107 protein-coding genes and 7 pseudogenes (2 of these 114 cut by a window edge) are annotated in these 115,343 nt (G+C 36.2%); 19 read left to right on the top strand and 95 right to left on the bottom strand.

The window, feature by feature from the left end:
• The 3 genes from GMB29_RS12290 to GMB29_RS12280 form a co-directional block, all read right to left on the bottom strand.
• Window positions 1-953 carry the 5' portion of a short-chain fatty acid transporter gene (locus tag GMB29_RS12290; RefSeq protein ID WP_136353946.1) on the bottom strand. It extends 373 nt beyond the left edge of the window, so only the first 953 of its 1,326 coding nucleotides appear in the window; it begins with the start codon at window positions 951-953; its stop codon lies beyond the left edge, outside the window.
• Between the two features lie 118 nt (window positions 954-1,071).
• Window positions 1,072-1,749 carry a CoA transferase subunit B gene (locus tag GMB29_RS12285; RefSeq protein WP_136353944.1) on the bottom strand — a complete coding sequence of 226 codons (678 nt, stop codon included), beginning with the start codon at window positions 1,747-1,749 and terminating at the stop codon, window positions 1,072-1,074.
• A gap of 1 nt (window position 1,750) precedes the next feature.
• A complete protein-coding gene (locus GMB29_RS12280; RefSeq protein WP_136353942.1) occupies window positions 1,751-2,452 on the bottom strand; it encodes a CoA transferase subunit A in 702 nt (233 codons plus the stop codon).
• 241 nt (window positions 2,453-2,693) lie between these two features.
• Between GMB29_RS12280 and GMB29_RS12275 the strand changes: the two genes are divergently transcribed.
• Window positions 2,694-3,596, top strand: a complete 903-nt coding sequence (locus GMB29_RS12275) for a LysR family transcriptional regulator (protein ID WP_136354333.1) — start codon at window positions 2,694-2,696, stop codon at window positions 3,594-3,596.
• 328 nt (window positions 3,597-3,924) lie between these two features.
• On the opposite strand, the gene GMB29_RS27015 is transcribed toward GMB29_RS12275, so the two are convergent.
• The 9 genes from GMB29_RS27015 to GMB29_RS12235 form a co-directional block, all read right to left on the bottom strand.
• The gene (locus GMB29_RS27015) at window positions 3,925-4,077 is read right to left on the bottom strand and encodes a hypothetical protein (protein WP_168733842.1); all 153 of its coding nucleotides are present in this window, start codon (window positions 4,075-4,077) and stop codon (window positions 3,925-3,927) included.
• Between the two features lie 64 nt (window positions 4,078-4,141).
• Window positions 4,142-5,374: a Glu/Leu/Phe/Val family dehydrogenase gene (locus tag GMB29_RS12270; RefSeq protein ID WP_227551741.1), complete on the bottom strand. Its 1,233-nt coding sequence runs from the start codon at window positions 5,372-5,374 to the stop codon at window positions 4,142-4,144.
• 191 nt (window positions 5,375-5,565) lie between these two features.
• Window positions 5,566-6,540 carry an agmatinase family protein gene (locus GMB29_RS12265; RefSeq protein ID WP_136353938.1) on the bottom strand — a complete coding sequence of 325 codons (975 nt, stop codon included), beginning with the start codon at window positions 6,538-6,540 and terminating at the stop codon, window positions 5,566-5,568.
• Window positions 6,541-6,544: 4 nt separating this feature from the next.
• Complete coding sequence (gene hutI, locus GMB29_RS12260) at window positions 6,545-7,801, bottom strand: imidazolonepropionase (protein WP_136353936.1); 1,257 nt, start codon at window positions 7,799-7,801, stop codon at window positions 6,545-6,547.
• Window positions 7,801-9,477, bottom strand: coding sequence for a urocanate hydratase (hutU, locus tag GMB29_RS12255; RefSeq protein WP_136353934.1), 1,677 nt, complete (start codon window positions 9,475-9,477; stop codon window positions 7,801-7,803). The genes hutI and hutU overlap by 1 nt, the downstream gene beginning before the upstream one ends.
• 682 nt (window positions 9,478-10,159) lie before the next feature.
• The gene (locus tag GMB29_RS12250) at window positions 10,160-10,867 is read right to left on the bottom strand and encodes a DNA alkylation repair protein (RefSeq protein WP_136354331.1); all 708 of its coding nucleotides are present in this window, start codon (window positions 10,865-10,867) and stop codon (window positions 10,160-10,162) included.
• 491 nt (window positions 10,868-11,358) lie between these two features.
• Entirely contained in the window at window positions 11,359-11,859 is a 501-nt protein-coding gene (locus GMB29_RS12245) for a DinB family protein (RefSeq protein ID WP_136353932.1), read from the bottom strand.
• A gap of 364 nt (window positions 11,860-12,223) precedes the next feature.
• Window positions 12,224-13,882, bottom strand: coding sequence for a family 14 glycosylhydrolase (locus GMB29_RS12240; RefSeq protein WP_227551676.1), 1,659 nt, complete (start codon window positions 13,880-13,882; stop codon window positions 12,224-12,226).
• A 526-nt stretch (window positions 13,883-14,408) separates the two neighbouring features.
• Window positions 14,409-15,311 (bottom strand): DMT family transporter, encoded by a 903-nt coding sequence (locus GMB29_RS12235; RefSeq protein ID WP_136353930.1) that lies wholly within the window; start codon window positions 15,309-15,311, stop codon window positions 14,409-14,411.
• A gap of 160 nt (window positions 15,312-15,471) precedes the next feature.
• Between GMB29_RS12235 and GMB29_RS12230 the strand changes: the two genes are divergently transcribed.
• Entirely contained in the window at window positions 15,472-16,848 is a 1,377-nt protein-coding gene (locus tag GMB29_RS12230) for an aminotransferase-like domain-containing protein (protein WP_136353928.1), read from the top strand.
• Window positions 16,849-17,351: 503 nt separating this feature from the next.
• On the opposite strand, the gene GMB29_RS27685 is transcribed toward GMB29_RS12230, so the two are convergent.
• Entirely contained in the window at window positions 17,352-17,483 is a 132-nt protein-coding gene (locus tag GMB29_RS27685; RefSeq protein ID WP_264766602.1) for a hypothetical protein, read from the bottom strand.
• A gap of 261 nt (window positions 17,484-17,744) precedes the next feature.
• Between GMB29_RS27685 and GMB29_RS12225 the strand changes: the two genes are divergently transcribed.
• Window positions 17,745-18,968, top strand: coding sequence for an IS110 family RNA-guided transposase (locus GMB29_RS12225; protein WP_136359330.1), 1,224 nt, complete (start codon window positions 17,745-17,747; stop codon window positions 18,966-18,968).
• 296 nt (window positions 18,969-19,264) lie between these two features.
• Here GMB29_RS12225 and GMB29_RS12220 read toward each other — a convergent pair whose 3' ends face one another.
• The 4 genes from GMB29_RS12220 to GMB29_RS12205 form a co-directional block, all read right to left on the bottom strand.
• Window positions 19,265-19,597, bottom strand: a complete 333-nt coding sequence (locus GMB29_RS12220; protein ID WP_136359077.1) for a branched-chain amino acid transporter permease — start codon at window positions 19,595-19,597, stop codon at window positions 19,265-19,267.
• On the bottom strand, window positions 19,594-20,361 hold the full coding sequence (azlC, locus tag GMB29_RS12215; RefSeq protein WP_136359075.1) for an azaleucine resistance protein AzlC: 768 nt from the start codon (window positions 20,359-20,361) through the stop codon (window positions 19,594-19,596). The genes GMB29_RS12220 and azlC overlap by 4 nt, the downstream gene beginning before the upstream one ends.
• Window positions 20,362-20,373: 12 nt before the next feature.
• Window positions 20,374-20,847: an Lrp/AsnC family transcriptional regulator gene (locus GMB29_RS12210; RefSeq protein WP_136359073.1), complete on the bottom strand. Its 474-nt coding sequence runs from the start codon at window positions 20,845-20,847 to the stop codon at window positions 20,374-20,376.
• Between the two features lie 1,010 nt (window positions 20,848-21,857).
• Window positions 21,858-22,403, bottom strand: coding sequence for a cupin domain-containing protein (locus GMB29_RS12205; protein WP_136359071.1), 546 nt, complete (start codon window positions 22,401-22,403; stop codon window positions 21,858-21,860).
• 162 nt (window positions 22,404-22,565) lie between these two features.
• Between GMB29_RS12205 and GMB29_RS12200 the strand changes: the two genes are divergently transcribed.
• A complete protein-coding gene (locus tag GMB29_RS12200; RefSeq protein ID WP_227551675.1) occupies window positions 22,566-23,927 on the top strand; it encodes a D-serine ammonia-lyase in 1,362 nt (453 codons plus the stop codon).
• A gap of 331 nt (window positions 23,928-24,258) precedes the next feature.
• Here the strand turns inward: GMB29_RS12200 and GMB29_RS28075 are convergent, their stop codons facing one another.
• Window positions 24,259-24,432, bottom strand: a complete 174-nt coding sequence (locus GMB29_RS28075; protein WP_227551740.1) for a GNAT family N-acetyltransferase — start codon at window positions 24,430-24,432, stop codon at window positions 24,259-24,261.
• Window positions 24,433-24,751: 319 nt separating this feature from the next.
• Here GMB29_RS28075 and GMB29_RS12190 point away from each other — a divergent pair, with 319 nt between their 5' ends.
• Window positions 24,752-25,180 (top strand): CHRD domain-containing protein, encoded by a 429-nt coding sequence (locus GMB29_RS12190; protein ID WP_319941505.1) that lies wholly within the window; start codon window positions 24,752-24,754, stop codon window positions 25,178-25,180.
• Window positions 25,181-25,357: 177 nt separating this feature from the next.
• On the opposite strand, the gene GMB29_RS27415 is transcribed toward GMB29_RS12190, so the two are convergent.
• The 9 genes and pseudogenes from GMB29_RS27415 to GMB29_RS12145 form a co-directional block, all read right to left on the bottom strand.
• Window positions 25,358-25,834, bottom strand: coding sequence for a hypothetical protein (locus GMB29_RS27415; RefSeq protein WP_227551674.1), 477 nt, complete (start codon window positions 25,832-25,834; stop codon window positions 25,358-25,360).
• A 265-nt stretch (window positions 25,835-26,099) separates the two neighbouring features.
• Window positions 26,100-26,372, bottom strand: a complete 273-nt coding sequence (locus tag GMB29_RS12180; RefSeq protein ID WP_136359063.1) for a stage V sporulation protein S — start codon at window positions 26,370-26,372, stop codon at window positions 26,100-26,102.
• A gap of 207 nt (window positions 26,373-26,579) precedes the next feature.
• Window positions 26,580-26,855, bottom strand: coding sequence for a hypothetical protein (locus GMB29_RS12175; RefSeq protein ID WP_136359061.1), 276 nt, complete (start codon window positions 26,853-26,855; stop codon window positions 26,580-26,582).
• Window positions 26,856-27,212: 357 nt separating this feature from the next.
• The gene (ppsA, locus tag GMB29_RS12170) at window positions 27,213-29,828 is read right to left on the bottom strand and encodes a phosphoenolpyruvate synthase (protein WP_136359059.1); all 2,616 of its coding nucleotides are present in this window, start codon (window positions 29,826-29,828) and stop codon (window positions 27,213-27,215) included.
• Between the two features lie 385 nt (window positions 29,829-30,213).
• Window positions 30,214-30,921, bottom strand: coding sequence for an SAM-dependent methyltransferase (locus GMB29_RS12165; RefSeq protein WP_136359057.1), 708 nt, complete (start codon window positions 30,919-30,921; stop codon window positions 30,214-30,216).
• 231 nt (window positions 30,922-31,152) lie between these two features.
• Window positions 31,153-31,908, bottom strand: coding sequence for an SDR family oxidoreductase (locus GMB29_RS12160; RefSeq protein ID WP_136359055.1), 756 nt, complete (start codon window positions 31,906-31,908; stop codon window positions 31,153-31,155).
• A gap of 485 nt (window positions 31,909-32,393) precedes the next feature.
• Window positions 32,394-32,549: a hypothetical protein gene (locus GMB29_RS12155; RefSeq protein WP_155443891.1), complete on the bottom strand. Its 156-nt coding sequence runs from the start codon at window positions 32,547-32,549 to the stop codon at window positions 32,394-32,396.
• Between the two features lie 424 nt (window positions 32,550-32,973).
• A pseudogene (locus GMB29_RS27410) lies at window positions 32,974-33,069 on the bottom strand (DUF2837 domain-containing protein); the annotation flags it as partial.
• A gap of 287 nt (window positions 33,070-33,356) precedes the next feature.
• Window positions 33,357-33,980: a class I SAM-dependent methyltransferase gene (locus GMB29_RS12145; protein ID WP_136359053.1), complete on the bottom strand. Its 624-nt coding sequence runs from the start codon at window positions 33,978-33,980 to the stop codon at window positions 33,357-33,359.
• Window positions 33,981-34,289: 309 nt separating this feature from the next.
• On the opposite strand from GMB29_RS12145, the gene GMB29_RS12140 reads away from it, so the two are divergent.
• The gene (locus tag GMB29_RS12140) at window positions 34,290-34,814 is read left to right on the top strand and encodes a YpiB family protein (protein WP_136359079.1); all 525 of its coding nucleotides are present in this window, start codon (window positions 34,290-34,292) and stop codon (window positions 34,812-34,814) included.
• A gap of 204 nt (window positions 34,815-35,018) precedes the next feature.
• On the opposite strand, the gene GMB29_RS12135 is transcribed toward GMB29_RS12140, so the two are convergent.
• The 8 genes from GMB29_RS12135 to GMB29_RS12100 all read right to left on the bottom strand — a co-directional run bounded on the left by GMB29_RS12135 (window position 35,019) and on the right by GMB29_RS12100 (window position 41,176).
• Complete coding sequence (locus tag GMB29_RS12135; RefSeq protein ID WP_136359051.1) at window positions 35,019-35,342, bottom strand: hypothetical protein; 324 nt, start codon at window positions 35,340-35,342, stop codon at window positions 35,019-35,021.
• Between the two features lie 149 nt (window positions 35,343-35,491).
• Window positions 35,492-35,689, bottom strand: coding sequence for a hypothetical protein (locus GMB29_RS12130; RefSeq protein ID WP_136359049.1), 198 nt, complete (start codon window positions 35,687-35,689; stop codon window positions 35,492-35,494).
• Window positions 35,690-35,965: 276 nt separating this feature from the next.
• Complete coding sequence (locus GMB29_RS12125) at window positions 35,966-36,463, bottom strand: PTS sugar transporter subunit IIA (protein WP_136359047.1); 498 nt, start codon at window positions 36,461-36,463, stop codon at window positions 35,966-35,968.
• Window positions 36,464-36,528: 65 nt separating this feature from the next.
• A complete protein-coding gene (locus GMB29_RS12120; RefSeq protein ID WP_136359045.1) occupies window positions 36,529-37,761 on the bottom strand; it encodes an MFS transporter in 1,233 nt (410 codons plus the stop codon).
• A gap of 56 nt (window positions 37,762-37,817) precedes the next feature.
• A complete protein-coding gene (locus GMB29_RS12115; protein ID WP_136359043.1) occupies window positions 37,818-38,834 on the bottom strand; it encodes an ROK family transcriptional regulator in 1,017 nt (338 codons plus the stop codon).
• Window positions 38,835-39,122: 288 nt separating this feature from the next.
• Complete coding sequence (locus GMB29_RS12110; protein WP_136359041.1) at window positions 39,123-39,920, bottom strand: HAD family hydrolase; 798 nt, start codon at window positions 39,918-39,920, stop codon at window positions 39,123-39,125.
• 493 nt (window positions 39,921-40,413) lie between these two features.
• Window positions 40,414-40,797, bottom strand: a complete 384-nt coding sequence (locus GMB29_RS12105; protein WP_136359039.1) for a VOC family protein — start codon at window positions 40,795-40,797, stop codon at window positions 40,414-40,416.
• Window positions 40,798-40,897: 100 nt separating this feature from the next.
• Window positions 40,898-41,176: an ArsR/SmtB family transcription factor gene (locus GMB29_RS12100; protein WP_136359037.1), complete on the bottom strand. Its 279-nt coding sequence runs from the start codon at window positions 41,174-41,176 to the stop codon at window positions 40,898-40,900.
• Between the two features lie 519 nt (window positions 41,177-41,695).
• On the opposite strand from GMB29_RS12100, the gene GMB29_RS12095 reads away from it, so the two are divergent.
• Window positions 41,696-42,919, top strand: a complete 1,224-nt coding sequence (locus tag GMB29_RS12095; RefSeq protein ID WP_136359330.1) for an IS110 family RNA-guided transposase — start codon at window positions 41,696-41,698, stop codon at window positions 42,917-42,919.
• A 305-nt stretch (window positions 42,920-43,224) separates the two neighbouring features.
• Here GMB29_RS12095 and GMB29_RS12090 read toward each other — a convergent pair whose 3' ends face one another.
• The 3 genes from GMB29_RS12090 to GMB29_RS12080 all read right to left on the bottom strand — a co-directional run bounded on the left by GMB29_RS12090 (window position 43,225) and on the right by GMB29_RS12080 (window position 45,947).
• A complete protein-coding gene (locus tag GMB29_RS12090) occupies window positions 43,225-44,460 on the bottom strand; it encodes an IS110 family RNA-guided transposase (RefSeq protein WP_136358760.1) in 1,236 nt (411 codons plus the stop codon).
• A gap of 266 nt (window positions 44,461-44,726) precedes the next feature.
• Window positions 44,727-44,882, bottom strand: coding sequence for a serine kinase (locus GMB29_RS12085; RefSeq protein WP_136358758.1), 156 nt, complete (start codon window positions 44,880-44,882; stop codon window positions 44,727-44,729).
• Window positions 44,883-45,086: 204 nt separating this feature from the next.
• Complete coding sequence (locus tag GMB29_RS12080; protein WP_136358756.1) at window positions 45,087-45,947, bottom strand: LysR family transcriptional regulator; 861 nt, start codon at window positions 45,945-45,947, stop codon at window positions 45,087-45,089.
• 126 nt (window positions 45,948-46,073) lie between these two features.
• On the opposite strand from GMB29_RS12080, the gene GMB29_RS12075 reads away from it, so the two are divergent.
• Window positions 46,074-47,252: a YbfB/YjiJ family MFS transporter gene (locus GMB29_RS12075; RefSeq protein WP_136358754.1), complete on the top strand. Its 1,179-nt coding sequence runs from the start codon at window positions 46,074-46,076 to the stop codon at window positions 47,250-47,252.
• 31 nt (window positions 47,253-47,283) lie between these two features.
• Complete coding sequence (locus tag GMB29_RS12070) at window positions 47,284-48,375, top strand: NAD(P)H-dependent flavin oxidoreductase (RefSeq protein ID WP_136358752.1); 1,092 nt, start codon at window positions 47,284-47,286, stop codon at window positions 48,373-48,375.
• Between the two features lie 306 nt (window positions 48,376-48,681).
• Here the strand turns inward: GMB29_RS12070 and GMB29_RS12065 are convergent, their stop codons facing one another.
• From GMB29_RS12065 to GMB29_RS12055, 3 genes are read right to left on the bottom strand one after another with little or no spacing between them, the layout of a single operon-like run.
• The gene (locus GMB29_RS12065; RefSeq protein WP_136358750.1) at window positions 48,682-49,305 is read right to left on the bottom strand and encodes an FMN-binding negative transcriptional regulator; all 624 of its coding nucleotides are present in this window, start codon (window positions 49,303-49,305) and stop codon (window positions 48,682-48,684) included.
• A gap of 22 nt (window positions 49,306-49,327) precedes the next feature.
• On the bottom strand, window positions 49,328-49,846 hold the full coding sequence (locus GMB29_RS12060) for a spermidine/spermine N(1)-acetyltransferase (RefSeq protein WP_136358748.1): 519 nt from the start codon (window positions 49,844-49,846) through the stop codon (window positions 49,328-49,330).
• 25 nt (window positions 49,847-49,871) lie between these two features.
• Entirely contained in the window at window positions 49,872-50,324 is a 453-nt protein-coding gene (locus GMB29_RS12055) for a MarR family winged helix-turn-helix transcriptional regulator (protein ID WP_136358746.1), read from the bottom strand.
• Between the two features lie 143 nt (window positions 50,325-50,467).
• Here GMB29_RS12055 and GMB29_RS12050 point away from each other — a divergent pair.
• Window positions 50,468-50,754 (top strand): annotated as a pseudogene (locus tag GMB29_RS12050) (YitT family protein); the annotation flags it as partial.
• Between the two features lie 1,218 nt (window positions 50,755-51,972).
• Here GMB29_RS12050 and GMB29_RS12045 read toward each other — a convergent pair.
• The gene (locus GMB29_RS12045) at window positions 51,973-53,007 is read right to left on the bottom strand and encodes a DUF3231 family protein (RefSeq protein WP_136358744.1); all 1,035 of its coding nucleotides are present in this window, start codon (window positions 53,005-53,007) and stop codon (window positions 51,973-51,975) included.
• A gap of 376 nt (window positions 53,008-53,383) precedes the next feature.
• Here GMB29_RS12045 and GMB29_RS12040 point away from each other — a divergent pair, with 376 nt between their 5' ends.
• Together GMB29_RS12040 and GMB29_RS12035 are read left to right on the top strand one after the other, a co-directional pair.
• Window positions 53,384-54,133 (top strand): HAD family hydrolase, encoded by a 750-nt coding sequence (locus GMB29_RS12040; RefSeq protein ID WP_136358742.1) that lies wholly within the window; start codon window positions 53,384-53,386, stop codon window positions 54,131-54,133.
• Between the two features lie 236 nt (window positions 54,134-54,369).
• Window positions 54,370-54,498 (top strand): anti-repressor SinI family protein, encoded by a 129-nt coding sequence (locus tag GMB29_RS12035; RefSeq protein ID WP_136358740.1) that lies wholly within the window; start codon window positions 54,370-54,372, stop codon window positions 54,496-54,498.
• 305 nt (window positions 54,499-54,803) lie between these two features.
• Here GMB29_RS12035 and GMB29_RS12030 read toward each other — a convergent pair whose 3' ends face one another.
• From GMB29_RS12030 to GMB29_RS12020, 3 genes are all read right to left on the bottom strand, one after another.
• Window positions 54,804-55,097: a DUF4306 domain-containing protein gene (locus GMB29_RS12030; protein WP_136358738.1), complete on the bottom strand. Its 294-nt coding sequence runs from the start codon at window positions 55,095-55,097 to the stop codon at window positions 54,804-54,806.
• A gap of 7 nt (window positions 55,098-55,104) precedes the next feature.
• Window positions 55,105-55,560 (bottom strand): helix-turn-helix transcriptional regulator, encoded by a 456-nt coding sequence (locus GMB29_RS12025; RefSeq protein ID WP_136358736.1) that lies wholly within the window; start codon window positions 55,558-55,560, stop codon window positions 55,105-55,107.
• A 233-nt stretch (window positions 55,561-55,793) separates the two neighbouring features.
• Entirely contained in the window at window positions 55,794-56,420 is a 627-nt protein-coding gene (locus tag GMB29_RS12020) for a nitroreductase family protein (protein WP_136358766.1), read from the bottom strand.
• 122 nt (window positions 56,421-56,542) lie between these two features.
• On the opposite strand from GMB29_RS12020, the gene GMB29_RS12015 reads away from it, so the two are divergent.
• Window positions 56,543-56,893: a winged helix-turn-helix transcriptional regulator gene (locus GMB29_RS12015; protein ID WP_136358734.1), complete on the top strand. Its 351-nt coding sequence runs from the start codon at window positions 56,543-56,545 to the stop codon at window positions 56,891-56,893.
• Window positions 56,894-57,416: 523 nt separating this feature from the next.
• Here the strand turns inward: GMB29_RS12015 and GMB29_RS12010 are convergent.
• The 6 genes from GMB29_RS12010 to bioW all read right to left on the bottom strand — a co-directional run bounded on the left by GMB29_RS12010 (window position 57,417) and on the right by bioW (window position 63,792).
• Window positions 57,417-58,625, bottom strand: coding sequence for a cytochrome P450 (locus tag GMB29_RS12010; RefSeq protein ID WP_136358732.1), 1,209 nt, complete (start codon window positions 58,623-58,625; stop codon window positions 57,417-57,419).
• A 178-nt stretch (window positions 58,626-58,803) separates the two neighbouring features.
• The gene (gene bioB, locus GMB29_RS12005; RefSeq protein ID WP_136358730.1) at window positions 58,804-59,811 is read right to left on the bottom strand and encodes a biotin synthase BioB; all 1,008 of its coding nucleotides are present in this window, start codon (window positions 59,809-59,811) and stop codon (window positions 58,804-58,806) included.
• Window positions 59,808-60,509: a dethiobiotin synthase gene (gene bioD / locus GMB29_RS12000; protein ID WP_136358764.1), complete on the bottom strand. Its 702-nt coding sequence runs from the start codon at window positions 60,507-60,509 to the stop codon at window positions 59,808-59,810. Before bioD ends, bioB begins: the two co-directional genes overlap by 4 nt.
• A complete protein-coding gene (gene bioF / locus GMB29_RS11995) occupies window positions 60,509-61,681 on the bottom strand; it encodes an 8-amino-7-oxononanoate synthase (RefSeq protein ID WP_136358729.1) in 1,173 nt (390 codons plus the stop codon). Before bioF ends, bioD begins: the two co-directional genes overlap by 1 nt.
• A complete protein-coding gene (gene bioA, locus GMB29_RS11990; RefSeq protein ID WP_136358727.1) occupies window positions 61,668-63,026 on the bottom strand; it encodes an adenosylmethionine--8-amino-7-oxononanoate transaminase in 1,359 nt (452 codons plus the stop codon). Before bioA ends, bioF begins: the two co-directional genes overlap by 14 nt.
• On the bottom strand, window positions 62,998-63,792 hold the full coding sequence (gene bioW, locus GMB29_RS11985; protein WP_136358725.1) for a 6-carboxyhexanoate--CoA ligase: 795 nt from the start codon (window positions 63,790-63,792) through the stop codon (window positions 62,998-63,000). The genes bioA and bioW overlap by 29 nt, the downstream gene beginning before the upstream one ends.
• A 398-nt stretch (window positions 63,793-64,190) precedes the next feature.
• On the opposite strand from bioW, the gene GMB29_RS27400 reads away from it, so the two are divergent.
• Entirely contained in the window at window positions 64,191-64,397 is a 207-nt protein-coding gene (locus tag GMB29_RS27400) for a hypothetical protein (protein ID WP_227551673.1), read from the top strand.
• Between the two features lie 376 nt (window positions 64,398-64,773).
• A pseudogene (locus GMB29_RS11975) lies at window positions 64,774-65,067 on the top strand (IS110 family transposase); the annotation flags it as partial.
• A gap of 236 nt (window positions 65,068-65,303) precedes the next feature.
• Here the strand turns inward: GMB29_RS11975 and GMB29_RS11970 are convergent.
• The 10 genes and pseudogenes from GMB29_RS11970 to GMB29_RS27680 form a co-directional block, all read right to left on the bottom strand.
• Entirely contained in the window at window positions 65,304-66,314 is a 1,011-nt protein-coding gene (locus GMB29_RS11970) for an aliphatic sulfonate ABC transporter substrate-binding protein (RefSeq protein ID WP_136358723.1), read from the bottom strand.
• A 29-nt stretch (window positions 66,315-66,343) separates the two neighbouring features.
• Complete coding sequence (locus tag GMB29_RS11965) at window positions 66,344-67,675, bottom strand: LLM class flavin-dependent oxidoreductase (RefSeq protein WP_136358721.1); 1,332 nt, start codon at window positions 67,673-67,675, stop codon at window positions 66,344-66,346.
• Between the two features lie 71 nt (window positions 67,676-67,746).
• Window positions 67,747-68,565 carry an ABC transporter permease gene (locus GMB29_RS11960; protein WP_406600348.1) on the bottom strand — a complete coding sequence of 273 codons (819 nt, stop codon included), beginning with the start codon at window positions 68,563-68,565 and terminating at the stop codon, window positions 67,747-67,749.
• 36 nt (window positions 68,566-68,601) lie between these two features.
• Window positions 68,602-69,372 carry an ABC transporter ATP-binding protein gene (locus GMB29_RS11955; RefSeq protein ID WP_136358719.1) on the bottom strand — a complete coding sequence of 257 codons (771 nt, stop codon included), beginning with the start codon at window positions 69,370-69,372 and terminating at the stop codon, window positions 68,602-68,604.
• 654 nt (window positions 69,373-70,026) lie between these two features.
• A pseudogene (locus GMB29_RS11950) lies at window positions 70,027-70,192 on the bottom strand (IS3 family transposase); the annotation flags it as partial.
• Between the two features lie 9 nt (window positions 70,193-70,201).
• Window positions 70,202-70,678 (bottom strand): helix-hairpin-helix domain-containing protein, encoded by a 477-nt coding sequence (locus GMB29_RS11945; RefSeq protein ID WP_136358717.1) that lies wholly within the window; start codon window positions 70,676-70,678, stop codon window positions 70,202-70,204.
• 133 nt (window positions 70,679-70,811) lie between these two features.
• On the bottom strand, window positions 70,812-71,243 hold the full coding sequence (locus GMB29_RS11940) for an NUDIX domain-containing protein (RefSeq protein WP_136358715.1): 432 nt from the start codon (window positions 71,241-71,243) through the stop codon (window positions 70,812-70,814).
• A gap of 455 nt (window positions 71,244-71,698) precedes the next feature.
• On the bottom strand, window positions 71,699-73,237 hold the full coding sequence (locus GMB29_RS11935) for an HAL/PAL/TAL family ammonia-lyase (RefSeq protein ID WP_136358713.1): 1,539 nt from the start codon (window positions 73,235-73,237) through the stop codon (window positions 71,699-71,701).
• Window positions 73,238-73,256: 19 nt separating this feature from the next.
• Window positions 73,257-74,837: a BCCT family transporter gene (locus GMB29_RS11930; RefSeq protein ID WP_136358711.1), complete on the bottom strand. Its 1,581-nt coding sequence runs from the start codon at window positions 74,835-74,837 to the stop codon at window positions 73,257-73,259.
• An 18-nt stretch (window positions 74,838-74,855) separates the two neighbouring features.
• Window positions 74,856-74,990: a hypothetical protein gene (locus tag GMB29_RS27680; protein ID WP_264766601.1), complete on the bottom strand. Its 135-nt coding sequence runs from the start codon at window positions 74,988-74,990 to the stop codon at window positions 74,856-74,858.
• 612 nt (window positions 74,991-75,602) lie between these two features.
• On the opposite strand from GMB29_RS27680, the gene GMB29_RS27010 reads away from it, so the two are divergent.
• Window positions 75,603-75,761, top strand: coding sequence for a hypothetical protein (locus tag GMB29_RS27010; protein WP_162878778.1), 159 nt, complete (start codon window positions 75,603-75,605; stop codon window positions 75,759-75,761).
• Window positions 75,762-76,473: 712 nt separating this feature from the next.
• Here the strand turns inward: GMB29_RS27010 and GMB29_RS11925 are convergent.
• The 4 genes from GMB29_RS11925 to GMB29_RS11910 all read right to left on the bottom strand — a co-directional run bounded on the left by GMB29_RS11925 (window position 76,474) and on the right by GMB29_RS11910 (window position 80,746).
• A complete protein-coding gene (locus GMB29_RS11925; RefSeq protein WP_136358707.1) occupies window positions 76,474-77,784 on the bottom strand; it encodes a Na+/H+ antiporter family protein in 1,311 nt (436 codons plus the stop codon).
• A gap of 120 nt (window positions 77,785-77,904) precedes the next feature.
• A complete protein-coding gene (gene hutH, locus GMB29_RS11920; protein WP_136358705.1) occupies window positions 77,905-79,428 on the bottom strand; it encodes a histidine ammonia-lyase in 1,524 nt (507 codons plus the stop codon).
• A 705-nt stretch (window positions 79,429-80,133) separates the two neighbouring features.
• Complete coding sequence (locus GMB29_RS11915) at window positions 80,134-80,532, bottom strand: hypothetical protein (protein WP_136358703.1); 399 nt, start codon at window positions 80,530-80,532, stop codon at window positions 80,134-80,136.
• A 1-nt stretch (window position 80,533) separates the two neighbouring features.
• Window positions 80,534-80,746 (bottom strand): helix-turn-helix transcriptional regulator, encoded by a 213-nt coding sequence (locus GMB29_RS11910; protein WP_136358701.1) that lies wholly within the window; start codon window positions 80,744-80,746, stop codon window positions 80,534-80,536.
• Between the two features lie 462 nt (window positions 80,747-81,208).
• Here GMB29_RS11910 and GMB29_RS11905 point away from each other — a divergent pair, with 462 nt between their 5' ends.
• Window positions 81,209-82,426 (top strand): IS110 family RNA-guided transposase, encoded by a 1,218-nt coding sequence (locus tag GMB29_RS11905; RefSeq protein ID WP_155443890.1) that lies wholly within the window; start codon window positions 81,209-81,211, stop codon window positions 82,424-82,426.
• A 403-nt stretch (window positions 82,427-82,829) separates the two neighbouring features.
• On the opposite strand, the gene GMB29_RS11900 is transcribed toward GMB29_RS11905, so the two are convergent.
• From GMB29_RS11900 to GMB29_RS11835, 15 genes and pseudogenes are all read right to left on the bottom strand, one after another.
• Window positions 82,830-83,483 (bottom strand): DUF1801 domain-containing protein, encoded by a 654-nt coding sequence (locus tag GMB29_RS11900; RefSeq protein WP_136358768.1) that lies wholly within the window; start codon window positions 83,481-83,483, stop codon window positions 82,830-82,832.
• Window positions 83,484-83,943: 460 nt separating this feature from the next.
• Complete coding sequence (locus tag GMB29_RS11895; protein ID WP_136358770.1) at window positions 83,944-84,315, bottom strand: iron chaperone; 372 nt, start codon at window positions 84,313-84,315, stop codon at window positions 83,944-83,946.
• A 69-nt stretch (window positions 84,316-84,384) separates the two neighbouring features.
• Entirely contained in the window at window positions 84,385-84,645 is a 261-nt protein-coding gene (locus GMB29_RS27395) for a hypothetical protein (RefSeq protein WP_136358806.1), read from the bottom strand.
• 319 nt (window positions 84,646-84,964) lie between these two features.
• Window positions 84,965-85,339, bottom strand: coding sequence for a hotdog family protein (locus GMB29_RS11890; protein ID WP_136358772.1), 375 nt, complete (start codon window positions 85,337-85,339; stop codon window positions 84,965-84,967).
• Between the two features lie 29 nt (window positions 85,340-85,368).
• Window positions 85,369-85,464: pseudogene (locus GMB29_RS27390) on the bottom strand (AraC family transcriptional regulator); the annotation flags it as partial.
• A gap of 4 nt (window positions 85,465-85,468) precedes the next feature.
• Window positions 85,469-85,677: pseudogene (locus GMB29_RS27385) on the bottom strand (LysE family translocator); the annotation flags it as partial.
• A gap of 719 nt (window positions 85,678-86,396) precedes the next feature.
• Window positions 86,397-87,185: an ABC transporter ATP-binding protein gene (locus GMB29_RS11875; RefSeq protein WP_136358774.1), complete on the bottom strand. Its 789-nt coding sequence runs from the start codon at window positions 87,183-87,185 to the stop codon at window positions 86,397-86,399.
• 15 nt (window positions 87,186-87,200) lie between these two features.
• Window positions 87,201-88,214, bottom strand: a complete 1,014-nt coding sequence (locus tag GMB29_RS11870) for a FecCD family ABC transporter permease (protein ID WP_136358776.1) — start codon at window positions 88,212-88,214, stop codon at window positions 87,201-87,203.
• The gene (locus tag GMB29_RS11865; protein WP_136358778.1) at window positions 88,211-89,215 is read right to left on the bottom strand and encodes a FecCD family ABC transporter permease; all 1,005 of its coding nucleotides are present in this window, start codon (window positions 89,213-89,215) and stop codon (window positions 88,211-88,213) included. The genes GMB29_RS11870 and GMB29_RS11865 overlap by 4 nt, the downstream gene beginning before the upstream one ends.
• Window positions 89,216-89,299: 84 nt before the next feature.
• Window positions 89,300-90,274 carry an ABC transporter substrate-binding protein gene (locus GMB29_RS11860; protein WP_227551671.1) on the bottom strand — a complete coding sequence of 325 codons (975 nt, stop codon included), beginning with the start codon at window positions 90,272-90,274 and terminating at the stop codon, window positions 89,300-89,302.
• 456 nt (window positions 90,275-90,730) lie between these two features.
• A complete protein-coding gene (locus GMB29_RS11855) occupies window positions 90,731-91,564 on the bottom strand; it encodes an ABC transporter ATP-binding protein (RefSeq protein ID WP_136358782.1) in 834 nt (277 codons plus the stop codon).
• A complete protein-coding gene (locus GMB29_RS11850; RefSeq protein ID WP_168733982.1) occupies window positions 91,561-92,310 on the bottom strand; it encodes an IucA/IucC family C-terminal-domain containing protein in 750 nt (249 codons plus the stop codon). The genes GMB29_RS11855 and GMB29_RS11850 overlap by 4 nt, the downstream gene beginning before the upstream one ends.
• An 11-nt stretch (window positions 92,311-92,321) precedes the next feature.
• The gene (locus GMB29_RS11845; RefSeq protein WP_136358783.1) at window positions 92,322-93,365 is read right to left on the bottom strand and encodes a FecCD family ABC transporter permease; all 1,044 of its coding nucleotides are present in this window, start codon (window positions 93,363-93,365) and stop codon (window positions 92,322-92,324) included.
• On the bottom strand, window positions 93,331-94,374 hold the full coding sequence (locus GMB29_RS11840; RefSeq protein ID WP_136358784.1) for a FecCD family ABC transporter permease: 1,044 nt from the start codon (window positions 94,372-94,374) through the stop codon (window positions 93,331-93,333). Before GMB29_RS11840 ends, GMB29_RS11845 begins: the two co-directional genes overlap by 35 nt.
• A gap of 111 nt (window positions 94,375-94,485) precedes the next feature.
• A complete protein-coding gene (locus GMB29_RS11835) occupies window positions 94,486-95,469 on the bottom strand; it encodes an ABC transporter substrate-binding protein (RefSeq protein WP_136358785.1) in 984 nt (327 codons plus the stop codon).
• 662 nt (window positions 95,470-96,131) lie between these two features.
• On the opposite strand from GMB29_RS11835, the gene GMB29_RS11830 reads away from it, so the two are divergent.
• Window positions 96,132-97,544 carry a PQQ-dependent sugar dehydrogenase gene (locus tag GMB29_RS11830; protein WP_136358786.1) on the top strand — a complete coding sequence of 471 codons (1,413 nt, stop codon included), beginning with the start codon at window positions 96,132-96,134 and terminating at the stop codon, window positions 97,542-97,544.
• A 68-nt stretch (window positions 97,545-97,612) separates the two neighbouring features.
• Here the strand turns inward: GMB29_RS11830 and GMB29_RS11825 are convergent, their stop codons facing one another.
• The 12 genes and pseudogenes from GMB29_RS11825 to GMB29_RS11770 all read right to left on the bottom strand — a co-directional run bounded on the left by GMB29_RS11825 (window position 97,613) and on the right by GMB29_RS11770 (window position 109,843).
• Window positions 97,613-98,173 (bottom strand): hypothetical protein, encoded by a 561-nt coding sequence (locus GMB29_RS11825; protein WP_136358787.1) that lies wholly within the window; start codon window positions 98,171-98,173, stop codon window positions 97,613-97,615.
• Between the two features lie 300 nt (window positions 98,174-98,473).
• Window positions 98,474-98,863, bottom strand: coding sequence for a cupredoxin domain-containing protein (locus GMB29_RS11820; RefSeq protein ID WP_136358788.1), 390 nt, complete (start codon window positions 98,861-98,863; stop codon window positions 98,474-98,476).
• Between the two features lie 753 nt (window positions 98,864-99,616).
• A complete protein-coding gene (locus GMB29_RS11815) occupies window positions 99,617-102,481 on the bottom strand; it encodes a DUF7948 domain-containing protein (protein WP_196305245.1) in 2,865 nt (954 codons plus the stop codon).
• Window positions 102,482-103,144: 663 nt separating this feature from the next.
• Window positions 103,145-103,375 (bottom strand): annotated as a pseudogene (locus GMB29_RS11810) (IS110 family transposase); the annotation flags it as partial.
• A gap of 124 nt (window positions 103,376-103,499) precedes the next feature.
• Complete coding sequence (locus GMB29_RS11805; protein ID WP_136358793.1) at window positions 103,500-103,709, bottom strand: VOC family protein; 210 nt, start codon at window positions 103,707-103,709, stop codon at window positions 103,500-103,502.
• 35 nt (window positions 103,710-103,744) lie between these two features.
• The gene (locus tag GMB29_RS11800; protein WP_136358795.1) at window positions 103,745-104,722 is read right to left on the bottom strand and encodes a hypothetical protein; all 978 of its coding nucleotides are present in this window, start codon (window positions 104,720-104,722) and stop codon (window positions 103,745-103,747) included.
• 805 nt (window positions 104,723-105,527) lie between these two features.
• On the bottom strand, window positions 105,528-105,989 hold the full coding sequence (locus tag GMB29_RS11795) for a GreA/GreB family elongation factor (RefSeq protein ID WP_136358797.1): 462 nt from the start codon (window positions 105,987-105,989) through the stop codon (window positions 105,528-105,530).
• Window positions 105,990-106,539: 550 nt separating this feature from the next.
• Entirely contained in the window at window positions 106,540-107,301 is a 762-nt protein-coding gene (locus GMB29_RS11790; protein WP_136358799.1) for an undecaprenyl pyrophosphate synthase, read from the bottom strand.
• A gap of 449 nt (window positions 107,302-107,750) precedes the next feature.
• The gene (locus GMB29_RS11785; RefSeq protein ID WP_136358801.1) at window positions 107,751-107,969 is read right to left on the bottom strand and encodes a helix-turn-helix domain-containing protein; all 219 of its coding nucleotides are present in this window, start codon (window positions 107,967-107,969) and stop codon (window positions 107,751-107,753) included.
• 10 nt (window positions 107,970-107,979) lie between these two features.
• Entirely contained in the window at window positions 107,980-108,471 is a 492-nt protein-coding gene (locus GMB29_RS11780; protein ID WP_136358803.1) for a DUF2975 domain-containing protein, read from the bottom strand.
• Between the two features lie 275 nt (window positions 108,472-108,746).
• Complete coding sequence (locus GMB29_RS11775) at window positions 108,747-109,286, bottom strand: CBO0543 family protein (protein WP_227551670.1); 540 nt, start codon at window positions 109,284-109,286, stop codon at window positions 108,747-108,749.
• A 290-nt stretch (window positions 109,287-109,576) separates the two neighbouring features.
• Window positions 109,577-109,843: a CPCC family cysteine-rich protein gene (locus tag GMB29_RS11770; RefSeq protein ID WP_136358804.1), complete on the bottom strand. Its 267-nt coding sequence runs from the start codon at window positions 109,841-109,843 to the stop codon at window positions 109,577-109,579.
• A 604-nt stretch (window positions 109,844-110,447) separates the two neighbouring features.
• Between GMB29_RS11770 and sleB the strand changes: the two genes are divergently transcribed.
• Window positions 110,448-111,179: a spore cortex-lytic enzyme gene (sleB, locus tag GMB29_RS11765; RefSeq protein WP_406600328.1), complete on the top strand. Its 732-nt coding sequence runs from the start codon at window positions 110,448-110,450 to the stop codon at window positions 111,177-111,179.
• A gap of 272 nt (window positions 111,180-111,451) precedes the next feature.
• Here the strand turns inward: sleB and ltrA are convergent, their stop codons facing one another.
• From ltrA to GMB29_RS11750, 3 genes are all read right to left on the bottom strand, one after another.
• Window positions 111,452-112,780 carry a group II intron reverse transcriptase/maturase gene (gene ltrA, locus GMB29_RS11760; protein ID WP_155443888.1) on the bottom strand — a complete coding sequence of 443 codons (1,329 nt, stop codon included), beginning with the start codon at window positions 112,778-112,780 and terminating at the stop codon, window positions 111,452-111,454.
• A 584-nt stretch (window positions 112,781-113,364) separates the two neighbouring features.
• Window positions 113,365-114,378, bottom strand: coding sequence for a DUF3231 family protein (locus tag GMB29_RS11755; protein ID WP_136358696.1), 1,014 nt, complete (start codon window positions 114,376-114,378; stop codon window positions 113,365-113,367).
• Window positions 114,379-114,692: 314 nt separating this feature from the next.
• Window positions 114,693-115,343, bottom strand: the 3' portion of a protein-coding gene (locus GMB29_RS11750) for a helix-turn-helix transcriptional regulator (RefSeq protein ID WP_136358694.1). Its footprint extends 822 nt past the window's final position; 651 of the gene's 1,473 nt are visible here — the last part of the coding sequence; its start codon lies off the right edge, out of view; the stop codon is at window positions 114,693-114,695.

Here is a 115,343-nt window from a genome sequence, read left to right as displayed (position 1 = left end):
ATTAACCCTGCGTAAAATGGAAACTGAATAATAATTCCGCTTGCACTTTTAACTGAACCTGCAATGGCTTCTAAAAATAGCTTTGGTGTTTTGTGCAATATGATTCCAATAAAGAGAAATAGAAAATTAACTATATTAAGATTAATAGCAAATCCGTTCGTAAGGATGTAATATCCTAAAAAAGAAAGACCTAATAAACCAATAAGTAATGATAGAAGCTTACTGTTTTCCAAACGATCAGCAGGTGTCATTTCAATTTGCTCGACTGTAACTGCTTGGATATCATCCGCTTCTTCTAATAGTTTACGATCGATTAAAAAAGCTTGGTCTTTTGGCGGAATCATAAATCGGTTGATTATTGGCACTAAAATAATTAATCCTATTACAACGATTAGGTTGAATGTTGAAAAAAGAGTTTCACTTGTTGGAACAACACCTATGAGCTTTTCCGTAAAGTGACCTGGAGTAGCAATGGTTAATGCGACGGATGAAGAAAGCCCCCCGCTCCATATAATAAATCCACTATAGGCGCTTGCAATTAACAATCGATAGTCGACACCCTCTACCTTTTTAGCAATTTCTTTTGCAAACAAAGCTCCAATAATTAGACCAAATCCCCAGTTAATCCAGCATGCAATTAGAGCTACAAGGGTTACAAGGATAATCGCTTGACCTGGTGACTTTGGTACATCGGCTAAGTTTCCTAATAATTTCTTAAAAAATGGACTACTCGCCATAACATGTCCTGTTACAACGATCAAAACCATTTGCATGGAGAATTCTAATAGGTTCCAGAATCCATCTCCCCAATATCCCAAGATTTGAACAGGAGTGCTATCTGTCAAAAAAATGGCAAGTCCAATCACAAAAAAAGTAAGTACAATGACAAGTAAAAACGGGTCGGGCATATACCTTTGCATCAATCTGTTCGAAAATGAAATCATTGCCTTCAAAACATTCTCCCCCTAATGTTAGTGCAAAACATTTCATAACTAACTACTTTTTTTCTAAAAATTTATTTTTCATTAATTTAATATAAATAACTTTTTCAAATGCAAATCTATTTTTCTTTTAATATGCATCAAGTTTAACGTTATCGCTTACAATTAAAGCAGCTTCGGTTGAATTCAATATATCTTCAACTGTATACCCTCTTGCTACTTCTACTAGTACTAATCCCTCTTCAGCAACATCTATAACAGCACGATCAGTGATGATTCTGCTAACAACACCTTGACCTGTTAAGGGAAGGGAGCACGTCTTTAATATTTTTGGTTCACCTTTTTTATTCACATGATCCATAATTACAATGATCCTTTTCGCTCCGTGAACTAAATCCATAGCTCCACCCATACCTTTTATCATTTTTCCAGGTATCATCCAGTTTGCTAAATCACCCGTTTCTGACACTTCCATTCCACCTAATATAGCGATATCAATATGGCCACCTCGAATCATCGCAAATGATTCTGCACTACTAAAGTAAGCTGCACCTGGAATTGCAGAAACAGTCTCTTTTCCTGCATTAATTAAATCTGCATCTACTTCCTGTTCTGTTGGATATGGACCAATGCCAAGTAAGCCATTTTCAGATTGTAGAACAACATGTTTATATTTGCTTATATAATTTGCTATGAGTGTTGGTATGCCAATTCCTAAATTTACGTAATAACCATCTTTGATTTCTTTTTCTGCTCTTATCGCAATTTTATCTCTTGTTGAAATCTTTGCTTGTTTAGATAAGCTCATCTTAAATCACTCCTTTTTCACGAATAGTTAATCGTTCAATCTTTTTCTCCTGTTTCCCAACAATTAGTCGCTGTACATATATACCTGGTGTATGAATATGATTAGGATTTAAAGCTCCTATCTCGTATAAATCGTTTATTTCTGCAATCGTAATTTTTCCTGCAGCAGCCATGATTGGGTTGAAGTTCTGAGCTGTTTTATTAAAAATAAGGTTACCGGATTTGTCAGATTGCTCACCTCTTATAATGGCAAAGTCAGCCGTTAAAGCTTCCTCTAATACATATTTTTTTCCATCGAAGGTGCGTACTTCTTTTCCTTCTGCAACAGGTGTCCCTACCCCAGCTGGTGTATAAAAAGCTGGAATTCCAGCACCACCCGCACGGATTTTTTCAGCTAAAGTACCTTGTGGAACAAGCTCTACTTCTAATTCCCCTTCTAAAACCTGTCGTTCAAATTCTTTATTTTCTCCTACATAGGAACTAATCATCTTTTTGATTTGCTTGTTTTTAAGTAATACTCCTAATCCATAATCATCAGTACCACAGTTATTAGATATTACCGTTAAATCTTTAACACCAGTCTCAGCCAACGCTAAGATGAGATTCTCTGGTATTCCACAAAGACCAAAGCCACCAACCATAATGGTAGCTCCGTCATGAATACCTTTTATGGCTTCTGAAAAAGATGAGCATACTTTATTCATAAAAAAATCCTCCTTTTTTAACTAAATACAAAATAATAAATTACGCAAAAATCAAGATAGCGCTTACAAAATAAAGTGATATAAACCATGGTCTTAAAAGCCATAAAAATATTTAAAAACTGTTAACCTTTAATAAATTATGAATTATCTTGTAATTAAAAGTTTACTGTCTTTGATCCCATAAGTAAAATGAATAATAAGAATAACATTTATGAAAAATCCGAATAGAAAGGATAGCTATATGGAGATTCATCATTTAAAATGCTTCAAGGCTGTAGCTGAACATCAAAGTTTCACTAAAGCTTCTTCTCATGTGCATCTATCACAACCATCTTTAAGTAAGATTATTAAAAACCTTGAAGAAGAACTACAAGTAAAGCTATTTGATCGTACAACACGTCAGTTAAAGCTTACAGATGCTGGGGAAATTGTATATGATTCAACACTTAAATTTACTTCCACATTCAATGATCTTTCTGCACGGTTAGATGATTTAAAGAAATTGCCGACTGGTGAAATTAATATTGGAATTCCACCTTTAATTGGAACGCTATTTTTCCCTTACATAGCTATTTCATTTGGAAAACTATATCCTAAAGTTTCATTGAAATTAATTGAGTTGGGTGCAAAGAGTGTAACAAAATTAGTGGATGAAGAAAAAATTGATTTAGGTATCATTGTTCTACCAACTAATATAGAAAAGTTTATAGTTTATCCTTTTACGAAAGATGAATTTGTCCTTTACGTCTCTCGTAAGCATAAACTAGCTAACAGAGACACTGTAAGCTTACATGAATTACAAGATGAAAAGTTTGTTATTTTCAGTGAACAATTTACTCTACATGATCGGGTAATTAGAGAATGTTTAGATGCTGGGTTTAACCCTCATATATCATATAAAAGCTCTCAATGGGATCTTATTGCTGAGCTCGTTAAAGAGGATTTAGGCGTTACTATACTTCCAAAATCTATATACTCAAAGATGAATCAACATGATATAAAAATTGTCCCTTTAGTCAATCCAACCCCTATGTGGGAATTAGGGATTATTACAAAAAAAGATTGTTACATCTCGTTCGCAGTAAGAAAACTACTTAGCTTTTTAGAAGAAGATCAATTCAACCTTCTAAAACAGCTCAAATGAAAAAGAGCTACTGTTTAGGTAGCCCTTAGACTGTAGAAAAGCTCGATTTTCTACAGTCTAAAACACTTCAAGGAAGGGTTTCTTTTTAATTTAAATTTACCTTAAAGTAACCCCCAATGAACCACTCTTTATGAACAATTTTATGCACCTATTTTACCTTGATAATATAGCACTAGGAAAATTGTGTCATAACTTTTAAATTATGACACTTGTTTTCGCTATTATAAATTCCAATATCGATGTCAAAACACCTGACATTTTTGCACGAATTTTAAGAATAGCACCTTAAAACGGAACCCTTTAAGAAAAATACTATGACTTTATTTCGTTAGTTCCCACCTGAAAATTGATCATTAAAATAAATTACTTCTGTAAGAATTTTATAACCCTGTATTCGCTCAAATACTTCATTTGCTTCTTTTTTTGTATAAAACTCAAACATTTTAAGGCTGTTTTTTGAATGAGCAGTGATAATCCACATGGATAATTCCCCCAATTAGTTGATCACGATTAAACTCTTGGTAGCTTGAAAGATGTTTAGCTTTTTAAACCCAGCCCCGATAATGCGAAGCCTCAGCGTGTTTTCTTATTCCGACCATATATGCAGCTAGTCTCATATCAACTTGATGTTTCTGTGACATTTGATAAATATCATCAAAGGAATCGACCATGACTTTTCTTAGTTTAGTAGTAACTTCTTCCTCTGACCAATAATATCCTTGATTATTTTGGACCCATTCAAAATAAGAAACGGTGACACCACCCGCACTTGCAAGGATATCGGGTACAAGTAGAACGCCTCTTCTATCTAGTATTTTTGTTGCTTCAAGTGTTGTTGGTCCGTTTGCTGCCTCTACGACAATTGAAGCCTTTATATGTTCTGCATTTTGTGCTGTAATTTGGTTTGAAATGGCAGCAGGTACTAGAATGTCACATTCTTTTTCGAGTAATTCCTGATTTGTGATGATATCTGAAAATAAATTTGTTACCGTACCAAAGCTATCGCGCCGATCAAGCAAGTACTCAATATCAAGCCCTTCTGGATCATAGAGTGCGCCATGTGCATCTGAGATACCTATCACCTGCGCTCCTGAATCGTGCATAAATTTGGCTAAAAAACTGCCAGCATTGCCAAAACCTTGTACAATGATACGCGCTCCTTGCAGTTTTATTCCTTTTTTCTTTACAGCTTCTTCAATACAAATGGTTACACCGCGGGCTGTTGCTGTTTCACGACCTTGTGATCCTCCTAAAACGACCGGCTTCCCCGTAATAAAACCAGGAGAATCAAACTCGCGAATACGGCTATACTCATCCATCATCCACGCCATTATTTGCGAGTTTGTATAGACATCAGGTGCTGGAATATCTTTTGTCGGCCCAACGATTTGGCTGATCGCCCGAACATATCCGCGGCTTAATCGCTCTAGTTCACCAAACGACATCTTCCTAGGGTCGCAAATGATACCACCCTTTCCGCCGCCATAAGGGAGATTTGTAATTCCGCACTTAAGACTCATCCAGATCGACAACGCTTTTACCTCTGCTTCATTTACTTCTGGATGGAAACGAACTCCCCCTTTTGTTGGGCCTACTGCATCATTATGCTGAGAACGGTAGCCTGTAAAAATCTTAATCGAACCATTATCCATTCTGACCGGGATTCGGACCGTGATCATTCTAAGCGGTTCTTTTAATAGCTCGTACATCTCATCGGTAAAACCTAATTTTTGAACCGCATCTTTTATAATGGATTGAGTTGAGGTTAATAGATCCATTGATTCACTTTGCTTTTGATCTGGGTTTTGAATTTGATTTCGATCTGCAGGAACGGACACTTTCATGGTTTACACTCCTATGTAATAAGTTGTTTTCATCTTTTTACTCTTTATCTGCTAAAAAAATCCCCATAAGGAAAGGGGCCATTCCATGGTAGAAAGCCCCTTTTATTAACAATTACATCATTTTTCTATCTAGTCTGTAACATACATCCCGAAATAAATTGCAGCCATGCATACACACCAGTCTTAACTGTTTCGGCAACTGGCGAATCTTTACTCGGGTCTAAACAAACAAAATCAATATGCTGGACAGCAGGATGCTTGCCGATTTCTAGTAAACTATCAAACAGTTCAATCGCAGTCATACCACCAGGGGTGGATGCCGGTACACCCGGCGCAACCGAAATATCAAGCACATCCATATCAACTGTAACGTAAATGCGATCAACTTTTGCTGACAATTGCTCTAGTGCACGTTGAATCGTATGAATAAGGCCCTGCTTGCGGGCTTGCTTTAAGGTCACCATCTGAATGTTGTGTTCTTTTGCATAGTCAATAAGTGGTTTTGCATTATAATAGCCATGCAAACCAATATTGATGACGTCCTTCCCTTTGACAATATCGCCATCGATTAATTGTCGGATGGGTGTTCCGTTCGCTGGTCCTAATTCTGCCGGATCACGAACATCAAGATGTGTATCAAGCTGCAGGATTCCAATCGTTTCATTTGTAAAAGCTTCTTTGATCCCGCGAACAGCACAGGCTGTTGTTGAATGGTCACCGCCAATCATACACGTTCGTGTGTGTGGATAGCGTCTTGCCAGATAGGCACTCGTCTCCTGAATATGCTGATGTGATAATAGAATATCTGTCGTATGCATAGTCACATCCCCGGCATCTGCAACTTGAAAAGAAGTCAAGTCGACATCTTCATCCAAGTTGAATGTCGCAAATCCCTTCCACATTCGTCGAAATTCTGTAGGATATAATGAAGCTCCTGACACACTGATTGAAGACCTCGAAATCGGTGCTCCGTAAAGAATCATATCAGGAGTGTGTGTGATTTCATTCAATTGTTGAACCCAGTGATGGACATAAGTTGGTTGATTTTCCGTAGAATGATTCCAAGACCATTCCGGCACTTGAAGCCAATGCTCTCTCATCTCATCACACCACCCTTACACCTTTTTTCCAAACGGATTTCACATGGTTGACACCGAATAAATATTGCAATTCCTGATAATTTTTCACTTTCCACAAGACGATATCTGCTTGTTTACCAACTTCGAGCGATCCAACTTGTTTCTCTCGGTTAATGGCACACGCAGCATTGTAGGTTGCAGCAGTTAATGCTTCAGCAGGTGTTAGCCGCATTGAGATACAAGCTAAATTCATGACGAGCGGCATAGAGGTTGTTGGTGATGACCCAGGATTACAGTCAGTTGAAATCGCTACAGCGACACCCTCATCGATCATTTTTCTTCCTGCTGCAGCTTCTTCACGTAAATACAATGCTGTTGCCGGAAGTAAACAAGCGATTGTCCCCGATTTCGCCATCGCCTTAATCCCTTGATCTGATGCTTTCAATAAATGTTCGGCTGAAATAGAACCTACTTTTGCCGCTAATTCTGCCCCTCCATAAGACTCGATTTCATCTGCATGGATTTTTGGAATCAGCCCAAAGCGTTTTCCTGCTTCTAACACTCGTTCTGATTGTTCTGGTGTAAATACACCTTTTTCACAAAAAACATCATTAAATTCTGCTAGTTTTTCCCCCGCTACTACAGGCAGCATGTCATGAATCAAATGATCGACAAACTCATCTTCGCGCCCTTTAAATTCTTTAGGGACGGCATGAGCTCCCATAAAGGTAGGCACGAGATCGATTGGGTGTTGTTCCTGCAGTTTTTTCATGACGCGCAGCTGCTTAAGCTCGGTTTCCAGGTTCATGCCGTAACCGCTTTTCCCTTCTACAGTTGTCACACCATGAGCAAGAAATGAATCGAGTCGGCGCATTGTTTGTACAATCAGTTCTTCCTCTGTTGCTTCTCTTGTCATGCGGGTGGTCGCATGAATCCCTCCACCCGCGTTCATAATATCCATATAGGTCGCACCTTCAAGACGCATTTCAAATTCACGTTCACGGCTCCCCCCGTACACAACATGTGTATGAGGGTCCACGAGTCCTGGAGTAACTAAAAGATTAGATGCATCAACAACTTCTGCTTCATGTGCAAATGACGAAAAGCGTTTTTCAAGCTCTTTCGTTGTCCCTACGGCTTGGATCACACCATCCTCAATCCATACGCTTCCGTCTTCGATCAATCCAAGCTCAGACATAGCTTCTTTAGACCGGGCACCTTTTCCTTCAGATGCTAACGTAGCCAATTGGGCAGCATGTTTAATCCAAATCGTTTTTTTCATTACTGTTCATCTCCCTTATCAAGCATTGGCATGTTGATTCCCTTTTCACGCGCTGTTTTCTTTGCCAGTTCATAGCCTGCATCTGCATGACGAACAACACCCATACCTGGATCAGTCGTAAGAACTCTCTCAAGTCGTGCTTCCGCTTCTTTCGTGCCATCTGCCACAATGACAACACCTGCATGCAAGGAATAGCCCATTCCTACTCCACCGCCGTGGTGAACAGATACCCAAGTTGCCCCGCCAACTGCGTTAACCATTGCATTTAATATTGGCCAGTCTGATACAACATCTGATCCGTCTTTCATTGCTTCTGTTTCCCGATTTGGTGAAGCAACAGAGCCGGAATCTAAGTGGTCACGTCCAATGACAACAGGTGCTTTTAGCTCTCCGCTTGCCACCATGTCATTGATGATTTTTCCGAAACGAGCACGTTCCCCATATCCTAACCAGCAAATGCGGGATGGCAGACCTTGGAACTGAATTTTTTCCTGTGCCATACGGATCCAGTTGCATAAATGTTCATTATCACTGAATTCACGTAAAATGGCTTGATCTGTTTTATAAATATCTTCAGGATCTCCTGATAATGCTACCCAACGGAAAGGTCCTTTTCCTTCACAAAATTGCGGACGGATATAAGCTGGAACAAATCCTGGGAAGTCAAATGCATTTTCAACACCTTCATCTTTTGCAACCTGACGAATGTTGTTTCCGTAGTCAAATGTAATGGCGCCTTTTTCCATCATTTCAAGCATTGCCACAACATGCTTTGCCATCGATGCTTTTGAAAGTTTCACATAATCCTCAGGATTGGAATTTCGTAAAGTCGCTGCTGCTTCAAGTGACATTCCAGAAGGAACATATCCATTTAATGGGTCATGTGCTGATGTTTGATCTGTTAAGACATCAGGAATAAAGTTTCTTGCAATCATTTCAGGAAGCAGATCTGATGCATTTCCTAATAAACCAATTGATAATGCTTTCCCTGCTTTTTTCGCTTCCTCAGCTAACTGAATTGCTTCATCAAGTGTATATGCTTTTACATCTGTATAGCGAGTTTCAATGCGACGGTCAATTCTTGTCTCATCAACATCGATTGCGATACATACCCCGCCATTCATCGTAACGGCAAGAGGCTGTGCTCCACCCATTCCACCTAGACCTGCAGTTACAGTAATCGTGCCTCTTAGCGTATTGTTGAAATGCTGCTTCGCTAGCTCTGCAAATGTTTCATACGTTCCTTGAACAATTCCTTGAGACCCGATATAAATCCAGCTTCCTGCTGTCATTTGTCCATACATCATCAACCCTTTTTTATCGAGTTCATGGAATGTTTCCCAATTAGCAAAAGCAGGGACGATGTTCGAATTCGCAATTAAAACACGTGGTGCATCTGAATGTGTTTTAAAAATGACCACAGGCTTTCCTGATTGCACAAGTAACGTTTCATCATGCTCTAGTTCTTTAAGTGATTTCACTATCGCATCAAACGACTCCCAGTTACGAGCTGCTTTCCCAATGCCACCATATACGACAAGATCTTCTGGTCTCTCTGCAACATCTGGGTCTAAATTATTCATCAACATACGAAGCACTGCTTCTTGCTGCCAGCCCTTTGTATTCAATTCTGTTCCTTCATAACGTTTAATTTTGTTGTTTGTTATCGCTTTCATATTTACCCCTCCTAGTTTTGATACCTTTATTTTAAAACGAAAGTTATCGGTTTTTTGTTATAAAAATAGAATAATTTTATAATTTATATCAATACATTTTATTTTTTTATATTTTTTACAATCTATCTCAATATTGTTTTTAATGTGTAATCAAACTTAAAAGAACTTAGACGAAATTCATATAATAAATGTAATTTTATTTAGAAGGCTGTTTTCGCATAGATTGTAGTTTTTCCACATACTAAAAGGCCGCCGCGAGATTAATCATTATAAAAGCAAAAAAGAGGAAAAAGAGGATTCTCTAACACGTGGAGACGATCAGAAGTTAACTAGCTTTAGAAATTAATGAACTAGAAAACGCTCAGAGCATTTTTACTCTAAGCGTGATAATACAAGTGAACTGGTTACTCTATAAAAGTACCCGTTCGTACTATATGGTCTTATTATAACGGTAGTCGGGGTAGAACGTCGCACCCGTGGGTTTTAATCCCGTTAGCTAAACTGTTCACCCCCTACTTGTATAAATATGTTTCAAGCTGGATGGGACAGATCCCGTTTAACAAGAGATGGGCTCAAACTCCATTAAAGCGACCGATTGCAGAATTGCCTCCTTACTTGTCAGTAACCTTCGAATGATGTATTAAGCTCTCGTTCCAGTTAGGTAGTTACACAATAGACGATACTAACACCTAACATATTTGCGTTTGAAACCAAGCTTCCCTCTATCTATTTCCTTTTGGATATTTTCGGAAGCAAGTAGAATACTGCTTTTTTTCTTGTCTCGCCTGATTTCAACTGGTCCAACTGTCTTTGCGGTTTCAACCGCCTTTTCATGGAGTGGCAAATAGGATATCCCGACTGTGTAAATAAAATTATTCATAGCGGATTTTGTTCGATCTGGGGAATCATGAATCGTATTTTCCACCAGATCAAGCATACTGGCAATCTTGCTGGCGCTAAATTCAGCGTCCGGGCGATTACCCAAAAGCCAGCAGTAACAGCTCCAGCCTGCCGACATTCTAAGTTCTTCACCGCTTGCGATCCATTTATCGGCAACAGCTTGAGCAATATCGGTTTCAGCCAAAGTTACTGCAACCACATAATCTGACAGCATATAAAAATACGCCGCATCTATCCAACGCTCAAAATCCGCCTCAGTCATTGTCGGTGGATCGGCAATGATGCCGGCAAAATACATGGCATCGTAGTTCCCGGTGGCATAAAGCTGCTCTGCTAATGGCTGATTGTTCTTCAGTTTCTTTGCAAGCGGCTTCATTGCTCCTGTAGCCACCCCAAAAAGCGGATCGTGTGCACCATTGCTTATGTAGGTCTTTTTAGTTCGTTCCTTGCCGAGCGCTTCCAGTTCCTCCATTACCATTTCGAGATCCATCATTTTACACTTCCTTCTTTTTATAATCTTACCCACTTCATTGTAACCATCGAGTTTATATTTTTTATCAATCAATACATGAACTTGAGGTAAAAGTAAAAATAGATTGCCATTCCAGAGTAGTTTGATCAAATACATTTTCCCTGTATACCCTTGGTAAAATTATACCAGAACCTTAAAATGGGGTTTTTGAACGAATAAAAAATATTCATTACTGAGAACGACTTTTTGATCTGTATCGGAGCCAGTAAAACAGAAAAGTCATGCCATGTTTACTACTTCTTTTCAAATTTACATTTTCTTAAATTCTTGAACTTCATTCTGTTATCCTTCCCGATGTTTATAAATAAAAAAGAGCTGCATAAACAGCTCAGCGATGTACAACGAAAGCACCCTTAAAGGTAATATTGGATTAGCCTCTATTAAGTGTTTTTACTTAACAAGATATTTTTATAAAAGTTTAGACATAAAGTATTTATCAATAAATTCCTTTAAAAAAGAAAATATACATAATCCGTAGGTACCCCTCGTTCACCTTGTTGATGCAGCATCGCTGTCACATTTCCGCGATGGTAGGTTCCATGATTCACTACATGGTGAATGAGGTCAGCAAGTATGAACTCACTGCGACCATATTGAGGGTGCTCTGTAATGATGATTTGTTCTGGATCCTGCTGCTCTGCAAAAAAGCTGTAAAATTCCTTTGAAAGCGAATCATAGAACACTTCAAGTTCATCTATTGATGCTCCTGATGCTTCTGACTTTCGACGCTCAACTTCTCTAACAGTATCGTGGAAGCTACTCCCTTTCATCGTCTCCAACCAAGTAATGTCTGTTGCATATAGGTGAATCAGCACATCTGAGATCGATGAGAAAACACTATTAACTTTCTCTTTATAAATCCTATCAGGTAGTTGCTTCAAGTGTTGGATCACTTTTTGGTTCGCCCAAACGTGGTAATCGTACATTTTCTTTGCGCGATTATTTTCCATTAGCTCACTCCACTCTGCTTTAGAATTGAAAAAAAGTTTTAGAACGATCAGTAATCATTTAATTTGTTTTCCTTTGATCCACTTACTCCCAAATCTCTATTCTACACTATATTCTTTAAATCCTTTTTTCTGGCCTTTTTTCATCCACTTATTTTTGTTGAAAGCAATAGAATAATAGGAATACTCTTGGGGAATTTACTTTTAAATCCTTGGGTTCTTTTGCTCGCATCCCTTCGAAAACGAGGACTAAGTATATAATGGCAACCGAAACCAGTCTGTAAGAGAATCAAGAATTGTATATAAAATTACATAATGATGTATTATTGGTCCTGCCAAATAGCTAGGGGCCAACCTACTATTTTAATTACCAATGAACCGTATAGTTGCCCTGTGTAGATGGTGTATTCCACACATTATTGCTTCCAGGTTCCCAGTACTTAATATTTCCATTGGCATCAACAATGACTGCCTTGAACTCATAATATCTATTTGCAGCAATGTTACCTGTTCCTCTCCAATCCTTATTCACACTATCCCAAGTTAATTTAATCATTTTTCCACCTGTACTGTTCCACATTCCCATTTCCCATCGGCTTCCTGTTAAGTAAACGGTATCTCCAATGTTAGTAGGAGCATTTTTAACGACAAAATTTATTTTAACAGGATTTAAGATTAATATATCCTTAAATCGATCCATTTCAGCTGTTTTTGTTCCGTATTCATTGACAACATTAGCAAGCCGTAATAAGGTAAACCCACTAAAACCTTCATTAAATAAATGTTGAGCTGTATTTTTATATCTAGATTCACTATAGCTTGCATCAGAGCTAGAAATCGCAAGAGCATTCTCCCCATTGATGACAATGCCCTTTTGTGACGATAAAGTAGATATTTGAGTAACCAAGCTTTTAGGTGCAGAATAATATGGACTTTGGTAAGCTTGAGAATCGTCCATCTCAAGACAAGTAAATGTTAAGGTCATGTTACTTGCTTTAAATTGATCCAGTATTGTTGAATAATTATAATAGCCAGCAGAATACTCAGATACATGTGGCATACTAGGATCATTCATCTTCCAGTGTATTCCTGCAATTTTTGCACCAACCGGTACGCCAAATGTGCTATCAAAGTTTTGATGTGCCTTGCTACTAATCAATGCCAAATGCTTCACCAATATATTTTGGTACCATATCATGAAGTCTTTACCATATTGACTATTATAGGCAGCACCACTTGTGAAGAAATTGTCTCCATCAGTTGGAGGTGAGATTTGAGACCAAGATGATAAAGTTGTTTTCCATGCATTATTTAGACTACTTATCGTTCCATATTTAGACTGCATGGCATTTCTGAAATGAGCTTTGGCTGTTTCTGTATAAGCTTGAAGTTTTCCTCTGCTAGGATAGCTCCAACCATCAGCTCCAACATAAGAAGGATAGCGTAATTCTCCTGCAGGACCTCCACTTACGTATATCTTTTCAATAATATCTTTGTAACCAGCAAAAGTTTGAGCAAAAGAAGCGTATAGTTCATTGTATTGTGTACCAACGACATCACTTGCCCAAGGTGAAAGTGTCTCTTTATTAACATACCCAGTCTCTGATTTGTGTGTTAACCGATCTTCCGTCGAAAGGCTCCAAACCCAATTTGGTAGTGGAATATTACAGTCATCCCCAACATTTCCACCACATTGATGTGTTGAAAGAATCGGGACCCATTTCAAACCTGATTCCCTTACTACTTGTGCATACTGTTTGTAGTAAGTCCAATCAAATTGATTATTCCCTTTTGATTCGACATCCCCCCACCATACATCAGTTGTTAAAGCATAAACACCATTACTTTTTAGAGTTGCAAGTTGCTTTGCAAAATCGTTCCAATTCGTAATTTTTGTTAATGGTGCCATCACATACGTCTTATAATCAGACTTTACATCAGCAGATGCATTCTGAACAAAGAGAATTGAAAAGGACAGTAAAAACACAATCGAACAGATAGTAAACTGCTTAATAAGTCTCTTCAATACATTCCCCCCCCGGATTCTTATTGAGATTTCGTATACCAAACAATGACCGTTCGTATAAAAATTGGTGAAAAATATAAATCTCTATTACTATACAACTTTTATATATACGGAAATTGAAAACGCTTTGATTACTCTGGTTAGCAATTAATATTTTTGTATAAATAATTGAGAAGCTATAGATGAGTGTAAGCAACTAACTATTCTAAAACCTAGACATGTTTCACACCAAATGGTTATATATCTAATCTCATCCTAACTGAACTTTCAATGATAAAAAGCGCTTATCTTTATTCATGGATTACTCCTGATTGTTGAAGAATTTTATTATAGCCTTATTAATTTTTCTGATTAACTATCTTTTAATTTATTCAACTTACTCCAATTTAATGAAGTAAAACTACCCGTTCAATTAAGTAAAATTCTTCACAATCATTTAGTTTTATTATTTAAGCTTATCCTCCCCTTTTATTTCTTTCTATTTCTTTTTGAGCCTTATTAGATACTCACTACATTGTTTGGATCACTAGTTTTTCACTGATACTGCTCCTTTTTTGGAGACGGTAGCATTTTTGCCTAATATAACTGAAAAGACAACAATCACAGCTATTACAAGAGTGAAAAATGTGATGGATTCATCGAGGAAAACTGTTGCAAATAGGATCATCAAAAATGGTTGTAAGTATTGAATCTGGCTTACTCTTGCTATTCCGCCCATAGCCATTCCACTGTACCAAGCAACATATGCTAGAAATTGGCTAACAACTGCGAGATAAATAAAACTAACCCAAGCATGTATTGGAGCATGGAGCATTTCAGTTGTAAGGTTTAACCCAACTGGAATAATAAAAAATGGGGCACCGATCATAATCGCCCAAGCAATTACTTGCCAGCTACCTACTTCTTTCGCTAATTTCCCACCTTCTGCGTAACTAAGTCCAAGTATAACCACTGCTGCTAGTAAAGCTAAATCGGCAAATTGTAATTGACCGAACCCTAGATGAAGGGCATACACAATAACAGCTAAAGAGCCGATTATACTTGAAATCCAGAATTTAACAGACGGAACTTCACCAGCTCTAAACATTGCAAATCCGGCTGTGGCTAATGGTAACAGAGCTAATTCCACAGCTCCATGAGAAACAGGCAAGGATTCCATTGCCCTAGAAGAGAGGAGAGGAAATCCTAAAACTGCACCAAAAGCAACAATAAGCAGACTTTTGAATTGGCGAAGAGTAGGTAGTTTTTCTTTTCGAACAATGAATACAACAGCAACTAAAATTGCGGCAACAACTGTTCTTCCTAAACCGACGACCGTGGTCCCAAAATACTCTACTGCAATACTTGTAGAAGGGAGCGTTAAGCTAAAACAAATAACACCTACCAATCCCAACAATAATCCAAATTTTTCTCTGGTTTCTCCCTGCATCTTATCCTACCTACCTTTTTCCTTAGTATTATATCTGTACCATTTTCTGCTTTTCTTAAAAAACAGTTCTGATATAATTAACATATTAATAGGTACACATAGTAAAAATAAACCATTTTTTCACCCATCTGTACCGGTACAGTTGAAGGAGGATAAATGTATGAGCTCAAAATATATCGAGATAATGGAAGAAATTAAGCTTCAGCTAGCAGAAGGATCGCTTATTGCAGGAAGTAAACTCCCTTCTGTTCGTCAGCTATCTGAGCATTTTTCATGTAGCAAAAATACAGTTATTAAAGCATACGAAGAATTAGAAAAAGAGCATTTAATTTATTCTGTTCCTAAAAGTGGCTACTTTGTTGTGAATGAATTTCAAAATGCTACGAATGAAAATAATGTGATTGATTTCTTGTCTGCTGGTCCAGATAAAAACATTATGCCTTATGTTGAATTTCAACATTGTATGAATCAAGCAATTGAACTATATAAAGAAGAGCTTTTTACATACTCTGATCAACAAGGGCTTTACTCATTACGAGTACAGTTAGTGAAATATTTGCAGAATCTACAGGTGTTTACTCAACCGGAAAGACTAGTCGTTGTTTCCGGATCACAGCAAGCCCTTAATTTATTAGTGTCTATGCCGTTTCCAAATGGAAAAAACAATATTCTAATTGAGCAGCCTACTTATTTCGGATTCATTGAGTCCATTAATCTACAACAAGCTACTACTTTTGGAATTGAGTTATCGATGGAAGGCATAAATCTTGAACGTCTGGAATACATTTTTCGAAATAATGATATAAAATTTTTCTATATGATCCCGAGATTTCACAATCCACTTGGACATTGTTATTCGAATGGCGAAAAGAAAAAAATCGTTGAGTTAGCCGAAAAATACGATGTATATATAGTGGAAGATGATTTTTTAGGAGACCTTGACCCAAATGCAAAATCAGATCCTTTATTTTCTTTTGATCCTTCCGGGAGAGTGATTTATATTAAAAGCTTTTCGAAAATTTTCCTCCCAGGGTTAAGGATTGCTACTGTCGTTCTTCCGAAGATAATGGTTAACAATTTTTTGCGATATAAATTTAGTTCAGATTTTAATAGTTCAGCACTTTCTCAAGGTGCACTAGAAATCTATTTAAAAAGTGGTATGTTTAATAGCCATCTAAAAAAAATAAAAGAAGTATACCGAATGAAAATGAAAATCCTTCAAGAAGCATGTGAATTATTGCTACCGATGGATACTCATTTTTCTAAACCAACTTCAGGATTCTATCTATCCATCAGTTTGCCCGAGAATGTGACTGCAAAGCAGGTCGTTCATATGCTAAACGAGCAGCATATATTTGTTGATGATGCCTCTAGAATGTTTTTGCCAGAATATAAAAAGGAAAATCTCCTTCGATTATGCATCTCTCAAGTGAACGAGAGTCAAATTAAACTAGGGGTAGAGCGATTGGCTCATTGTATTACTTTCATTAATAGTAGAAAAAATCATATTACTCCAAATAACGTTTACCTCTTTTAGTATGGGTGAGTTTATATAGAGGGTAGCATCAGGATTATGCGGATTTCCATCGCTAAAAATAATAGGCTCAAAACGGTTGTTTATGTCACTTAGAATTTGAGCAATCATTTGAGACATATTTCCTCTCACCGAATCTACAAACTTTTAAATAAAACGAAACCCTCTCAAGAACGATGATTTTTGAGAGGGTTCTTTACTTACTATTTATTTGAAGTATTGAAAACTACTTTGTTAGTACCTTATTGAACTTCCCCTATTTATTTGAATAAGAAAAAAAGCGTTAATCCTCTGGATCAACCCCCTGTTTGATTAAGTGCAACACTTTGAAGGTATTCTTTTTATACTTTCTGTACAAACAATACTTCCAACAACTCCAACTAAGACGCTAGATGTTATGATTTTTAAAGCATAATATATGCCTGTACCAGTAATACAATCTAGTATTATAAACTTTTTAATTGTTGAACCTCTAATTGAACAGAAAAAAACTTGATTTTGGCCTTTTATTGCCGATCACACCCTTTTTGTTTTCCTAAAGATATGATTGAACTTGGTTGTCTTATTCCAGTCACCTGCACTGTTTGTTGAATAAGAAAAAAGGCTGCCACAACAGCACCACTCTTTAACTCAAGCACCCTTTAGCCGCCCATGCAGCGCAAAAATCAGCGCTGCACCACAGAGAATGAAAATGGTCTAGAACCGTCAATACTGATTCTACGGCTGGGAGAGGAAGGTCGATAAACTATGGTGCGTTAGAGCCCACCCTTTAGTCTGACTCCTTCGACCACGGTGCACCACTGACTGTTGCTCCCTTGCGGAAGCACTCATAGTAGATTAATCCCTGTTCTGGTTGTTGCACCAGCCTCCACTAATATGTCGTAGAGAGGAAAATTAAAATGGATGTAATCATTGAACGAGCATGTGGGATGGACGTTCATAAAGACTCTATCACCGCATGTATTCTTACACCAGAAGGAAAGGAGATTCAAACTTTTTCAACGAAAACCGTGTTTTTGTTAAAACTATTAGACTGGATTAAGGAACACAATTGTTCTCATGTTGCCATGGAAAGCACCAGCGTATACTGGAAGCCAATTGTGAATTTACTAGAAAGTGAGGGAATTGAATTTTTAGTAGTCAATGCACAACACATTAAAGCTGTTCCTGGACGGAAAACTGATGTAAATGATGCTGAGTGGATTGCGAAGCTTCTTCGTCATGGATTAATAAAAGCTAGCTATATTCCCAATCGAGATCAAAGAGAATTACGAGAATTAGTTCGATACCGTAGAAGTATCATTCAAGAACGGGCGAGACAACAAAATCGAATCCAAAAAGTGTTAGAAGGTGCTAACATTAAACTGGGTTCAGTTGTGTCACAAATTAAGGGTGTTTCCGCTATGGAGATGCTTCGTGCGATTGCTGATGGAGAAGATGATCCCGTAAAGCTCGCAAGCTTCGCTCGCAGAACATTGAAAAAGAAAAAAGAGGAACTAGAGTTAGCATTACGAGGCTACATTAGCCCTCATCAGCGAATGATGCTTAAAACAATTATCACTCACATTGATTTTCTTACAGATCAAATCGAGAAGCTTGATAATGAAATTGCAGAAAGAATGAGTTCTTATCAAGATGACGTTGAACGTTTAGATTCAATTCCAGGTGTCGCTACCCGTATGGCAGAACAGATTCTAGCTGAGATTGGAACTGATGTTAAAAATCAATTTCCAAGCGCTGCTCATATGTGTTCTTGGGCAGGGTTAGTTCCAGGACAAAACGAAAGTGCTGGTAAAAGAAAATCTTCCAAAACTAAGAAAGGGAATAAATATTTAAAATCAGCCTTACAAGAAGCAGCTCACTCAGTAAGAGGATCTAAAAACTACCTTGGGGCATTGTATCGACGTACAGCTGCCCGCAAGGGTACAAAACGCGCTGCTATTGTTGTCTCTCATGCCATATTGCGAATATGTTACTATCTTTTAACACGAAAAGAAATGTATGTAGACTTAGGTGAAGACTACTTTGATAAACAAAGAGCACAATCAATTGTACGTCATTCGCTTCGACGACTTGAAAGCTTAGGCTACACCGTTTCGCTGACAGAAACAGAAGCATCCTGATCCAGTCTAAAGATTAGCTTTTTAATTGCCTATGAATCAGGCGCTCTCCTTTTTTTAAAAATGAATGAGCTGCGTCTTCTTTAGTATTGCCTTCTTTTCTTCCTTACATAATTTAATTTTCATAGTAGTTTAATAACATTATTTTATATTCCAATATTACTTTTTCCTTTCTGATACATATCCCTCGACTGTTTTGTTGACATCTTTTAATGATTAAGTGTTCTGACTAAAATGCTGTTAGTTCTTTATGTGTAAATCACTTATCTTACCTAACACTGGCATTATCGCAATGTAATTTAAAAAAGCATTTGAACCAATAACATGTAGACTATCGTACCTCCAGCTATTGAAAGAAGCATGTTTTTCTTCCAAAAATGAAGAAGTACAACTGCCGCCACTCCTAAAAATTCAGGGACACCTTGACTTACAGATAGTAAGCTCACATCCTTAAAACAATAAATGACCAAAAGTCCAATTACCGCTGACGGTAACACTTTCCCGAGATATTGAACATATTTCGGTGTGGGTTTACCTGATGGGAAAACGATAAATGGAAGAAACCTTGTAAGCATTGTGCCTAAAACCACCATAGCAATTGTAATAATATGCTGCGTTAAACTCATTGTCATGCTTCGTTCACCTCAAACTTTTCTAATGGCTTTCTAAGTAAGGTAAGTATCCCAAATATTGCAATCATAGCTGGAATAATAAAATTGGTTCCACCAAAAATGATAAGACTTATAGTTGAAAGTCCAAGACCTAAAACAGCACTGTGGTGCTTTTTCTCTTTCATCCATTGTTCAATGAAAATGACGACAAAAAGAGCAGTCATAACAAACTCGAGTCCTTCAGTGTTAAATTTAACGTAAGAACCAAAAATGCCCCCAATTGCTGACCCTATGACCCAATAGGAGTGATTCAACAAAGTCACAAAGAACATAAACCAGCCCTTGTCAACATTTTTTGGAATATTAACGGTACTATTAATCGCAAAAGATTCATCACAAAGCCCATAAATCATGTAGAGTTTTTTCTTCCCAATACCCTTGTACTTATCCAGCATGGAAATGCCGTAAAACAAATGTCGTGCATTTACCATTAAAGTTAGAATTAGAGCATTTATCGGATTAAAAGTCATAAGCAACAAATTCGCTGCCACAAACTCCATTGAGCCTGCAAATATTAAAAGACTCATCAAAATCGGGTAAATTGCACCAAAGCCCAATGAATTCATAAAGATTCCATAAGCAATTCCCAAAAAAACAAATCCTGCAAAAATCGGCACTGTATTTGGGAAAGCCGTACAAAATGCAATCCATATTTGATTTCTTTTGTTCATATGATTGTATATTCTAAGAGAATTTAAATTTAACGATTCTTTGTTTTCATTCAAATTAGTAACCTCCTAAACTTCGTCAATTGGCACACTGACAGTTCTTTTTTCTGTACTCATAACCATGCTAGTATCAACCCTGCTAATTGCAGAATTTTGCATTAGTGAATCAATAATAAAGTTCCGATAACTCTCCATATCCTTTGCTACAATCTTAAGCAAAAAATCATGACTTCCTGTAAGTGTGTAGCACTCTTGAACCTGAGGATACCTATCTATATCCTCTAAAAATGAATGAATTGTTTCCCTGTTAAAAGGTGTTAAGTTAATAAGAGCTAATGCTGTAACTTCAATTCCCAGTTTGTTCTCATCGACAATAGTAGTAAATTTTTTGATAATACCTGTTTCTACTAGATTTTTTGTTCTTGTAAGGCATGCCGATGGTGAAAGCCCAATTTTTTTTGACAAATTTAGATTTGATATTGAAGCATCTTCCTGCAATTCTCTTAATATCGCCTTATCATAATCGTCAAGAATAAACGTCATTTTGCAGCCCCTCCTAAAATTAAATTATATTCCGCACAATACGTATAATAAAGAATTATATGCCATTATACAACTAAAAAGTGAATTTAATTTATTTCAATTAAAAATAAAGAGAATTTTATTTACTTTTGATTTAAATAATTTACTTACCAATTGAACAACGCTACTACAAGTATTAATCTAATACCGTCTTTCAAAAAAGAGATAGTCGGGGTAAACAAAAACCCCCACCATTGTTGGTGGGGATAGTAACTGTATGGATATTTAACTATTCTGCCCCGTAATTTGAAGAAGTTTCCCCCTTTTTTTTACCCAAGATACATAATTTTATTTTTCTCTTTTTTCACTCAAATAACTATCTTTGCTGTTAAATGTTCTGGTTGGTTATACGCTAACTGAATTTCAGCAAAAAGTTCGTCAATAATCTCTTCAAGATTCCCCAATGTTAGTGTTTTGGAAGACTTTTTGTTCTTGCAATTTCATAATTCTTATATGAACTATCGAAACCATTTATTGTCTCTTCCCCAACAGCATTTATTTCAAATTCTACTATCATTTGACCTTCATATTCCATACCTCCTTATATAGTTAGAACTCTCCAATAACTTATCTTTTCCGTCCATACTTCTTTAACTATTCTTCCCAGTTAGCTGAATAAGAACTTCAACAAAAAAGTGCATTGATCCTTCTTGGATCAACGCACCCTTTCGTTAAGTATATTATTTTACAATCTTTCTTGTGTCATAAGAACTCAATATCATACAGTTGTCATCAATCCTTACTTCTGCCATACATTCCTGAATAATTTCCTCTTTTCTTATTGAATCTTCGATTGGACAATTATTAAATTCTTGCACAAGTTTATGTGCTCGGATATTTTTCATCCTTAGTTCATCGTACCTCGTTCGTAATAAACTTTCTCTTTACCCTCCATCTCTAATCCCCTTTCTGTTCAGGTACTATACAATACCACAGTTTCTACAAGTAACCTGTGAGCGTTTGTTAAATACTTAAAAAGCTGACGGAGTCACCGAAAAAAGTATTGCAGCATGTTCATTAAAATTATTTTCCCATTTATGCTTCATTTGTGTTGGTATTTTTACACTGTCGCCAGGTTCCAATATGTATTCTTCATCATCTAAAAACACTTTAATTTTCCCCTCTAATACAAAAGCAACTTCTTCTCCTTTATGCTCCAACTGTTTCTCAGATGAAGCAGTGTTCGGTGGAAAATTCATAATGGCTGTTGCCAGGTTTCCAGTAAAATCTGGTGAAACTAGCTCATAGGATAAGTTTTCAATGATCATTTTCTTTCGGTGACTAGACCTAACAACTAAATCAACCGTGTTTGTTTCTTCAATGAAAAAACTAAATGTAGGAACGTCTAGGGATTTCGCTAAAACTTTAAGAGTCTGAATAGAAGGGTTTGCTAAGCCACGTTCTATTTGGCTCAACATTGAAGGCGTTATTTCAGCTAACTTTGCTAATTCTCTAATGCTTAAGTCTTTAGCTTTTCTATATTTTCCAACCTTCTTACCAATATCTATATTTTCCATTACTATGCTCTCCTTGATCATTAATCGTTAATTATAATTTAACATTTTTAAATAATACTTAACAATCAAAATTGTCTATGTTAAACTGTGTTTAACATTCATTAAATTATATTTTACTTCGTTTTGATAACTTTAATCAAGTCAATGAGGAGGACTATCAAAGTGAAAGAGATTGAATTCAGAGATCTACAAACATGGAAAGAACACTATCCTTTATTAAACAAACTCATTTCGATGAAGGAAATATTGTGGTTAAATCCTAAAGTTGAAAAGTTTAAAACAGGAATTAAAAAATCTCCCCTTACTCAAGATGATGTAAAGGATGCAGAGGATAGGTTAAAACGATTTGCTCCATATATTGCCAAAGTATTCCCAGAAACAAAAAAGATGAATGGGATAATAGAATCGCCTTTAGTGAGAATTCCTTCCATGAAACAATCCTTAGAGCAGGATTATCAACAACCTATATTAGGTGAATTATTGCTTAAGTGTGATAGTCACCTTCCTATATCAGGGTCTATAAAAGCAAGAGGCGGGATTTATGAAGTTCTCAAACATGCAGAAAAATTAGCTCTTCAACATCAATTGTTGACGATTCAAGATGACTATTCCATTTTAGATAGTGATAGGTTTCGAACATTTTTCTCCCAATATTCAATCGCAGTAGGCTCAACTGGAAATTTAGGACTTAGTATAGGCATCATGAGTGCAAAGTTAGGTTTTAATGTGACCGTTCATATGTCGGCTAATGCAAAACAATGGAAAAAGGACTTACTTCGAAGCAAAAATGTTCATGTAATTGAATATGAATCGGATTATAGTAAAGCAGTAGAAGAAGGTCGACTCCAAGCAGATGGGGATCCTACATGTCATTTTGTAGATGATGAAAATTCTTATGACCTATTTTTAGGATACGCAGTAGCAGCATCGCGATTAAAAAAACAATTAGAAGAGTTAGAGATAACAATTGATGAAAATCATCCTTTGTTTGTTTACCTTCCATGTGGAGTAGGCGGTGGTCCTGGCGGAATAGCTTTTGGTTTGAAGTTATTTTATCAAGACTATGTTCACTGTTTTTTTGCAGAACCTACCCACTCTCCATGTATGTTACTTGGTTTAATGACTGGACTTCATGATAAAATTTCTGTGCAAGATATTGGTATTGATAATGTAACAGACGCTGATGGACTTGCTGTAGGAAGACCATCTGGATTTGTAGGTAAAACGATTGAACCGTTTCTAAGTGGTAATTATACGGTTAGCGATGAACAGTTGTATAAGTTATTAAAGGAACTAGTTGATACAGAGGGGATTCATTTAGAACCTTCAGCACTTGCAGGCATGATAGGACCAATTAAATTATGTAAAGAAGGAACCGATTATTTACTGAAGCATAATTTAACGAAAAAAATGAGTAAAGGTACACACATTATTTGGGGGACTGGTGGAAATATGGTTCCTGAAGAAATGATGAAGCAATATTATCAAATAGGTTTGAATTTAATGTTAGAGAATCAAAGGTAATTCAACACGGGGGTTCGTTGACCTCCGTGTTTTTATTGGAAAAATTTTTTCTTGTTGAACTAACCTTCCACGTTAGTCAAAAATTGAATTTTTCAACTAATCTTTTAAGGAGTTCCAATTTACGTTAATTTTTCAAGGTCAAAGCCCTCTCGTATTAACAAATTTGTTATAGTTCTCCTTTAACAAGCCATAGTATTCACCATCTACGTAAGATCCCCACTTTAAATCGTATTTAGGAAATGTTCCTTCATGGCTAAAACCATTCTTTAGGTGAGAACCTTGCTTGAAGCAATATTTTTCTTCATTACTGTTGAACAAAGCCTATTCAATTCTAAATCATCAAACCCGAATTCAATTGCCTTTTTAATGTTTCAGAAGCGTATCCCTTCCCCCAAAATGGGACACCAAACCAGTAAGCTAATTCAGCCCTTTTTTGACTATTTTCAAGGCGAAGTGTTACTGTTCCTATCATCTTCCCATCAATTTTTCCTTCTACTGCAAAGATAAACCTCTATTGTTTTGCTGCAGGATCTTCATGGTTCTTTATCCAGTTTATTGCAGTTCCAACTAGATAGGGATGTGAAATAGTTAGTGTAGTTTCAGCAACTTTCTTTTCTCCTGCTAATTCTTCAACTTAAAGTGCGTCATCATTCTTGGATCAACGAACGAAATTAGTTGATAAAAACTTCCATTGGTATTACAAGAATATATTTATTTCATTTCCCTTATGAGTAAGCCCCTTTTTTATCCTCTATTCCTTTCACCTATACCTGTCTCCTGCAATTTTCATAAAATGGAGTAACTTTCGTAAGGTGGTGAAAATGATGGAGAAATTTATTGCTAGGTTAAGAGGGGAAAACGAAGTACCTCCAGTAATGACGGATGCGTTTGGAACGGCTAAGTTTATTACGAATAAACAGGAGACTAAAATAAAATTTCACCTTGAAGTAAATGATATTGAAAATTTTGTTCAAGCACATATTCATTTTGGTGCTCGTGGTGAAAATGGACCCGTTCTAGTGTTCTTATTTGGAGCTAATCTAATGACTCTTGAAGAACAGCATGGGATTAGCACTCGCCAGGGAATTGTAACCGGAATTATTACGGACGAAGATATTGTCGACAATGAGGTTGGTGTAAAAAGTATTCGTGACCTTCTCAAATTGATGCGGAAAAAACTTTCTTATGTTAACGCCCATACTGAACAAAATCCTAATGGGGAAATCAGAGGACAAATTATCCCTGTACGTTAGTGGCAATGTACCAAAGGGACAAGTCCACTAGCCTAATTTTTTAAAGGAAAGACGGCTAGCGCAATGCATCTGTCCCATTATTAATTGTTAAACGGTGCAGCCATGGCAGCGCTCCCTGACTATTCATTGAACGAAGGCACCCTTTACTTTAAGAAGGAATGCAATAAAAGTTTGACTTTATTTTTGCAAATTGGTTTTTTCTACCCAAACTTTCATTAAATTATTATGAAATTCCTTTGGCTTTTCGATTAAAATCCAATCAATTGAATGTGCAGGTGTTGGCAGCAATTTCTTACGACGAATTCTTATTTTTTCGTGTTTTGTATAGTGAGGGTAAATTACAGTAGCCTTTGAAAAACTGGTGGTACTACTTTTAAAAAACTGAATGTCTTCAATTTCATCCCAATAAACCTTATTTCCTTTTAAGTCGATTACAATTCCTTCATCATCCCAATAAAGTCCTTTGCCTTCCTTTCTTTTTCGCCAAAGATAAATTGAAGAACCTATCGTAAAAGTTGAAAAGATAATCATTAAAATTGATACAATCGGGGCAGCCCTTAAAGCCATAATGGACAATATAAATAATAATATTCCAGTAACCATAAAAACCAATATTAATAGCAGAGATATTCTGTACATTCTAACTTGTTCCAAAAAATAACAACACCTTTTAAAATGGATTTCAAGTTATTTTACCAGTTGTTCCTCTCCAATTAAACTTCACGGTTAGTATAATAAGAAAAGGCTTTACTCCTATTGAAGTATACACCTAATAGAATGTCTATATTTTTATGGTTACTTTATGCATTATTGGCAGCTTAATCTTCAACTCTTGCACCCGTTAGCAGAAACATCTAATATATAGCATCAGGGGAATGTTTTTTTTTATAATTCTTTTATTGAACATCTCAACGCGAATCTATCTTTTTTTTCTAGAACCTACAATTAATTTGATTGCTGTTCTACTTTCATTATTGATTAAAATATCTGTAAATGCAGGAACAAAAACCAGATTAACACCACTAGGAGCTACGAATCCTCTTGCAATTGCAATGGCTTTAATCGCTTGATTTAAAGCACCAGCTCCAATCACTTGAATTTCTGTAACTCCTCTTTCACTTAATACACCTGCAATTGCACCTGCAACTGAATTTGGATTTGATTTTGATGATACTTTTAATACATTATCCATATAAATTTTTCCCCCTATTATTTAATCACTTGATATGATCACTGGAAAGAATGTAATTAACGTATCTTTAATCATATTCAAATTCAAATCAAACAGAACTATTGAACTTTTTCCTTTGATACTTTTTGTACAATCCTGCATCTGTGCATGAATTAAAAATTAAGCATTCCTTATTTAAGGAAAGCACCCGTTAGTTGAAGAAGAACGTTAATTTACATCTTGTAATACTTCCTCAATATATTCCTTTAATTCTTGTTTTACTTCTTCCAATGTTTCATCAAGTAGTGCACCTTTAATCTTGCTTCCAAGAATGTTTTTTGAAATCGGTAGACCTAGGATAGACCGTTCACATTCCCATATTTTAATCGAATGAAAATCAATAAGTTCACCTTGATTATCCGAAATACCTAATGAAATGGAAGAACTGTATCCTGGTTTGAAAGGGTCGTCGCCAACTTTATCGAAGCCCGCATCAAAACCCAAGTTTTTTTTGCAAAAACAAATTTATTCTGGATTAACAATTTATTAATAAGGTCTTTTAAAGCCAGTTCGTTTTTTTCAATTTTTTCTTTTAGATTCTCATCGAAATCCTTTTCTTGAAATTGCATATACCGAACACTTCCATTCATACAGGATAATGAAAAATTCGCCAAGATACAGTAAAATCCTTCTTTCACTAAACTGACACGTTAGTTAAAAAAAAGAGTGGCCGCAGCTACTCCTTTTTTAATCAAGCCCCAATTAGTTGAACAAAAACCCTTAAAACATAAGAATGATTATTCTATAACAAAAGATAAGAATTTCAAAATAACATCTTTCATACTGTAAGGTATTCAGCAATTACAATATTTCGATATACCCTTCTGTTCCATGCACGCGAATTCGTTGCCCGTCTCTTATCAGCTTGGTAGCATTTTCCACCCCAACAACTGCTGGTAAGCCATATTCACGTGCGATAACTGCTCCATGGGTCATCAGTCCGCCAACTTCGGTGACTAGGCCTTTTATGGATACAAACAATGGTGTCCAGCTAGGGTCGGTAAAGGAGGTGACTAATATATCTCCATCTTCTAGATCAGCATCTTCCATGTTTAAGATGACACGCGCTCGTCCCTCTATAACTCCAGAAGAAACAGGTAGACCTACAATAGCTTCAGCCGGGAGATTTTCTCGTTTGTACTTACCTACAATGATTTCACCATCAGACGTGATAACACGTGGTGGAGTTAGTTTCTCATATAATTTGTACTCGTCTTTTCGTTTACTGATGATCTGGTAATCTAGTTTATTTGTGTGTACGACTTCGCGGAGTTCTTCAAAAGTGAGATAGTATATATCTTCTTTTTCATGAATAACGCCCTCTTGTACGAGTTGTTCGGCTTCTTTCAGTAAAGCCTTCTTATAAAGGAAGTAGCGATTAATCATACCGTATTTTGGATATTCCCTAAACCCGCTGAAATTCCTGATTAGATCAATCATTCGTTTTGTTTCTTTGGCTTTTTGTTCACCATCTGGTAATTGCTTCAATCGATCTAATAACTCTTGTTCTTTTTTCAAAGCAACACGCCGCCCTTGCTCAAATTTCCTATGGCTAGCATTAGGCACAAAGTTTTTAATATTATTGAGAATCATGGGGACAAGTGTAATTGGTTTTTCACTCCAACGAGTTTTAGTAATATCGATTTCTCCAGCACATCGCATTCCGTATTTACTGAGATAAGCTAATATTGCGTCTTTGGTTTCCTGTCCGCCATCAAACCTAACTAGTTCATCCAAAAAGTTATCAACTTTTACGTGTTGTAAATAATCAATTACTTCAGTATAAGGGCGAATCACATCTGCGACATCCAATAACTCCAGACCCATTTCCGAAGTAATATTGTTTGGTACAGATTGAGAAAGCATATCTGCTACGTTTTTTTCACCTAACCATTCGTTCATATTTTCATTGATCCATGATGAAGCATCTATAGCAGCCATAAACACAGCTGAACTTTGTGGGTCAAATAAAATCTTCTTTAATATCTGGATATCTTCCAGAATAAAATCAAATAAATCCGATCCTAATTTCGTTTGGATGTTTTGTTTTAACTCTTCTATCGATGTTTGACTATTCTTAATCAAATCAGAAACGATTGTCGGGTCGTTTTCGATTTGTGCCCTAGAATCCGTAGACGACACACTTTTATTGCTTTTTCCGGAACTCCGTTCTTGCTTATCATTTGGTAAAGATTTTATGAAATCTCCTCTCTCTATTATGGTCATAAGTGCGTCTTTCATGAGCGGATCGTGTTGTCCCATGCCATCTAATAACATTTTTCTGCTGTCAGGTGAAGCCAGCATATGTGTGACATCAACAAACAACCTTCCACCAGCTTTACGCATGGGTGCATTAGTCGTTAACAGGAAAAAAGACAATCCCAGTGGTTTCATGGGATCGGTCATCATTTGTTGGTGACCAACAGATACATACACGTGATTCTCCTGATCATTTCCTTCAGGAATGGGATACAAAGTAGTAATTGGTCGACTCTGGACAATATAAAATGTATCATCAACCAAACACCATTCGATATCTTGTGGGCAACCAAAGTAAGCTTCGATCTGCCTTCCGATGTGTGCCAGTTGTAAAATTTGTTGTTCAGTAAGTGTTTGATTCTTTTGTTGATCAGGATCAATCTGCTTCGTCTCTGTTCCGCCTTCTTTTCGTCCATAGATAGCCAATTTTTTGGTTGCTATCATCTTATCGACGATTTCCTCTTCCTGTACTTTATAACAATCGGCAGATACCAAGCCAGAGACAAGTGCTTCTCCAAGTCCAAAACTGGCATCGATTGATAGCAGCTTTCGGTTAGAAGTAATCGGATCAGCGGTAAATAAAATCCCTGAAGCCTGTGGGAAAACCATCCTTTGAACGATAACGGATAAATAAACTTGACTGTGGTCAAATCCATTTTGCATACGGTAGATTACTGCGCGATCCGTAAATAGGGAAGCCCAACATTTGCTGATATGCTGCAAGATGGCTACTTTGCCGATGATATTTAAATAGGTGTCTTGTTGACCAGCAAAAGATGCATGTGGTAAATCTTCAGCAGTCGCACTAGAACGCACTGCATAAGCATGTTCATCACCAAGCTGGGAGAGATAGTGAGTAACTGCTTTTACAACCTCGGAAGGAATTTCTACTTCCATAATGAGTTGTCGAATCTTCCTGCTGATTTCACCAATTTGATCTCGATCTTCTACTTTTAGCATTGTTAGTCGATCCAACAAAGCATGATACGTTTCGTTTTGTTCGATGGCTTTTTGATACCCTACTGTTGTAATACAAAATCCTTCTGGTACTTGTATTCCGTCCATTTTTGATAATTCCCCTAAATTTAACCCTTTTCCGCCAACAAGCAAAAGCTGTGTTTTTTCTATCTCTTGAAAACCGAGAACCAAAGAACTCATTCTACATCTCCCCCTAACCATTAATGTTCTATTGATTTTAGCAGTAGTAAATGAGAATAAAAAGTCTATATTAACCATTTTTTACATGCTATAATTAAATTAGGAAGAGTTCAATAAAGTAAGCTAAAGCCCCGGCTCATCCCCTCGAAAGCAGCTCATATACCTTTTAACGCATATTATGAATATAACTAAAATCAACTTTTTCCATTTAGTCTGTTATTTTCCCGAAAAAACCTTATATTAATATGAGATTTCAAGCTCTTATTAAACTAACCCGCTCTCGTTCGTATTATAACTGTAGCATGCATAGAACGTACCTGTCCCTGGGGCTTGCCCCCGTCAAGTAGTTGAATAAAGGGGCAACGTCTCCACGTTGCCCCTTTCTTTACAAACCTTTTTTTATTTTTAACATCGAGTTAGCATTTGTCTGAAATTCATATGATACTTTCATTTCTTCGACTGTACAACCATTATCAGCAAGATAACTTATTATTTTATCTAAGTGCTCATATCGCTTTCCTTCTAAATCAACTAAAGGAAAGATACGAATTTCTTCTTTCGTAACCCTTAATAACTCATTTATGGTTTCTATGTGAAATTGATAATCTAATCTATCTGCATACAAAAATAGAAAATGTGCAGAGAGAAGAATGTCAAATTCTGCATTCTCAAACGGCAAAGAAGGTAAAGTAACAGGAATGTACCGTTCACTTGATTTCTTCATATCATTGGCACAATTTTGTAAGGCACTTAATCGATGTTTTCTAAGACCATCTATATCAGTAAAATAATCCCATTTATAATTACTTTTGGCTTTTTCCATATGCTCCATCGCGTGTTCAATATCCTGAAGACCTTTATTTTTTAAGTCTTCACCAGAATAATAATACGCAATATCACAGGCTGTTACATCTAAGCCTAATTCGTTACCTACAGCAGTAAACGAACAAGCTCCTGCAGGGCAATCGAGGATTTTCTTTCGTTCTAATTCCTCTTCTGAAAGCGAGAACATATCTAAATACTCTTTATAGGTTCTCCCAATAAAAATAATTCGTTCTAAATCTAACTTTGTACTCTGCTCAACTTTACTCACCTAAACTCACCTCTTCTAACAAGATTAGTTTGATCGTATCACAATAAATTGGTAATGTTAACCTTTTCTTACTAATAAACCTGCACAGTGAGTGGAAAAGCATAGGGCTGCAGGAGCAACCCATGTCTTCAATTCAAACGCCAATTCGTAGAATAAGAATCAATAAAAAAATTGTAGCAATACATATATGAAATAAATTGGTACATATTGTGATTTGATAGTTTTTTTAGTTTATCCGCGAATAAATCCACCTTCTGAATGGATAATTTGTCCAGTTATCCATTCAGCCTCATCACTTGCAAGAAAAGCAATAATTCGTGCCGCATCATCAGGTGTACCAAGCCGTCCCATTGGAAATTTAGGTAAAAGAAAATTTCTTATATCATCCGTCATCCATGTAGAATCTGTTGGACCTGGGTTTACAGCATTAACAGTGATTCCTAATGATGCAAGTTCTTGTGATATCGACCTAGTAAAGGCAGAAATAGCTCCTTTCGTTGCTGCATAGGCTAACTCCCCAGGCATAGGACCTAAATCCTGCCCTGATGTCATATTTATGATTCTTCCTGATTCGAAATGAGATTTTTTAAAACGACGGGCAAATTCAACACAAAGAAGAAAAGTTGACCTCATATTCACCGCATAATGATCATCAAGTGCTTTAGCATCTAACGATACATAATCATTACTTGTGGAATGAGCAGCATTATTAATTAGAATTGAAGGATCTCCTAATTTATCCGACATTTCTTCAAAAATTGTAAATGCAGCATTTACATCTGATAAATCAATTTTCATTGCCTCGCAACGGACACCCATTTGTAAAATTTCTTGTTGAAATTTTTCTACCCACACAGCATCAGAATTCCAGTGAGTAAAGAAAATATTTATACCCTGTGAGGCTAACTTACGACAAATAGCTGTACCAATATCTCTTTGACTGCTTGCTCCTGTAATTAGAGCTATTTTTTTTTGAATATGTCGCATTTTTTTAACCCCCAAATGATAGGGACAAAATGATATGGTAATAGAGATGAAGATTCTCATAATAACAAAAGCAGACCCCATTATAGGATCTGCCTAGTTAATGGATATTTTATAACTCCACACCAAGCATCCCTGGAATGATGATAACTCAAATAAATAGACACACTACTCTTTAAAAGGGTATAAAGTTATCTATTTATTTTTATTATTTTTTATTACAGAGTTTGCCACATGTAGAATCTTAATTCCCCTTTCAATACATCTCTATCCTAACCTTACTTATTCGGCTGGTAAAAAACAACAATTTTTATTTTTTAAAAATTGTGTATTTATAATCATATTCAACTATTCTGCTCTGTTAGTTTAAGTGTATTTCCTCAAAATCTCTTCAGCTGTGATCTTCAACAATATGGCCCTAACCCAAAATACGCGTTGTTCGATAAACGCGCCCTTTACTAATCACCACTTTTTCTTTTTAATCTGAATTAAAAATTTTTAATAAACTTAGCATAAAGGATAGGGCTATCAAATGAGATGACACATTCAAACCCTATTGATTCTAACTGTTGTATGTGATCTTTCATTTCTTCTTCTGAATCGTATTCAAACTCATAAATTTTTGCTTCTGTTAGCTTTTTCATCTTTTACACTCCCTCGGAATTCACATCAATTGCGACATAAAAAAGGCTTACTTCTTATTAAAGAAAAGCATCAGTTCGTATTATAAGGTCAGCCAGATATTTCTGATTGACCATTAATTATATGGTTTTATTATAACGGTAGCCGGGGTAGAACGAAATACCCGTGGGACTCGATCCCGTCAGCTAAACAGTTCTCCCCCTACTTGTAGAAACGTGTTTGAGGCTGGTTGGGACTTAGATCTCGTATAACAAGCGAAGCTATGATACAGCAACTAGGAATTAGGGGTATCGGTGATTTTTATGTTGGAGGAGGAGATTTACCAATGAATCCAGTCGTTGGTCTGGATGTAGCCAAAGGTGAAAGTCAGGTTCAAGGAAACGGTGAACAGGATAACCAAAAGAGGTTCGAGTAGATTACGGCTAGTGTACTAGACAAGGATATTACAGTTGCAATTAACTGCACTCTCGTTCCTGAAATTCTAGTTGAATAGGCTAGGGTCTCAGTCATTGTAATGATCAATAAAAATTAAGCTATTATTATTAATTTACCTGTAAACAATTCCATCATAAGCTCCTAAACGATTATCGCAGATAAAATATAATCCAAAATATGGGTTTAGAATAATTCAGAAGGTGCGTTTTTGGTTTTATTTCTCTTTTCTTGAACCAAGCTACACCTTTAGTTAAAGAATGATAAAGAAAAAAGGCTGTCGCAGCAACCCCGATCTTACCCTCAAGTATCCGTTAGCATATCCACATCCTATCTCCTAACAATTCACTTTTTCATATTTTGTATGATTATCTATATCATTCTTTTTTACATTTTATAATCATAAAATTTATTGGAGGTTTATTTTTCATGTTCTTACTTGGCTCGTCAATTTCTGAAAACTCTATCAGTCCATATTTTCCAAATTCTTGTTTTATGGAGTTAGAATCATAAAAAAACATTTTTACGCCTTCCATTATCTCAAAATAGTCTTTATCCAATTGTTTGCCCTTACCAAACATTGGGGCTTTTTTTGAAACAGTTGTAAAAATCATATATCCATTTGGCTTTAACTGATTATAGCAATCTTTAATAAACTTATCTCTCTCACGATTATTCAATAAGTGAATAAGTGCATAGCAAAATATACCGTCATAGAGTTTGTTATCAAAAGGCATGTCAGTTACTGAACCATGAAAAATACTACTATCAAGCCCATTTTGTCTCGCCAAATCAATCGCCGTTTTTGAAATCTCAATACCTGTAACATTTATTCCATTGTCAATAAAAACCTTTGCATTTCTGCCATATCCAATACCTGGTACCAGTATATCCTTTACATTCCTTTCAAGGAAAAAGTCCTTTGTTAAGATTGCGGAGTCTGTGGGTTCAAATCCCCACATCGTTTGTTTTTCTATAAAACTTGATTCCCAGAATTCCATTCAATCTCTATCTCCTTTATGTTTTGTTTTAATTGGGCTACTTTGTTGATTGACGCTAATGTTTAGTTTTCAATTAAAGACATTATAACTCTCCAATAACTATAATTGGTATTCATCTTTTTGTAAACTCTTAAACCTCCTACATATTATGAGTCCTTGTAGGAGTTAAAAAAACATAAATGGATATGATCCAACTTCTCCAAAAACGATATAATATAACACTAAGCTCTAACCTAGTAGAAATGTAATTCGTTACATCAAGTAATTGAAAATGGTATGATAGGACCATGATACATAAGGAGTGATAGAATGAGTTGGGTATCAACAACTAAAAAAAGCGAATTTCTCAAATGGTTTTTAAATCATCATCAACTAAAAAATAAAGAGGCAAGAAGAATAATTGACTATATTCAGAAAAATCACCATATCCTCAGAAGCCTTTCCTTTACTGAGACAATCCAGCTAAAAGAACGAACCATTATCATATCAAGTATTAACTCTGATAAAACCGGCTTTCTGTTTTACGATAACAACAATCAGACAGAAGAAGTTTCAGAAGCTTTCTGGTCCTTAATGGATAATCCTGCAAAAAAGACATACATAATCCTTCATTTCTTTGGAAAACAATCCAATTTCCTCTACACAGAGCTAATCGAACCATCAAGATTGCAATCAATCAGACGATATGAACAATCTGAAAAGGATGCGAAGGCGACTAATTTAGTTGTTGAAATTGCATTGCTCAAAAGTCAAATTAATAAGGCATTAGATGATAGAAATGAAGAAGTGTTTAAATCACTTACAGAGAAGTTAAAAGAACTTCAAAAATTATGACAGCTTCTCACCATGATACTTTATTAGTATGATTATAACTTCGAATTTCTAACTAGCTAAATAAAGTAGTATTGATATAGCAATCCTATTCACCCATTAAAACCACCTAATGGCTTAAACCAAAAGGTGGTTTTTAATATTCTTTAAAAAACATATTTTTTCTACACAACTCTTGAAACTCCCACAGATAGAATGTATCTTTACTTATTCAACTAAAGGTAAGTAATCACTTATACGTGTGTAGACTGCTGTTTGTAGTAAAAATTTAATGATTATCCATGGGATAGATTGAGCTCCCAAAGTATCGAGAAGAATTCCATTTACTGCAATCGCTAGATTCCAGAATGTAGCACTCATAGGAATAGCAATATCTAATACTTGAGCAAGTGCTGTTTGAAGAAGAGTTGCTGATCCACCAAATGATAGTCCCCACAAACTTACTGATAAGAAGACAACCAAAATATTTTCGCTGTTAATTATTAATAAAAGAGATGCTACAGCAAATACATTTAGACTGACTAGAACCATTAGTCAAAGCAATCTGCAATTAAAGCTCCTATTACCCAAATACCAATGAGTGCTGCAACTCCAAAGACAAGTAGGACTAGCTCTCCATCATTTTGTAGACCTGTATTAGCGAGGAAAGGAGCAATATAGGCGTAAAAAAATTGACCTAATTAAGCCGGAAAGACTCTAATTGTTGCACCTATTTGTGTGTAACGTAGTGGAATTCCTTCTCTAGTGTAGGCAAAACGAATAAGATCTTTCACCTCTTTTATGGTTTCTACATCTGTAAAACCTTTTGTTTGAGCTTCAATTACTTTCTCTTTCTGTTTATATTCAAGTGTTCCTTGAGTGTACTGATTTATTGACATCTTGTCCTCCCCCTTCTAATATTAGTTTATTGTATGAGACTCTGTAAAATGCTAGAAAGTCAGTTGAAAGTTTAAGAAAAGTAAACATTTGTGCGATTATGTTTACTCAAAAAAAAAAGAATCGTCGAAAGACGTCTTCCTTTTGTTTAAGTAAATTTCTTCACAAACTTGTAACTCATTCACTACAAAAATGCTGCTCCATTTTTAAAATAAAAAGAAGCATTCCTTGATAAAGGAATGCCACTAATTTCTCACAAAACTCTTCATGTACCATTACTATTTTAATTTACAAGTAAAAAGTAGGTCTCCTCTTGATACTCCTGGCTGAGCATTTTGAACAATGTTTTCTAATCTTTCTGCAGTATTTGTTATGATAATTGGTGTTACAATCTCTTTGTTTTTACTTTTTAGAAACGGAATGTCGAAGTTTACGAGTTGATCTCCTACATTAACGGATTGTCCTTGTTTTACATGAACCTGAAAACCTTCTCCGTTTAATTCAACCGTATCTATGCCAATATGGATTAACAGTTCTAACCCGTTGACAGATTTAATCCCAATTGCGTGTTTCGTAGGGAAAACCTGAACTATTTCTCCTTTAACAGGGGAGGCAAGATTTCCAACCCTTGGTATGATTGCAATACCCTCACCCATCATTTTTTGTGAGAAGACGGGATCAGGAACTTTTTCTAATGAAACAACCTCCCCATCAAGAGGAGAATAAATTTCTTCTTTCTCAGCTTTTACACTTTTTTTAAACAAATTTTTAAACATACTAGTATACTCCTTTTACTTTTGTAAGGCTTTAGTAAGCTCTTGTACTTTTTTTAATCAAATCATTACATTACAGTTGAACTTGAATTGTTACTCTTAAGTAAAACCTTCTTATTTAGTAAGCTATTTAATTTTTCTGAGCTTAGCAGCATCACTGCAACAAAAAATAGTATACAAATTGGGAAGATACCTATTGTTGAATGAGACGCAATGAAACCAAGGAGCGGTGGCATGAATGTAGTGCCAGTATAAGCAACCGCCATTTGATAGCCCATAATTGTCTGAGAATGTTTTTTTCCAAAACGTGTTGGTGTTTCATGCAACATACACGGAAATATCGGTGCTAATCCTAGTCCAACAATAATAAAACCAACAAGTGAGAAAGTGGACGGTAATGGTAGGAATAGAATAATGGCACCAGTTAATGCTATAATTTGTCCTGCCCGAATAAGAATACGGTTTGTCGTTTTAAAGGTAATAAAGCCTGTAATAAATCGACCAATAGTTATTCCTGCGTAATATAAGGAAACCCACCCGGCAGCAGTTGCCGCACTTAACCCTTTGACATTTACCAAGAAACTACTACCCCAAAGCCCCATGGTCGCTTCAACGCCACAATAAAACAAGAAGGATGCGAGGGCCAGTTTTACTCCTTTAATATGTAAAGGTTTTAGATCATTTACATCTTCATCATTCATGACACCATTCGAATCTTGGGTCTCTTCATTTACAGTAATATTGCTGTTTTTTGTCACTCTGTTCCATAAAGGCAAAGTGAAGAGCAGGATTAAAACTAATGCAAACTGGATGCCAGAAATAACAAAATATCCACTTCTCCAAGAATTTTCTCCCATAATAAACTGAGCCATAATGATAGGACCAAGAGTAGCTCCAACTCCCCAAAAGCAATGTAACCAACTCATATGATGTGCCTTATAGTTGGTAGCAACATAATCGTTTAATCCTGCATCAACAGCTCCTGCTCCTAATCCAAGTGGGATCGCACAGACAACTAACCAAACAATCGATGGTGCAAAATGAAATCCTAATAGAGCACCTGCAGTTATTAAGACGCTGACAAAGGTGACTTTGCCAGTTCCAAACCGTTTAAGTACCTTCCCACTAACTAAACTGGAGATTATTGTACCACCAGCAATGGTCATAAAAAGGAATCCAGCAGTCTCAAGTGGGGCTCCTAAATCCGATTGCATAACGGGCCAAGCTGCCCCCAACAAGGAGTCAGGTAAACCTAAGCTGATAAAAGCAAAATAAATGATGACTAAAAGGATTGTTGTCATATTTAATCCTCTCCTATAATTAATTTCTATTCTATTTTCTTTCCAATTTGTTTTTCTTACTTAGTTTTATTCATCATGAGATCAAGCCCAAGACTTTGTAATCCGTATAAATAATCTTGTTTCCAATCACTCATCGTAAGCTCTGGAAGATGTTCTGACGGGATATACTTTGCGCTGCCATTGGTAATTTTGTTTAATACCTCTTTTTCAATATCATCATTACTAAATATAAATGTATGAGGGTTAATAATAGCTACAAAAGAAGCTATTAATCTGCTTATTGCATCAATCTCATTATCCTCTTTGATATGTCCACTCCCGTTTACCAAAGCTTGACCGAAATTTCGATTATCATATTGAGGAACGAATGAAACCTCACCTGAGAAGAAAGTACTTCCTCGAACCACATCTCCATTTATCATAATTCCTGCCCCAGGGCCATTTTGACCAGTATACAAATAGATAAGGGATTCCTTGTCTATTGCCCTATTATTGCTGTACCCTAGAACAGCAGCATTCATATCGTTCTCAACGACTACAGGTATAGAAAAATAATCCTCATAATATCCTTTTAAATCAAAATTTTGAAACTGCGCGTACCCTGGTATATAAAAAATCCGGCCACCATCAACAGCTCCAGGAACACCAATTGCTAAAGAACTGATTTTTGGATAATTCATCATTAGGTTTTCAATACACTTTGTTAATGAGTCTAAGCCACCCTCTTTTAATACACTCGGTGCTTCTCCTTCTACCTTTACTTCCCCCAAGCAATTAAAAATCGTATAATTAGTTCCTGTTCCCTCTAAAAAAATGGCTAGACCTAACATATACTCGGAATTGTAAGTATACCTTTTTGCTCTTCTACCACCACTTGAATCATCTAACCCAACTGAAATAATTTCTCCATCCTTCTCCATCTGAGAAAGGAACTTACTTATTGTGGGGAAACTAATTCCTAATTGTTCGCTGAGTTCAACCTTTGTTGCACTTTTCCGCTCTAAAAGGGTTGTACGAATACCCCGAAGTATCACCTTCTTTATATTTTTTGGATTAGATATTAATTCACTCATCCGATTCACCACCAAAAAACTTATTAAATATCTTTAAAAAGCGTGTTAAAATGCAACTTATTAAATACGTTTAATAAGTTGCATTTTAATATAACATATTAATTTTTTTCTAACAATCAAAATTGCAACGAACTTTAAGTGATCAAAATTTTATTTTTTAAGGCGGCTAAAACGAATTAGTCTTATTTAGCAAATTGGTTTAGTTCTCTTTGTGGGTTTAAATAACCAGAGCCATAGCATGACGCTATAACCCATTTTTAGAAAACGGGGTTTCTCCCGCATTTCTTTTTACAGTAAAGATAATATATCAATGATTGTCATCATAACAGCATCTTCTTCATTTGAGCGAGTAATAAAATTGGCAGCATCCTTTAATTCTTGAACGGCATTTCGCACAGCGAAGCTATATTTTGCACGAGTCATGAGTTCCAAATCATTGTAGCCGTCACCGAATGCCATCGTTTCTTCAGGTGTAACATTCAACAAACGCTGTAAATGTTCAACGGTAGTACCTTTATGAACATTAGCATTTGCAATGTCAATCCAAGCTGCTTCGGAAGCTACAATATAAGCAGACTCAAAAAATTGAGATAGTTTTTCTCTGATTTCCATACATCTAAATAATGGGTCGTGAATGGTAATCTTAACAAAATCCTCTGTAATTTCATTAAAATTAGAAACTTGTCTTACTTGAGCATAGGACCTTCTGACAATAGCTACTTCTTCTTGAGGGATATTTTCTTTTATTACCGCACCGTTTCTTGTACAAGCAATAATTGTATGTTCCAAGTTTATTTCTTCTAGTGATCGGATAATTTCTAATCCTAATTTGTTACTAAGTAGAGATTCATAAACAAATTCTCCGTTATGCTTAATTCGAGTTGCACTATCACCTAGAATCCATAGATCTTCTGAATCACCACCAAATAGCTCTTCTACACGTTCACATTGTTTCCCAGTAACAGGAGCAAAAAACACTCCTTTTTCTTTCATTAACTTTTTAACTTCCTTGTATAGTTCCCTGTTAAAATCACCACTATTATTCAAGAACGTACCATCCATATCAGTTAGCACTAATTTAATCATTATGATTTCCCCCAATCATATCCTCTTTGTGTTTTTCAAACGAACTTATTAAACTGATTTAATAAGTTCATTTGATAATATATCATAAACTTTTTTGAAGGTAATAAAAATTGAAAAAACAGTTATTAGTAATTGCGGAAGGTAAATGTATCAAATTTGTAACGAAGTGTTACATACAGGGGATATTTTAGGGCTAATAAGGAGTTTTGAGTTTTGTTCATAGGAAAAGGGAAATCAATTGCGGTTAGCTTACCTTTTTATCAAAACTGATTCGACTAAATGCCTCGTTAGTTTAAGTGTATTCATACACAATGATACATTTCTATTGGAGAATGATAACAATGCCATTTATCTTTAACTCTTAAAAAAGTAAAACCCCGCCTTATAAATAGGACAGGGATAACATAAAGTGGTTTAATTTTTGATAAAAAACACTTCACCGAACTTAAAACTACCAATAAAGTCATTAGAACTAGGATACTTCGTCATGAAGTTACTTCTGGATTATCTGAATAAGGTTGCCGCATGTATCGTCGAAGACAGCTATTGTGACTTCGCCCATTTTTGTCGGTTCCATAGTAAACTTCACGCCTTTTTCCATTAATCGTTCGTACTCTTTATGAATATCCGCAACGCCAAACATTGTTGCTGGGATGCCCTCGGCAGATATCTTCTTTTGATACTCCTTTGCGGCAGGATGTTCATTCGGTTCGAGTAAAAGCTCGGTACCGTCCTGATCATCAGGAGAAACAAGCGTAATCCACCTGAATTTCCCCATGGGAACGTCATGCTTTTTTACAAATCCCAGCTTTTCTGAATAAAATTCCAGTGCCTTGTCTTGGTCTTGTACGAATAGACTGGTAACAATGATTTTCATAATGTTTTGCCTCCTTTGATATTTACCACGTTGGTGCTCTGTAAACAATTTAGGCTCCAAGCAGAAAAACCCCTATATTCGTCAGAAGTTTTTAATAAAATTACTCGATCCAACCTTTTAGCAAATTTTTAAGTGGTTCGTTGTTAAATATAACTACTCGGTATTTTCCCTTTCTTTTTGATTTTACGAGACCTGCACTTTCCAGTACAGAAAGATGTTTAGCTATCGCCTGTCGCGTAATGGAAAGGTTGTGCTTCGAAATAAGACGTACCGTAAGTTCATACAACGTCTGCTCGTTGCGTTCGAAAAGTTCGTCTAATATTAGCCGTCGAGTCGAGTCGCCAAGTGCTTTGAATATAGCGTCTTTGTCCCAATTCATATTTCGAGTATAAGCAACTCTACGGTTGCTTGTCAAGCATAAGCAACTCTATGGTTGCTTGATAAAGGAACCGTATCATGCAATCTTAACAAGATAAAGTCACATAATAGTAGTTTGAACCATTATAGAAAAATAAACTGTATTGCAACAAAAAAAGTGGGTTAATCCACCTTTGAACAACACACTAGTTAAATTTATAAGTACCTGGTATGCTTTATTATTTTTAACACGTTACTTCTTCATTACAGGAATACTGCCCCTTTAGCCGCCCATGCAGCGCAAAAATCAGCGCTGCACCACAGAGAATGAAAATGGTCTAGAACCGTCAATACTGATTCTACGGCTGGGAGAGGAAGGTCGATAAACTATGGTGCGTTAGAGCCCACCCTTTAGTCTGACTCCTTCGACCACGGTGCACCACTGACTGTTGCTCCCTTGCGGAAGCACTCATAGTAGATTAATCCCTGTTCTGGTTGTTGCACCAGCCTCCACTAATATGTCGTAGAGAGGAAAATTAAAATGGATGTAATCATTGAACGAGCATGTGGGATGGACGTTCATAAAGACTCTATCACCGCATGTATTCTTACACCAGAAGGAAAGGAGATTCAAACTTTTTCAACGAAAACCGTGTTTTTGTTAAAACTACTAGACTGGATTAAGGAACACAATTGTTCTCATGTTGCCATGGAAAGCACCAGCGTATACTGGAAGCCAATTGTGAATTTACTAGAAAGTGAGGGAATTGAATTTTTAGTAGTCAATGCACAACACATTAAAGCTGTTCCTGGACGGAAAACTGATGTAAATGATGCTGAGTGGATTGCGAAGCTTCTTCGTCATGGATTAATAAAAGCTAGCTATATTCCCAATCGAGATCAAAGAGAATTACGAGAATTAGTTCGATACCGTAGAAGTATCATTCAAGAACGGGCGAGACAACAAAATCGAATCCAAAAAGTGTTAGAAGGTGCTAACATTAAACTGGGTTCAGTTGTGTCACAAATTAAGGGTGTTTCCGCTATGGAGATGCTTCGTGCGATTGCTGATGGAGAAGATGATCCCGTAAAGCTCGCAAGCTTCGCTCGCAGAACATTGAAAAAGAAAAAAGAGGAACTAGAGTTAGCATTACGAGGCTACATTAGCCCTCATCAGCGAATGATGCTTAAAACAATTATCACTCACATTGATTTTCTTACAGATCAAATCGAGAAGCTTGATAATGAAATTGCAGAAAGAATGAGTTCTTATCAAGATGACGTTGAACGTTTAGATTCAATTCCAGGTGTCGCTACCCGTATGGCAGAACAGATTCTAGCTGAGATTGGAACTGATGTTAAAAATCAATTTCCAAGCGCTGCTCATATGTGTTCTTGGGCAGGGTTAGTTCCAGGACAAAACGAAAGTGCTGGTAAAAGAAAATCTTCCAAAACTAAGAAAGGGAATAAATATTTAAAATCAGCCTTACAAGAAGCAGCTCACTCAGTAAGAGGATCTAAAAACTACCTTGGGGCATTGTATCGACGTACAGCTGCCCGCAAGGGTACAAAACGCGCTGCTATTGTTGTCTCTCATGCCATATTGCGAATATGTTACTATCTTTTAACACGAAAAGAAATGTATGTAGACTTAGGTGAAGACTACTTTGATAAACAAAGAGCACAATCAATTGTACGTCATTCGCTTCGACGACTTGAAAGCTTAGGCTACACCGTTTCGCTGACAGAAACAGAAGCATCCTGATCCAGTCTAAAGATTAGCTTTTTAATTGCCTATGAATCAGGCGCTCTCCTTTTTTTAAAAATGAATGAGCTGCGTCTTCTTTAGTATTGCCTTCTTTTCTTCCTTACATAATTTAATTTTCATAGTAGTTGAAGAAGATGAAAGGATTGCAGCATACAATCCTCTTCAACTAAACCAGCCAATAGTTGTCAACATTTTTCAATAAAAACTTAAAATGTTTCATGTTATACTAAATTCGCGCATGTCAAATAACCCTCCAAATACTACGTTTGGAAAGTTTTGGTTTGTCTAGTAATATTGTTAAATCAAGCTAAATCTTGGAAGGTAGTTTTGTTTTTTAAAAGTGCATAGATCCAATGTAAGAGTTTATTAGCACACGCAATTAGGGCTACTTTATATGGCTTTCCTTCTTCACGTTTCCTATCATAAAAGGCACGTAATCGCTTGTTGCGTGGGATGATTTCATCCGTCGTTTTTTGTTTACGACAGTCTCGAATAGCACATTTAACAGCCATATATAGAGTTTGCCTTAGTCTACTAGAACCTCTTTTAGTAATTCGATTTTGAGTACCTTTGAATGTTCCAGATTCAAAGACAGTCGGATCAATGCCTGCAAAGGCAACTAGTTTCTTAGGATGATTATACCTTTGAATCTCCCCAATTTCAGAAATAATCGTGGCGGCGATTTTTTCACCTATACCGGGGATTGAACGGATAATCTCATATTCTTCAATACTTTTTGCCAAAGCATCTATCTCATCTTCAAGCATGGATAGATGTTTTTTGTATTCAAGAAGCATTTTAATATACATATCTAGACTTAGTATTAGACTAGAATATAAAGTCTTCTGAAATGGGTTTTGTGCTGCGGCAGCTATTAATTTTTCGGCCTGTTTATTTGCCCATTGCAGTGAACGGGTGTTACAGAATTCTTTAATTTTAATGGCTAATGTTTCACAATCAGCTTTCAAAACCTCTTCAGAAGTAGGAAATGCTTGTAAAGTTAGTAAGGAAACATCTGAGTATAGATTTCCAAAAACCTTGCTGTATTCAGGAAATACTTGATCTAAAACAGCCTGAAATTGGAGTTTGGTTTGAACAACTATCCCTGTAATATTATCGTGCTGTCTTGTAAGATTACGTAGATTTAATAATTGAATTCCTCGCTTTTTATAAGGTTCTAAATCCTCTTTATAGTACAGCTCGCAGAGGTGATTGGCGTCTATGATATCTGTCTTTACTTTACGTAAAGTAGAATTCTTTGCTTTATAAGATACGAGTGGATTTACGATAATAATTAAATATCCTCTATCCTCGAAATATTGAACAACGGGTTTGTGATAGTGTCCAGTTGATTCTAGTATAATCGGAGGCCGTTCTCCTGTTACATCCTCTAACTCTTTAATAAAATCTAATAAACTAGCTAACCCTTCAAGATTATGTTGTACTTTAAAACTCTTTTTATATGGTTTCTTTTTATCCAAGTATGCTTGAATCTGACTTTCACCTTTTGCTACATCCAGACCAATGACTGGATTCATTCAAATTCCTCCTCCAAAAATAATTACCGGTACCCCTAATCCTTCCTGTAGTGTCATAGCTTCGCTTGTTATACGAGATCTTAGTCCCAACCAGCCTCAAACATGTTTCTACAAGTAGGGGGTGAACTGTTTTGCGGACGGGATCATGGTCCCACGGGCCATACGTTCTACCCCGGCTACAGTAATCATATATCGATATAAAAAATGCTCAACCAGAAATATCTGGCTAACCTTATAATACGAAAGCACCCGTGAATTTTTAAAAATTATAGGTTTTCTTTTTTGTTTCTTACAATGAAAATAGCTCCTAAATTATATCCAATTCCTATTACATGTATAATTATATTACCTGTTTTACCAAAGCTATCATCTGTTAATCCAATTAAAAAACTCCCAAGCAAAATAGCAAAAAATAATTTCAAATTCTTTTCAATCCTCCAAGCCCGACTACAAAATAAATTCTACGTTCTTCTTGAATTAACCTGCTCCGTTGGTGGAACAAGAAAAGCCTTACTCCTTGTTGAAGTAAAGCTACCCGGATAGTTTAATTACAATCCATCACAATCTTTTGATTTAAGACTATTTTTAAACGCTTAAAAATAATCCTCTTATTTAACAATCTAACCTTAATTACCTAACGTATTTATAAATTTAATTAAAGACGAGGGTACATATCTTTCTTTTCTATAAATGAATATTGTTTTAACTTTTCCGTATTGATTCGGAATTGAATGCTGTCTAAGGGTTCCTTCTTGTATATGCTTTGCAACAACACTCAGTGGTAGCATACTTAGTCCAAGTCCAGCAAATACACAGCCAACGATTGCATCCAAGGTACCAAATTCCATTATTTTATTTGGAATTACCCTCTCTTGGTGTAACCATTGTTCAAGCTTTTCCCGATAAGAACATCCAGTCCGAAATACAAGCATTGTCCTTGTTTGAATATCTTTAATAGAAGATATAGGTGGATGTTTTGTATCAGTTATTAGTACCAATTCCTCTTCAAATACTTCCTTTTGAATCAATTCAGGGTGCTTAATAGGTCCGGCTACAAATGCTCCATCAAGATCATATTGAAGAACCCCTTGAATATTTTCTTCCGTAGAACCTGTTTTTAAGGTTAGATCAACTTCGGGAAAGTCTTTATGATACTTTGATAGTACGCTTGGTAATCGAACTGCTGCGGTTGTTTCCATTGAACCAATAATTAACGGACCTCTAGGTGTTTGATCATCAGTCATCATATTTTGAGTTTCTTCGATAAGATCGAAAATTTTTTCTGCATATGTTAACAACAAGCTTCCTTTGGCTGTTAATGCAGTCCCGCGGTTATGTCTATAGAAAAGAGTTGTTTGAAGATCTGATTCCAACTGCTGTATTTTCATTGTGATATTTGACTGTGCATATTGAAGTTCTCTTGCTGCTTGAGAAATACTTCCCATCTTAGCAACAGTCTGAAAAATTTTTAATGTATGCAAATCCATTGTATTCCTCCCCCACCTACCTTTTTGCCATCTAATTATCTGATAGCAACTATCATTATTATATATTATTCAATATATCAAAAAACAGATATTCTTTAAATAGATTAACTTTTTGGAGGTTTTCATTTGAAGAAGCAAACTTATCATTTTTTAATAGGGGGAATGTTGTCTTTAGTCATTGCTATGGGGATTGGAAGATTTGCATATACTCCCATTCTTCCACTTATGCAAAAAGAACTTTCTTTTTCTAATACAATTGCTGGTTATATAGCATCTAGTAATTACGCAGGATATTTGCTTGGGGCAATTTTAGTAGGTTCCTTTCCTTTTAAGAAAAATAGAACCATTTTGTTAAGAATAAGTCTAATCATCACAATTTTATCCACTGCCCTGATGGGTCTCACATACTCTAATTTACTTTGGAATGTACTTCGCTTTCTATCAGGAATTTCTAGTGCTTATGTGTTGGTCATAGCCTCCGGAATTGTGTTAGATAAACTTACTACTATAAGCAAAACCAATTGGTCTGGTTTATTCTATGGTGGAGTAGGTCTTGGAATCTTTTTATCCAGTCTACTTATTCCGGGATTAAACCATTTATTTCGGTGGGAAGGAACTTGGATAGGACTAGCTGTTGTCAGTGGAATCCTTACTTTCTTCGTATGGATCTGGCTAGATGAAAAACCCAACGCTGATGAGGTGAAAACTAAACAAGAAACTTTTACACAAGCCCCCTCCAATAAAGGCCTCTTATTGTTGAACATTGCCTATGGTTTAGAAGGATTAGGTTATATAGTTACAGGAACGTTTATCGTAACTATTGCTGAAAACACCTCATCCTTTCAGAATGGTGCTACCTTAGTTTGGATGATGGTTGGATTGGCTGCAATTCCATCCTGTCTCATCTGGTCTTTCCTTTCTAAAAAATGGGGTTATGTTAATTCATTAGTGTTTGCAATGACTTTGCAAGCCTTTGGTATTGCGATGCCAGCATTATGGGGCTCTCAAACTAGTTTTATTATTAGTGCAATATTGTTTGGAGCTACGTTTATGGGCATCACTACAATTGCTATGACATTGGGACAACAAATGAATCCATCTAATAGTCGTCGTACTATTGGCACACTTACCGCTATTTATGCTATTGGACAGTTAATAGGTCCAATACTTGCTGGAGTCTTAACATCTTTCACTCATAATTTTAATACAGCATTGATAGGAGCAGCTAGTGTCATTTTAATTGGAGCAGGGATCCTTTTATTTGGAATTCAATTTGAGAGAGAATATGACGGATTAATACAATAAAAGAATGTATTCAAATCACGAGGTGAGATTTATGCTAAAGAATGAAATGACAGAACTTTTACAAATTCAGTATCCGATTATACAAGCTCCTATGGCTGGCGGAGTAACAACTTCGAAATTAGTAGCCGAGGTTTCAAATTCTGGAGGTCTAGGAATGATTGGTGCAGGTTATATGACACCTTATCAAATGCGAGAACAAATTAAAGAAATAAAACTGTTAACATCAAACCCCTTTGGTATAAATCTATTTGTTCCCGATAAATATGATGTTATAGAGGATGAAGTAAAATCAGTTAACGAGATATTAAACCCTATTCGTGAGCAACTGAATTTACCTGGAAAAGATAGCTTTGAAATTCCTAATTTTAATTCTGTTTTTGAAACATTTATTGACCAAATAATGGTTGTAATTGAAGAGAAAGTTCCTATTTGTTCCTTTACATTTGGTATTCCTTCTAAGAAAGTAATTGCTGAATTAAAAAAAAATAACATAACTTTGGTGGGAACGGCTACTACTGTTAGAGAAGCAGTTGAAAATGAAAAAGCAGGAATGGATATTGTTGTTGTTCAAGGAAGTGAAGCTGGTGGACATCGTGGGAACTTTATCGATGGGTATCAGGAGAGTTTAGTGGGTTTAATGTCACTTATCCCACAGGTTGTTGACAATGTAAACATTCCTGTTATTTCTGCTGGAGGAATTATGGACGGAAGAGGGTTAATGGCTTCTTTTTGTTTAGGGGCGAAGGGTGTACAAATGGGCACGGCTTTCTTGACTTGTATTGAAAGTGGAGCACATAAGGTACATAAAGAGGCTATACTTAATGCTACCGAAGACAATACTATATTAACTCGTTCATTTTCAGGTAAATGGGCAAGAGGAATAAAAAATAAATTTTTTTTAGAAATGCAGAGGCACGAAAGATTTTTACCAGATTTCCCTGTTCAAAATATACTAACCCAGGATATTAGGAAGACTTCTAGTGCACAAAATAATCAACATTACATTTCACTTTGGTCTGGTCAAAGTACAAGATTAGCCAAATGTCAGACTGTTGAATCATTATTTAAAAATATTATTACAGAAGCTAAAAAAATAAATTTAGATATATTAGGGCCAGAATAACTTATTGCACTTATTTAGATTTCTTTTTTTAATTAATTTCTATAAGTAAAAAGGGTAACCAGATATTTCTGGGTGACCCTACAACTTTTATATGTCTATTGATCGAACTTTTGAGTAACAGTTTGAGTTGTTATACACTTACATTTAGTTTCAATTAAATGCTAGTCTTACTATTTTATAAAAAAACAGAGGGACATTTCGGGTTCCTCTGTTTTTTCCTTATGGAAAAATTATTGATCATTTAAGTACGTTTCTTGACAAACTTCATCTAAGAAAGAAAAAATCTTTAAAAAAGAAACATAATACTTATTTGTCCTTTTTTAACTTCCTCTTCATCAATTGTGCCATTTGTTGAGAATTCAAATCCTTTTCTTCATAGAGTTTATTAATGATGTTATGATAGTCCTCTTCATTACGATTTTGACTTAGTTTATTTGCAGCTTGAATTTCTTGTACTTTAATCTTAAATCCAACAATACCTTTTAGTTGTTTTTCTAAAACTTCAGGAGAAAGCTTATCCCATAAAACTGGATTCTTACGGTGTTTTTCGTATTTTTGCAGCAACATTGTCAGGTCCTGTTTTAACTCTTCTTCGTCCAAAATGCTGGCTGTACCATATACATGTACAGCTTGATAATTCCATGTCGGGACATTTTCCTCTTCATACCAAGAAGAAGAGATATAAGCGTGTGCTCCTTGAAACATAACCAATACATCTTCACAGGTTTCGAATGTTCTCCATTGAGGGTTCCCATAAGCAATATGCCCCGTTATATAGTAAGTATCTCCTTCTTTCATTAACTGCAATGGCAAATGAGTGGCAATTGGTTTCCCTTGTTCTGTTGTGACAATCGTGCCAAAAGAGTTTTTTTGAACAAAATCCCAAATTTCATCAACATTTGTGACCTTAAAATATTTTGGAATATACATAATAATCCACCTTTCAAAAAAGTTATATGAGTGTTTTAGTCATTATAAAGTCCAGTTGTTCTTCATCACCCATATAAAAAGAGTGGGCTCCAGTTTGAACAAACCCCATTTTCTTATAAAAAGCAATAGCATTTTCATTTTTTTCCCATACGCCTAGCCAGATTTTCTTTTTATTACGTTCCAGCGCAATTTCCATAGCTTTATTTAGCAGATATTTACCAAGCCCATGTTTTTGAAATTTGTTCTTTATATAAATCCTCTCGATTTCAAGTGATTTATCACCCATTTCTTCTGACTGAGCATCATTGGTATTGACCTTTAAATATCCAGCGACTTCATTATGAAAATAAACAAAAAAGAATTGCGAAGAAATAGTGGATAATTCGTTTTCTAATTGTTTTAAGTTAAATGCCCTTTCCAAATAGGCATTCATATTTTCGGGTGTATTCTGATGCTTAAATGTCTCATTAAATGTTTCATAACTCACTTCTTGAAGTTTGCGTGAATCTTCAAGGGTACACTTTTTTATATGTATCGTCATTTAAATTTGCCGCTCCTTTATATAATCAATAATTTCTCTTATTTCCCTTTTTTACTAATTCCCAGTCTTTTTCTATATTTTTTCTTACTCTTTGAAGAAGATTTATAATGGTTTCTACTTCTCTTTCGGAAAATACCCCTAATGCAACGATATTGGAATAATCGTTTTCTCTTTTTATAAAAGGATAAACCTTTTTCCCTTTCTCTGATGGAAAGAGTTTTTTAATTTTTTTGTTATGTTTATCTTCTTTCTTTTCAATAAAGCCATTAACTTCAAGTTTTTTTATAGCACGAGCTGCTGTGGTTCGATCTACTTTTATCATCTCAGCTAACTTTTCTTGAATAATTCCTGGGTTTTCACATATTCGCACAAGGTACAAATACTGCCCTTTTGTAAGGTCATATTCTTTAAATTCTATATTACTTATAGAATCTAATGCCCTTGCTATCATTCCAATTTCACGAAGAATTTCCTTCATAATTAACTCCTTAATACATTTTTTTGTTGCAAATGCAATAAAAATGACCTATATTAAATTTAACCTAACTTTGTTGCATTTGCAACAAAAAAATAATGATAAAGATGTCAAGAAACGTGAAATATGTTTTTTAAGTATTAGGAATTTTAATATTAACCCTTGGTATTGTTTCAGTATACAATCAGACCGTTGAACTACACCTTTTGATGCACTTTTTAGTAGTGCTGTCCTTAAATGTGGGGCTTACTGTGGGAAGTTGGGAAATAATAAAAGCTTTAATATTGATATGTTGTCATTCATTTTTAAAAAGACAAAGACCAGAAGTTTTGGGGTTGTTAACAGCATTTATAAACGGTATTGGTATATTGATATGTGGCTTATTTTATTGCACAACTTGATAACACTTGAACTATGGTACAGCAAAGTTTTACTGAAAAAGTATTAGTCCGCATATTAACACACTCGAGTACATCACCAAATTATGATAATGAAAAACCATTCAATATATTTTCCTTGTTCAACTATTTAAAAGTAATAAATATTTATACTCACCTTTGTTATTCTAAAAATAAATATGAGGAACCAACTTGTATAAAATATTCTTATATACTTGCATATTTTCATTAACTTTTTTTATAATCTTGGTGTCTGTAGGACCTCTAAAGATAAAAACTGTTCTATTGATTATTTGTCTTACTATTTTAGTACCATAAATAAGGAAAAAGCTTTATAAAAGTCACTTGTAATAAGAAAAAGTAAAGTAGCTCTCTACTCTTCATTGGCCTTTACATTTTTGTGGCTCTGTCTTGAGGCAACAGATCCTAATATTGATTTTGTTGGCTTATATTTTATATTTTTATCAAGTTTGCTAGGTAATTTTATTTAAGGAATACCTGTATCATTATTTTCTGATTTCATAACAACAAAACTAAAATCTCCCCGTTTCTACGTTTCTGGTATATTACATATTGGAATCGGTTTGCTTACTTACTTTATTGGATTTGGTATATTTATGGTTTTCGCTACTCTCTGTTCATTAATATTTTTTCTTATAGATGGATTTTTAAGAAAAAGAGAGTATTACACTTGAACTAATTTATAGTACGCAAAATGTGTCAAATTAGACATAAAAGAAGCCTTACTTCTTTCGATTTAAAGCTACTCTTTAGGTTAAGTACATTCATTCATAATCTTGCTTTATTTGATAAAGGCTACTATTAAGTGTTATTTTGGTTTTGATTTAAAAAAGAAACCCTGCTAGGCAGAAGCTCCTTTTCTATTTCAATTAAATTATAAATAAAGCCAATCACTAACAATTTTAAAATAACATTCATCTTTTTCTTAGTCCTATTTTTAACAGTATCCCTACGACAACTCTAGGAATTACACATAACATTGGAACCAGACTGTTCCTAATGTTAAGCTAAATAATTGTACTCTCGCAGAATACATAAATCCCACAGTAACTAAGAATGCTGAAAGAACAAATGATAAGAAGGAATAATACTCTTTATTCCCACCTGCATCCTTGTATGCATCCCACATTGCAAAAAAGTACAGACAAGGATAAAACATAAACCAGCGATATTAAGTATGGTCAATGGCTTTTACTATTACAGTAATTAAACCCTAATGAATATGAAAAAAACTATTCAGAAGCTAATTTTGCTCTATTTGCTGCTTTTGGTGCTTGTTCAAACCAGCCTTTCTCAATCATAATTTTTGCTGCATCTTGAACAAAAGCTGCATTTTTCATAAGGGCATTCATATAGATTAGCCCAATATCATGCCTTCCATTTACAGCCATTGCATTTCCAAAGGTTCTAATTTTCATTGTAAACATATCCATCTTATGAAATAGCATTATCTTATCAGAAAAAGGTGAAAAAGTAGATGTTGTAATTAAATCGTCATGAAAAGATGGTGTAGGCAAATTTTCATCATGTAGCTTTTTTATATAGTTTTCAGTATTTTTTGTTGTAATGTCTTTTCCTCTTTCAAACAATTTCCGAATCTTTTCATCCTTTACTACTTGGGAAAACGCCATAATTAGTGCCTTACTCGTTGCATTATTTTCAATTGCATCATAAAGATGGGCGATTTCTAATCCGTGCAGTGGTCGTACATGACCAAAGAAACCATTTAAAAAATCCTGATGAACAAATTCCACCTTTTCAGGAACTGGAATTAATGGTGGCTTGTTGATAAGCCCTTTATTCATTAATATTTCTTTGATTTGCTCCATTAAATCCATAGTAGAATTCAAACAATATCTAAAAAATTCTTTTACATCCTTTCTAAATAAAAGAGGTAATCCAACACTATAAATACTCCCGCCCGCTTTTGCAGTATATTTTAGATAATGGACATAGAATTCATCTTGGAATAAACGAGGAGCACCTAAATTTACATCTTCTTGTGAAAACCCATTGGGAATAGGGAAATTTTCTTTGGTAAAAATTTCGGTAGTTATTTTCAAGAATTCTTCGCTTAATTTTAATGAATTTTCTAATAAAGTTTTAATATCCATATCCTCAACGTGTTGGAGATAATAGCTTAAAATGCATTTTGCCATACTGTTTCCCATGTATGTTGCCCAAAGTTTACCCATTTCTGCGGATGTTAATTTTTCTGTAGTGTTAGTTTTATTGGAGCCTAATTTAATCGGTTTAATTGTTTGCATGGTAACTTCCTTCATTTTATTTTTTGCTTAGTATTTTCCTCTTTCGAAATTTACATTCTGAATTTAAACTTTCCAAAAAAAGATTAAATTGTCCTCATGATTAATTTAATTAGAGAACATGCAAAAAAGTGGGATTAATAAAAATAATAAAGGGGAAAAAGAGCATCCTATATGTTCTTTTTTCCCTTTTATTAAACTTCCTTATTAAAGCAAAGCACGCTATTGTAAAAAAACAATGCATATTATCTTAAATATATATAAGTCAGCAATTTAGAATACTTTTACCATCCTTGGCCAAAACTTAACTTCTTGTAATAATAACTTAGCCAATGCGGGATAATACTTAGTGCTTAAAATACACGAAAAGGAGGATAAAATGGAAAAACAAAACATTTTATTTAACCTCGACGATACATTATCATACTGTAATAGATATTTTAACCAAGTGATAGATGAGTTCGCTGACCAAATGATCACATGGTTTGACTCCATAACAAAGGAAGAAATAAAACAGAAACAACTTCAAATTGATGTTGAAGCGATTAGTCAACACGGTCTAGTATCAGAACGGTTTCCAGAGTCATTTGTAGGATCTTATAAATACTTTTGCGACTTAACAGGAAAGGAAATGAAAAAAGACGAAATCCAATATTTAAGAGAGTTGGGGTTTAAGGTATTCGAAATTCCCGTTGAACCAATTCCATATATGAATGAAACACTGCAACGTTTAAAAGAAGAGGGACATGAATTATATTTACACACAGGGGGAGATGAAGCTAATCAACGAAAGAAAATTGCCCAGTTAGAACTCACTACATATTTTGAACATCGTATTTTCATTTCGGAACATAAAGATACGACAGCTCTTTCGGATATATTAAAAACAATTAATGCCGACCCTAAAGTAACATGGATGGTTGGAAATTCATTAAGAACTGATATTGTGCCAGCACTTGAAATGAATATCCATGCCATATATATTCCAGCTGAAAATGAATGGCAATATAACCTTGTTAAAGTTAACGTTGAGCATAGTAGTGCTTTTTTGACAATAAATTCACTTCAAGAAGTACCTGATGTCATTTATAAACATACCCAGGAGCAAATAATGTCAACTTATAGATAGTACATTAAATCTCTGTATTAAAAAAAGATAACGATATAAATGGACCTTTTAGTGCCAATATTTTTGGCGCTTTTTTAATGAATAGTTTTAAATGTAGCTTTTCATCAATACCATTTTTTGAAAATCCAACGAAAAATATAAAAATATTTGTCGAATGAAAATCGTTGATATTCACTTTAATACATCCCATAATTTACCTTAAAGAAGTATATTACATACATGTTTAAGGAGTTAATATGAATCAAAAATCAGATGAAATTATACTAGATAAAGAGTGGGAAGAATTGATACTATCTGCTTTAGAGATAGGCATAACAATTGAGGAAATAAGAGATTTCTTCAATAAATATCCTAGCCCTAAATAAGGGTTTTTTATTTTGTTTCACTTTTATAGCGAACTGTGTCAAACATTACTTCACTTTATAAAAAAACATTCTTAATTTTTGTGCCAATTTTACTAGAGGCTAGATAATACATTTATTTGACCTCTTGGGCATAAATATTTGTTTCCCTACGTCGCTTTTTGTGTCAAATGCGACACATTAAAAAGATCACTTCTTATTGAAGTAAAGCACCATTACGTATTATAAGGTCAGCCAGAAATTTTTTTTAGTTGACCATTTTTAGTTGAATAAGAAAATCCAACGCTATCTGGTTAGTGCAAGATAATTTACATTGCTTTTGGGTTAATACGCAACTTCTTACTTATCCAAGAAATAATGATTCCTATTAAAATTAAAAAAGATAAAATACAAACAATACTAATGACTGGTTGGTATTTAAACGCATAAAAGTATTTATCAATTTCATAAATTTGTTGAGGTTTTATGGAATTTTCAGGAGTAAAAACGATATGTTCTTTCCAGTCTTCTTCAATCATCATGTACGAACCTGTCCAAGAAGTTGAAAAAAAACTGAATACACATACAGGCAGTAGCAAGATAAAAACAATTAATCTTTTCAAACTTTACTCACTCCTCACTATACATCTCATTTAGACGCATTAAAGCCTCTTGCTGATCAAATGAACTAAACCATCTATATTGCTGTTCATCAATAATCCGATAATGCTTGCTAACTAAATTTTGTTGCAAACGAAAACTTCCTTTTTTATCAATTTCTTTCCACCAGATTCTACCTCCCATTGTCTTATCCTTTGGTTTATCTATCCCATTGTGAGCAATAGTCTCAATAACTTCGAGAGGTTCATCTCCTAAAACCGATTGTAAAACCTCACTGTCTCTAAATAAGGAACATAAGACTACTGAATTTGACCAACCTGCTAACATTCTTCCCTTTTCTATCTGAACAAGAGTTTTTTTTGAAATTCCTAAGATATCAGCCATCTTTTCTTGAGAATACCTTTTTTCTAATCGAATTAATCGTATTTTTGCCGATATAATGTCTATCACTTTCTCTTTATTGATAAAAACACCCCATCATTTACCATTTGACTTATTTAGTGTAATTTTACACCTTTATGGAAATTTCAACAAGAATTTTTTTCCAAATAAAAATACAACCATTTAGGTTGTATTCTAATTACTCAATATCATTACTTTCTTAAACTTTTGCTGCCTGTTACTTGAATAAGAAAAAAGCGACCATCTTTTTTGAAGAATCGCCACCGTTTGTTGAAGAACAAAGCAACAAAACGTCACTAAATTATTTCGTTTCTATACATTACCTTATTTACATGATGCCTTACGGTTTGATGACCGGGTTTCGTACCTTTACCAATAGCTAAAAGCATTACATCTAAATACCTTTCAGAAATATTTAAGATTTCTTTTAATTTCTTAGAATCATAGCCTGACATCGTAATTGTTTCAAAACCTGCTTCATTTGCTAACAAAATTAATGACATTGACGCAAGACTTACATCTCTAGTTAATTCTAGCTTTAGATCTTCATTGGATTTATTTTCATAATAATTAATTGCAGCATTCGCTAGATAATCTCTTAGTGATTCATCAAAAAATCCCGCTTGAAACCCTTCTTCATGTATCTCAATAATATTCTTTTTATCAAATGCTTGAAAATCCCCCAACATCACAATTAACGTTGATGCTTCTACCACTTGTTGTTGATTAAAAGCGATAGGGAGCAATAAATTTCTTAAGTCTGGATCATCAATTATTAAATAACGAGTTGCTTGAATATTATTACCATTAGGTGACTTACTTGCACTTTCAATTAATGAGGTTAGAATTTCTGAACTTATTTTATAACTAGAATCATAATGTCTAACTGAACGTCTTTTTTCCAACAAATTTTTTACACTCATTTTATCAACTCCGAAATTTTTATTTATTGCTCCTTTCATTATAGTAAGTAATAATAAATGAGAAAATAACGCACAAAAATGTGGGTTAGCCACTTTAAGGTGCCTATTGGGAGGGATTGATCATGGTTACGTATAATACAGGAATCAATATTTTTATGAATATTGCAGGTGGAAAATGGAAATGTTTAATCCTTTTTTACTTGAGTCAAAAATCAGTAAGAACAAAAGAGTTTTACGAATTAATACCTGGAATTACACAAAAAGTCTTAACAGATCAATTGAAACAGTTAGAAAGAGATGGACTTGTTCGAAGAGAAGTATTTAATGAGGTTCCACCAAAAGTAGAATATAGCTTAACAGAGCTAGGAAGATCGTTTGTTCCAGTATTAAACACAATGTGTGAATGGGGTAATAAGTATGCAAGGATAAAAGGCATAGATAAAGATCGACAGATACAGTGTGAATATGAGTAACCCTATAACTTCCCTCTTATGATTTTGTGGAAAATAATATAAATGACTTATTTTACAGGTATCCAACATGTATATCATATACAAAGCTAGTAAACTATTAACTCTTACAAAAAGTACACGTTGTGAAACCTAGTATCGCTCTAAGAGCTTCGCAATGGCCATTTTTATCGTTGATGTTGATGCACGTTTTTGTCTATCTTTGATCAAGTAATATTTTGGCTTCTTATGAAGCCTGGCAGTTACATATGTTTGGTGGCTTCTTCGCTTTTGACCACCTTCTATCATTTTCGTTAATGTTAGGTCACCAAACTCCCCTAAAGATAATTAACATTTTTGTTCTCTCGAATCTTGAAGAGGGAGTCTTACTGCCCGTTGAGAATGGGATAAATGCTAAAAGCAGTGTGATTTCAATTGTGAAATCCACTGCTTTTATATTTGTTTTTCTATACTTTTTCTTATGAGGGTGTCCACTGTCAAAGACTTGTGACAGTCACCCACAACTCGATATTCTTTCTCTCCTCATTCAGTCAAATGTAATGTGAAGTTCAGATAACGATCTAAATCCAATCAGTTTTCTCCATTGCAAGTCAGATGCAGCTAATTGAAGGTTGTCTTTCCAAGCTAGTAGTGATTTAATCGCAATTTGAGCTTCTAGTCGTGCGAGTGGGGCCCCTAAACAAAAATGTGAGCCATATCCAAATGCAAGATGGGGATTCGGGTCCCTCATTATGTCAAATAAATGGGCATCTTGAAATTTATTTGGATCACGATTTGCAGCACCCAGCAGAATATATACTTGATTACCTTTTTTAATCGTTGTTTGATTGATCTTTATATCCTCCGAAGCAATCCGAGCAGTCATTTGTGTTGGACTTTCAAAGCGTAGAAACTCCTCAACCGCCCCTTCAATCAGAAAGGATTTTTCCTTTAGCTCCATTAATTGCTGTGGATGATTCAATAAGGTAAGGATTGAATTGCTAATAAGATTAACGGTTGTCTCATGACCAGCAATTACAAGTAAAATGCAAGTTGCGATTACTTCCTCGTCAGTTAACCTATCCCCAATCTGTTCCGCTTTTATTAACAAGCTGATAAGATCTTCTTCAGGGCTGTTTTTCCGTTTTTTAATCAGTCCTTTAAAATAGTCCCTTAAGATGATTGTCATTTCATTTCCATTGTCTAACGTCGTTCTCGAACGAGTAAAATCAATGGTTTGAATTAAGTCTGCCGACCATTTTTTAAATTGATATCGCTCTTCTTGTGGCACTCCTATTATTTTCGCAATAATGAGACTAGCTAAAGGAAACGCGAAGTCTGAAACGACATCCATTGATTTCTTATGTTGAAACTGGTGAAGCAAATCATTTACTGTTTCGTGGATAAAAGGTCGTAGATACTCTACCATTCTCGGTGTAAATACGTTACTAACCATGAAACGTAATCGCTTATGGTCGGGCTGATTTTTAAAAAGCATCATGTCATGTTGTATGTTTTTTAGGCACTCATATTTTTTTGATGTCTGTGGTAACGGGATGCGATTTTGAAATCGAGTATCTTTAAGAATCGTTATTGCCTCATCATATCCAGTTACGTACCAGCCTGGATTTTTCACCAAATTCCCCCAACAAATCGAGTGTATGGATCGAAGCTCTTCATAAAATGGATAAGGGTTTTGAAAAAACTCAGTAGATATAAGTGAATGCGAAATGGTTTGATTGACATCTGTTTTCATGTCATCCTCCTTTAAATGATCAAGATGGTTGTACAGGGATGGATACCTCACATCTTTGTACAACCATTCTTTTTTTATCCCGTATTAACGAGCAGTAAAATCCCCATTTCCAAGCTAGAGTAGGACATGAAGCGCAGGTGGGCGATAACTTGCCCGTAAATGTCCGATAAGTCTCGCATTATTTATCTGCTGCTAATAGAGCTTTCATTTCATCTACTGATTCAATCTCAAAACCTAAGTCACGTAACATTTTATAATCATCACTTTCTTCTTGCCCAGCTGTTGTTAAATAATCACCAACGAAAACCGAATTGGCTGCGTAAAGCCCTAACGGCTGTAAGGAACGAAGGTTGACTTCGCGTCCACCGGAGATGCGAATTTCCTTCGTAGGATTAATAAAGCGGAATAATGCTAGCACTTTTAAGCAATAAAGTGGGTTTAATTCTTTCACTCCTTGTAGTGGCGTACCGTCAATGGCATGTAAAAAATTAACTGGAATGGAATCCGCGTCAAGAGCTTTTAGGCTGTTAGCCATATCTACTACATCCTGCTTCGTTTCCTTCATGCCGACAATTACACCTGAACATGGTGACATACCTGATTCTTTTACCATCTCAACTGTATTCACGCGATCATCATACGTATGTGATGTCGTAATGTTGGCATGGTTGCTTGCTGATGTATTGATATTATGATTGTAACGGTCTACCCCTGCTTCTTTTAAACGCTTTGCTTGTTCTGGCTTCAACAGTCCAAGACAAGCACAGATTTTTAAACCGTATGAATCTTTTATTTCCTTTACTGCTTCAACAACATGATCAATCTCTTTATTTGACGGCCCTCTGCCGCTTGCTACAATACAGTATGTTCCTACATTTAAATCATGGGCACGCTTTGCTCCTTCAAGGATGGTATCCTTATTGACCATTCGATATGATTTAATTGGAGCTGTTGAAATAGATGATTGCGAGCAATAGCCACAGTTTTCCGGACAAAGTCCAGATTTTGCATTCATGATCATATTGAGCTTTACTTTTTTGCCATAATATCTCTTTCTAATTTGGAATGCCCCATGCATGAGTAATAACACATCATCATCTGGACACTCTAAAATGGAAAGTGCCTCCTCATTTGTTACTTCCTTGCCCTCTAATACTTGTTCTGCTAGCTCCATCCATTTATTCATGATCTAATCCCCATTTCGTTAAGTAATAATGGCACATCTATGTGCTCTCTTACGATCTTTTGTATGTTTTCTATCGTTACTTCTTTCAGTTTTGGCGTTATTCCTAAAATAGGTACACCACATAATTCTTCAATTAATGCTGGGTTTGTTTTTTCTGCAAGATCTGGATGATCACTTATCCCATTGATCAAGACCCCAGCAACAGGTAGACCGAGACTTTTTGCGTATTGGACGGTTAGAAAAAGATGGTTGACTGTTCCAAGATTCGGCCGCGCTACGATCACAAGTGGCAGCTGCATCGCTTTTATTAAGTCACTAACTAAGAATCGTTCACCGAGTGGGACTGAAATACCGCCTGCCCCTTCTACGATAAAAAATTCGTGTTTTCTTCTGATCTTTTCCCAATGACTTATTACCTCTTCTAGCGTTACATACTTCCCCTCAAGCTTTCCTGCAACATACGGTGCAAGTGGCTCTTTAAATGCAAAGGGAGTAATCTCTTCATACGATAAAGATGTTTTGGACAGCTGTTTTAGCAAGCTTGTATCACTTGCAGGATCTTCACGAGAAATACCGCTTAACAATGGCTTAAACACGCCAACATCGATCCCTTTCTCTTTTAATACCGCTGCAAGCCCACTAGAAATAATGGTTTTTCCCACATTTGTATCTGTTCCTGTAACAAAAATACCATTCATCATTTGATGTTCAGCTCTTTTCCGATGAATTGAAAACACTCTAACAAATAATCGATATCTTTTGTAGAATGATCAGAGGTGACAGTCAGCCGGATACGACTTTCACCCTCCGGTACAGTTGGCGGTCTGATTGCAGGTGCATAGATCCCCTTTTCCTGCAGCTTTTCTGCAAAAAGGACTGCCTCATTCGGATCTCCGATGATCACTGGAATAATCGGGGTAATATCACCCTTTACGAGATAACCCATTTCTACTAAACTTGTTTTTATTTTTTTCACATTAGAAAATAACTGCTGGCGCTTTTCATGACTTTCTTCGATGACTTCCAATGCAACATAGGAAGCAGCACAAATTGCTGGCGGCATAGCGGTTTGAAAAATAAACGTTCGCGCATGGTTTAGCAAATAATTAATTAAAACGTGCGAGCCAGCAACAAAACCGCCTTCTGTACCAATTGCTTTACTAAGCGTTCCAATTACTACATCAGGACGAACACCGAAATAGTCACTTGTACCCCGTCCATTCTTCCCCAAAACACCTGTTGCGTGAGCATCATCCACAATCGTGTAGGAGTGATATCGTTTGGCAAGTGAGATTATCTGATCAAGAGGAGCAATCGTCCCATCCATACTAAAAACGCCATCTGATACGATAAAACGCCTTTTATATGAGGCTGTTTCGGTCAATTTCTTTTCAAGATCATCCATATCAATATGGTTATAAACAACTGTCTTCGCTTTTGATAGTCGGCATCCATCGATAATACTCGCGTGGTTTAATCGATCACTTAAAATGACATCATCTTTTTCAGGCAATGTTGATAACACACCGACATTTGCTAAATAGCCGCTTGAAAAAAGAAGAGCTCCCTCCGTTTGCTTAAAACAGGCGATTTTCTCCTCAAGCTTGTGATGCCAATCAGTATTACCAGTCGTTAATCTCGAGCCGCTGCTTCCTAATCCAAATTCATGGAGGATCGTTTCAGCGGCAGTTACCAAACGTTGATCGTTCGCCAACCCTAGATAATTATTAGATGAAAAGACAAGCTGTCCTTTGCCATCGATCAACATATTAGGACGAGGTGCCGTATTCATCGTTCGCAGTTTGCGATACAAGCCAGCCTCTTTTGTCTTGATTAGATGTTGATGTAACCATTCATCAAGCTCTGACATTTGTTACTCCGCTCGTGACCTCGATAATCGCTTCCTTCATAATCGCAACCATTGCATACAGCTCTTCCATTGTGCTGGCATGTGGCGGCATAAAGACAATCACATCACCCAGTGGTCTTGTTAACATACCGAGATCTCTCATTTTCAACGTAACGTGATAGCCAATCCGTTTTTCTGCAGGATAAGGCTCCTTTGTTTCTTTTGAGGAAACGAGCTCAACTCCACACATAAAACCAATCTGTCTGATATCGCCTACAGCCGGAAGCGATTGAAGCTCCCCGAGGAGTAATTGAAGATACTCTGACTTTTTAGCTACCTCTTCTACAATGTTTTCCGCTTCAAATAAACGTAAATTTTCAAGCGCAACAGCACATCCAAGCTGGTTTCCTGTATAAGAATGTCCATGAAATAACGTTTTTCGTTTTTGATAATCATCATAAAATGCTGTGTAAATCGCCTCTGTTGTTAAGGTAGCCGCAATCGGCAAATAGCCTCCGGTAATCCCTTTTCCAACAGCCATTAAATCAGGCTGAACATCTTCGTGTTCACAAGCAAACATTTTCCCTGTACGGCCAAAGCCGGTTGCTACTTCATCCACAATCATTAATACATCATATTTTGTACAAAGTGCCCGTACTCCTGACAAAAATCCCTCTGGCATGACAATCATGCCACCTGCCCCCTGTATCATTGATTCGATCGTCAGTGCCGCGATCTGATGGTGATGTTCCATCAGCAGCTGTTCAAGTATATGCAAGCATTCATCCCGGCACTGTACGGGGTCGCCGCTATTAGAGTGGTAGACATCCGGTATCGGTACTTTAAAGCCCTCAAACATTAACGGTCCGTACACTTGATGATAAAGATCAATCGAACCAACACTTACGGCGCCAATCGTATCACCATGATAGCCATTTTGCATGGCAATAAATTTTTGCTTCTCTGGTTTATCGATATTTTTCCAATATTGAAACGCCATTTTCAGAGCTATTTCCATCGCTTCTGCACCACTATCTGAATAAAAAACACGCGATAGCTTTTCGGGACTTAGTTCGATTAGTTTTTCAGCAAGCTCTGTTGCTGGAACATTTGTCATCCCTAACAAGGTCGAATGGGCAATGAGATCTAGTTGCTTCTTAATCGCTTCATCCAATTCCTTTTTTCTATGCCCGTGGACATTAAGCCAAAGGGCAGAAAATCCATCATAATATTCCTTACCATTTATGTCTTTCACTTTTATGCCATTGCCACTTTCGATGATCAAAGGATTTTCGTCATAATCCTTCATTTGTGTGAATGGCAACCAAAGATACTTTTTACTTTTTTCTATTAACTCGTGCGTCATTTCCTTCCTCCCATTGAACGAATAGTGGCTCATTTTCTAAGTAGTTTATGTATGAATCAAGATCACTCGCGCCATTTACAAAGAAGATTCGACATCCATGTTCATCACCATATGTTTTAAGCTTCGTAATCCGCTGATAGCCTAACTCTTTACTTGCAACATAACCTGTTATATATTCAGGATCATCTGACCAGCATAATTCTGCCACAGTTGCAGGGTGCCTATTAACCTTTGTTGCAAGAACAAGAGCCTCCTTCACCCGTTGACTTACAAGCATATTGTTGTAGGTAGCCCATTTTTCATAATTCGTGGTTAACCAGTCCATCCTGGAAACCCGAACTCCTTTATCGCTGCGATCATCCACGCGTTTACCTGAGTGAATATCAAACAAAATCGCCCCTCTAAGACCGGAACATTCTTTCATTTGCTGGTAGGCTTTCTCGATGCACACGATCGGAACCCCTGCTTGTTCTAAAAGATTCCTAGCTATTAATTGCCCTTCCTCTACCGATTCCACTTCAATGGTTCCAACTTGTAATGGCTTGCATTTCGTAATCGGTTTATCAATTAATTCAATCTGAATCTGCATAAAATCAGGATTTCCTCTTGAATGAGTTAACGCTTTGTCTAACAGGACATTTACGGCATCTTTCAAATGACTATAAGTTGAAATTTGTTCACCGCCAGAAATATGCTTTCCACCATCTTCATGTGCTCCATTCTTGGAAGCTCTCATTCTAACACTAAAAAGATTTTCCTCGATCAAACTCGGGTAACCTCCTTCTCTCGGAATCTTATTGCATTCTCAAAACTTCATTTCATTTGTTCTCATGTATAATTTGCACTCTCACGTTTTAATTGTTAACCTAAACTAATAAAAGGTTAACAATTTAAATAGTAAAATCCATAACATAATTTGTCAATGTTATTTCTCTTTTAACATTTCGGTCTATTATTCAATGTTTTGCTGCGGTCACCTTGTATTTGCATAAAAAGACAGCCTCTGATTAAGCCGTCCTCTTTTGGAGTAAAGTGGTATGGTAGGAAATTTCAGTGGCTGGATTCACGTATTCCTTTTAAGGTTATCGTTCATTTTGATTTAGATGTACTGGACTTAAGGGATTTCGTTCTCTTTTAATAGCTAATCCTGATACTTACGATAAAATGGTTGGGAAAGTCCCAAAGGGCTCTAGCATCGAAACGATAATACGGGTCCTTCAAGATTTAGCAAAAGCACATGATGTTGTAGGATTAGGTATTACAGAACATTTTCCATGGGATGCTTATGCCTTACAAAATATGTTGCAGCCACTTCCATTAATAGGAGATTTCAATAAAGATGACAAACCTCCTTTTAACTGGATTTTCTAAAAAGAAAGGAAATTTTCCTTTTTATAAAAAAAAAAGACATCATTGCGATTTAGTGTGATGTCTTTTTACTTTTTTCATTAATCATTAAATAAACAAAATTACTGCTTCGTTATTCCACAAATGCTGCCCGCTCGTATTATATGGTCAGCCAGATATTTCTGTTGACCATTTTTTATATGGTTTATTATAACAGTAGCCTAGGTAGAACGTACCTGCACGTGGGGCTTGACCCCGTCAATTATACCGTTCGCCCCCTACTTGTAGAAACATGATTGAGGCTGGTTGGGACGTAGATCTCGTATAACAAGTGAAGGTGTGACACTCATGGAGGAATTAGGGGTTACTGACAAATTACTAGATTAGGAGGAGATTTAGAATGAATCCAGTCGTAGGTCTGGATATATCTAAAGAAAAAAGTCAAGTTCAAGCATTTCTAGATAAAGGTAAGCCATATCGTAAGAGCTTTAAAGTAGGTCATACTCTTGAGGGACTTAGTTCACTTGTATCGTTTCTTGAGGATGAAATGCAAGTTTCTGGGAAGAAACCTTCAGTAATATTAGAAGCCACTGGGCATTATCAAACTCCAGTCGTTCAATACTTGGAAGAACGAGGATATATATTGATTTCATATAAGGCAAGAGGATCAAGTTTAAGAAAAGTAAAAACAGATCCTCCTGCATTTGATACGGCAGCTCCCCTGTTCATCCGTGATCCAGTTCATGGCTGCTTAAACAATGGGATATTTAATTCCAAGTATATTGCATATTCTTAAACTACCGCTTAACTATGTAGCACCAATATGACTTTTGAGTACATGGTTCAACGAAAGTGGTAGTTGAAATATGGATATGAAATATAAACGATATGTGTGTATTATTCTTTTAAGCGGTTTTAACTATTTCCTTTTTATTTTAAAGCATTGTCAACGAATGTATTATCAATAACTTTAGAAATGTCGATTTTTTTGTCTATAACTCCTTCTTCATATAAAAAATCTGCCTGCTCTTGCTGTGCTTTGGCAAATTCATCAGTTGTAGGTGAGAGAATTGATTCTGTTTTTTCATTTACTTCGAGAATAATTTTCTCATCTACACCTTGTACTTCTGCCAATTCTTTTGATATCGTTTCAATATTTTCATCATATTCTTTACGCGCATCCTCATATGCCTTTAAAAATAGTTCCGTATATTCTGGATGCTCCTCTGTAAATCCTGTTCTGGAAATGAGGAATCCAGGTGATAATAAATTGATATCTTCTGAAGTAAGAATAGGTACTGCTCCTAATTGATGAATCGCTGTTGTCAAGTAAGGTTCCCATATCGCCCATACATCAACAGATCCATTCTCAAAGGCTGCACGCGCTTCATCTGGCTGTAACGGTACAATTTCAATGTCTTTAGCTGAAAGCCCGTTTTTATCAAGTGCAGCGAATAAGAAATTGGAAGAACCACTTCCCGGTGCGACAGCGACCTTTTTACCCTTTATATCTTCTATACTTTTAAATGTTGCATCTTTTCTCGCTAAAATTGCGTAATTTTTTCTCCCATCACTCGTTACCCCAATAGCACGGAAGTCGATACCTCCAGCTTGGCCAGCAATTAGTGGCGTTCCCCCAGTAGCACCAAAATCAAGCCTTCCTGATGCAATGGCTTCAAAATGCGGTGGTCCACTTGTAAATTCAGCCCATTTTATTTCAACAATTTCATTCTCAAATGCTTTCTCAAAGATTTTTTCGTTTCTTGCATAATTCAGTACACCTACTTTTCCTTGAACGCCTATGTTAATGATGGTTTTTTCTTGTGACTCTCCTCCACTGCTCGTTACCTGGCCAGCACCGCATGCACTTAATATAGATAAAACGGCTAGTAAAAAGATAAGAAAAACCTTGTTCTTCCAATTTTTATGGATTGTTTTCATTTTTCATCCAACCTCGCTTTATTTTAAAGTTAAATAGACATAAACTGATTGTCTGGTATAGCAAGACCGTAATGTTCCCTCAATGTATTTCCAGTATATTCTGTTCTAAACAAACCTCTTTTCTGTAATTCTGGTATAACTAGACGAATAAATAGATCAAAGTCAGGATTCATTATTTGAGGCATAATATTAAACCCATCAGCAGCTCCATTTAGAAACCAGTACTCTAGTTCATCTGCAATTTTTTGCGGGGTGCCAACAATCGTGTAATGACCTCTTCCTCCCGCAAGTCGGATTAACAGTTGCTTGAGTGTAAGATTTTCTCTTTGCGCCAATTCAATGATTAATTCGGTGCGACTTTTATGACCTTGAATTTCTTCAATAACAGGTAGCTCTGGTAATGGCTCATCCAATTTAGCAGAGGTTAAATCTGTTCCAATCCGATTAGATAATTGCATCAGGCTATGATCAAAATTCATTAATTCCTGTAATTTAGATTCTGTTTCAATTACTTCCTCTTTGGTTTCTCCGATAATCGGACAAATACCAGGTAATATTTTGACTTGATCAGGATTCCTTCCATTTTTCTTTACTCTCTCTTTTACTTTGTTGTAGAATGCTTTAGCATCTGCAAACGTTTGCTGGGCCGTAAAAATCGCTTCAGCGTATGTTGCTGCAAATTCCTTCCCATTCTCTGAGGTTCCTGCTTGAACAAGAACAGGCCTTTTTTGAGGTGAACTAGATATGTTTAAAGGTCCGCGAACTTTAAAAAACTCCCCTTTATGATTGATTTCATGCACTTTTCGGCTATCTGCAAAAATCCCGGATTCTTTATTTAATATGACTGCATCATCTTCCCAGCTATCCCAAAGCTTAATGCTCACATCTAAAAATTCCTTCGCCCTTTTATATCGAAGGGCATGATCTGGAATCTTATCAAGGTTGAAATTTTGTGCTTCACTATCAGTGCCTGAAGTGATAATATTCCAGCCTGCACGTCCATTGCTCAAGAAATCCAATGATGAAAATCTTCTAGCAACATTGTAGGGTTCATTAAAACTTGTTGAAACCGTTCCGATTAATCCGATTTTTTCGGTCACAACCGCCAAAGCTGATAATAAAGTTGTTGGCTCAAAAGGAGTTAGCGCACCATATTTAACTGATTTTGATGATGTTGAGGTACGATCCGCTAAAAAAATGGAATCCATTTTTGCTTGTTCAGCTTTTTTGACTAATTCCTTATAATACGTAAAGTTAAATAAATGTTCTGTTGGAGCATCGGGATAACGCCAGGATGCTTCATGATGTCCCATACTGGCTAAAAATAAATTAAGATGCATTTTCCTATCATGGTTATTCATTTAGGTATCCCCCATTTATTTATAAATTTTTTTATTAAATTAGCACACGTTCACTTATGCAACGATTACAGCTATCCTTTAAAATTTTCACGCCACTTTAATAATCTTTTTTCAAAATACCGAATAAGCGAATCTGTGAGTTTTCCAAATAGAGCGAAAATAATGATTCCAACAAAAATAACAGAAGTTTGTGAGAAAGTTCTTGCATCGACAATCATGTACCCAATTCCTTCACTTGACCCCATCAGCTCTGCTCCCACTAGGGCTACCCATGATGCACCTAAAGATAATCGAATTCCCAACAGAATATTCGGCATTGCTGATGGAATTATAAGCTTCGTTATTTGTTTCCATTTACTAAATTCAAGAACTTTTGCAACATCTAATAGCTTAGAATCTACTCCTCTGATACCTAAGAATGTATTGACGTAAATAGGAAAGAAAGATGCCTTAGCAATTAGAAGCGTTTTTGAAAACTCACCAAAGCCAAACCATAAAATAAATAAAGGGAGGACAGCCAAAGTCGGTATCGTTCGAAACATTTGCACTGTAGGATCTATTGACTGTTCCACTTTGCTAAAGAAACCGACAAAAACCCCTGCAACTAAGGCGAGAAACCCGCCAACGAAAAAGCCGCTAAGCGATCTGCGGAGACTAACCAGAAAATGATGCAGTAATTCCCCTCTCACAGAAAGTTCAATAAATTTTTGAAATACAGTACTAGGTCTTGGCAATAAAGTTTCCGGTACCATTTGTAGAAATCCAGTGAGCTCCCAGCAAAAGAGGATGATAATTGGCAGTCTAATTCCTCTAAGGAATCGCATGAATTTTTCATATTTTGTTCCTTGGCTAAAATCTACTAATCTCTTTGTATTAAAATGAATAGGTATCGCGACATCTTCTTTTTTATTCAATTCATTTCCCTCCTATATTCCAGCACTATTTATTAACTCTAGTTCATCCACCTTTTCAAATTTATTTAAAATTAAGTTTCTTATTTCTTGAAAGGATGATGTCGATTTTTTCCTAGGAAATGGCAGGTCAACTGCTACGATATCATTGATAGATCCCGGTTTTGCATTCATAATGATTACTTTATTTGCAAGATAAATCGCTTCATCAATGTCATGTGTAACAAATAACATTGTCGTACGATTTTCCTGCCAAATATCAAGAAGAACCTCTTGCATATGCGAACGTGTAAAAGCATCTAATGCTCCAAACGGTTCATCAAGTAACAATACCTTTGGGTTTCTCAATAATGCTCTTGCAATAGCAACTCTTTGAGCCATCCCCCCTGACAGTTCCTTAGGAAACGATGCTTCGAAACCTTCAAGGCGAACCAGTTTAATCAATCTCTCTACTTCTTTTGTTATTTCTTCGCTATGGATTGGAAGGTCTGCAGCTATATTTTTTTCTACAGTCATCCAAGGAAAAAGCCGCGGTTCTTGAAAAATAAAACCTTTGTCAATAGAGGGAGTTTTCACCTCGCTTCCTTCTAAATAAATATGACCGTCATAATGAGAATCAAGTCCTGCTATTGCTTTCAATAATGTACTCTTGCCGCAACCACTAGGACCAATGATGGTTATAAATTCACCCGTTTCGCATTGAAAATTGACATCATGCAAAGCATTTACTTTACCTTTTGTAGTATCAAAGGTTTTATATAGATTTTGGACTTTTAACAAAGACATACAAACACCCTCTCATCTTTTATTTCTCCTTTAATATAGTAAAAGGCTCCTAAAACTTGTGTTTTTACAAGTCTAGGAGCCTCCATTCGTTTGGTCGGCAATTCAGTTGTAGTAAAGCATAAATTGTGAACAAGAATACTATAACCTTCTTCTATTTTCTTTTAGACAACAAAGGCTCCTAACACTTGTATTTTTTACAAGTTTAGGAGCCTCCTTTCGTTTGGTCGGCAATTAAATTCTAGTGCGTTAATAATTGTGAAGAACAACTTCTAACAATCTAAAATTTCATCTCAACTATTAAAATAAGATAAATTCATTTTAATCCTTATTATTCCTAGTTGTCAAGAAGGAATTAGAAATGAATTTAAAAGAGTAATTCAATTTGGAATATAATAAAATCAATTTCGAATATGGCAATTGCTTTCAGTTTGGTTACGTTTGATTACCAATAAGATAGAGGTTTTTTATGTGTGCAGATACTTTGCAGCAGGCATTAATACTGGATTTTATTAATGTAGTTTACTTGGTTTATCTGAACAAACTTTTTTACTTGTGATAGGGTTCACCGCATATCACCAAAGGCCATAGTTAATTTAAAATATGGGTTCATTTATGATTTGAAGTGAACCCATAAAGTTAGACAGATTTTTTGTTTTAAGCGGCTTGTAGGGCATGTACTCGGTATTGAACCGGGCTCATACCTTTTAATTTTGCCTTTAATTCGTTTATGGTTATAGCATTCTATATACTTCGACAGTTCTTCCTTAAAGTGTTCAACACTTTCAAATTCCTTTAGATAAAGAAATTCAGATTTTATAATACTAATACTCTATTCATTTTTTGGCTTCTTTTCATACCAAGGAGTTGTAGGTCTTGTAGCAGGATACCCATATTGCTCACGATACTGTTTCCTCTCATCTGTAAAATACCACCAACTCTTATCGCTATCAGGATAATTTGCGTGATAAACTATGCAACGCAAAGAATCTTCCACACAGGGGTCTTCCCAATATCCGAATCGTTCTTCCAATTTATCAGTTAATTTAGCACCGTCTTCATTTTTAATCTCTTCAAGAGAATAAAATTCCAATTCAGTTACCCATTGAGCCAACTTTGATCCAATAGAAGGTATGGATTGAAATTGAGCTAAAGCTCGAAGATATTTGGCACGTTCGGAAGAAGTTTTTAGACACTTGGATAATGAAGAGACATCCATATCAGCAATCTCACTTAATTTTACTTTACATCTTCTTAAATTTAATTTTTCTTCGGATGTTAACGGTAGTTTTGGAGAAGTCTTTTTCATTTAAAATCACCCTAATTCCATATTGCCGTTGTAAATTTATTTAGACAACGAGACATATTTGTCTAAATATAATATTTTGATGGTTCTTTTTCAACAAACCTGCCCTTAAGCAAAATTAAAAACAACCTTTGCTTTAACCTATTTTAAGATTCTCCTTTAATTCAACCAACTTATTTTTAATAAAAGAATCTGTATGATCAGGTAATTGGTCTAATTTGAAAAATTCAGCTTCTATTTCCTGATTCTCATCAGGTGTTAATACTCCTGCATAGTCTGTACATAAATAACCTATTGCAACAGTATGATATTCATCTTCACCGTTCTCAGGTTTTGTATTTAAATCCTGACCAGAATAGACACCAAATAAATGTAGAGAATTTAAAATTAAACCTAAATCTTCTTTTACATTTCTTTTAATGCAATTCTCAACTGTCTCATTTATCTGCAATATCCCACCTGGAATTCCCCAAGATGCACCTGAATAACTGTACAATAAAATTTCTCCTTTATTATTGATAATGGCTACGCTTGGTCGTACTATTATCAGTGGTGCATTTCCAATCATTTCTCTAATATCTTCACAATACCCCCTATAGTCCTCCTATGATAATTGATTAATGATCTTTGTAACATTTCCTAGACAACAACTACCATGTGTATTGTATACCTCGCAGGTACATCATCACCAACAGGTAAAGTCTGCCCAGGATCAAAAAGAATTCATCCATAAACTGTTTATTAGCTTGTTAATCCTCGAATTCGAAAGTACAGAATGGCCCTGTGTTTCTAGTGAATGTTTTTACACCAGGACAGTTTAAAACATTGTGAATACCCTTTTTAGAATCAAAGAAAAGGATTTGTAGTTTAGTATCATATAGTTCGGTGAGCATTAGAAAAAAACAAATCCCGATTTTATCATTTTTTTCAAAAGATAAATCGGGATTTGTATGATGGAAAACTTTTACCATTGTAAATCCGCATTTTCCTAGACGCTGCCCCTTAAGGAACCCCCAATCGGTCCTAAAGTAGTTTTCCAATCGTATCTTCTACAAGATCGATGATTTCGCCAGAATGAATGATCTCCCTTAACGTTTGTAAATGAGGATAAAGGTATGTGTCCTCCTCCATTTTTGGTACAGAGTGAGCAATTCGGGTTAAAACAGCTCTTGTGGCAGAACCCGGTAATAAATCGCTTTCCACGAACTGATGGGCACAATATATAGATAACAGTTCAATGGCTAACACATATTCAAGCTTACTAGCCACCTCACGCGCTTTTTTAGCAGCATTGTATCCCATTGCTACATAATCTTCCTGGTCAGCACAGGTTGGAATACTATCTACCGTAGCCGGATGGGATAATATTTTCATATCATTTAAAAGACCTGCTTGTGTGTATTGCGGAATCATCAGTCCAGAGTTGAGCCCCGCTTTATGGATGAGAAAAGAAGGATAGCCGGAAAGCTGACCATTGATGAGGCGATTATTACGCCTTTCTGACATCTTGGCAATTGCTGTGGCGGCAATACATGCAGAATCTAACTCGATTCCCACATACGATGAATCACAATTACATCCCGATATTGCTCCGCCGTTTTCCTCGTCTGGCCATAAAATTGGGTTATCACAACATGAATTTATCTCAATTTCGATCGTTTTCAACGCGTCCTGAAGCGTTTTCTTTGCGGCTCCGTGCAGCTGTGGAAGAGCACGCAAAGATAACGCATCCTGTAATCGATAATCGACGAACTTCTTTGCAATCATGGAGTCGCTTAACATTTTTCGAATGTTAAATGCGGTATTTCTTTGATCCTCATGTGGCCGAACGCTCATCAACCGGTCGTCAAAAGCATTTGTAGTTCCTTTTAACACTTCTAGAGTCATTGCTCCGATAATATCGGCGACTGTAGCCGCCTTTAACATATCAAACAATGCTAATGCTCCAATGCCTGTCGGGCTTGTTGTCCCGCTGATAAGCGCCAGTCCCTCCTTTGCTGAAAGCACAAGCGGCTCCATGCCAACTCTGCCTAAAGCTTCCTTCGCAGGTAGGAGCTCTCCGTTCACATACGCCATCCCTTCACCAATCAGTACAAGCGCTATATGAGCTTCCGTGCATAAATAGCCGACAGAACCTTCCCGGGGAGCAAAGGGGGTCAGGCGGTTATTTAAAAACTGTCGATACATCTCCAAAGTTTCGATTCGCACCCCCGAATACCCTTGTCCCAAATTTTGCAAGACCATAAGTATCGTAGCCCTCACTTCTTCCTCCGTTAGCGGTTCTCCTACTGACGTAGCATGGGATAGAAGGATATTCCGTTGTAATTGAGCCGTTTCTTCCTGGGATATCAACTCTGTAGAAAGAGCACCGAAACCAGTATTGACTCCGTACATTACCTTTCCTTCTTTTATCCGCTTTTCAACGAGTTGACTAGACATTTCTACCCGCCTTCGGTAGACATCGGAAAATTCAACCAAGGCACCAAATCGTGCAACTGCCACAAATTCTTCGAGACTAATCGGATCACCAAGGGTTACTTTTTTATTATCTTTGGCATGCATGTTTTTTCTCCTCACTTACTTACTTTTCAATTTTATCAATGAAGAACATTTTAATCGCAGACACGACTTGCAACACGAAAACAAATAGGATGGATGAGCCGCCAAGTGCTGCTAGATACTTTACACCATCGACCCCTTGTGCCCCTCCAGCGAAAGCGACCATTACGAAAGCTATAATCCCAATAGAAAGTGCCCAAAGAAGTTTTTTCCAATTTGCAGGCTCTTCGTCATGTTGAATGTTTACAGTACATAAAGAAGAAATTGTACGTACCATTGCATCAGCACCTGTAGAAAAAGAAAGAATGAGCGAAAACATGATAATAGGAATAATGACTGCGCCTAAAGGCAGATTGGCTAAAAATGACCACAAAGCTGCCATTGCCCCGCTCTCTTTGATTGTACCCACTAAATCGACAACGTTGTTCTGTTGCCAGTGCAGCGCCGTTCCACCCCAAATACCGAACCAAATAATACTGAATACTGAAGGTAAAATCCAGTTAACAATCATAAATTCACGAATCGTGCGGCCGTGTGAGATGACGGCAAAAAAGATACCCATTAGCGGAGCATAAGCAATCCAAATCGCCCAGTCGTACAATGTCCACCACATAACAAGAGCTTCTCCACCTAAATCAATTGGATCAAGTCCCCATTGCCAAAAGTTCTGCAGCCAGTATCCTAAACCAGCGGTGGATGTTCGAAAGATAAATAATGTTGGACCGATAATAATGAGTGCAATGAGAATGATATAAAATACTTTTGCATTGAAATCTGATAAAAATCGAATTCCTTTATCTAATCCTTTTAAAGAGGATAGTGTAAACATTGCCGTAATCACTAACGTTAACACGAGCCACACGATCGGCCCTTGTTGGATACCGTATGTCGCCTCGATACCCGAACCAACCAATGCTAGTCCTGCTCCTAGCGAAGATGCTAACCCTAATGCGATGGCTAACACGGATAATGTGTCGATTATACTTGACCAAATCCCTTTCGTCACTTTATCACCAAACAATGGAATTAACGTTGAGGTTACAGACAATGATTTCTTGCGATTAAAATACATATAGGCAACGACTAGACCACTCAATGAATACATTGCGTATGGTATGAAAGACCAATTGTAAAAACTGCGCCCCATGGCAAAGATTGCTGCAAGGGGCGTTCCCGGTTTCACTCCGGTTTGATTCATTTCACCATAAATATTGCCAAAGTAAATGATCGGTTCATTCACTCCATATGTTATGAGCCCTGTTGCAATTCCACCTGATAGTGCCATCGCAAACCAAGAACCAAACGAATACTTAGGTTTAGCGTCTTCCCCGCCCAAACGAACTTTACCTATCTTTGAAAATGTTACGAGGCCAACAATTACTAACGCCACAATGGATATGATTTGATAGAGCCATCCAAGCCCTCTTAATGACGCTATAAATCCGTTCATGGAAATGTCAGCTAACATTTTATTGTTAACGATTCCTAGAACTGCTCCTCCTCCTACAATAAGAAAAGCCGGCCAAAATACACCTTTACGTGTTTTTTGTTGTGAGTGTGCTGCTATTTCCACACCATTCTCTTTTTTCACTTCCAATGACATAGAAATTCCACCTTTTACCTAGTATTGTTTGTAAACCGGATAAAAAAAATATTTGGCAAGATAGCCACCAACATGACCAAATCCCTGTGCCATTACACGTAATCCTTTTACTTTAATACCTACGCCTTGAATAATACCATCCTTATTCCACACGCTGTCGTCCTTGCCTTTCTTTAGTTTGAAAATCTGTACCTTCAACCTATAATTTTATCATTTGTTGCCGCTTTCATTTTTACCTACCAGTTGAATTATTTTCATTTTATATGAATATTCTAAAAATTTTATTATAAATTAATGATTATTTTATAATTTATATCAACACATTTTTAATATTTTTGTTTTTTATAATTTATATTAAAAATTTTTCTCTTTATTTTCGGTGTCGAGCCAACTTTTGGAAAAATTGGTTCGATTAGGTCTAGAAGTCTTACTACAACAGTTAAACTCTAAAAACACTAAATCGTAAATACTAGCTTCTACTATTTATTAAAATTTAGCGTGAATTTAAGTGGATTTTAGAATTTATATTAAAACACTATTCTTATTAAACTGACAAGAATGAAACTGTCAACCCACTGAACTAAGCCTATATTTGCTCCCCTTCACCCATCTTACTATAAGATATATATAGCATTACCGTCGATGACGATCACTCAATTAAAGCCCCTCTTTACTTTAAGTAAAATTCGCTTAAATCCTCGGGATATACCGAGTGTTTTTTTGTAAATAATAAGATTGTTAAATAATAAATTGAGGAGGGCTTGTATGCAACAGGATCAACAAGCTAAAGAGAATTTGGGTTCTATTATGAAACCAGAATTTGCCGGAACAGATGCACAAAAAGTAAAACAAGAAATTCAAAAAGATGTAAGCGAAGGACAAGGAGCAATGACTTCCAGAGAAGCAGGAGCAATGCGTGATTAAAAAACCACTCTAAGTGGTTTTTTCTGCTTCAAGATTAAACACTTTACATCTCTCATTTGGATTTGATGGAGATGCTGCAAATTTAATGATTAAGCACGGTTGGTTTGAAAGAGCACCTCAAGCAATTGACCGTAAGTATCTAGCTAAAGTAAAAACAATCTGTACTAATTTTATAAAGGAGTTGCTCCACAATCTGGCACGATTGTTGAACATAAGTTTAATTGCATTCTTCCGCTTACCTGCGTCTTTAGTTGAAGAAAAAAGCTTTACTTCTAATTGAAGTAAAGCACCTGCTAGTTCAACAAGTTATTCATTTGGTTAATAAATATATCTAAAAGGTTGATATTTTCCTTGCTCTATATCGGATTTATATTAGTCGCCATTATTTCTAAAAGAGGGTCCACTTTTTTATCACGGATATTATACCTGCCTTTTATTTAGAAAGCTGGCGCTTCTAATCTTTGGATATTCTAATATCGGTGATTAGTCACCCTCCAAAACACTAGATTCAACAAATCGAAAAACAATTAAATTAAGGAAGTGATTCAAAAAGACAAATTCTCAAGATCTCCACAAGAGTTAAGGCAAAGAACTCGGAGGTTTTTTAGTGAACATAACTCCTTGGTTGGAACAAATTTCTTTGATTGATTAATATGATTGGCTGCCCTAAAAAGTGCCTTGCACTTTTTTAGGGCAATCTTCCTTGATTTCGTTAAAGAACCATTGCAGCGATAACACCAAAAATAAAGAGCGGGATATTATAATGCAGAAACGTTGGAACACATGTGTCCCAAATATGATGGTGTTTTCCATCTGCGTTTAACCCTGCGGTCGGACCAAGCGTGCTGTCTGATGCCGGTGATCCTGCATCCCCAAGTGCACCAGCAGTACCGATTAATGCGGCAGTCGCTAATGGAGAAAAACCAACTGTTGCGCAGATTGGGACAAACAAAGCAGCAATAATCGGGATTGTCCCAAATGAAGAGCCAGTAGCCATCGTAATCAATAGACCAATGAGAAGCATCCCAACAGCAATAATAAGTTTACTTTCCCCCAAGATTCCGGTTGAGGATTTTACAAGTTCCTCAACAGCACCAGTCTCCTTCAAAATCGTTGCATATCCAGAAGCGACTAACATCACGAATGCAATCATGCCCATCATATTAATCCCTTCATTGATCACCTTTTCTCCCTCTTTATATGGGACAACCGTGAACAAAAACATAAGAATAATACCTGTAAGCGCTCCCAAAGCAAGTGAACTGGATACTAGCTGTACGATTAGAACACCGATAATTGCCACAATCGTGAAGAAATGACGTGTTGAAAATTTCAATTCCATTTCTTGTGATGCAGCTACCTCATTCATAACCCCTTGATCACTAAAAGGCTGTTCACGATCCTTTCGATAAGAAATAAAAATGGCGACCAAAAGCCCAACAATCATGCCAAGACCTGGTATGAACATAGCGTGTGCGACAGATGAAATAGGGATATCCATACCGCTCGCTTTCATTTCATCGGCAATGATCCCATGGAATATTAGCCCAAATCCGGCTGGAATCATAATATATGGCGCCTCTAACCCAAACGTTAATGCTGAAGCGACACCTCTACGATCGATCTTCAGTTTATCAAACAAATGGAGCAAAGGCGGAATTAAAATGGGAATAAACGCAATATGTATCGGAACAATATTTTGCGATAAACATGAGACTGCAGCAATCGTCAACAATAAGATGGAACGCTTCCCATTTAAAACGCTTACAAGTCGTTTCACAAGAAATCCAGTAATTCCTGAATAGCCTATCATAACAGCAAATATTCCAAGCAAAACATAACTTAGTGCCGTATTGGCTTGTCCACCCATTCCGGAAATAAGCATATCCATCGATTCGGACAGTGACAGACCTTCCATCAAACCGGCAACAACGGCGGCTATTAAAATCGTAAACATCACATTCACTCGGAGTAGGCTCAAAACAGACATAACAATGACAGAAATCACTACTGAACTTAACATCTGATCATCCTTTCTTTTTTGAAATGATTAGTGTTTCAAATTTTCAGTTAACGATATTTAAAGGGAACAGGCTGCCATCGAATATAAACACCAATGCAGCTTATTCCCTTAAAAACTAGTTTACGAGAGTTTTTGCTCTTTTGATAAACTTGTATTGAAGTTGAAAATCCCCACTTTTAACCAAGTATTCATAGCTTCAATATCCTTGGAAAATACGCGATCCTCACTAATAAATGGGACAATCTTTCGACCCTCTTCTAAAAAGCTGCTTGTTGCTTTCGCCATTTTTTCGATGCCGCGAATTTCGGCTGCCTGCATTCCGCAAATTGCCTCAATGGCTAAAACTTGTCGTGTATTTGTGATGATTTGATAGGCGTGTCTTGCTCCAATCGTCCCCATGCTAACATGATCTTCTTGATTTGCTGATGATGGGATGGAATCAACACTTGCTGGATGTGCCAATGTTTTATTTTCTGATACAAGTGCTGCTGCGACATACTGCATAATCATCGCACCTGACTGTAAGCCTGGTTCAGGACTTAAAAACGGTGGTAAGTCATTCAATTGCGGATTTACTAAACGCTCAATTCGACGTTCTGAGATGTTAGCCAGCTCTGCCATTGCTATGCCTAAGAAATCCATTGCAAATGCAATCGGCTGTCCATGGAAGTTACCTCCAGATAATACTTTTTCACCATCATCGAATATTAACGGATTATCTGTAGCGGCATTCATTTCGATTTCCAATTTCTCTTTTACATAGTTTAATGTCTGCCATGTTGCTCCATGTACTTGGGGAATACAACGGATCGAGTAAGCATCCTGAACACGTAATTCCCCTTGTTTTGTTGTTAATGAACTGTCAGAAAGATGAGTACGAATTCGCTTAGCCACTTCGACTTGTTCGCGATATCCCCGAGCTAGTTGAATATCCTCGTCAAAGGCATCAATGATTCCACGTAATCCCTCAATTGTCACAGATGCGATCAGTTCTGTTTGATAAGCTAATTTTTCTGCTTCTAAATAGGCAACGACACCCATTGCTGTCATCGCTTGAGTTCCATTAATGAGGGCCAACCCTTCTTTTGCTGTTAATGTGATCGGAAAAATAGCTTCTTTCGTTAAAGCTTGAATCGCTGATGTTCTCTCCCCTTTATAAAAAACCTCTCCTTCTCCGATTAAAACAAGAGCCAAATGGGAGAGCGGAGCTAAATCTCCACTTGCACCAAGCGATCCTTGTTGTGGAATCACTGGATGAATTCCGGCATTCACTAAGTCTAGTAATCTTTCAATCACAACAGGACGTACGCCCGAAAAACCCTTAAGTAATGCGTTTGCTCGAAGCAGGATCATCGCACGTGAGACGACCTCTGGAAAAGGTTCTCCAACCCCGCATGCATGGGAACGAATTAAATTCAACTGCAGTGCTTCTACATCGTCTTTCCCAATAAAGACATCACTAAATTTCCCAAACCCTGTTGTAATGCCATAAACAACTCTTTCTTCAGCAACGATTTTTTCAACCGCTTTACGGCTTTCTTGAACTTTTCTCATGCTCTCTTCAGAGTAAATAACTTTTTCTCCGTCAAAAAGGACCTTTCGTACCTCAGCAAATGTAAGTGTTTGACCAGTTAATGTAACCATTTTTTTGTCTCCCTTCAATATCCTTTAGTTAGGTAAAGGCACAATAGAAAAGGGGACTATATCAATGAAATCACTAAAAATGATTTCATGATATAGCCCCCTATTAACTAAAATACTATGGGCGTATGATATGTGATTAATTTCTAATTCTAACTTGCACCTTACCTCTTGGTATAAAGCATGCTTCGTACTGGGTCTGTTTTTCTCAGCTGCTTTCTCATTGCCTGCAGCTATCTTTTGAGAGTCCATCGAACACTCTTTTTCTGTTCCTCCCTTCTAATTCAACTACTCGAGTTTCACCGGCAGTTTTAGTTAAATCATCAGAGAGCAAAAAAGAAGTGTGTGAGACCATTACGACTATGCCATTCTAACAGCTTTTTCTTATTTTCTAGATAACTGATAAACTCTAATAACTAATGTCTAGCTTTATTGTAAGCGCTTTACACGTAGGTGTCAACGTAATTTTCTAAATTGGGTAAAATGATAATAGAGTTATTTAATTTTAAAAGCAAAAACAAGCATAACCCCGCTCTAAATTTAGGACGGGGTTATGCTTGTTTCATTTTTGATGTAAGATCCTTCACTACACTATAAAATATAATAATAAAGTCGTTTAAACATCTAAGTTTTATTCAACAATAACGATTGTGGAAGATGGTTATTAAACTAAAGTCTTTAATCATTATAATTTCCAACTTAACTCACTTAATTTTCGGTTTCAACTCGGTTATTTAGGTAATCTCGTATTATCCACCTTAAAATCAAGGTAATGAAAATAGTATATCCTATGAGCTTTGGATATGTTATAGAAATAATCGAGTTTTGAATCAGAATCGCACCAATAAATAATATAAAGATGGTAATTAAATACATGATATTCCCAGCAAATAATGTGTGATATCGAGTACGTTGGTCATGTTGTAGATTAATTTTATTCCATTTACCTTTTCTATGTATATTCAAACCATAAGCAATGACTTGAATAGATGCAAAAATGGCAATAATTAGGGTTAACTTAGAATGTGATAAGAAGAAATAGCTTGCAAATAAAAACAAGGGGATTCCCATTCTCAAAATAAAATTAGACTTATACGAAACATTCATTTTACACATCTCCTTCAATCCAAAATAATTTATCTAGCGAACAATCTAACACATTCGCTAATTTAATTGCTGTACCAATAGATGGTTCATAACGTTGTTTTTCAATAGCTATAATAGTTTGTCTCGTTACCGAGATACTTTCGGCTAATTGGTCTTGAGTAATACCTTTTTCTTTTCTAAACTCTTTGACTGAATTTCTAACACCATGCTTCATTGTTTACATCCTTCCTAAAATGTAACGTATACATTACATAAATTAATAGTATCCTGAAAGAAATGTAATGTCAACATTACATTTTATTTTTTTTACATTTTTTGTTAGGCTTATAAACTTTCAAAAGAAATACCATATTTAAGCACAAAAAATTCGATTTCTTATAAAAAGAAATCGAATTTTTGTTATACTATCCTGCTCCGTTAGCCATCCATGAAGCGCAAAATCGGCGCTTCACCACAAAGAATGAAAATGTATTGAATCCGTCCATACTGCTTCTAAGGCTGGGAGAGGAAGGTCGATAAACTATGGTGCCTTAGAGCCCATCCGTTAGTCTGACTCCAACGACCACGGTGCACCACAAACTGTCGCTCCCTTACGGGAAGCACTCATGGTAGATTAATCCTTATTCTGATTGTTGCACCAGCCTCCAATTTACAAGCCTAGAAAGGAAGAATTTCAATGGATGTAATCATTGAAAGAGCATGTGGTATGGATGTTCATAAGGACAATATCACTGCATGTATTATGACACCTGATGGAAAGGAGATTCAAACGTTTCCTACCAAAACAGTTTTTCTGCTTAAGTTAATCGACTGGATTAAGGAACATGACTGTACTCATGTCGCAATGGAAAGCACGAGTGTTTATTGGAAACCTATCGTTAACTTATTAGAGTCCGAAGGAATCGAGTTTTTAGTTGTAAATGCTCAACACATGAAGGCACTTCCAGGACGTAAAACGGATGTTAAAGATGCCGAATGGATTGCCCAACTTCTTCGCCATGGTTTACTCAAAGCGAGTTTCATTCCAAACCGTATTCAAAGAGAGCTGAGGGAACTTGTCCGTTATCGCCGCAGTATTATCGAAGAACGTGCAAGACAACATAATCGAATTCAAAAAGTTTTAGAAGGAGCCAATATCAAACTAGGCTCTGTCGTTTCAGATATTATGGGGGTTTCCTCGAAGGATATGCTTCGAGCTATCGCTGACGGCGAGGATGATCCTGAGAAACTAGCAAACTTCACTCGTCGTACAATGAAAAAGAAAAAAGCAGAACTTGAATTAGCACTTCAGGGCTATGTTAACCCACATCAACGCTTAATGCTCAAAACGATTTTAACTCACATTGATTTTCTAACTGAGCAAATTGAAATGTTGGATCAAGAGATAGCTCAAAGAGTAAGCTCTTATCAGGAAGATATAGAACGACTCGATTCCATTCCTGGTATCGCAACTAGAATGGCTGAGCAAATCTTAGCTGAAATTGGTACGGACGTTGAAAACCAATTCCCGACTGCCGCACATCTATGTTCATGGGCAGCCTTGGTTCCTGGACACAATGAGAGCGCAGGTAAAAGAAAATCTAGCAGATCTAAGAAGGGAAATAAGTATTTAAGATCCGCATTAACAGAAGCAGCTCAATCAGTTAGAGGGTCAAAAAACTATCTCGGTGCACTGTATAGACGTACAGCTGGACGAAAAGGAAAGAAAAAGGCAGCAATTGTAGTCGCCCACGCGATGTTACGAATCGCATATTACCTTCTAACCAGAAAAGAAATGTATGTTGACTTAGGCGAAGATTATTTTGATAAACAAAGACAAGTATCTATTGTGCGCCATTCGGTACGGAGACTAGAAAATTTAGGTTTTAATGTGACAATTACCGAAGCGTCCTAATCCAATATTCATAGTCCATAAACACCTTGATCAGGCGCCCTGCTCTTTTTTTAAAAAATGAGTGAGCTGCGTCTAATTAAGTATTGCCATTTTCCGGAACTAACAGAAGTTAATTTTCATGGTAGTTGAAGAACGATAAAGAAAAAAGGCTGCCCCAGCAGCATATTTTATTCTTTAACTCCTGTACGCGTTAATTCAAGAAAAGTGTACCTTTCAGCAAAAATCCACAGGGTACACTTTTGTGTGCAGTATTTATCTTTTCTAAGCTGTAATGCGTTAGTTTGCTTAGACTCTACGAATCACTTTTTAGTTTTTTCCATTTTAAATGATTTCCTTCGATCGAAGAAGAGTTCGAATGAACGCAAAGAAAGGGAATATCTTAAAGTTTGATTCATTTATTTTCTTATCGAATGTTCTTGTGCGAGCCGTCACAGTTGGGCAGTTTTTGAGATAGTCCACAAGTGCAATCATTTAATCCCTTTCCACCCAGAATTTTCTGTATACATTTTTCAACCCTTGACTCTCGTGTTTTGGATTGTTTGGGCGACGAAAAATGAAGAATGTATGCTCTTTGGCGTCCCGGCGTCAATGCTTCAAAAGCAGTTTTCAAGGCAGGGATTTCATCGAATTTATTTTTAAGTTCTTCAGGAATTGTGAATTCTCTATCCTTTTTAAAATTTACTTCCAAACCGGCTTTTTCAACTTCAATGGCTTCATAAATATACGCTTTCAAGACGGATTCCATTTCAACTATTTCTTGAACATTTGTGAATCGAATCTGGCGCGCCGCCTGTACATTCTCCGTTTGTTGGATTAGAATCCCGTGGGCATCCTTTAACAAGGCACCTTTGTGAAAAAGAAGTGCACAATATTCTTTAAATCCATGTATTAAAACGATGTTCTTTTTCTCAAACGTGTAACAAGGATGCATCCACTTAAATTCTTCGGAAAGCTCACAGTCAAGAACGATATTTCTCAACTTGACATATTCTTCCTTCCACTTTGTGGCTTTACTTAAAAATTCATCAACTTTAGGATTCATACTCCTATTTGTCATCAAGGAACACTCCTCTTCAATTTATCGATCAGCTGACAGTCAAGAATGATCATTCTCGGTTTCTCCAATTCTTTCTGTCACTTTTTGGCTTTACTTGAATATTCATCAACCTTTAATCATTTTCCATGACCCACTTGGCAAGCTTGCTTGATTATCCGGCAAGAAGGCATTATAACTAGCAACTTCCTGATATTCTATTATATTTTTCGCTAAATAAATCCAGCATTTTTAACTAAGCTAGTATATATGAAAAAAAGTTAAAAACCTCTTCATACTCGCTAACATCTATCTAATTTATATGTATGTAGAAAACTTTCATCATCCATTGATTGGTGTTGAGGAAGTATTTTAACGGGAGTTTCCATATCTCTACTACCTGAGCTGTTGGCGCCTTAACTTGGGTTGCAAAAAAGCATGACATTTTTCGCGTCATACTTTTTTTGAAAAGGCGTGATGTGGATTATTCCCGCCAAAATTTCGTATATTCTGCTTTATCTTGAATCTTAAATTCAATCATTTTCTCAAGCAATTCGTAATTTACCGGCTCATTCCACCGAATTCGAAATAAGCCTTTGGTAGCGCTGTAGCCAGCTTGTGCAATGTCATCGGCAAAGTGTGCCATGCCTGCTTCTTCGGGTGCAACGCTCAAATGATGCTTCGCTGTGGAAAAGCCGATGATATATGTGCCGTGATCGGAAAACATTGGCGTATTCCACTTGATGTGCGGTTCCAAATTTGGGAATTTATTAGTAACCCACGACAAAATTTCCTCTGTACGGTTGCGGTGGTCGGGGTTATCGATACCTGCTAAATATTTTGCAAAAACTTCCATGTCTTCCTCCTTAAAGATAATGGCTTCATGTAAATCTACACAAAAGCCATCATTAGTTGAATCGCTTGTTTAGGGAATTTCCCTTTTTTTTAAGTTCTCATTACGTTCATTTCCTCTTTTAAAATTTCCTGTTATCTTTGCCAATATCAATTGCACTGACTTTTCATCTAAAGCCATATTAATTTTCTCTAAAATCTTTGCAGCATCTTTACCTTTTAATATTTTTATTTGAATTCCATTATAATAGATATGAACAGTATTATTTTTGGTAACCTGGTAACTAAATGGAGCTTTATCTAATCGATTTCTTTTATCGATATTGCCACTTATAAACCTCCTTATCAGGTTTTCTATCTATATTCTATTTTCTATTTTCCTCCTGAAAACTCCTTTTTTTCCTCCATAATCTGGATCTTAAATAAAGATAGAGAGCAATTCATACCTACAGAATTACGCCCATTGTGGAAGATCATACGTACATGTCTTGTTAAACTTACGCACCCGTTTGTTTAAGTAAAACTGTTGACAATCATTCGGTACATAATGGAATGGCTATATAACCTTACAGATTTAAATAAAAAGAAATTGGAGATTTTTCAAGTTCTCTATCGTTCGTTTAGAAGCTATTGCAGAATAGCTCAAGAAGATTTTATAGGATTACTTCTAAAAAATCCCCTCTCAGTACTTCCTTTTCGCGTTGGTTTTCGCATACAAAAGAGGCAGTAATACGTGTCCTATTATGCTGCTTTTCAAATTGATCAATAGTTACTGTATAAATTATAGTATCCCCAGTAAATACAGTTCTTAAAAACTCAAAATTTATTGTACGGGCGAGTACATTGTTATTGACGCCTATTTTTGTCGGCAATATATCGGTTAGTAATCCCTGTATTACAAGTCTTCCCTGTTCATCAGGAGTAACATGGTGAGAGCCTTCATCACTTGAAACCTTAGTAAACAATTCAACATCTTCGGTTGTGAAAGTCCGTTCAAATGTAATAATATCGCCTACTTTTAATGACAATTTTATCCCACGCATTATTTTAAATCTATTTATAAATGTGACATATATTCAAATGCTGTTGTTCCATAAACGCTTTTAAAGTGTTTATTTAAATGGGTTAAATCAACAAAACCACATTCAGTTACGGGCAATGAAAATTTTAGGTATTACCTCTATAAGGACAGTATTCAACATAGCAGAAATAACAAGTAATATACCAAAAGCAATAGTTGCTCCAAATGTATATTCCATGCCTTTTTTGCCCCAAAATAATGCACTGTGGATAATATGACAATATTAGTAGGTCCTGGTGTAAAAGTAACAATAAAACAATAGATTAAAAAAGATATAATATTCATGATGAAAACTCCTTTAAAGATATTCTCATATAATATTACATCTTAAAATTAAAAGGCATATAGTATATTATTGCAGGATTTTTCTCTAAGTTAACTCAACTAATTTTGAGTGTTGATATGTTATATTCCATCAAAAGTTAGCTCAATAAATAACTCTAACTTTAAGATCATTAATCCTCTTAGGTTAACGCCCCAGTTAGTGAAAATCAATTATCTAGATATAACCATGTTTTAATCATTTCGATAGTAAAGAAGGAATTCCTTGTTCAACTAAATCGCGTATTAGTTGAACAAGATTTCAAAGGGATATGTAGTCAACATAAAGTCGCTTTTCGGAAGTAAATAAAAACGTAAAATGCAAACTTCTCGAATCAGGGAATGGCGTTTGTTCGTTTTTTTATAGTTTAAGCAGCATCTTTTATGTCTCTTGTTTTTTAGCAAATAGCTTTTCTTTAAGAGTTGGTATAATCATACAATCTACATCATATCTTCCTGCATTGCAGCAGAAACTAGGATAAACATAGATAATTAAACAAGTAGAGGATTAGTACTTGTAGTACCACTAAACAAATAAGAGAAATTCATAACCAGACCAATAAAGATGGCTGTTTTTGTGAAACACCCCAACAATAAACCGATCCCGACAAGGAATTCTCCCCAAGGTAAAATCGTATTAAATACCTGTATAATAGGAAATGCCACGTTTTCTAAGAATACAACTACTTTGTAGATAAACCAATGGGAATACAAAGTGGTGTTTGATCAAAAGGGTTTTCAATTATACAGCATTCTAAGCCAAAGACTTCTTTAATCATGTTTTTTGTAAATACTTTTTCTGGTGGACCTTCATCGTAAATTCTTCCATTAACAATGCTAATTAGATGATCAGCATATTGTGCTGCTTGATTTAAATCATGTAAAACCATGACAATCGTTCGACCATAAGTTAAGTTTAAATCGCGTAATAATGCTAATATTTCAATTTGATGCGCTAAATCTAAATATGTTGTTGGTTCATCTAATAATAAAAGGTCTGTGTCTTGTGCTAAAGCCATTGAAATCCACGCTCTTTGCCTTTGTCCTCCAGATAATTCATCCAATGTGCGATCTACAAAATCTGTCATTTTCGTTGCAGATAATGCACGTTCTACAATCGTATGATCCTCTTTAGTTGGTCTGGAAAACAAACCTTTATGTGGATGTCGACCATAGTAACATAGGTTTTTAACTGTGATATCTTCCGGAGCTTCCGGACCTTGAGGTAAAATCGCCAATTTTTTTGCAACCTCTTTGAAAGATTGATGTTGAATAGCTTTTCCATCTAAATAGACCGTACCTTTTTGAGGGATTAATAATCTAGCTAAAGACCGCAAAATGGTAGATTTGCCACAACCATTAGAACCTATAATGACACTAATCTTGCCTTTTGGAATGACTAAGTCGATATTATCAAGGATTTTAGTTGATCCGTATGAGAGAGAAAGTTTCTCTGCTGATAATGTTGTCATAAATGCTCGCCTTTCTTATGCTTTTTTTCGTTCACTACGTAATAAATATAAAAAATATGGTGCTCCAATTACTGCTGTAACAATTCCGGCCGGTATTTCTATTGGCGGAAATAATCCTCTACCAAGACTATCGGCAATTAGTAGAAGAATAGCACCAAAAAGAGCTGATGAAGGGAGTAATACTTTAAATTTAGAACCTACAACTCTTCTAGCAATATGAGGAGCAATTAAACCGATAAATCCGATAGAACCCACTGCGGCAACACATACACCAGTTATAACAACTGAAATGCTAAGTAAAATATATCTCAAAACTTTCGATCTTTCACCGAGACCTGTAGCAATATCGTCACCGAGATTAAGTATATCCAATTTAGAAGTTAATCCAATTAGTATTGGGATAACAATAAGACATGGGAGCAACATAAAGACTTGATCCCATCCTCTTCCCCAAAGACTTCCAGTCAACCACAAAAGCGTCATATTGACATCGTCTGGAAACTTAATCATAAAATACTCTATTCCTGCTTGGCATATTGCCCCTAGTGCAATTCCTACTAAAGCGATTGTATTAGGGTGACCGCCTTTTCTATATACATATAACATCAAGATCGTTGCAATCAAAGCTGCTCCAATAAAAGCAGAAAGTGGAAGAAATATAATTGGCGCCATCGGGAACAGTACAATTATGATAACAGCAGCCAATCCGGCCCCTTTTGTAACTCCGATCACATCAGGTGAAGCCATCGGATTTCGAAGAATTCCTTGTAAGATAGCTCCAGCTGTTGCGAGCCCAGCTCCAACAATGATAGCGATAATCATACGCGGAATACGATAATTGTGCAGTATAAATGATTGACTTTGTATCTCTTCTCCAAATAAATGTTGAATAATTTCTAAAGGTGAAATGTATACAGCCCCTACACCAAGACTCACTATTGATAAAATCAGCATGATGATCAATAACGTAAGAAGAATAAAGCTAGGATGGAGATTCGGTTTCAGAATGAATTTATGGTTATTCTTCATTGTTTAATATTCCTTCCTTTCCTTGCTAAATAAAGGAAGAATGGCGCCCCGATAAGAGCTGTTACAATTCCAACAGGTGACTCAAAAGGATAAGCAATAAACCGAGCGAGAATATCTGAGTATACTAAGAGTAACGCCCCGAATAATGCGGAAAAAGGAATAATCCTTCGATAATCTCCACCAACAAGTCTTCGAACAATATGAGGAACAATTAATCCAATAAAGCCAACTGGACCTGCTACAGCAACTGAAGATCCCGCTAAAATAATGACTAAAATTCCTGCTAAAATGCGGATTCGATCTACTTTTTGCCCAAGACCTTTGGCAGTAGATTCTCCTAAGACAAGAATTGAAATAGAGCGAGAGAACGATAGAGCTACTAATAGTCCGATAAGTGACCATGGAAGAATGATATGAACATGCGTCCAAGTTTTTCCATTAATAGAACCCACTAACCAATACAGTACATCTTTTGCTTGTTCATTAAAAATAATGACACTTTGAGTTAAAGAAGATAATAGTAAGTGTACTGTGATTCCAGCTAATGCTAATTTTACATGTGTCATTCCTCCACCAGAAGCAAAAGAATAGACTGTTATTCCTCCTACAGCTGCACCGATAAATGCTATGAAAACGAGTGAAGTGGAAGAGAGGTTAGGAAAAAAAGCGAAAGCCATGACAATAAAAAATGAGGCACCGGCGTTCACACCAAATACTTGTGGAGATGCTAATGAATTCCGGGTTATAGCCTGCATGAGAGCACCTGCCACCGCTAAATTAGCACCAACTAATGCTCCAATTAATGCACGCGGTAATCGAAGGGTCTGTATTATCAAATCTTCTTTTGATGGATTTATCTCGAAGAAAGACTTCAGCACCATAGCAACATTTATATCTGCAGCTCCTACCAAAATACTGATGATTATTCCCGAAATTAATAAAATAATTGCAGTTATTGCTGTACAATATACTATTACGTTATTTTTAACCACAGTTTTCATTAACTACAACACACTTCCTAACAAAATATAAGACTAATAGAAAGAGAAGTAAGGACAGGATATCTTACTTCTCTTTTGTTATTTTTATTTTTCATTTAGCATTTTTAAAGTGTCATTCGCCATAGCTTCAGCGGATTCAACCCCACGAAATCTTGTCCATAAATCTCTGTCAACGCTATAAACTTGTTCATTTTTTACAGCTTTTAAATTTTTCCAAAGTGGATTTTCCTTCCACTCATCAGTAAGTAATTTTCCTTCATTGTTGGCTAATAACAGCACATCAGGATTGATCTTAACAAGCTGTTCTAAGTTCATTTCAGCATATGGTTGTTCATCCTCAACCGCAACCTTTAATCCCAATAATTCAAGCAATTCTCCGTCATAGGAAGAAGTAGTATGGGCTTGGAATGAAGTATCTCGTACAACTGCAGGTAAAACGGTCATATTTGCATCAACGCTAAGTTTTGATTTAATTTCATTAATTGTTTTTTCATGCTCAGTTAATCTTTTATTAGCAATATCTTTTTGATCTACAGCTTCAGCAATCGTTTTAAAAGAATCTAGGTTTTCTTGATATGTAGATTCGCGGCTTTTCAAAATGATAGTCGGAGCAATCTTCTGTAAGTCTTTGTAAATAGCATTGTGTCGCTCAGCATCTGCTATAATTAAATCTGGCTGTAAAGAACTAATAACCTCTAAGCTAGGCTGTTCACGAGTTCCTACAGAAGTATAATCTATTGAACTGCCTACAAGCTTTGAAATCATATCTTTTTTATTATCGTCTGCAATTCCTATAGGGGTAATTCCTATTGCATTTAAAGAATCAACAAAAGATAGCTCTAGTGTAACTATTTTTTTAGGAATATTTTTAATTTCTGTTTCTCCCATTTCATGCTTAATCGTTCTTATTTTTTGCTCTTGTGTTTCCGTAGAAGCTTGTGTTTTCTCACCTTCTGTATTTTTTTGAGGGTTACTGCATCCTGTTATGGCCATCATTATCGTTAATAACAGGATTAGCAATGTTCCGCCAAATTTCCGTACTTTATTAGACTTTTGCATTTTTTCGACCATCCTTTATTCATATCTGAGGCTATAAATGAAAATGATTATCATTACTATCCTAATAATAACGCGGAGAATTATTAGCGTCAATGCAAAAAAACTTTTGTAAAATAAAAAAATTATAAACAAAAAGTCCTTTTTGTACATTTTGTTCATACCAGTTAATGTTGCTAATTCTGCCTCTTTATTCGATGTTATTGTATTTTACGTTTTTATTTTAGTTCGAATAAATTATTTCAATAACTTCTTTAAGAGTAAAAAGGCAAGCATTATACGGACAAAAGTGGGGTTTTATGCAACGCCCTCTTTCATTAAAGCACCCCGATTAAACACAAACATCCACAATCACTTAGATATTTTTCAACAATCTAGCCCTAAAAAGGAAAAAAGCACTTTATCCTTATTACAGGAAAGCGCCCTTTTGTTGAAGATGGTTATGATGTAAAGCACCCTTTAGCCAAACACCAATTCACATAATTCATTATTTATTTCAATTTTCCTCCCTTTTCCATCTGGGAAACATATTGGTGTGCCGAATTGACTGTCAACACCAATGCGACATTTTAGTCCGTAAATGCGTTCGATGTTTTCTCCCGTTATTATTTTTTCGGGAGCACCTTGAATGAAAACTTTTTGATCTTTTATCGCTACGAGGTGATCCGCATAACGACATGCTAAATTAATATCGTGCAAAACCATGACGATTGTTCTGTTCTCTTCTCTATTCAAATCATACAGCAGGTCTAAAATTTCAATTTGGTGCGTTAAGTCTAAATACGTTGTTGGTTCATCTAATAAAATGGTATCGGTATTTTGAGCAAGATTAAGGGCTATCCAAGCTCTTTGACGCTGCCCGCCAGATAATTCGTGGACATGTCGATCTTGCAATTCTTTCATATTTGTTACTGTTAAAGCATGATTAACAGCTATTTCGTCTTCATTTGTCCATTGCTTGAATGTACTTTGGTATGGATAACGACCTTGTTTCACTAACTGTTCCACTGTTACGCCTTCCGGGGCGGTGGGTGATTGTGGTAAGATGGCTAACTTTTTGGCGACTTCTTTTGATTTCATTTTCAAAATGTCTCGGTCATCAAGAAATACGCTACCTATTTGTGGTTTTAGTAGTCGGGCAATTGCATGTAATAAAGTCGATTTCCCACATCCATTTCGACCGATGAAAACGGTGATTTTCCCTTTAGGGATTGCTAAATTTAATGAATCAATGATGATAGTTTCACCATATGCTAATGTTATATCTTTAACATTTATTTTTATTTCGCTCATTGCATTACCCCCCTCACTTTTGTTTGCCTATTTTTAATTGGGCAATTGCCGCAATAACCGATTCCTTCAACATCCTCTTCTAATTTATAGTACATACAGCACGTTTTCCGACAAGGATTTAATTTAAGTTCTTCTCCAATTTTCAGATAATGTTTAATCGGATTTTCTTCTAAATTAAACAAGTTTCCACTCGCATTTTTCAAGAAATGGAAATCGCTGTTTAGGCGTTCAATTTTCATCGGATCCGATTCTTTCGCTAATATTTTCCGATAAATAGAGTTAACTCGAATGGCTACGTTTTCCCACAATATTGATGAAGGAACACGGGATGCTTTTCTCAATATGTTTAAAACCGGGGTAATATGAGATGCAAAAAGGTCACGCAGCACGTTTTCACGCCATTGTTCCCTCTCTATACTCTTTACTTCCTGCCATTTGCACATACCTGCTTGAATACATAATTGACGTTCTTTACTTAATGCGCATGCTTTTACCGGCAAATTAAGGACACAGTTGAATTCGACCATACTATATAAAGTGGACGACACGACGAGATAAGCATATCTTTTCGAAAGTATTGAAGCTGCTACTGATAAATTCGGCGCTTTCATCTCTAACATTTGATTTTGTAGAAACGATAAACATTTTTCCTCATTTAACAAATCATTTATCGCGATTTCCTTAAGCTTCTCATGTTCTAAATGTATATCAAAAATTTTCAGTTCGTCCATAACAATACTGCTCATTTTGATCATCCTTAAAATGAATTTCGATTTTTAATCAGTAAATAAATGAAGAATGGTGCACCGATACCGGATGTAAAGACACCTACTGGAATATCTAACGGTTGGAAGGCAATGCGAGCTATCCAGTCTGCAAGTACGACTAATATAGCACCGATACCCGCTGTCGTAATGAATAGGAGTGACGTATGATGATGAACAATTCTCCTTGAAATATGCGGCGTCAGCAAACCAATAAATCCTATTCCTCCTGCTATCGAAACTGATAATCCACAAAGCAATGCACTAAAGAACAAAAAAATGATTCTAAATCGCCTCAAATTTAACCCTAACTGTTCAGCAACTGAATCACCGTAACTGTACAACTCAAACTTCCGCTTCAACCACATAATAATGAAAAATAAGACAACAAATGACACAAGTATCGATATTGTTTGCAACCAATTGACGCCATATAAGCTTCCTGTCAGCCATAAATATGCCTGTTCAGATGAAAACGAAGCAGACGTCACAAGAATATACATAACCACCGCATTCGCAAGTGTTGCTAAACCGATGCCAATTAACACGATTCGATTTGCGGTGATCGATGGATGCAGTGAAAAAAGATAAATAATGAAGAACGTCATAATTGCACCAATAACAGCAAAGATAGGCGTCCATTGAACACCCAATGCATCGCTAAAATAGGTTAAAAATAAAACTGCACATACAGAAGCACCGCCTGTGACACCGATGACATCCGGTGAAGCAAGCGGATTTCGAATGATCCCTTGTACAATTAAACCAGCTACAGCAAGTGATGCTCCGACAATCATTCCCGACAAAACACGGGGCATCCTTAATTCTCCAAGTGCAAATTCATTCTCAATCGGAGCTATATGAAATGTATATTGAATCACCTCATGAAATGGTATAATGTCGCTCCCAACCATCAACCCTACTAGCATGACGAATAACAAACTAACCAATACTGCTATTGTTTTATAAACATCTTTCTTTATCATAAAAAATGATACGTTCTCATGTTTCGATCGAACGATCCATCGATTTTCCACGCTCACGCCCTCCTTTAAAAGCGATATAAATAAAGAACGGCGCTCCGATAAATGCTGTAATAACACCTAAAGGAATTTCCGCAGGCGGATTAATCAGCCGTGTACTAATATCTGCAGCCAGTAAAAAAATACTTCCTAAGACAGTAGAATAAGGTGTCAGCCAAACATAACTATTTCCAACAAGTGATTTAGCTAAATGTGGAATAATCAAACCGACAAACGCAATGTTACCAATGACAGCTAATGAACCACCCGCAAGCACAACCATTAACACAAGCAGTGTCAATTTCATTAACATTACATTTTGTCCCAACCCTTTGGCAATGCTTTCGCCGGAAGCATAAACATTCATAGACCGTCCTAAAAAACACGTCGAAATGAGAGAAATAAATAAGAACGGCAAAACAGCTATAATCATGTCTAAAGTCCGGCCGCTAATCGTTCCTGCCATCCAAAACAAAACGTCATTCATCCCTTTTTGATTCATTAATAAAATGATTTGCGTAAATGAGACAAACATCGCGTTAACGGCAATCCCAGCTAAAATAATTTTGAGAGATGTAGTCCCTGAGTAGCTTAATGAACCGAGCAAATAAACTAAAATAGCTGCCACTAGCGCTCCTAAAAAAGCGAAGTAAACAATAATGTTTAAATCTGACACTTTGAATAAAACAACAAAGACAACAATAAAGAAAATTGAGCCAGAGTTAATCCCCAGTACACTCGGAGAGCCTAACGGATTGCGGGTCAACAATTGGCTAATGACGCCAGCAACTGCCAGCGAAGCCCCAGTAGCGACTGCAATCACCATCCGCGGGAAACGTTCTTTCCAAATTATGATATGCGTTAAATCATTTGCATTAAACGACGTTATCATGCTGTAAATATCAGCCAGAGTATAATGCGTACTACCAAACAGCAAACTCGATAACATACAAACGAATAATAAAACGATTAAAAAAAATAAGCCAAATATCTTCCCTTTATTTTGCTTTACAAGTTGTACCATTTAATCACCATTTTTATCTTTGACTTCGTTCAATATAAAAGAAACCTGCTTCAATGATGAACATTGATTGTTCATTTCTCAGCAGGTTCTCTTTTGTCATAAGCTTATTCCTTATTTTTCCAATTCATAAATTTCATATAAACTATCAAGCATTAAATTCGCTGACTTATAACCAGCACCTGCACTCCAGTACACTTCGTCAACCTGAAAAACCTTATCATTTTTCACAGCATCAAGCTCTTTCCATAGCGGATGATTTGTCCACTCTTCATAGTTTTTCTCAACTAGTTCAGAATCTTTAGAGGCATTGAAGTTGAAGAATGTATCGGCGTTCAAATCCGGAATACGTTCCTTAGAAGTTATCTTTTCTCCCCAATCTTCCCCCTCAGTGCCTGCAGGGCGTTCAAGTATCTCAAACCCTAATTCCTTCAAAATTGATCCACCATAACTATTATAGTAAACTCGCATATGATCCGAGCGGAAGTTAGTAATAGTCGCCTTAATCGGTAACTTGTCACCCATTTGTGATTTGAAATCTTTTACACGGGTATCCCACTCAGCTAATAATTCAGCTTTTTTATCTTGTTTATTTAATGCATCAGCCATTAAATTCAACGTATCTTTCCATTCATAAATGGTATCATCCATAATCGTTGGAGCGATTTTAGATAATTGCGGATAAATTTTCTCATGACGATATTTAGAAGCAATAATTAAATCTGGCTTCAATTTTGAAATCTCTTCTAAGTTAGGCTGCAACTCTTGTCCAACAATTGTAGCACCTTCTAAATCAGATCTTAAATATTCATAGATGGGTTGTTGATCCCACGACTCAACGATACCAACAGGCTTCACACCAAGTGCCACAGCTGTATCATTAGCACCTTGATATAATGTTACGATTCTTTTAGGGGTGCCTTTAATCGTTGTCTCTCCTCCAGCATGTTTAACAACGCGCTCCTCTTGCTCTTGAGATGAAGCTGCCTCCTTCTCATTACTTGTCGTTGTTGTTGCCTTGTTGCCACACCCTGCTATAAGCAGCATCAATGCGATAACACATAACATGATCGAAAATAACTTATTATTGCGAAACATATGTACACTCCTTTTTCCCTCGGTGATAATGATAATTAATCTCACTTGTATATAATACCATTATTTATGAAAATGTATAGAGTTATTTTTCAATATTTTTGATATTTTTGATATTTCTGTTTTCTCCTTCTCTAGGATAGTGTCTGGAAAATTGTTTGTGTATTCCTTAAAAAGACAATAGTTATGAATGTTATTGAGGGGAATTATATTGAAGTCTCAGGTGCACTCAACATGTAAAATAAGGTTTTATTTAAGACAAAATAAAATAGAGAAGGATCTTCGGGAAATGGAAAGGATTAAAAAAGCTTATTTTTACACGGAAGTTCAATAAGCTTATTCCATTAAATGGCCCTTAATGAAAAAGAGCGCTTATCCTTGTTCAAGGATAGCCGCCCTATAATGGAATAAAAAAAGAGCATTTCTCCTTATTAAAGAAATGCACTTCTTAAGTTAGATTAATCCCTTTTTAAACCAAAATAAAATTTTCTTAACAATATATAAAATTTTTAAATTATATGGAATATACGCACTCCTTTCGTTAAATTACGGTGGTACGGAAAGTGGTGCAATGCCATGTCAGATTCCCTGCCTAATTTGTACTAATAGACAGTTCTACTCATATTCTTATAAAAGAAAACAATTAAGAAGGAGTGCAAAGTCAGTTGATAAAAGTTAAGGTTGGTTTACGGCCCATTGCAAGTAAGATAAATTTACCTACTGTTATGAAAACAACTATACTTCCAGGTGACTCAATTGAAAGGTTATTTATCGCAACCCAGGTAGGAGAGATCTTTTACATAGGAAACTCAAGTTTAAGGACTTTTTTAGATATTCGCCGGCGAATCCTAAAACTAGGTGTTTCTGGTGGCGGATATGATGAACGGGGATTGCTAGGGCTAGCGTTTCATCCCAAATTTTATTATAACGGTCTGTTTTATCTTCATTATTCAGTAGCTGGGAGCGAAGGACCAGGTGCTCTTCCTGAATCTTTTAAGCCTAACCCGTGTGATCCTAGAACTTTAAACCTAAGGTGGATAAATAGAGAAACTCAATATGATCATATTGATACAATTGAAGAATGGATTTTACAATCGAACGGTCAACCCCAAAAACGACGGACATTACTGAACTTAAGAAGACCATTTTCAAATCATAATGGGGTCAATAGTTTAAACTTTTCACCTGAAACAGGAAAACTTGTTTTAACAACCGGCGATGGTGGCTCAGGCTATGATCCATTTAACTTAAGCCAGAACGATCTAGAAATCGCTGGTAAAATAATTGAAATTGATGTAGGTAAGAATACATACATCAATAACCCACCCATTGTCACACGTTTTAATGAACTTCCCACAACTATTCAGGAAACGCTCACGGTAATGGCCAAAGGAGTTCGCAATATACCAGGTATTTCATTTCAAAGGATTTATAATCAGTATATTAAATATGCGGGAAATGTCGGCCAGGATTTGGTCGAGTCGATTTTTTCATTCGTTCATTATAAACCAATACCGGTTACTCAGCTTATTCAAGCTTCTTTCATGAATTCTGAACCTGACAAAGAAGGATTTATTAACTTTGGCTGGCGAGGTTGGGAAGGTGCTTTTCCTGCTTCGATTATAAGAGGCTGCACTAAATATCCAACTTTGGATGAGAAAACAATTGCTTATTACAATGAAGCAATAACCCTTTCAGGGAGTCGTCTTCAGCCTTTAACTAGTTATTTTCATAAAGATACCAGACCCGATAAGTTTGGAGGAACTGCACTTACAGGAGTGCAAGCCTATATGGGGAAAAGAATCCCTGGTTTAACAGGAAGTGTTGTGTTTACCGATCTTGCCCGGAAAGAATCTCAACCTCAGGTTAGAGGGGGTTTAGCTTATACCATCGTAAGACCAAATGGAAAACAAAATGATTTTAGTGTGATACAAACCGATTATGATTTTGGGTCCCAATCAGCCTATTATGTTAATTTGGGAACAAATCTGAATCAAACCAGATTATATTTAGGGGTTTATGGCTCTATGAAAGTGACTGATTTTAACCAAGGCACTGTTTTTGAAATAGTTCCATGAATCATAACTATATAAATCTCTTACATGTATTTAATGAATCGAAATTAAAACCAATGGATGGAGGATCACTAAATTATAATCCTTTTTAATCTTTTAAAAATAATTAAAGCAATTTCAACCCATAACCAGCTATAAAGGAAAGCAAATAAAAAGATACTTCCAGTTGTAAGAAATGAAAAGGAAACAGAGACGACTGGACCTAAAACTGGAAATTGAAGAATAAATAATAGACTCATCATTCCTAACATTAAAAGAATTGTACCAGTAGCAATAATACTTAACCTCTTCCTAAAAAAATAAAAAGATGCCCCTATGCAAAGTCCTAACAATCCTGTTGTAAAAGGAAAGACAATTAGTTCAGTTGGCTGTAGGATGAATAACAACATAATTGTCAGAAAGTAGGATATTACTCCAAATGGAATGGAAAACATAGAACACAACAGAATAGGTGCAGTAGCAAGCGGACTTAATAAATATCCTATACCTGGTAAAAAGCCACCTGCAGCCTGTAAAATAGCAGCAATACAGGCAAAAATAGACCCTAAAATGAGCTTCATCGTTTTTTTATGTTTATTGAATATGATTTGAGATAAACGAACCTCATCAGAAATAGGTTTTAAAAAAAACACCTCTCCACCTCATTCTTAATGGTTTATACATTACCATACATTATATTTACCATTTATTAGCGGTGGAACTATTATTAATAATCCAAACATCAATATCCTGTGTAATGAAAAATAAGCTTATTAAAAAATCTCTCTAAAACTTAACCGATATTACTAAGGAGAGAACAACTGTTTAAAAGTTAGCTGTTTTGATGATGTCTGGGTAATAATAAGGAGATTTCCTTTGCCTATTAAAAAAACCCCCATCAATGTTAGATTAATGTCTAACATTGATGGGGCAGTTCATATTGGCCCTGCTTTTTATTTGACTATTACTTTTCCAACCATTCCTTCCTGGAAATGGTACCGACATATCAGTTCATATGTACCGGGCTGTTTTGGTTTCACGGTAATGTTTTTTTCTTTTCCTGGCTGGACCTCGGCGTCAATTCCGAGCTTTTCCACTGTGAAGGTGTGCTTTTTCTTACCTTTGTTTTTCAATATCAACGTTGTGGTTGTTCCATTCGGAATAGTGATGACTTTCGGATTAAAGTAATCATCGTTCAACTGGACCTCAATCGATTTCACCGTCTCCATAGGCTGAGTTACAACACCGGATTCGGCAAATACACCAAGTGAGCCTGAAGTTGTCACAACTACAACCATTGCAAGCACAACGACCAATTCTGTTACCCACTTTTTCACAGACATTCTCAATCCCTCCTTTCCTAAACACTATTTTTTTCTAATTCATAAAATATTATCACCATAAATTTGATTCCCATGTGCTTTCTAATAGTAACTTTTTTATCTGAAACAGTGAAAAAAAGATCGACTCTAAAGTCGTATAATATTTAATTATTGATTAAAAAATGTATAAATTTTGTAATCATAATCCCTTAAACAATTTTATTGTTTGAAAGTTTAACTTTTAGACAACTATTAGACCAAATAAAAAAGATCACCTAATAAGATGATCTTTTTACATGTTATTCAATTGAATCACCCGTGAGTTTAAGTAGAAACCTTCACAATCTCTTAAATATGTTAACATAATCTAATCCCTTAAATGTATTGATCTAGAATCTTACTCATTACAAAAAGACGCCTTCTTATTCAAGAAAAGCGCCCTTTTAATGAAACAATTTTATTCTCATTTATAACTCTTGATTGTTAGTTTTCCATAGTGGTCCCTGGAATCCAGAATCGTCTTCGTACCCCATATGAGAGGTGTAAGTTTAAATAGGTAAGTTGTTGTAGGTGTTTGTTCAAGCGCTAGATGTTTATCTTACATATACTTATAGCAGTCTATAATAGCTATCTAGATAATTCTTTTATTAAGGGGTTCCACTAATAAAACAAAAGCCCTTCTCATTGAGATGGGCTTATTTTTAACCTTTGATTAGTGAATTTACATAGTTACAAAATTGCTGTTAGAGATTATCGTTTATGACGTCGATAATGCTAATGGTGGTCACCACTGCTTTCATCACTACCGGTATCATTTAGGTTACCGGCAGTTGAATCAATGATTACACTTGCAGAATTTGGATGAGGGCCTGGGTCAAAAGTGCTGGAACTTACTGTAGCCGTATTAGTAACGAATGCATTTGCTTTAGCCGTAACAACTATTGTCATATTCGCACTAGAACCTGCTGAAATATTACCAAGAGTAAAGGTTACAGTACCAGATCTTCCACGTCTAGGTGCAGTAAACGTCCCTTGACTTGTAGTTGCTGATACAAAGTCAGTGTTAGATTGTAATCGATCGGTAACCACCACATTGCTTGCAGTGTTAGGCCCCATGTTCAGGACGGTAATAGTATACGTAATTTGTTTTCTATTCCTTCCCGCTGGGACTACGAAAGCATTCTTAGTAATCATTAAATCTGCACTAGGGAGGCCATTTCCATTTAACAATACTTGCTGCGGACTATCTGAGACATTGTCAAAGATATTTAAAGTAGCACTTCTTGTTCCTGGAGTAGTAGGATTAAATGTTACTTGGATAGTGCAGCTGTTTCCAGGGTTTACGATTGTGCACATATTGGAAACAACTTGAAAATCAGTTGGGTTTTCCCCTGCAATCATAACGTTGTTGATTATTAAATCTGCTGTTCCTGTATTTGTTACTGTAACTGTTTGCGAGGAACTACTTGTATTTACGGGTTGATTTCCAAAATTTATACTTGTTGGACTCACGTTAGCGATAGGCATCGGGGTTGTAGATGGTACTGTACTAATTTTCGCTACAAAAGCGTCAGAGAACCCATTGTACGAGGTATCAAAGGCACCAGAAGTCGTCGGGTAGTCCTCAGAGATTGTAAATCCGGTTACATAGGCGTTGCCTGCAGCATCTACAGCAATGGCAAATGCCTGTTCTCCAGTGTTTCCACCTAAGTAGGTGGAATAGAGAAGCGGTGCACTTCCCGTAGAATTCAGTTTTGTCACAAAAGCGTCAGATCCCCCATTGAACGTGGTATCAAAAGCTCCTGAAGTTGTCGGAAAATCCGGAGATTGTGTAAATCCCGTAACATAGGCGTTCCCTTCAGCATCCACGAAGATGTCAGTTCCTTGATCATCACTCGATCCACCTAAGTAGGTGGAATAGACAAGCGCACTTCCTGTGGGATTTAGCTTGGTCACAAAAGCATCAAAGGGACCGCCATTGTACGTGGTATCAAATGCTCCCTGTGTCGTCGGAAAATCCCGTGAGGTTGTAAGTCCAGTGACATATGCGTTCCCTGCGGCATCTACGGAGATGCCATTTCCTTGATCACTAAGCTCACCACCTAAATAGGTGGAATAGACAAGCGCACTTCCTGTGGGATTCAGCTTGGTCACAAAAGCATCAAAGGGATCGCCATTGTACGTTGTATCAAAAGCTCCGGAGGTGGTTTGAAAATCCATAGAGTCTGTGAATCCTGTGACATAGGCGTTGCCTGCAGCATCTACAGCAATTCCAGTTGCTTGATCAAAACCGGTACCACCTAAATAAGTGGAATAGACAAGCGCACTTCCTGCTGGATTTAGTTTGGTCACAAAAGCATCATAGAAACCGCCATTGTGCACAGTATCAAAAGCTCCGGAGGTGGTTTGAAAATCCATAGAGGTGGTATTCCCTGTAACATAGGCATTGCCTGCAGCATCCACAACTATGTCAATTCCTTCATCATCTTCTGTTCCACTCAAAAATGTGGAATAAAGCAATGCACTGCCTGTAGAGTTCAACTTAGTCACGAAAGCATCCTGTCCCAGGGAACCACCTTTGAACGTGGTGTCAAAAGCTCCAGGGGTCGTTGGGAAATCCGCAGAGAGTGTGAATCCCGTAACATAGGCGTTGCCTGCAGCATCCACAGCAATGCTAATCCCCTGATCACTATTTTGTGTTCCTCCTAAGAAAGTAGAATAAACAAGTGCACTTCCTGTTGGATTTAGCTTGGTCACAAAAGCATCTTGGAAACCATCGGACGTCGTCTGAAAAGCTCCGGGTGACGTCGGGAAATCCAGAGAGGATGTGACTCCGGTGACATAGGCGTTGCCTTCGGTATCCACAGCAATGCCCACCCCGGAATCATCACTCATTCCACCTAAGTAGGTGGAATAAACCAATCCCGGATCCATGATGAGAGGATAACACGAATCATACCCATTTTCGACTTTAAATCCGTAACAGTTTTTTCCCTGTTTCTGCTTCTTCAATTTAAAGGAACTGGGCACGGCTATCTGCTGACCGTTGATTTCCTGATAGCTGATAGGCCGCTCATCGATGAGTACTCCATATGGCGTTTCAATCTGAAGGTTTCCCTCATCATCGAGGGATAACCCATCTGCCCCACGATAGGTAAGTCGAATATCCTTAATGTTGGCACCCGGTTGGACCACAAACTCATACTTGAGTTGACCGTTCTTACCCTTGAAGACCAGATCGATTCCAGACCACAGATCCCGGTAGACGATCTTCTCATAGATAGAAAGATTTCTGATCCATTTCGCTGGATCGTTTCCTTTCAAGTAATTAACCTTTCCGGATCCCTCGGATTGTCCTTCAATCCTGACATCCGGATTTGCGTCAAGAAAACGTAAAGTAAGGGCCATCCCTCGACTCGCTTGATCCGTATTTGTAGCATCACCGTTCCTAAAATGGCTGGGGGAGGTATTCTCTATAAAGGAAAACACCACTTCTTCCGGGGTAAAATAGAACCCTTTGCCAGTACCTTGACTATAATATTGAACTCTCGAATCCATCTGACCCACATTAGGGACAAAGGTAAAGGGGTGGTTCCCATAGTTCTTGATGATAGCATCCTGTATTTCCTTAGTTGTCACTCTATCAACTCCCTCTTCATTCATTTATTTCATAAAAAAGTAATTCTTGTTATTATATGTAAATTTGTTGGTGCTGGCAGGGAAAGTGTTCTAGGTTAGGAATCTATTTTTGAACGTAAAGGGAGAAGATAAGAAGGGTGGACTTTTAATTTGTATATCAATGAATAACTCATTCATCTTGAATTAATATAGTTATCAAGACCTAAATTATAAAAATCCGTAAAAAATAAAGGAGAAAACATATTAGACATATATAATATGTTTTCTCTTTTTTATTCCATTAAAGCGCCCTTTTCTGGAAGATCATCATATCCTATTTTAGCTGGTTAGTTGTATAGAACAGTCTCGTTACACTATTGAGTAGTTCCGTCCACAGTTCTGCACAATAAAAAAGTCAGCATTTTTTTGCTGACATCTGATTATATGAATTAATTGTTATACAATATAAAACAAAAAATTTTTAGATACTACTCAAACCAAGTAGAAATGCACCATTATAAGTAAAAAACTTATGCCCACTTTAGTAACCATTTTTTTCTAACACACCCTATCCTCAATAGAATATTGTTGTCTTTATCGTTACAAATTAAAGTTAACATAATTATATTTAGCTAATGTTAATTGATTATAAATACTTTATTAATTCAGCAAACGCGCACGTTGCTCCATACCGACAATCACTTGATTCATCGTTTGAGCTTGCATAAGTTGTAAGACCCACATAAGAAAATGGCGAAATCCTTCTTTTGTATTTTCAAAGTAACAAGGTGAGCCAAACTCTAATCCTCTAAAATCCTGAGGTCTTGCTACATGTTTGAATTTTGCAATATCTACTCCGATAATAAGTGTTTTAGGAGTAATTTGAGCGATTTTCTTATTTTGGTTATAATTCATGATAGGCCTCCTGGTCATGATAGATTTGTCCTTTTCGCTGGCCAGCTTTGGGACATTTTAATCATACCAAGAGAACTTTTTGATACTCAAATCTCATTTTCATTCATTACAGGAATGCTTGCCCCTAGTGTTCGCTATCCCAAGCTATTACTTCCCAAACATGTCCGTTTGGATCTTTGAAATATCCAGTATAACTCCCGTCATCTGTTACACCTTCTTTAACAATACTCCCACCGGCATTTTCTGATTGTGATTTGACTTCTTCATTGCATTTGGCATTATGAGTTAGGATAAGGGTTGATTTAAAAGGCCACCAAATTGGAGGCTTTTTCATTTAATTTATTTTCTTTTTATTAATATAATTCAATTTTAGGAACATTCATTCCTTCTAGAACTACCCATTGCTCTCCTGCGGTCGTGCAGTACCATCAGGATAATTATTCCCATCATCACTCCCAAGATGCTACCTAACTCGGTGGTTAGTACATATGCAAGCGGGTACTCTAGAGCTGGTTGTGCATCGGGGCTTATGGCGGACAAGCGGTTAAAGAGGTTATAAGAGAACAGCATTCCCGACGAGATCCATGCTGCTGCCAAAGGAGGGAAGAACCTCTTCGACCCGCGGCGGGTGGTCAGTACCAACAAACCCCACGCCCCCGCGAAGGCCCACACACTGGTACTCAACGACAATAGATGCCACCATAAATCGCGATTATCCAACATAGCTGGGTTGATACCAATAGTTCCACCAACCGCCCAGAATAGCTTAATAAATCCAAGCAGGATACAGCCAGCCGCGACAAGCCTAGCCAAGGTGATATGCAGTTTCTGGCTGTTGCCCGGTAGTAATTCAATGTCGATTGGATCAGCAAATGCCTCTGGCCAACGCGCTTTAGCGTATCCAGCTAAGGCGAAAGGCAGGCAGATGCCAGCTCCAATTAGTGAGACCATTACGAAAATCTGCTCATATACCCAAACGTTGGCAGCTCCTGCCTGCTGATCGCGTATCATAGCAGCAGGACCAAGCACAGGTGCCAGCAAAAGCATAGGAATAAGTAAACCAGTACCTACCCAGACGGGCAGGGCAACCAACCAGGCGGGCAGTCGCTCACCCCATGTCATGCTAAAGGCCAGTGCTAACAGGATACCAACTGCAGCTAGAACCATTGTTACTGCGTTTGCAGTGCGCCAACTTGGGTCGCCCATTTGTTCTGTCGGCAGGAAGAGACCGAAAGTCCAGGCGATTTTAATTAACAAATAAGGCATTACCGCTATAGCGGCACCATACCCCCAAAATCTACGCTTCTTCATCAAATGTGAAATTGGTAGCTTTTTCATTACTGTCATGAGGTCACCTCGGCCACCAGACCAGTGAGTTCGTAAATCTCTACATCCACAATGAACAGAGCGCTTCCTATTAAACTCTCATCCAAATTTCTATTTATAACTATAAATAAACACCCCTTAAGAATTATAATTTAAACTGTTTTGGTTTTAATGAATCATAGGACTTTTCACGAAGATAATCATTTCCCCAATTACTCTCACCTTCAATACCCTAAAAACTGCTCTGCTCTCTTTAACTTTAACATAATATTCCAATTAGAAATCCCTTATTCTAAAAAATGAACAATACAAAAAGGAGTTCTATCCTTATTAGATCAACGCCTCTGTTAATTGAATTAGTTTCTTTCACGATTAATGCCAAATAAACTCTTCAATAATGATACACCCAACCAAATCAACAATATAAAAATAAAGTTTTCGAATAAGCAAACACCATATATAAATATGGGAGGTGAAGATTAGTTAAAGGTTATACTCCTCTTCGTTATTCATTTGCCTTACATCTTTTCCATACCAGCTTTATCATCTAAACAAGCATAAAAAAATCAGGAAATCGTCAATGATTTCCTGATTTTCCATAATTTCTTCCTATTATCCCTCTGAAAGAAACTGTCTTTATTAAATACGTCAAATCACTAAGCTATTTTTGTGCAGCTTAACTACTTCGGTGGTAATCGATGTAAGGTGAATAATTTCAAGGATACGTTCAAATTGAGTAAATAGTAGCCTTGAATGAGTCTAAAATGACCATTTAGTGACTTAAATGTTCACCTATCATTAGCAGAATCGCTTTCGAAATAATTAATCAAGCCTTCTTTCTTTCAAGCTCAAAAAGGTGTCCAACAAACGAAATTTCTTTGATGGTTACGAAAATGTTCCCGGTTGGTATTTTTAACGATATTTTTTCACCGATATTCTTTAAAAGAAGTTGCCTGCCTACCGGAGATAAAAAGGAAATAAAGCCACTATCCGGATCCGACTGTTCAGGGTAACAAATGACATAATCTTCTGTTTCGTTTTCCTCATCGTACAATACTGTGACCTTTGTCCCGATAAACACTTTCGGAAAAGATGAAATAAAATCATTTTTTTGATTTATTTTTAATAGGTTCTCAACTTCTAATACGTAAATATTAAAATAATGTTTTAATCGTTCTTGCATAGGGGTTGATGAGATATATAGATCAGTTAACTCTATAATGTTTTCATCAATATAATTTAACTGTTGAACGAAGTAGTCCTTACTTTGATGTACTTTATGGTTCATAGTATATAACCCCCAAGCTTGGATTAAACCTTTTGCAAAACTTCATTAATTTTTTCATTATTAACTCCTCCTATATAAAAAATAAACCTTCCATACAAGAAATCAGATACGTTTTATTGACGTTATCTGTATTTCTGTACAATGAAGGAGGACTATGCTCCTTTATCTAGTGGAAGATATTAGAATTAATACTACCATATTTTAACTTAAAAATCATGAAAAGTTGGAAGTGCAAAATAACACTTAAAAAGACGATAAGAGCGTGTGATATCATAAGCATTGCGTTGATATAGTGGGTTTGTTGGGTTTGATACCCCAAACAAACCGAGTTTTCGATCATTGGAGCACGAAGCGATTGGCACGATTCTTGGCTAAAGACAAGAATTCACCATATATAATCACTTATTAGATTCTACCTACAGTATTTCCCCGGCTATATGACAAATATTAAATTCCTCTAGGCACGCAACTGCATCAATAGGAGGAAAATATTTTTAAAATGGTTGAGCTTGATACAAAACAAGCAAAAGTAACATTTCCATTCACCATCTTATATTCCGCCATACCTTCTCTTTCGTTGCCGGTATTCCTCAAGCGCATGCAGAAATTCCTTCTCGGAGAAATCCGGCCACAACACATCGGTAAACCAGAACTCCGTGTATGCCAGCTGCCAGAGCAGGAAATTGCTCAGGCGTTTTTCCCCGCCGGTGCGAATAAGCAGGTCAGGGTCTGACATACCGGCTGTATTCAGGTATTCTGAAAACTGCTGTTCATCCACTTCATCCATTGACAATTTCGCATCGTTTATATCTGTGAACATTTTTTTCATGGCATTCAGAATCTCGCGTCTACTCCCATAGTTGAGCGCAAAATTCAGCTGAAGACCGTCATTGTCCCGGGTACGGTCAATTGCAAACTGTACGGATTCACGTGTATAGGCCGGAAGATTTTCCATATCACCGATTGCCTCAATGCGCACATTATTGGCTATAAGGTCTGGCAGATAAATATGTAGAAACTCCTTGGGAAGTCTCAATATAAAGTCGATCTCTGGCTTTGGACGTTTCCAGTTTTCCGTGGAAAACGTATAAAGTGTCAGAACCTTCACCTTGCATTTGACTGCTGCCTTGACAATTTTTACGACGGCAGATAGCCCTTCTTTATGGCCAGCAACTCTGGGCATGCCCCGCTTCCCGGCCCAGCGTCCGTTTCCGTCCATAATTATGGCAATATGATCTGGTGTATGATCTTCCGGATAATGGAAGAATTCTTTCGATTGTTTATTATTGAAAAAAGGAATTTTCATTGACATTGTCTGTCCCCCCAAAATGTTGTTGTTGATCTCTCAATTACCCTCCGGACACAGCATATTGTCAGAATGGGATTCAGGTGTCTTTATACTTCCAAAAACTCTATTTTTATAGAAGGAACTATTTCATTGATAACTTTTTCACCTATCTTGCTACGTTGAGTAAAGTTCAACCATTCACAATCTATCAGTGATTGTTTTAGAATTGGTGAAGTGAGTATCACTGAATCACATCGAACTATATTGTATAAGGGACATGGACTCTTTTATGTCTCTATTTTGATAATCTTTTAATCTACCTCAAAAATCAATTGAAAATTTGCTGAATAAGTCAAGTCACTTGATTAACCAGCGAAATTCTTCAAAGTCAATGATCTTACTATACTTAAGAAAAACCCAAACAAAAGTGTAAAGCAGGTGGTATCTAAAACACCTGCTTAGTTCATTATGATTCAATGAGTGTCTTCGTCGCTTTTGTATTCTAAAATATCTCCAGGTTGACATTCTAAAGCCTTACAAATCGCTTCTAAAGTTGATAATCGAATTGCTTTTGCCTTTCCATTTTTCAATATAGAAAGATTAGCCATCGTTATTCCAACCCTCTCAGAAAGTTCTGTAACGCTCATTTTTCGTTTAGCTAACATCACATCAATATTGATTATTATCGCCATTGTTATCACCTCAGACCGTTAAATCATTTTCTGATTTTATATCGATAGCTTCTTTTAAAAGCTTTTGAAGAACAGCAGCAAAGACTGCGATAACTATTGAAGCACCAATAATGACCATTCCGATTAATACGAGACCCGGCGCGTCATCCCACTCCGCTATGATATAGACGAATGGCAGGGCTACCACATACAAGCCACTGATTGTGATGGCACAGTTTTTGATTTTCTTTAGAGCTCTTACAGATAATTCCGAGAACGCTTGATTCTTGTCAATATAACTTAAAAGTCTTAATGCTTGATACAATGCCAAGTAAAACGGGATTGCCGATCCATACATAACAATTAAAATGGCAAATACCACATAAGCCAACTCTGCACCCTTTTTTGCTTCTTCAATTGCTTCATTCGCTATCTGAGGCAACAAAAATATGCACAAAGCAAGAATAGGAATGCCAATACAGATAACAGCTATCTTTAAAAATAATGTTGAACCTCGTTTCATAAAAAGCACCTCTCTTATTTATTGTCATTTTGAAATTTAACACATTATTTATTGTTTTTCAATAAATTTTTATTTATTTTTAATCCATTTTTATTGATAAATAATTTATGACAAAAATAAAAAGCATTTCTCATTACAAAGGAAATGCCTTTTTAAAACTTAAAACTATTCAATTTATAGTTGTTAAACTAACCTGCCACTTTAGTCGAATAAGAAAAAGGCTTCCGTTTGTGCAGCCAGATCTTTAAGAATCGCACCCGATAGTTTAATAAGCGTCATTTACTGAACTTAAAAGGAATATTAAAGTAATTTATTAAGAAGATGATAATTAATAAAGATATGATATAAGCTCGGAATGGTTTAAACTGATGCAGTGCAATTACTGAAAACATGACAATATCAAATAAAAAAGAATACCAAAATTTCCATCCATTTTGATAAGAGATTCTTCCGAACACCAATAATGTCCACTCAAAAATAATGTAAATTCCAGACCAAATCAATATGTAAAATGCTCGTTTAAACAATCCCTCTGGAAAATGGGAAAGAAATAGCAAGAGACTAACAGGCATCGTGATTAAAGCATATACAATTACGACCATTTCATGTCCGTATAAAAAATCAGGGTGGAACTTCCATAAGGTATTTTCTTTTACAATATATTCGTACAGTAATCCTCCCGTGGCAATAAAAAACATACTGGCATGGTATTGTCTCCAGTTTTTCCAGTTTCCCCACTTAAAGGAAGCTACAATAGTTAGAACCGCAATAGCGACGTGCATTAAAACAAACCCTTTCGAGTGTTTTACTAACATCATCCCCTATTTATTGAGAATTAATGTAAATGCATCAAGCTGATTAATATTGATTAGCTAGTTGGCGGTGAACAATGCTTCTTTATTACACACTTCTACCCCGTTATTTGAATAAGAAAATGCGATCCTTAATATACAGCTACATCTTTGTTCTACAAATTCTTCAATCATTCCAGTATTCCTTTTTCAATTATCTGGCCCTAAAATGAAATAAGCGCTGATCCTTGTTCCAGGATAGCGCCCGATTATTGAAGATCACTAAAGCTTCTAGTTTAGCTCTATAACTTTTTCTAAATAAACGGTTTCCAATGAGGTTCTTTTATATCTTTCTTATTTGGCTTCCTTACAAATTCAATACAGTCCTCATCACATGCTCCAAACTTAATGAAGTTCTTCTGTGCTTGCCTTAATGAAACTCCATTTGCTCCGTCTTCGTAATCAGGATCTCGAAATTGTAAACCGTCATCTTCCCAAAAGCATATCCTGCAAATTGCATATGTATCAGTTGGTTCTTCATTTAATGATTTATATCCACAGCAAGGACAAGTATATTTCATACAAAACCCCTTCCACTTCATAATTAAAGTATAAACAGTTAATCCAGATGTGATTAAAACACTGATTTTAATCATATTTTTTATTAGACTACTTAAACCAAACTTATTTCATTGAACGAAATAATCAAGGCAATTATTAATATAGGACAAATAAGGCAGCAATTTTGTAAAAATATGTCGATGTCGAACAGTTTTTTGATATTCTTTTTTTTCGTACTGTTCTGTACTTGATTTTAAGGATTCTTCTATTAAAAGTTGAAATAGATAGAGAATGACCAATGGAAAAACTGATAAGAAGTTATTAAAAGATTAATAACCAAAAAAATGGACTGTTGAAACAGTCCATTTTTTTTCAATTCTTGCTCCCTATAATTGAAGAACATTTATTTATTGATTTTTAATTTTAGATAAAAGTTTCTTTTGTACTCTATAAAGACCGAAAAATGCCTTCAATTCTTCTTAATACGGTAAGAGATATTTTCAACCGGTTGCTCTTTTTATGGTTGCTCACTTTTCGTTTTATTGCAGCTGATTGATCCTTTGATTGAATAAAAATTTACTCCCTACAAAAAATAACAATATGTTAATGATCAGGAGGAAAATAATGAGCAATATGATAAAGAAGAAACATATATTTATTCTTTTAGTCATTTTTTTAAGTGGAACGATTTTAACACTCCAGGAAAGCAACACTGATGCCTTTACAAATCAAGTTATTCAACGGGGGGCAGTTGGGGATGATGTAATTGAGTTGCAATCTCGTCTAGAGTATATTGGCTTTTACAAGGGGGGAATTGATGGTGTTTTTGGCTGGGGGACATATTGGGCGCTTCGGAATTTTCAATCTGAATTCGGACTCCCAGTCGATGGGGTAGCAGGTTTAAAAACGAGGCAAAAGCTAGTTAATGTGACGAAATATGATTACACTAAGGGGGCTGATCAAGCTCAAAAATCAACAGCCATTAATGTTCCAGCAGGATTTTCTCAAAATGACATTCAACTCATTGCAAATGCTGTTCATGGAGAAGCACGGGGTGAACCATATATTGGACAAGTTGCGGTCGCAGCTGTTATTTTAAATCGTGTTAAGAGCCCGACATTTCCTAATACAGTATCTGGTGTTATCTTTGAACCGTTGGCTTTTACTGCGGTGGCTGATGGACAAATTTGGCTGACTCCTAATGAAACATCAAAAAAAGCTGTACTTGATGCCATTAATGGCTGGGACCCTACAGAAAATGCGCTTTATTATTTTAATCCTGATACGGCAACAAGTAGTTGGATATGGGGAAGACCGCAAATAAAACAAATTGGGAAACATATTTTTTGTAGATAGGATGATAGATGAATTTTGAATCAATTTGTGAATTAAAATACGATAATTTATAAATTATCAAGACCTAAAATGTAAAAAATCATAAAAAAAGGGTGGTACATATTAGTCATGTATAATATGTACCACCCTTTTCAAAATCTACACTATTACAGGGGCACTCTGCTAATAAGTCGAGTAGAAGGGGGCCTTTCTACCTTACGGTAAATTGTACTCCATCCCCTCACAGAACCGTGCTTGCACTATTAATGCACACGGCTCCTCCTAGTCATCGTTCACAGAATGTAGCTAATTTCTTTTCTTAAATCATATATATTCACTTTAATTTTCGGTGAAGGTAGTGGATATTTATCAAGAAATAGTCTGAATTTATCCCATGTAAAGGATTTCCTTTGACTTCTTCTATTGAGCCATTTAAACAGTAAGTTCTCGATTTTATCTTTGAAGTTGCTAACATTTAGGGTATTATCAGTTATGCAATAATAGTTGTAATAACCTATAAGCGAGCGTCTAAATCTGTCCATGATCATATGAATATCTTTATTTCTATTCTTCTTCAGCCATTCTTTAGACTCTTTTAGTTTACCTTGGACTTTCTTCCTACTGGATTTCCGTTTCACCCGAAATTTCCCTTGTTTGCTTTTCCCGCAATAGTGTGTAAAGCCTAGGAAATCAAAGGTCGCTGGTTTACTATTTCCCTTTTGTTTTGCATATTTCTCAGCAAACCGCCCGAAGGGAATAATTTTGGTTTTATCCTCGGCAATTTCCAAGTTAAATTTCTTTAATCTACATTTTAATGATTGGAAGAATTCCTGAGCTTCGCTCTGATATTGAAAACAGCACACAAAGTCATCTGCATACCTTACTATATATGCCTGCCCCTTGCATTGTTTCTTGACCTTTTTCTCAAACCATAAGTCGAGGACATAATGGAGATACACATTGGCTAATACCGGAGATATTACTCCACCTTGCGGTGTGCCATTGTCTGTTTTGTATTTCTTACCTTCCTCCATGTATCCACCTTTAAGAAACCTACCAATTATTCTTAATAGGTTGGGGTCAGCAATTCGCAGTTTTAAGAACTCCATCATCCATTTGTGGTCAACGTTGTCAAAGAATCCTTTAATATCGACATCAACTACATAATTTACTGATCTCTTTTCAATATAGAAGTTCAGTATTTTCAAAGCATCATGGCAACTACGGTTAGGACGAAACCCAAAGGAACAATCTAGAAAATCATTTTCAAAGATGGTATTTAGTATCTTTGTAATGCCTTTTTGAACAATCTTGTCTTCGTGTTCCGGTATTCCTAATGGTCTTTTCTTATTTGAATTGAGCTTCGGAATATACATTCTCCTTACTGGAACAGGACGATAACTTTTGCTTTTAAGCCTACTTACTAACTCCTCTATGTTTTCTTCTAAATTTTCACCGTATTTCTCTTTAGTTGTACCGTTAATCCCGGTTGCTTTCCTATTGGGTAGTTCATGATGACATTGAGCTAGTACTTGCTTATTTAATAAATGTGCAAGTGATGTGAATTTCATTTTAGGATCAGATTTTGCTAATTCTGCTATCCTTAGTAGTTTTGTTTCCATTTAGTTATACCTACCTCTGTGTGTAGTAAATGTGTCCCTAGCAAGGGTGATAACTAGGTAGCAGCCTTTCCTCCATCGGCATTACCCAACTTCATTGGTACTACGCCGCTATCCGACTCCCTACATCGGCATTTGGTTTCCTTGCTTTTTATCGCTTGTACACCATACTCTTCTAAAAAAAGAAAAGACCGGTAGGGTCTCCCAAGTTGCCGTATCATATCAATGTATAACGTGCCAAGGTCTATGACTCCAGAGAGGTTTTACCCTTCTTGCCTTTATCGAAAGATAAAATGTAGCTTTCTGCAGCGCTTAAAGCATCAGCCCTCTCGATTTACAATCATTATGGAGCTCAATCCCTTCAACCAGTTGGCTTTCGGCCCGCCACCTAACTGTCTACGCTTAAAGACTAAAGTTACCTTTAGTCCTCCAAGACTCTACGAGCGAATGGCTAGTTCTTACTCGACGGGAATCCCACCCGTTATATGATACGACCTAAGCTTGGCCGCACAAGCGCCTGATTCTTGAAGATCACTAAATCTACTGGTTTAGGTCAATAAAGTTTCTTTTTCATTCTTCAAATTATTCTAACCTTTTGCCAAATCTTCACGATTGATAGCTTTTGGTGGTTGTTCCATCCAACCATGGTCAATCATAATATTAGCAGCGTCTTCTACATATAGCCCAATATCCAAATGGAATTCAGTATACATTTTAGCAATATCTTTCCTTCCATTAAGTGATATTGCATTTGCAATAGATCTAATTCTCATGGAAAACATTTCTATTTTATGCCATAACATTAATTTATCAGAAAAAGGAGAAATTGTTGAAATACTCACTAGGTCATCCAATAATGGATGAGATGGTAAGTTCTCTTTATGTAATTGTTGTGCATAGGCCTCTATTTGTTTATTAGTCATTTCCACTCCTCTTAAAAAAAACTTTTGAATTTCCTCCGTTTTAGCTACTTGACTAAAACCAATTAATAAAGCCCTACTTGTAACATTATTTTCAATATTATCATAAAGATGGGTAATTTCTAATGCATGAAGAGATCTAATATTTCCAAAAAACCCATTTAAATAATTTTGTTTTCTTATAAAATCTACTTTTTCTGGTGTCGGAATTTGTGGTGGTTTTATATATAATCCTTTTGCTATTAATAAATCATTAATTTCAGTTATTAAATTTACTGTAGAGTTAAAGATATTGATAAAAAATTCTCTTATATCTTCTCTTGTCATTATAGGAATAGCAATTGAATAAATGCTCATCCCTGCTTTACACGTATATTTCAAGTAATGAAGATAAAAATCATCTAAAAATAACCTTGGGGCAGTTAAGTTCACATCTTCATCCGTAAATCCAATCGGTATAGGAAAGTTGTCTTTCATAAATATTTCTTTAATATTTTCCACAATTTTCTCACTTAAATTCAGGGCGTTTTCTACAACCTTTTTGATATCTTGGTCATCGATATGTTGAAGATAATAACTAAGAACACACTTTGACAAAGTATTCCCCGTATAAGTTGTCCAAAGCTTTCCCATTTCGGCTGATGTTAATTTTCCATTCACATTTTTGGTATTATCCATCATATGACTTATCCTCCTATATTAAATCTATAAATAAAAGTATTCCCTAAATTATTCAAGAATATGGCCCGATTGTTTAATAGAATGACTCGTATTTTTTATAAATTTTATTACTTTATAAACGACTTTATTGTAAATGAAACAACTTTTTTGTCCCTTAACAAATCGTTTAACAATCTGGATCTCTATAAGTTTAGTTTATGTAAAAGAAGAACATGTCCTTAAATATGAATCGTCATAGTCTTCAGCCTTGAACTTTGTACATCCTGCCCTGCAAAAACAAAAAAGAAAAGCCTAAACTTCTCTAAAGCCTTCAATCATATCCCTGACCGAAAAGCCAATGGTGTGCATCCTTCCAGCTGCTTGAACTTAGCATTAAAATAGGTTTGATGAGAATATCCTGTTAACCGTGAAATTTCGTCTAACGGTAAATCGGATTCATGTAATAGGCGTTTCGCTTCTCGAATGCGTACTTGATGCAGTGTATCTCGGAAGGATTGTCCTGATTCAGTTGCAAAACGGCGGCTTAGTGTGCTTTTATTGATGCGAAGCACGTCAGCACATGCCGCTAAATTCCACTGAGCATCCCAATAGTTTGATTCAATCAGCGCCTTTACTTTTTCCACTAACGTCCCTCTGCCTTCTTGACCTTCATCATGACCAGATTCTAGTAATTGTGTCGTAAACGTAAGCAACTCTGAAACGATTTGGTAAATCACTGGCTTTTGGATAATATGCTGAAAAATATGATGATAGGCCGTTTCCCATTCTGCTTCCTGCCTCTTGTAGGCTTTCATATAGCGGCGAATTTGCGCGAGAACGCTAGTAAGCCGGATTCGAACCATAGATGGACTCGGATACGGTTTTCGATAGGTGAAAAATTCATGCTCCACCCACTCCCGAATCGCTTTTGTATCCCGCTTCTCAAGCATTTCGATCCATTGGCGCTGCTCAAGCGGTGTAAGTAA

This window comes from Metabacillus sediminilitoris (genome assembly GCF_009720625.1).
Taxonomy (GTDB): domain Bacteria; phylum Bacillota; class Bacilli; order Bacillales; family Bacillaceae; genus Metabacillus; species Metabacillus sediminilitoris.
This window is presented reverse-complemented; position numbering and strand designations above follow the sequence as displayed.

What these genes read in the sequence shown, in the direction of transcription:
- GMB29_RS12285 (WP_136353944.1), bottom strand. Translation starts at nt 1,749, where the DNA reads ATGAGCTTATCTAAACAAGCAAAGATTTCAACAAGAGATAAAATTGCG.
- GMB29_RS12280 (WP_136353942.1), bottom strand. Translation starts at nt 2,452, where the DNA reads ATGAATAAAGTATGCTCATCTTTTTCAGAAGCCATAAAAGGTATTCAT.
- GMB29_RS12275 (WP_136354333.1), top strand. Translation starts at nt 2,694, where the DNA reads ATGGAGATTCATCATTTAAAATGCTTCAAGGCTGTAGCTGAACATCAA.
- GMB29_RS27015 (WP_168733842.1), bottom strand. Translation starts at nt 4,077, where the DNA reads ATGTGGATTATCACTGCTCATTCAAAAAACAGCCTTAAAATGTTTGAG.
- GMB29_RS12270 (WP_227551741.1), bottom strand. Translation starts at nt 5,374, where the DNA reads ATGGATCTATTAACCTCAACTCAATCCATTATAAAAGATGCGGTTCAA.
- GMB29_RS12265 (WP_136353938.1), bottom strand. Translation starts at nt 6,540, where the DNA reads ATGAGAGAGCATTGGCTTCAAGTGCCGGAATGGTCTTGGAATCATTCT.
- hutI (WP_136353936.1), bottom strand. Translation starts at nt 7,801, where the DNA reads ATGAAAAAAACGATTTGGATTAAACATGCTGCCCAATTGGCTACGTTA.
- hutU (WP_136353934.1), bottom strand. Translation starts at nt 9,477, where the DNA reads ATGAAAGCGATAACAAACAACAAAATTAAACGTTATGAAGGAACAGAA.
- GMB29_RS12250 (WP_136354331.1), bottom strand. Translation starts at nt 10,867, where the DNA reads ATGGATCTCGAAATGGTAATGGAGGAACTGGAAGCGCTCGGCAAGGAA.
- GMB29_RS12245 (WP_136353932.1), bottom strand. Translation starts at nt 11,859, where the DNA reads ATGGAAAATAATCGCGCAAAGAAAATGTACGATTACCACGTTTGGGCG.
- GMB29_RS12235 (WP_136353930.1), bottom strand. Translation starts at nt 15,311, where the DNA reads ATGCAGGGAGAAACCAGAGAAAAATTTGGATTATTGTTGGGATTGGTA.
- GMB29_RS12230 (WP_136353928.1), top strand. Translation starts at nt 15,472, where the DNA reads ATGAGCTCAAAATATATCGAGATAATGGAAGAAATTAAGCTTCAGCTA.
- GMB29_RS12225 (WP_136359330.1), top strand. Translation starts at nt 17,745, where the DNA reads ATGGATGTAATCATTGAACGAGCATGTGGGATGGACGTTCATAAAGAC.
- GMB29_RS12220 (WP_136359077.1), bottom strand. Translation starts at nt 19,597, where the DNA reads ATGACAATGAGTTTAACGCAGCATATTATTACAATTGCTATGGTGGTT.
- GMB29_RS12210 (WP_136359073.1), bottom strand. Translation starts at nt 20,847, where the DNA reads ATGACGTTTATTCTTGACGATTATGATAAGGCGATATTAAGAGAATTG.
- GMB29_RS12205 (WP_136359071.1), bottom strand. Translation starts at nt 22,403, where the DNA reads ATGGAAAATATAGATATTGGTAAGAAGGTTGGAAAATATAGAAAAGCT.
- GMB29_RS12190 (WP_319941505.1), top strand. Translation starts at nt 24,752, where the DNA reads ATGGAGAAATTTATTGCTAGGTTAAGAGGGGAAAACGAAGTACCTCCA.
- GMB29_RS12180 (WP_136359063.1), bottom strand. Translation starts at nt 26,372, where the DNA reads ATGGATAATGTATTAAAAGTATCATCAAAATCAAATCCAAATTCAGTT.
- ppsA (WP_136359059.1), bottom strand. Translation starts at nt 29,828, where the DNA reads ATGAGTTCTTTGGTTCTCGGTTTTCAAGAGATAGAAAAAACACAGCTT.
- GMB29_RS12160 (WP_136359055.1), bottom strand. Translation starts at nt 31,908, where the DNA reads ATGCGACATATTCAAAAAAAAATAGCTCTAATTACAGGAGCAAGCAGT.
- GMB29_RS12155 (WP_155443891.1), bottom strand. Translation starts at nt 32,549, where the DNA reads ATGAAAAAGCTAACAGAAGCAAAAATTTATGAGTTTGAATACGATTCA.
- GMB29_RS12145 (WP_136359053.1), bottom strand. Translation starts at nt 33,980, where the DNA reads ATGGAATTCTGGGAATCAAGTTTTATAGAAAAACAAACGATGTGGGGA.
- GMB29_RS12140 (WP_136359079.1), top strand. Translation starts at nt 34,290, where the DNA reads ATGAGTTGGGTATCAACAACTAAAAAAAGCGAATTTCTCAAATGGTTT.
- GMB29_RS12135 (WP_136359051.1), bottom strand. Translation starts at nt 35,342, where the DNA reads ATGGTTCTAGTCAGTCTAAATGTATTTGCTGTAGCATCTCTTTTATTA.
- GMB29_RS12130 (WP_136359049.1), bottom strand. Translation starts at nt 35,689, where the DNA reads ATGTCAATAAATCAGTACACTCAAGGAACACTTGAATATAAACAGAAA.
- GMB29_RS12125 (WP_136359047.1), bottom strand. Translation starts at nt 36,463, where the DNA reads ATGTTTAAAAATTTGTTTAAAAAAAGTGTAAAAGCTGAGAAAGAAGAA.
- GMB29_RS12120 (WP_136359045.1), bottom strand. Translation starts at nt 37,761, where the DNA reads ATGACAACAATCCTTTTAGTCATCATTTATTTTGCTTTTATCAGCTTA.
- GMB29_RS12115 (WP_136359043.1), bottom strand. Translation starts at nt 38,834, where the DNA reads ATGAGTGAATTAATATCTAATCCAAAAAATATAAAGAAGGTGATACTT.
- GMB29_RS12110 (WP_136359041.1), bottom strand. Translation starts at nt 39,920, where the DNA reads ATGATTAAATTAGTGCTAACTGATATGGATGGTACGTTCTTGAATAAT.
- GMB29_RS12105 (WP_136359039.1), bottom strand. Translation starts at nt 40,797, where the DNA reads ATGAAAATCATTGTTACCAGTCTATTCGTACAAGACCAAGACAAGGCA.
- GMB29_RS12100 (WP_136359037.1), bottom strand. Translation starts at nt 41,176, where the DNA reads ATGAATTGGGACAAAGACGCTATATTCAAAGCACTTGGCGACTCGACT.
- GMB29_RS12095 (WP_136359330.1), top strand. Translation starts at nt 41,696, where the DNA reads ATGGATGTAATCATTGAACGAGCATGTGGGATGGACGTTCATAAAGAC.
- GMB29_RS12090 (WP_136358760.1), bottom strand. Translation starts at nt 44,460, where the DNA reads ATGAATCCAGTCATTGGTCTGGATGTAGCAAAAGGTGAAAGTCAGATT.
- GMB29_RS12080 (WP_136358756.1), bottom strand. Translation starts at nt 45,947, where the DNA reads ATGGATTTGCATACATTAAAAATTTTTCAGACTGTTGCTAAGATGGGA.
- GMB29_RS12070 (WP_136358752.1), top strand. Translation starts at nt 47,284, where the DNA reads ATGCTAAAGAATGAAATGACAGAACTTTTACAAATTCAGTATCCGATT.
- GMB29_RS12065 (WP_136358750.1), bottom strand. Translation starts at nt 49,305, where the DNA reads ATGTATATTCCAAAATATTTTAAGGTCACAAATGTTGATGAAATTTGG.
- GMB29_RS12060 (WP_136358748.1), bottom strand. Translation starts at nt 49,846, where the DNA reads ATGACGATACATATAAAAAAGTGTACCCTTGAAGATTCACGCAAACTT.
- GMB29_RS12055 (WP_136358746.1), bottom strand. Translation starts at nt 50,324, where the DNA reads ATGAAGGAAATTCTTCGTGAAATTGGAATGATAGCAAGGGCATTAGAT.
- GMB29_RS12045 (WP_136358744.1), bottom strand. Translation starts at nt 53,007, where the DNA reads ATGCAAACAATTAAACCGATTAAATTAGGCTCCAATAAAACTAACACT.
- GMB29_RS12040 (WP_136358742.1), top strand. Translation starts at nt 53,384, where the DNA reads ATGGAAAAACAAAACATTTTATTTAACCTCGACGATACATTATCATAC.
- GMB29_RS12035 (WP_136358740.1), top strand. Translation starts at nt 54,370, where the DNA reads ATGAATCAAAAATCAGATGAAATTATACTAGATAAAGAGTGGGAAGAA.
- GMB29_RS12020 (WP_136358766.1), bottom strand. Translation starts at nt 56,420, where the DNA reads ATGAGTGTAAAAAATTTGTTGGAAAAAAGACGTTCAGTTAGACATTAT.
- GMB29_RS12015 (WP_136358734.1), top strand. Translation starts at nt 56,543, where the DNA reads ATGGTTACGTATAATACAGGAATCAATATTTTTATGAATATTGCAGGT.
- GMB29_RS12010 (WP_136358732.1), bottom strand. Translation starts at nt 58,625, where the DNA reads ATGAAAACAGATGTCAATCAAACCATTTCGCATTCACTTATATCTACT.
- bioB (WP_136358730.1), bottom strand. Translation starts at nt 59,811, where the DNA reads ATGAATAAATGGATGGAGCTAGCAGAACAAGTATTAGAGGGCAAGGAA.
- bioD (WP_136358764.1), bottom strand. Translation starts at nt 60,509, where the DNA reads ATGAATGGTATTTTTGTTACAGGAACAGATACAAATGTGGGAAAAACC.
- bioF (WP_136358729.1), bottom strand. Translation starts at nt 61,681, where the DNA reads ATGTCAGAGCTTGATGAATGGTTACATCAACATCTAATCAAGACAAAA.
- bioA (WP_136358727.1), bottom strand. Translation starts at nt 63,026, where the DNA reads ATGACGCACGAGTTAATAGAAAAAAGTAAAAAGTATCTTTGGTTGCCA.
- GMB29_RS27400 (WP_227551673.1), top strand. Translation starts at nt 64,191, where the DNA reads ATGGTTGGGAAAGTCCCAAAGGGCTCTAGCATCGAAACGATAATACGG.
- GMB29_RS11970 (WP_136358723.1), bottom strand. Translation starts at nt 66,314, where the DNA reads ATGAAAACAATCCATAAAAATTGGAAGAACAAGGTTTTTCTTATCTTT.
- GMB29_RS11965 (WP_136358721.1), bottom strand. Translation starts at nt 67,675, where the DNA reads ATGAATAACCATGATAGGAAAATGCATCTTAATTTATTTTTAGCCAGT.
- GMB29_RS11955 (WP_136358719.1), bottom strand. Translation starts at nt 69,372, where the DNA reads ATGTCTTTGTTAAAAGTCCAAAATCTATATAAAACCTTTGATACTACA.
- GMB29_RS11945 (WP_136358717.1), bottom strand. Translation starts at nt 70,678, where the DNA reads ATGAAAAAGACTTCTCCAAAACTACCGTTAACATCCGAAGAAAAATTA.
- GMB29_RS11940 (WP_136358715.1), bottom strand. Translation starts at nt 71,243, where the DNA reads ATGATTGGAAATGCACCACTGATAATAGTACGACCAAGCGTAGCCATT.
- GMB29_RS11935 (WP_136358713.1), bottom strand. Translation starts at nt 73,237, where the DNA reads ATGCATGCCAAAGATAATAAAAAAGTAACCCTTGGTGATCCGATTAGT.
- GMB29_RS11930 (WP_136358711.1), bottom strand. Translation starts at nt 74,837, where the DNA reads ATGTCATTGGAAGTGAAAAAAGAGAATGGTGTGGAAATAGCAGCACAC.
- GMB29_RS27010 (WP_162878778.1), top strand. Translation starts at nt 75,603, where the DNA reads ATGCAACAGGATCAACAAGCTAAAGAGAATTTGGGTTCTATTATGAAA.
- GMB29_RS11925 (WP_136358707.1), bottom strand. Translation starts at nt 77,784, where the DNA reads ATGTTAAGTTCAGTAGTGATTTCTGTCATTGTTATGTCTGTTTTGAGC.
- hutH (WP_136358705.1), bottom strand. Translation starts at nt 79,428, where the DNA reads ATGGTTACATTAACTGGTCAAACACTTACATTTGCTGAGGTACGAAAG.
- GMB29_RS11915 (WP_136358703.1), bottom strand. Translation starts at nt 80,532, where the DNA reads ATGAATGTTTCGTATAAGTCTAATTTTATTTTGAGAATGGGAATCCCC.
- GMB29_RS11910 (WP_136358701.1), bottom strand. Translation starts at nt 80,746, where the DNA reads ATGAAGCATGGTGTTAGAAATTCAGTCAAAGAGTTTAGAAAAGAAAAA.
- GMB29_RS11905 (WP_155443890.1), top strand. Translation starts at nt 81,209, where the DNA reads ATGGATGTAATCATTGAAAGAGCATGTGGTATGGATGTTCATAAGGAC.
- GMB29_RS11900 (WP_136358768.1), bottom strand. Translation starts at nt 83,483, where the DNA reads ATGACAAATAGGAGTATGAATCCTAAAGTTGATGAATTTTTAAGTAAA.
- GMB29_RS11895 (WP_136358770.1), bottom strand. Translation starts at nt 84,315, where the DNA reads ATGGAAGTTTTTGCAAAATATTTAGCAGGTATCGATAACCCCGACCAC.
- GMB29_RS11875 (WP_136358774.1), bottom strand. Translation starts at nt 87,185, where the DNA reads ATGACAACATTATCAGCAGAGAAACTTTCTCTCTCATACGGATCAACT.
- GMB29_RS11870 (WP_136358776.1), bottom strand. Translation starts at nt 88,214, where the DNA reads ATGAAGAATAACCATAAATTCATTCTGAAACCGAATCTCCATCCTAGC.
- GMB29_RS11865 (WP_136358778.1), bottom strand. Translation starts at nt 89,215, where the DNA reads ATGAAAACTGTGGTTAAAAATAACGTAATAGTATATTGTACAGCAATA.
- GMB29_RS11860 (WP_227551671.1), bottom strand. Translation starts at nt 90,274, where the DNA reads ATGCAAAAGTCTAATAAAGTACGGAAATTTGGCGGAACATTGCTAATC.
- GMB29_RS11855 (WP_136358782.1), bottom strand. Translation starts at nt 91,564, where the DNA reads ATGAGCGAAATAAAAATAAATGTTAAAGATATAACATTAGCATATGGT.
- GMB29_RS11850 (WP_168733982.1), bottom strand. Translation starts at nt 92,310, where the DNA reads ATGAGCAGTATTGTTATGGACGAACTGAAAATTTTTGATATACATTTA.
- GMB29_RS11840 (WP_136358784.1), bottom strand. Translation starts at nt 94,374, where the DNA reads ATGGTACAACTTGTAAAGCAAAATAAAGGGAAGATATTTGGCTTATTT.
- GMB29_RS11835 (WP_136358785.1), bottom strand. Translation starts at nt 95,469, where the DNA reads ATGTTTCGCAATAATAAGTTATTTTCGATCATGTTATGTGTTATCGCA.
- GMB29_RS11820 (WP_136358788.1), bottom strand. Translation starts at nt 98,863, where the DNA reads ATGTCTGTGAAAAAGTGGGTAACAGAATTGGTCGTTGTGCTTGCAATG.
- GMB29_RS11805 (WP_136358793.1), bottom strand. Translation starts at nt 103,709, where the DNA reads ATGAAAAAGCCTCCAATTTGGTGGCCTTTTAAATCAACCCTTATCCTA.
- GMB29_RS11800 (WP_136358795.1), bottom strand. Translation starts at nt 104,722, where the DNA reads ATGACAGTAATGAAAAAGCTACCAATTTCACATTTGATGAAGAAGCGT.
- GMB29_RS11795 (WP_136358797.1), bottom strand. Translation starts at nt 105,989, where the DNA reads ATGAACCATAAAGTACATCAAAGTAAGGACTACTTCGTTCAACAGTTA.
- GMB29_RS11790 (WP_136358799.1), bottom strand. Translation starts at nt 107,301, where the DNA reads ATGTCAATGAAAATTCCTTTTTTCAATAATAAACAATCGAAAGAATTC.
- GMB29_RS11785 (WP_136358801.1), bottom strand. Translation starts at nt 107,969, where the DNA reads ATGGCGATAATAATCAATATTGATGTGATGTTAGCTAAACGAAAAATG.
- GMB29_RS11780 (WP_136358803.1), bottom strand. Translation starts at nt 108,471, where the DNA reads ATGAAACGAGGTTCAACATTATTTTTAAAGATAGCTGTTATCTGTATT.
- GMB29_RS11775 (WP_227551670.1), bottom strand. Translation starts at nt 109,286, where the DNA reads ATGTTAGTAAAACACTCGAAAGGGTTTGTTTTAATGCACGTCGCTATT.
- GMB29_RS11770 (WP_136358804.1), bottom strand. Translation starts at nt 109,843, where the DNA reads ATGAAATATACTTGTCCTTGCTGTGGATATAAATCATTAAATGAAGAA.
- sleB (WP_406600328.1), top strand. Translation starts at nt 110,448, where the DNA reads ATGAGCAATATGATAAAGAAGAAACATATATTTATTCTTTTAGTCATT.
- ltrA (WP_155443888.1), bottom strand. Translation starts at nt 112,780, where the DNA reads ATGGAAACAAAACTACTAAGGATAGCAGAATTAGCAAAATCTGATCCT.
- GMB29_RS11755 (WP_136358696.1), bottom strand. Translation starts at nt 114,378, where the DNA reads ATGATGGATAATACCAAAAATGTGAATGGAAAATTAACATCAGCCGAA.